A 115,343-nucleotide genomic window follows, 5' to 3' on the forward strand; every position below is an offset into this window, starting at 1 on the left:
CTGGCTGCCCGTCGGGACGCGCATCGCTTTCGAAGAGAATCCGAAACTCACCCGCCACGCGCTGGCGATCCCCGATCTTCGCTATCTGGTTGAAGACTGCGAAATTGCCCGTATCGAAAACGTGACGCTGTCACATCCGAGCCGCTGGAAGCTGGATATCGGCGCGCTGGATCTTAACTCCGTCTGTCTGAGCAAAATTCCCCAGTCTGCGCCCTCAACGGTCGCCCCCAAAACGCTGGCCCAGTGGCAGGCGGTATTACCGAATACCTGGATCACGGTTCACCGTCTGACGCTGTCGCCCTGGCAGCAGTGGCAGGGCGAGCTGCATGCGTCGCTGACGCCGTCCATTCAAGAGATCGCCTATAAAGGCGAACAGGTCAGCATTAAAGGCACGCTTCGCGGCCAGACGCTCTCGGTCAGCCAGTTCGATGTACAGCTCCCGGACCAGCCGCAGCCGATTAAGCTGGTGGGCGAGTTTACCTTGCCGCTGGTGCCGGACGGCGTGCCGGTGGAAGGCCACGCGGTCGCGACCTTTAACGTGCCACAGTTAACGTCTCTGGTCGATGCCGATCTGGACTGGGAAGACAATCAGGGACAGCTGGTGGTGATGGCGCGGGACAACCCCGATCCGCTGCTCGACCTGCCGTGGCAGATCACCGCGGAACAGCTGAACATCAGCGACGGGCGCTGGAACTGGGATCTTTCGGGTATGCCGCTGAGCGGTCGCGTTTCGCTTCGTGCCGACAACTGGCAGCAGGGGCTGGATAAAACCACCCTGACCGGACGACTGAACGTGCTGACCCAGGGTGACGCGGGGAAAGGCAACGCGGTACTGAATATTGGGCCCGGCAGGCTCAGCATGGAAAACAGCGACATGCCTCTGCATCTCAGCGGCGAGGCGAAGCAAAAGGATCTTATTCTTTACGCCAAATTGCCCGCAACGCTGACCGGCAGCCTGTATGAACCGCAGCTGGCCTTTGAGCCGGGCGCGCTGCTCCGCTCGCGCGGGCGCATCATTGACTCACTCGATATCGATGAAATCCGCTGGCCGCTGGCGGGAGTGAAGCTGACGCAGAAGGGCGTGGACGGGCGTTTACAGGCCATTCTGCGCGCCCATGAAAACCAGATGGGCGATTTTGAACTTCACCTGGACGGCCAGGCCAACGACTTTTTACCCGACAACGGCCTGTGGCAGTGGCGCTACTGGGGGAAAGGCGGTTTTACGCCGATGCATGCCCGCTGGGACGTCGCCGGGAAAGGCGAGTGGCGCGACAACTTGATTGAGCTAACGGCGCTCTCCACCGGTTTTGACAAGCTCCAGTACGGTACGATGGAGGTCAGCAAGCCGCGTCTGGTGCTGGATCAACCGGTGCGCTGGTTGCGTGACCCCGAAAAACCGGCCTTCAGCGGCGCGCTGTCGCTCAATGCCGGGCAAACCCTGTTCTCCGGCGGCAGCGCGTTGCCGCCCTCGGTCCTGACCTTCAGCGTCGACGGCACCGACCCGACCATTTTCCAGTTTAAGGGCGACCTCCGTGCGGACAAAATCGGTCCGGTACAGGTGAACGGTCGTTGGGATGGCGTGCGTCTTCGCGGGCAGGCCTGGTGGCCGAAACAGTCGCTCACCGTGTTCCAGCCGCTGATCCCGCCGGACTGGAAAATGACGCTGCGCGACGGGGAGCTTTACGCGCAGGTCGCCTTCTCGGCGGCGGCCGATCAGGGCTTTGAGGCGGGCGGGCACGGCGTGCTGAAATCCGGCAGCGCATGGATGCCGGATAACCAGATTAACGGCGTCGATTTTGTCCTGCCGTTCCGCTTCAGCGAGGGTACCTGGTCTCTCGGCACGCGCGGTCCGGTCACCTTGCGCATTGGCGAAGTGGTAAACCTGGTGACCGCGCGCAACATTACCGCCGATCTACAGGGGGACTATCCCTGGACGGAGGATAATCCGCTGCTCCTCACCAACGTGAAGGTGGAAACCCTCGGCGGGAAAATCACCATGCAGCAGCTTCGGATGCCGCAGCACGATCCGGCCCTGCTGCGCGTGGACAATATCTCCTCCAGCGAGCTGATCGGCGCCGTTAATCCGAAACAGTTTGCCATGTCGGGGCCGGTGAGCGGGGCGCTGCCGTTCTGGCTGGACAATGAAAAATGGATCATTAAAGATGGCTGGCTGACCAACCCGGGGCCCATGACGCTGCGCATCGACAAAGATACGGCAGACGCCATCGTGAAGGATAATATGGTTGCGGGCGCGGCGATTAACTGGCTTCGCTATATGGAAATTTCGCGTTCGTGGACGAGAATCAATTTAGATAACCTGGGTGAATTAACCATGCAGGCGACCATCAAGGGGACCAGCCGGGTGGATGGCAAAAGCAGCTCCGTCAACCTGAACTATACCCATGACGAGAATGTCTTTACCCTCTGGCGCAGCCTGCGTTTTGGGGACAACCTGCAAACCTGGTTTGAGCAACACGCGGCGATACCTGCTCCCCGCAGTTCGACTGGCAAGGAAAGTGAGGAACAACAATGAAAAAGATGGCTGGTGCGCTCACCGTTGCCGCGCTACTGACAGGCTGTACGCCGCGCATTGAAGTCGCTGCGCCAAAGGAGCCGATTACCATCAATATGAATGTCAAAATTGAACATGAGATCCATATCAAGGTCGATAAAGACGTTGAAACTCTGCTGAAATCGCGCAGCGATCTGTTCTGAGGATGCCATGAAACGATTAGCTCTGATTTTACTGGCGCTGGGGATGAACGTGCAGGCGGCTGCGCTGACCTTAAACGACGCCCGGGCGCAGGGGCGCGTGGGGGAAACCCTCAGCGGCTATCTTGCCCCGATTCAACAGGACGCGGAAACGCTGGCGCTGGTCAATCGTATCAATGCGGCGCGCACGGAAAACTATCAGAAGCTGGCTGACAGCAATAATTTGCCGGTCGATGAAGTGGCCAAAATGGCAGGTCAAAAACTGGTTGCCCGCGCGCAGCCGGGCGAGTATGTGAAGGGCATTAACGGAAAATGGCTTAAAAAGTAGCTATCGGTAGCGCCTGCGGTATTCACCCGGCGAGACGCCAAAACGCTGCTTAAACGCCGTTGAAAAATGGCTATGGTCGGTAAACCCCCAGCTGTAGCCAATGCCCGCCAGCTTTTCATCATCGCCGGCAGTGCGCAGTACCTGCGCGCAGAGATCCAGACGACGGTTTTTGATGTACTGCGCCACCACCAGCCCCTTTTCGGCAAACATGCGGTAGAGGCTGCGCACGGACATACCGCTCTCGGCGGCAATCCATTCAGGACGCAGCGATTCAGACTGAATATGGTCGTCAATCAGCGCCACCACATGCTGGAACTGGCGCTCCTTGCGCGGCTGAATGATTTCACGCTGCTGGAAAGCGGGGCGCAGCAGGCAGATCATCGCTTCGAGCGCGGCTTCGCTTTCACGATCGCTCAGGTCGGCATTGCTCATACTCTCCATCAACAGGCGATGGCTCAGCTGTACCGTGGGTAAGGTGCGGGAAAGGGCGGTCGCGCAGCTTATCTCCTGGAAACGGCACTGCTGCTCAATAATCTGACGGGGAACCAGGAGCGAGATCTGGCGGGATTTTTCCTGCCAGTTGATCGAGCAGGGACGTGAGGCGTCAATCAGCGTGATATCGCCGGCTCTGAGCAACGCGCGACGGTCATCCTGCTCAATTTCCGCGCTACCATCGAGCTGGAACACGGTATAGAACCAGGCATCGTTACTCTGAGCGATCTCCTGACGGGAGCGGAACAGGTTAACCCCGCCTGCGGTCACGGTGCTGAGCTTCAGGCTGCGCGCATAGCTGGTCTCCAGCTCGCCGAAGAATTTCCCCCCGGTGGGCTGCGCGTTAAAACGCCCGCAAACCTGGTTAATTTGCGCCAGCCACTGCTGATACTGTTCCTGCTCGCTTGCACACGCCATCGTTTCTCTCACTGCACCGTCAACGTTTTCGCATTGTTGCATTTGTGTTGCATTTTGTCAGAGCTATGAGGCTGACTATAGGAAAGAACACTCACCGGTAACAGCGATATAAGCGGCAATTATCGCGATTTGCGGAGCCTGTCACAGGTGGCAAAGCGAATGTCACAGAGACAAAAGCGAGAACGCAAAACCCCACTTAGACTGGATGAACACCCTGCAAAGAATAACGAAGGAGTATCCTATGTCTGAATCACTGGTAGCTATTCAGCCTGCCGTGCAGCAATTTTTAGACCGACAGCATGGCCTGTGGATTGAAGGGCGTCAGGCCGCATCGGACAGTGAAAAACGGCTGAACGTCTACAACCCGGCCACGGGCGAGGTCATTGCCTCGACAGCCGATGCCAGCGTCGATGACGTTGACCGTGCCGTCATGTCCGGGTGGCGCGCGTTTGTCTCCCGCAGCTGGGCCGGAAAACTCCCGGCGGAGCGCGAGAGGATCCTGCTTCATTTCGCCGATCTGGTCGAACAGCACGGCGAGGAGCTGGCCCAGCTTGAAACGCTGGAACAGGGCAAATCCATTAACATTTCCCGCATGTTTGAAGTCAGTTGCACCCTGAACTGGATGCGTTATACCGCCGGGCTGACCACCAAAATTTCGGGTAAGACCCTCGACCTTTCCATCCCGCTGCCGCAGGGCGCCCGCTATCAGGCGTGGACGCGTAAGGAGCCGGTTGGCGTGGTGGCCGGGATTGTGCCCTGGAACTTCCCGCTGATGATCGGCATGTGGAAAGTGATGCCTGCGCTGGCCGCGGGTTGCTCTATCGTCATTAAACCGTCAGAGACCACGCCGCTGACGATGCTGCGCGTGGCGGAACTGGCAAGTGAAGCGGGCATTCCGGACGGGGTGTTCAACGTGGTAACCGGGAGCGGCGCGGTGTGCGGCGCAGCGCTGACCTCGCATCCGCATATTGCAAAGGTGAGCTTTACCGGCTCCACGGCGACGGGTAAGCAAATCGCCCGCGCGGCGGCGGACACGCTTACCGGGGTGACCCTGGAGCTGGGGGGTAAAAACCCGGCTATCGTACTGAAAGACGCGGACCCGGCGTGGGTGATCGAAGGCCTGATGACCGGGAGCTTCCTGAACCAGGGGCAGGTGTGTGCGGCGAGCTCGCGCATCTATATTGAAGCGCCGCTGTTTGACACGCTGGTCAGCGGGTTTGAGCAGGCGGTGAAATCCCTGAGCGTCGGGCCGGGCATGTCGCCGGAAGCGTTTATCAACCCGCTGGTGTCGCGCGCGCACTGCGACAAGGTGCAGACCTTCCTTAACGAAGCGAAGTCGCGCAACGCGGAGCTGATCGTCGGTAACCGGGGGCCGGAAGGCAAAGGCTATTACGTTGCGCCTACTCTGGTGGTGAACCCGGATGCCTCGCTGCGCCTGACGCGTGAAGAGGTGTTTGGCCCGGTGGTCAACCTGGTACGCGTCGCCGACGGGGAAGAGGCGCTCCAGCTGGCAAACGACACCGAATATGGACTGACGGCCAGCGTCTGGACGCAAAATATCAGTAAGGCGCTGGAGTATACCGACAGGCTGCAGGCGGGCACCGTCTGGGTGAACAGCCATACGCTGATTGACGCCAACCTGCCGTTCGGCGGCATGAAGCAGTCCGGCACCGGACGCGACTTTGGTCCGGACTGGCTGGACGGCTGGTGCGAAACCAAATCGGTGTGCGTGCGCTACTAGCAAAAGCATAAGGCAACCTGGAGGTTGCCTTTTTAGTGTTTGTTCTCTCTATTTAAAGCGACCACCGATCCCGCCCGGCCTCTTTCGCCCGGTACAGCGCCGCATCGGCGCGGGCGATGATCTCGGTGCCCGCCAGCCCCTCCGCCATGCTCGCAATCCCCATGCTTACGGTGACATGGTCGCTGACCGTGGAGGCGTCGTGCGGTATGGCTTCCGTACGCAGGCCGTCCTGAATACGCAGGGCAACCTTTTCCGCGATGTTTTCCGGGCAGTTAAACAGGATCACCACGAACTCCTCGCCGCCGTAGCGTGAAACCACATCGTCAGGCGTGCGCACCGACTGCTTCAGCACCCGCGCCACGCGCGTCAGGCAGTCGTCGCCCGCCTGGTGCCCGTAGGTGTCGTTGTAGCGTTTGAAATAGTCGATATCCAGCATAATCACCGAGAAGGTTTTTTTCTGCTCTACCGCGTTTTCCAGCACCACTTCCATTTTCCGGCGATTGGCGGTTTTGGTTAACGGATCCTGATGCGCCAGCGCATCCAGCCTGGAGATCAGCAGCTGGTTTTGCTGGTTACGTCGCCAGGCCTCGTCAAACCAGCTCAGCAGGATGAAACGCCCGCAGATCAGGATCAGCGAAAACACGCTCCAGATGACAATGAAGTGAAGGTTGAGGCCATCATTCAGTATCCAGCTTGCTATCGGCAGGGTGATCCAGAGCGGCAGCACAAAGGCGAGTAGCCCCTCAGGGTAAAAATAGAGCGCCGTTAAGCCGGCGAGCAGCAGAATGACGCACAGCGGCCAGACGTGCGGGAGCAGCAGCTGGGTGATAAACCAGAAGCAGGAGACCGACCAGATGGCGCTACAGATAAACAGCACTACGCTGATACCGGCGATGCGCCGCCAGGCCATCAGGACCAGCGCGGCAGAGAGGAGGATAATGCCGAGCATCGAGGCATCGATCATTTTCGTCAGCTGCGGCGAGTGGGGATAAAGGGGATCGCTGGCCTTGAGCAGGACGTGTCGCAGCAGGATCATCACCGCGAAGCTGATATTCACGAAGGCCAGCCACGGCAGGTTCATCGCCAGCCCATGCATCACCATGGCATGGCGCGTCGGCCAGGTTGCTCTTTCAAGCGTCGGTTTTTTTCTTTTTTCCATAAAGCCCTTTCCCGTCCGGGGGATAAATCATGCAGGTGAGATATCAGTAACTATAAGCAAGCCCGGACGAAGCTCAAATGCAGAGGCAAAAAAAACCGGGCAATTGCCCGGCGGGTGGTTATTTATCCTCTTTTTTCTTCCCGAGCGTTGGCGTCTCGTCGAAGAAGTTCCACGGTTTAAGCAGGGTATGCACCCATTCCGTCGGCATAATCGGCCACTCTTCCGCACGGGCGACGTGGGTGGTGCCGGTGGTCATCCAGACCACGTCATCCCGATCGTTCAGCGACTCGTTATCCTTGCTGTACTGCCCCAGGCCCGTGTCGTGGATGGAGCGGTTAGGGAACTTACCTTCAGGGTAGAGTTCATCCGGGTGGTAGCGGGTCACCCACAGCTGCTTGTCCATAAAGCTCAGGCGATGGTAGATCCACTCGTCCGGGGCAAATTTCGCGCCGGTCGCCACCGGGTGCGTCCCCCCCGCGTAAGGGATAATCTGGTACGAGACCGGGTTGCCCATGCGGTTCTCTTTACTTGTGTTGCTCAGCAGTCGAATCGTGCCCGGGTCGAATTTCTGCGCCGCCTGCTGCTCGGTATCAATATCGTACTGATTGATCTGCATGGTGCTGGTGCGCGGGCCACCGGCGGTATTCGGCTTCACTTGCGGATCCATCGCCACCAGCTTGTTGTTGATGCCGTCCACGTCCATATCCAGGCGGAAGTTATAGATGTGCTGGTGGGTGGTGCCCACGATGTTATGGTCGATCAGCGTGCCGTAACGCGTATCGTCTTTGGCGGTGGCATCGTGCATGGTTTTCGCCTGAACGCCTTTCACCGCTTCGATACCCGTTGCGCCGGCATCAATGCCGATGGTGCCGTTTTCATGGAACACCCAGTCGAAGATGTAATCGTAGTTGCCCACGGTGCTCACCCAGCGCACCACCAGCTCGCGGCGCTCGGTGCTGACGTTTGGCTGGCCCATCTCCTGATGCTTGTATTCCGGCCCCGCGTAGCGTTCGAAAATGGCGATCGCGCGCGGGATCTCCATCGGCGCGCCGGTGTAGTCGGGAATGGTTTCATTGAGCATCACGGCGTTGGACGGCACGTCTTTACCGCGCACCAGCGATGAGGTCAGGGTGCCCATGCCGTAGTCGCCGGAGTCGAGATAGGCTTTAAAGTACCAGCCCACGTCCGGATCGCCGTACGGGACGATCATGCCGCCGAGAGACCCCTGATACATAATCTGGCGCTTTTTGCCGTTGTCGTTATAGGTCACGGTTGAAATCATCGGGCCGACGCGGGAGTCGAGGCTCAGGTGGAAATCCCAGTTCTGCCAGTGCACCATATCCCCGGTAATGGTGTAGTTCTTGCCTTCCGGTTCAGTGATGTTAAGCGGTTTTTTCGGCGTTTCTATACGGTCGCGGCCATCGTAGGGGCGCGGGGTCATGGGCACCGGAATAACGGCGCCTTCTTCAATTTTCTGGATTTTCTTCTGCTCAAGATCCACCACGGCCACCAGGTTCTCAATCGGGTGCGCCCAGTAGTTACCGTCGCCGACATCCAGATAGCTCACCACCTTCAGCAGGCGATCTTCCTGCTTCAGACCGTCTTTACCGTCGAAATAGCCGACGGTCAGCGGCGTGGTAATCACTTTTTTCGGGTCGGTGATGCCGTGCTTTTTAAGTACCTCGGCGAACTCGGTGCTGTCGTTGATAATTTGCTGAACCGCGGTGAAATCATCCAGCAGCACCATGCCGTGCGCGTCTTTTACCGGTTCCCAGCGCAGGATTTTTTTATCCTTCAGGTCCACCACGCTCTCGATAACGTGCTTGCCATCGAGCATCACGATCTTCGCCTGGCGAGGGGCGTCCACTGCCGTACCGTTCAGCACAAAGTCCCACACTTTGGCTTTTTCTGGCTCGGCAAGGGCGATTTGGGTAAAGCGGGTATTCGGTTTAAAGTCCGCCGAGGCTTTCACAATCTCAACGGCCTGCTTAATTTCGTCCGCCGTTAGCGCGTTTAACGGGTGAGGGCGTTTTTCAACCTGGAAGGTCTGGTCAAGGCCGGACTGGAAAACGTCGTTGATGAAGGTCTCAGAGATAAAGGCTTTTTTGCCTTTCATCACCACCGGCACCTCGAGCTTGAGGGTTTTACCGTTGACGATGGCGGTTTTTGCGCCCGGTTTGACCTTCACAAAGGCACCGTCTTTCGCAATGGTGAACATCTGTGCGTAATCATCCCACTGAACGTCCGCGCCAAAGTCCTGCAGCGTTTTGTCCATCGGGACCATATGCGCCTCACTGCCGTGGGCGAAAACAGGGGATTGCCAGGCGCAACACAGCGCAACGGCCATGGCCAGCGCCGTTCTACGGGCAGAAAAAGAAGAATTGCTTCCCATCGTAGACCTCATCTTGTTGTGTTTATACCCGTCATACTTCAAGTTGCAGGTGCGTTGGCTGCACTCACTCACCCCAGTCACGTACTTATGTACGCTCCCGGGGATTCGTTCCCTTGCCGCCTTCCTGCAACTCGAATTATTTAGGGTTTATTGTGTTGTGACAGCCTTATCCTGACAGGCGCCTGAGAAAAGCGTTTGCCTGCATCTGCCAGATTATTTGTCAGCCTTGCCAGGTTAAAAAAAGAGCGGGGATAAATCACAGGGTCGTGCAGACCAATCTCCTCTCCCCATTGGGGAGAGGCTCAGGGTGAGGGGAACTTAGCTGAAATCGCCCCGCTGACGCGCCACCAGCGTCAGAATGGAGTAGAGCGCCACGGCCTGCTGGTGCTGGTTGAAAATCTCAACGGACCATTCCACCACGCCGGTTGGTTTTTCCTCGGCGGTGCGCTGTTTCTTCAGCGTTTTACGCTTGCAGGTCAGACGCACCTGAATGGTATCGCCCGGCTTAACCGGCTCGATAAAGCGCAGGTTTTCCATGCCGTAGTTGGCAATAACCGGCCCGACGCCCGCGTCAACAAACAGTCCTGCCGCGGCGGAAATCAGGAAGTAGCCGTGCACCACGCGCTCGCCAAAGATCGATTCTGCCGCGCCAATCTTGTCCATATGGGCGTAGAAGTGGTCCCCGCTCAGGCAGGCAAAGTTGACGATGTCCGCTTCCGTCAGGGTGCGGCGCGGCGTCAGCAGGCTGTCGCCCGGCTGCAGTTCCTCAAAGTATTTACGGAACGGATGCACGCGATCCTCCTGCACCGTTGCGCCCCGTACCCACTGCTTGCCAATGGCCGCCAGCATGGTCGGACTGCCCTGGATCGCGGTGCGCTGCAGGTAGTGCTTCACCGCGCGCAGGCCGCCCAGCTCTTCGCCGCCGCCCGCGCGGCCCGGGCCGCCGTGCACCAGCTGAGGGAGCGGGGAGCCGTGGCCGGTGGACTCTTTCGAGGCTTCCTCGTTGAGGATCTGAATACGCCCGTGGGCGCGCGCCGCGCCGGCAATAAACTGGCGGGCAATGTCCAGGTCTGCGGTGACCAGCGTACCCGCCAGGCTACCGCCGCCCGCGCGGGCAAGCGCCATCGCGTGCTCTGAATTGCGATACGGCATCAGCGTCGCTACCGGGCCGAAGGCTTCAGTTGAATGCACCGCCGGGGTTTCGTCCGGCTGCGGGCAGAACAGCAGGGTCGGTGGGAAGAACGCGCCAGCGGAGTGCGGATCCGCTTTGCCACCCAGACGGATCTGGCAGCCTGCGGCGATAAGTTGATCCACTTTCTCCTGCACGTCGGCGCGCTGTCCGGCATTCACCAGCGCGCCCATCTTTACCCCGTCCTGCGCCGGGTCGCCCACCACCACTTTTTCCAGCCGGGCAATCAGCGCCTGGCTCACGGCATCAATCTGGTTTTGTGGGACGATAATCCGGCGAATGGCCGTACATTTTTGCCCGGCTTTGGCGGTCATCTCGCGGACCACTTCCCGGATGAACAGGGCAAACTCCGGCTGGTCCGGCGAAACGTCTTCCCCCAGCACGCAGCAGTTCAGGGAGTCGGCCTCCATGGTGAACGGAATCGAATTCGCCACGATATTCGGGTGCACGCGCAGGCTTTGCCCGGTGCTGGCGGAGCCGGTAAAGGTCACCACGTCCTGGCTGTCGAGCTGGTCGAGCAGATCCCCCGCGCCGCCGCAGATCAGGCTGATGGCGCCGTCCGGCACCAGCCCGCTGTCGACGATGGATTTCACCATCGCCTGGGTTACCTGTGCGGTAGCGGTAGCGGGTTTGATGATGGCGGGCATCCCGGCAAGCCAGGTCGGCGCCAGCTTTTCCAGCATCCCCCAGCAGGGGAAGTTAAAGGCGTTGATGTGTACCGCCACGCCGGATTTGGAGGTCAGGACGTGGCGCGCCGCAAAGCCGCCTTCTTTCGACAGCGGGATTAACTCATCTTCCGGCCACAGGGTGTCGTCCGGCAGCTCGCGGCTGCCCAGGCTGGCGTAGGTGAAGAGGGTGCCGATGCCGCCTTCAATATCTACCCAGCTGTCAGCCTTCGTCGCGCCCGTCTGGGCCGACAGGGCATAAAACGTCTCTTTCTCGCTAAGCAGGTGCTTTGCCAACGCTTTCAGCATGGCAGCGCGTTCAATAAAGGTCATCTTATGAAGCGCTTCGCCACCGCGCTCAATCGCGTAGCGACGAGCGGCCGCCATATCCAGCCCTTCGCTGGTGACTTCCCACAATGCTTCGCCGCTGATGGCGTGATGAATGGCGCGTTCGCGGCCCCGGCCAGACTGCCAGGTACCGGATAAGAAGCTGGCTAACTGCTGCATCGCTTATCTCCAAATGTTACGTGATTTGCTCATTAATAGTTTAATTATGAATCATAAAAAGCAAGCTGAGTTTTTAATGAATTGTTAGCGTTGTGATCTGGCTGGATGAATCTCATCGCGTAAAGGCGCTTGTTGCAAGGCTTGATGCAAAAGCCTTGCGAGCAGCATCACAAAACCAGTAAACAATTCTTGGGGTTATATTTAACCTTTGTGTAACTTTTAAAAAACAAAGTGATTCAACATTACGCTTTAAGTTGCAAACTAACGAATCATAAAGGTGATGACGTGACGCAAGAACAACGGTTTGAGCAGCGCATAGCGCAGGAGACGGCGATTGAGCCTCAGGACTGGATGCCTGACGCCTACCGTAAGACGTTGATCCGCCAGATTGGTCAGCATGCGCACTCCGAAATTGTCGGCATGCTGCCGGAGGGGAACTGGATCGCCCGCGCGCCGACGCTGCGCCGAAAAGCAATCCTGCTGGCGAAAGTGCAGGACGAAGCCGGGCACGGGCTCTACCTCTACAGCGCGGCGGAAACGCTGGGCTGCGCCCGGGAAGACATCTACCAGAAGATGCTCGACGGCAGGATGAAGTACTCCTCCATCTTCAACTATCCGACCCTGTGCTGGGCCGATATCGGCGTGATTGGCTGGCTGGTGGACGGCGCGGCCATCGTCAACCAGGTGGCGCTGTGCCGGACCTCCTACGGTCCGTATGCCCGCGCGATGGTGAAAATCTGTAAAGAAGAGAGCTTCCACCAGCGCCAGGGCTTTGAGGCCTGCATGGCGCTGGCGCAGGGCAGCGAGGCCCAGCGCCAGATGCTGCAGGACGCCATCAACCGCTTCTGGTGGCCGGCGCTGATGATGTTCGGGCCGAACGACGATAACTCGCCGAACAGCGCCCGGAGCCTGGCGTGGAAAATCAAACGCTTCGGCAACGACGAGCTGCGCCAGCGCTTTGTCGACAACACGGTGCCGCAGGTGGAAATGCTGGGCATGACGGTACCGGATCCCGACCTGCGTTTGGATGAAGAGAGCGGTCATTACCGCTTCGGCAAGATCGACTGGCGGGAGTTTGACGAGGTCATTAACGGGCGCGGCATCTGCAACCACGAGCGCCTGGCCGCCAAACGTAAAGCCTGGGAAGAGGGGGCGTGGGTGCGCGAAGCCGCACTGGCGCATGCGGAAAAACAACACGCCCGTAAAGTGGCTTGAGAGGAATCACGATGAGCAACGTCTACTGGCCGCTGTACGAAGTGTTCGTACGCAGCAAACAAGGGTTATCCCACCGTCACGTGGGCAGTCTGCATGCCGCCGACGATCGCATGGCGCTGGAAAACGCGCGTGATGCCTACACCCGCCGCAGCGAAGGGTGTTCTATCTGGGTGGTTAAGGCGAGCGAGATTGTCGCCTCCCAGCCGGAAGAGAGCGGCGAGTTCTTCGACCCGGCGGAAAGCAAGGTTTACCGCCATCCGACGTTCTACACCATCCCTGACGGCATCGAGCATATGTGAGGCAAAGAATGAATTCAGTGACTGCCTATGCCCTGCGTCTGGGCGACAACGGTCTGGTGCTCTCCCAGCGCCTCGGTGCCTGGTGCGGCCACGCGCCGGAGCTGGAGATCGACCTCGCGCTCGCCAATATCGGTCTCGACCTGCTGGGCCAGGCGCGCAACTTCCTGACCTATGCCGCGGAGCGGGAAGGCCAGGGCGATGAAGATACCCTGGCGTTTGGCCGCGACGAGCGCCAGTTCCGCAACGTCCTGCTGGTAGAGCAGCCGAACGGCAGCTTCGCCGACACCATTGCCCGCCAGTACCTGATGGACGCCTGGAACGTGGCGCTGTATGAACGCCTGACCCAAAGCAGCGACGGCCAGCTTGCCGCCATTGCCGCCAAAGCAATCAAAGAGGCGCGCTACCACCTGCGCTTCAGCCGCGGCTGGCTGGTGCGTCTGGGCGACGGAACCGAAACGTCCGCGCAAAAAATGCAGCAGGCTATCGACAATCTGTGGCGTTTTACGGCGGAGCTGTTTGAAGCCGATGAGGTCGAGCTGGCGCTGATTGACGCCGGCGTGGCGGTTGACCCGCGCGTCCTGCGCCAGCCATGGGAAAGCGAAGTTTATGCCGGTCTGCATGAAGCCTGCCTGCAGGTGCCCGCAGAGGTTGCGTATCGCACCGGGGGTAAGAAGGGGCTACATACCGAACATCTGGGCCCGATGCTGGCGGAAATGCAGTATCTCCAGCGCGCGTATCCCGGTCAGCAGTGGTAAAGGAGAACGCTATGCAACGCCTCGTCGACATCGCGCCCGCGCAAATTCCGCAGATCTGGTCGCTGTTAAGCCAGATCCCGGACCCGGAAGTGCCGGTGTTAACCATCACCGATTTAGGCATGGTGCGCAGCGTGAAGGCGCAGGGGGAAGGCTGGGTCATTGGCTTCACGCCAACCTATTCGGGCTGCCCGGCAACGGAACACCTGCTGGGGGCGATCCGCGACGCAATGACCGCGCACGGCTATACCCCGGTGCACGTTGTGCTCCAGCTTGAACCCGCCTGGACCACCGACTGGATGACCGCCGACGCGCGCGAGCGCCTGCGGGCGTACGGCATCAGCCCACCCGTGGGGCATAGCTGCCACGCGCACGCGCCAGCCGAAGTGAGCTGCCCGCGCTGCGCCAGCACCGACACCTCGCTTATCAGTGAATTTGGTTCGACGGCCTGCAAAGCGCTCTACCGCTGCAATTCCTGCCGTGAGCCCTTCGACTATTTCAAATGCATTTGAGGCTGCCATGACAACGTTTCATTCATTAACAGTGGCAAAAGTGGAACCCGAAACCCGCGACGCGGTGACCATCACCTTTGCGGTGCCGCAGGCGCTGCAGGAGGCCTACCGCTTTCGTCCCGGCCAGCACCTGACGTTAAAAACGAAGCTTGGCGGGGACGAGCTGCGCCGCTGCTATTCCATCTGCCGGAGTACCGCCCCGGGCGAAATCAGCGTGGCGGTCAAAGCGATTGAAGGCGGGCGCTTTTCCCGCTATGCCCGGGATGAGATCAAAGCGGGCATGGCGCTGGAGGTGATGGTTCCTCAGGGGCAGTTTGGCTACCAGCCGCGGGCTGACCGCGAAGGCCACTATCTGGCGATTGCGGCAGGCTCCGGAATCACCCCGATGCTGGCGATTATCTCCGCAACGCTTGCGACCGAACCCAACAGCCAGTTCACCCTGATCTACGGCAACCGCAGCAGCCAGAGCATGATGTTCCGCCAGGCGCTGGCGGACCTGAAGGACAAATACCCGCAGCGGCTGCAGCTGGTCTCCATCTTCAGCCAGGAGCGGCTGGACAGCGATCTGCTCTTTGGCCGCATCGACGGGGAAAAGCTGCAGGCGCTGGCGAAAACCCTGATTAACTTCCGCCAGTACGACGAGGCGTTTATCTGCGGCCCGTCGGCGATGATGGACGACGCCGAAGCCACGCTGAAGGCGCTGGGGATGCCGGACAAATCCATTCACCTTGAGCGCTTTAACACCTCCGGAATCACCGTCAGGCGCGCGGCGCACGTGCAGTCGGAAGGACAAAAAGTGACCGTTCGCCAGGACGGGCGCGACCGTGAAATCACCCTGACGGCGGACGACGAAAGCATTCTTGATGCCGCCCTGCGTCAGGGGGCGGATCTGCCGTATGCCTGCAAGGGCGGCGTGTGCGCCACCTGTAAATGCAAAGTGCTGCGCGGGAAGGTGGATATGGCGACCAACTACAGCCTGGAGCCGGACGAGCTGGCCGCCGGGTATGTGCTGAGCTGCCAGTCGCTGCCGCTAACCGCCGACGTGATCGTCGACTTCGACGCGAAGGGGATGGCATGAGCGAACTGATTGTTACCCGTCATGGCCGCGTGCTGCAGCTGACGCTAAACCGTCCGGCGGCGCGCAACGCCCTTAACAACGCGCTGTTGACCCAGATTGCTGCGCAGCTTGAGGCCGCCGCCGTGGATGCCGACATCGCCGTCTGCGTGATTTACGGCAGCGAGCGCTGCTTTGCCGCCGGGGCCGATCTCAACGAAATGGCGGAGAAAGACCTGCCCGCCACGCTGAACGATATCCGCCCACAGCTGTGGGCGCGAATCAACGCTTTTCCTAAACCGCTGATTGCCGCCGTGAACGGCTTTGCGCTGGGCGCGGGCTGCGAGCTGGCGCTGCTGTGCGACGTGGTTATCGCCGGAGACAACGCCCGTTTCGGCCTGCCGGAAATTACGCTGGGCATTATGCCCGGCGCGGGCGGCACCCAGCGTCTGATCCGCAGCGTTGGTAAATCGCTCGCCGGCAAAATGGTGCTGACCGGCGAGAGCATTACCGCAGAGCAGGCGCTGAGCGCCGGGCTGGTCAGCGACGTTTTCCCGGCAGCGCTGACGCTGGAGTATGCCCTGAAGCAGGCGGCGCTGATGGCGCGCCACTCTCCGCTGGCGCTGCAGGCGGCGAAACAGGCGCTGCGCCAGTCTCAGGAGGTACCGCTCCAGGCCGGTCTCGCCCAGGAGCGCCAGCTGTTTACGCTGCTTTCTGCCACCGAAGACCGCCGGGAAGGCATCGACGCCTTCTTACAAAAACGCACCCCCGACTTTAAAGGACGCTAATTGTGGAATTTATTCTCAGTCATGTTGAGCAGGGCGTAATGACCATTACGCTGAACCGTCCGGAGCGTCTGAACAGCTTTAACGACGTGATGCACGAGCAGCTTGCCGAGTGCCTGAAGCAGGCCGAGCGGGATGACGCCGTTCGCTGCCTGCTGATCGCCGGGGCAGGACGCGGCTTTTGCGCCGGTCAGGATCTGAACGACCGCAACGTCGACCCCAACGGCCCGGCGCCGGATCTGGGGATGTCCGTTGAAACCTTCTATAACCCGCTGGTGCGCCGCCTGGCAAAGCTGCCGAAACCGGTCATTTGTGCCGTTAACGGCGTGGCGGCCGGCGCGGGGGCCACGCTGGCGCTGGGGTGCGACATGGTGATCGCCGCCCGTTCCGCCAGCTTTGTGATGGCGTTCAGCAAGCTCGGCCTGGTGCCGGACTGCGGCGGCACCTGGCTGCTGCCGCGCGTGGCCGGACGCGCCCGCGCCATGGGGCTGGCGCTGCTCGGCGACAAGCTCAGCGCCGAACAGGCGCAGGCGTGGGGGATGATCTGGCAGGTGGTGGATGACGAACAGCTCTCCACCACGGCGCAGCAGATGGCGCTGCACTTTGCGTCTCAACCGACCTTCGGGCTGGGGCTGATCAAGCAGGCCATCAACGCCGCGGAAACCAACACCCTGGACGCCCAGCTCGATCTGGAGCGCGACTATCAGCGCCTGGCCGGGCGCAGCAACGATTACCGCGAGGGCGTCAGCGCCTTCCTGGCGAAGCGCGCGCCGAACTTTACGGGGAAATAAGATGCTGAACATACGTACTGTCGCCGTGATTGGCAGCGGCACGATGGGCGCAGGGATTGCCGAAGTGGCTGCCAGCCATGGGCATCAGGTGCTGATCTACGACATTTCTGCCGACGCCATTTCCCGCGCCATCGACGGGATCCGCCAGCGTCTGGCCTCCCGGGTGACGCGCGGAAAACTCTCCGCCGATGCCGGGAGCCAGATCCTCGCCCGGCTGCTTCCGGTCACGGATATCGAGGCGCTTTCCGCGGCCGATCTGGTTATAGAAGCAGCCTCCGAGCGTCTGGAGGTGAAAAAGGCGCTGTTTGCACAGCTGGCTGAGATCTGCCCGCCGCAAACGGTGCTGACCAGCAATACCTCTTCCATCTCCGTCACGGCGATTGCGGCGGACGTCCACCACCCGGAGCGCGTCGCAGGGCTGCATTTCTTCAACCCGGCGCCGGTGATGAAGCTGGTGGAGGTGGTCAGCGGGCTGGCGACCTCCCCGGAAGTGGCCGACGCGCTGTGCGAGCTGGCGCTGAACTGGGGCAAACAGCCCGTTCGCTGTCAGTCAACGCCGGGGTTCATCGTCAACCGCGTCGCGCGTCCGTTTTATTCCGAAGCCTGGCGCGCGCTGGAAGAGCAGGTCGCGCCGCCGGAGGTCATTGATGCCGCCCTGCGCGACGGCGGCGGTTTCCCGATGGGGCCGCTGGAGCTGACCGACATGATTGGTCAGGACGTGAATTTCGCGGTGACCTGCTCGGTATTTAACGCCTTCTGGCAGGAGCGTCGTTTTCTGCCTTCGCTGGTGCAGCAGGAGCTGGTGCTGGCAGGAAGGCTGGGCAAAAAGAGCGGGAAGGGCGTCTACGACTGGGAGGGTGACAAACCCGAGGTGCGCTGGGTGCCAGCCGTGAACGACAGCTACAGCCCGATGCGCGTGGAAAAAATAGGTGACGGTGTCACTGAAGTTGATGATGCGTACCTGATTGAAACGCAGGGCGAAACCGCTCAGGCGCTGGCGCTGCGGCTCAACGGCCCGGTGGTGGTGGTGGACCGCATTGAGCGCGAGGTGGCGGTGATTGCAGCGGCCGCCAGCAACCCGCACACCGCGACGCAAAAAGTTATCCGCTACCTGCAGCAGCAGGGTTATCGGGTGGTGCAAATTGCCGATTATCCCGGCCTGCTGGTCTGGCGCACGCTGGCGATGATTGCCAACGAAGCGCTGGATGCCCTGCAGAAAGGGGTCGCCAGCGAAAAGGACATCGATACCGCCATGCGCCTGGGCGTGAACTACCCGAGCGGGCCGATCGCCTGGGGCGAGCGTCTGGGCTGGCAGCGGCTGCTGACGCTGCTGGAGAACCTGCAGCGTCATTACGGCGAAGAGCGCTATCGCCCCTGTTCACTGCTGCGCCAGCGCGCGCTTCTGGAGAGTAGCTATGAGTCATAACGCCTGGCATAACGCCCGCGCGATGTACGAACGGGACGCCTGCGCTCAGGCGATGGGGATGGACATTGTCGACATGGACGAGGGCTATGCGGTCGTGACCATGACCATCACCCCGCAGATGCTGAACGGCCACAAAACCTGCCACGGCGGGCAGCTTTTTTCGCTGGCAGACACCGCCTTTGCCTACGCCTGCAACAGCCAGGGGCTGGCGGCGGTAGCCTCAGGCTGCTCGATTGATTTTCTGCGTCCGGGCTTTGCCGGGGACACGCTCACCGCCACCGCGCGGGTGATGCATCAGGGCAAGCTGACCGGCGTGTACGACATTGAAATCCAGAACCAACAACAGAAAACCGTCGCCCTTTTTCGCGGAAAATCTCACCGCATCGGCGGCAGCGTGACGGGAGAGGCCTGATGCGTGACGCATTTATTTGTGATGGCGTTCGAACCCCGGTGGGTCGCTACGGCGGCGCGCTTTCTACGGTAAGAACCGACGATCTCGGTGCCGTGCCGCTGCGCGCGCTGCTGGCCCGCTATCCCCAGCTCGACCTCGAGCGGATCGATGATGTTATCTTCGGCTGCGCCAACCAGGCGGGGGAAGATAACCGCAACGTGGCGCGCATGTCGTCCCTGCTGGCCGGGCTGCCGCAGACGGTGTCCGGAACCACCATTAACCGCCTGTGCGGGTCGGGGCTGGACGCGATTGGGTTTGCTGCCCGGGCCATTAAGGCGGGCGACGGCGAGCTGCTGATCGCGGGCGGCGTGGAGTCGATGTCGCGCGCGCCGTTTGTGATGGGCAAAGCCACCGCCGCGTTTCAGCGTCAGGCGGAAGTCTTTGATACCACCATCGGCTGGCGATTTGTGAATCCGCTCATGCATCAGCAATTCGGAACTGACAGTATGCCGGAAACGGCAGAGAATGTAGCTGAATTGTTAAATATCAGCCGTGCCGATCAGGACGCGTTCGCGCTGCGCAGCCAGCAGCGTACCGCGCAGGCGCAGCGGAACGGCATTCTGGCGCAGGAGATTGTGCCGGTACCGGTGCCGGGCAAAAAAGGGACGGTCACTGAGTTCTGCGTGGATGAACACCCGCGCACGGACACCACGCTCGAGCAGCTCGCCGGTCTGAAAACGCCGTTCCGTAAAAACGGGGTGGTCACGGCGGGAAATGCCTCCGGCGTCAACGACGGCGCTGCGGCGCTGATCGTCGCCAGCGAGAAGATGGCGCTGGCGCAGGGGTTAGTCCCGCGCACGCGGATCGTGGCGATGGCGACGGCAGGCGTGGAGCCACGTCTGATGGGGCTCGGCCCGGTACCCGCCACCCGTAAGGTGCTGGAGCGCGCCGGACTCAGCATTAGCGATATGGACGTGATTGAGCTTAACGAAGCTTTCGCCTCGCAGGCGCTGGGCGTGCTGCGTCAGCTGGGGCTGCCGGATGATGCCGCGCACGTCAACCCAAACGGCGGCGCGATTGCGCTGGGCCACCCGCTGGGTATGAGCGGCGCCAGGCTGGCGCTGGCCGCGAGTAATGAACTGCACCGACGCGGCGGGCGCTACGCGCTGTGTACGATGTGCATCGGTGTGGGTCAGGGCATTGCCATGATCCTTGAGCGTGTTTGAGCATAAAAACAATGTGAGTACCCTACAATGACAAATACAACAAAGCTTGACCCGATCGAAACCGCGTCCCTTGACGAGTTACAGGCGCTGCAGACCGAGCGTCTGAAATGGACGCTCCATCACGCCTGGAACAACGTGCCGATGTACAAACGCAAGTTTGACGCCGCGGGCGTTCACCCTGACGATTTCAAAGAGCTGGCGGATATCCGCAAATTCCCGTGCACCACCAAGCAGGACCTGCGGGATAACTATCCGTTCGATACCTTTGCCGTGCCGATGGAGCAGGTGGTGCGTATTCACGCGTCATCCGGCACCACCGGCAAACCGACCGTTGTCGGCTATACGCAGGGCGACATCGACAACTGGGCCAATCTGGTGGCCCGCTCCCTGCGCGCGGCGGGCGGCAGCGCGAAGGACAAAATTCACGTGGCGTATGGCTATGGCCTGTTTACCGGCGGGCTGGGCGCGCACTACGGCGCCGAGCGTTTAGGCGCGACGGTGATCCCGATGTCCGGCGGCCAGACGGAGAAACAGGCGCAGCTGATCCGTGATTTCCAGCCGGACATGATCATGGTGACGCCGTCCTACTGCCTCAACCTGATTGAGGAGCTGGAGCGCCAGATGGGCGGCGATGCCAGCGGCTGTTCCCTGCGCGTGGGCGTCTTCGGTGCCGAGCCGTGGACGCAGGCCATGCGTCGCGAAATTGAAAAACGCTTAGGCATTACGGCGCTGGATATTTATGGCCTCTCCGAGGTGATGGGGCCGGGCGTGGCGATGGAGTGTATCGAAACCGTCGACGGCCCAACCATCTGGGAAGACCACTTCTACCCGGAGATCGTCAACCCGAACGACGGCACGCCGCTGGATGACGGCCAGCAGGGCGAACTGCTGTTCACCACGCTGACCAAAGAGGCGCTGCCGGTGATCCGCTACCGCACCCGCGACCTGACGCGCCTGCTTCCGGCAACCGCGCGCAGCATGCGCCGTATGGACCGGATTAGCGGCCGCAGCGACGATATGCTGATCATCCGCGGCGTCAACGTCTTCCCGTCGCAGCTGGAAGAGGAGATCGTGAAGTTCGAACACCTTTCTCCGCACTACCAGCTGGAGGTGAACCGTCGCGGGCATCTTGATTCACTTTCCGTGAAGGTGGAGCTGAAGGAGAGTAGCCTCACGCTGACGCACGAGCAGCGTTGCCAGGTCTGTCACCAGCTGCGCCACCGCATTAAGTCGATGGTGGGGATTTCCACCGACGTGACGATCGTTAACTGCGGCAGCATCCCGCGCTCGGAGGGGAAAGCATGCCGGGTGTTTGACCTGCGTAAAGCCGCAGCCAACGGTTGAGCTTTCCCTCACTCCGACCCTCTCCCAAAGGGAGAGGGTTAGGGGAAGGGGCTATCCCAGAATCCTATGCTATGATTCATCCAGGAAAAAAATAACAACAGAATGAATCACATGAATAAACTCGACGCCTTTATCCAGCACGCGGTCAGCTCCGTTCCCGTCAGCGGAACCTCGCTTATCTCCTCGCTATACGGTGACGCGCTTTCCCATCGCGGCGGTGAGATTTGGCTCGGCAGCCTGGCCGCCTTACTGGAAGGCATGGGGTTTGGCGAGCGCTTCGTGCGCACCGCGCTGTTTCGCCTCAACAAAGAGGGCTGGCTGGACGTTTCCCGCATCGGGCGTCGCAGCTTTTACCGCCTGAGCGATAAAGGGCTGCGGCTGACGCGTCGGGCGGAGAATAAGATCTACCGTGCGGAACTGCCCGCCTGGGACGGCAAGTGGCTGTTGCTGCTCTCAGAAGGTCTGGATAAAACCACCCTTGCCGACGTCAAAAAACAGCTGATCTGGCAGGGGTTTGGCACGCTGGCGCCGAGCCTGATGGCCTCGCCGTCGCAGCATCTGGCGGACGTGCAGTCTCTGCTTCACGATGCCGGCGTGGCGGAAAACGTGATTTTCTTTGAAGCCCATTCGCCGCTGGCGCTCTCCCGCGCCGCGCTGCGTTCGCGGGTGGAGGAGTGCTGGCAGTTAACCGAGCAAAACGCGATGTACGAGTCCTTTATCAGCTCGTTCCGGCCGCTGCTGCCGCTGCTGAAAGAGGCCGCGCCGGAGGAGCTGACGCCGGAACGCTGTTTCCAGATCCAGCTGCTGCTGATTCATTTTTATCGTCGCGTGGTGCTGAAAGACCCGCTGCTGCCGGAAGAGTTGCTGCCCGCGCACTGGGCGGGGCAAAGCGCCAGACAGCTCTGCATTAATATCTATCAGCGTGTCGCGCCGGGGGCGCTGGCGTTTGTCAGCGAGAAGGGCGAAACCTCCGTGGGCGAACTGCCCGTGCCCGGCACGCTCTACTATCAACGCTTTGGTGGTCTTACAAGCGCATAAGGAGTGAAGATGCCCGTTTATCAAATTGATGGCCTGACGCCGGTCGTGCCTGACGACAGCTATGTTCACCCAACGGCGGTGCTCATTGGCGACGTGATTCTGGGCAAAGGCGTTTATGTTGGTCCTAACGCCAGCCTGCGCGGCGATTTTGGCCGCATCGTGGTGAAAGACGGTGCGAACATTCAGGATAACTGCGTGATGCACGGCTTCCCGGAGCAGGACACGGTGGTGGAAGAGGACGGGCATATCGGCCACAGCGCCATTCTCCACGGCTGCGTGATCCGCCGCAATGCGCTGGTGGGCATGAACGCGGTGGTGATGGACGGCGCGGTCATCGGTGAAAACAGCATCGTCGGCGCGGCGGCGTTCGTGAAGGCGAAAGCGGAGATGCCCGCCAACCATTTGATTATCGGCAGCCCGGCCAAAGCGATTCGCGAACTCAGCGAGCAGGAGCTGGCATGGAAGCAGCAGGGCACGCGGGAGTATCAGGTTTTGGTGGAACGCTGCAAGCTGACGATGCACCAGGTGGAGCCGCTGCGCGAGGCTGAGCCTGACCGGAAACGGCTGGCGTTTGACGAGAATTTAAGGCCGAAGTCGGCGGTGTAGGACGGGAGGTTCGCACCACAGCACTAACGGGAAGATGTTACCCGCCTCATCATGCTATTAATCCTCCGATACAGACTCATCACGACAAAGGACGCAGAGTTATGCTGAGAGGTAAACGCGCTGTTATCACGGGCGGTGGCGGAGGATTTGGTCAGGCGCTGTGCGTCTGGCTGGCACGAGAGGGCGTTGAAGTGGATTTTAGCGCCCGTCGGGTGGAGGATAGAGATAAAACCTGCGCCCTCATCGCGGCTGAAGGGGGGGGAGCAAGAGGGTATCTCTGCGATTTAGCCCTGCCGGAATCCGTTTCTCAATTCTCTTCGCAGGTTCTAAGTTCAGGCAGGCCAATCGATATTTTAATACTGAATGCCGCTCAGTGGTTGTCAGGGACAATAGACCAACAATCGAGCACTGAAATCGTCAATACCGTCAGTTCAGGCCTGACAGGTTCAATCCTGCTCACTAAGGCGCTGCTTTCAGGATTACGACGCTCAGACGGCGCAGACATCATTGCGATTATATCTGCATGCGGTATTCCGAACTTCACAGATTCCATTGCCCATCCCGCTTTTTTTGCCAGCAAACATGGAATGAGCGGCTTTATCACCAAACTGTCAAAAGAATTATCACTGGAAAATATAAGGGTGACCGGCTTGTATCCACCCGATTTTGAACTTACCGGGTTAGATGCGCTTGTAGACGATCGATCGCGAATGGGGGAGCGCTTAATGAATGGACGATCGGTCTGGGAAACGATGCGTTTTGTGCTGACTCAGCCACGTAGCTGCCATATTGGTACCGTCTATTTTCAGGGGCCCACTCGCGAAGATCTGGAATGTCAGTCCTGAAGCTCGTATTTTTGTATCCACCTCTTGATTTAGCAGAACAGGTACCACACAGATGACGCGCTTTTACCAATTTACGGCTACCAGCCTTGATGGCCAACCGATCTCAATGGCAGACTATACGGGAAGAGTGGTTTTGGTCGTTAATACCGCCAGCCAGTGCGGCTTCACGCCTCAGTACGCTGGGCTTGAAGCGCTATACAAGAAATACGCCGATCGAGGGTTAGTGGTGCTTGGCTTCCCCTGCAACCAGTTCGGTAAACAGGAACCCGGCGGCGCCGACGAAATCTCGAAAACCTGTTACATCAACTACGGCGTAAGTTTCCCGATGTTCGAGAAGGTCGAGGTCAACGGTAGCGCAGCGCACCCGCTTTTTGGTTATCTGAAAAACGAATTACCCGGCGTGCTGGGTGGGCGGATCAAGTGGAACTTTACTAAGTTTCTGATCGGACGCGACGGTAAACCACTCAAGCGTTTTGCACCGATGACGACGCCAGAAAAAATAGATCCTGCAATTCATGCGGCACTGGAAATGTAAGGTTTCTGATAGCCGGACCTTTCTCCTTTAGAGCCGGTCGAAATACTCACACCGGAGAGAAGATAACGTCCGCTCTGTGTGCCTGACGGACTAAACGCTGTTTTTTCCGCGTTGTGCCGGGAGCGGACGTTACGAGCTTATAAATTATAACGCTATTTTTTCGACAAGAAAAATGTTTCCTGGATTCGTTGGTTATTATCCTTCACTATTTTGTCTGATGCTTCTAATACGGATTTTAATAGTGAAGTCTCTTTGCCAAATTTTATGGACTGGGTATCTATTGTGAGATTGTACATCGGAATATTTTCAGCGCGATATACATTGTGGATTTTCAGTGTCAGTGTTGCAGGGACTTTTAAGGAAAGTCTATCAATAGTTGTTTTTTTCTCATCCGATTTATCTTTGTTATAATCATCAATAATTGACTGGATTTCTCTCTTAATGCCGTCTTGATAAGAACCGACAGATAAATCGGTAAGTTTGAAGATGGTTGAGTTATCACTGTCTGTTTTTAATTCAACATCAATAAATGCATTTTCACTATAAACTTTTCCTAATGATACATGACCGTTATCATTACTTAAAATGTTCTGTTTCTTAAACTCCAGATTTCCTGATAACATCGCAGATGATAACAACACTGACGCGCCAATGATTACACTTGATATGATGATTTTCATTTTTTTCCTTGATAACTTAAATTCATTTTTTTGGGGTGACGTTGTGCGTGAACCAGACTCACCAATAACTAACGCCATGCCCGTAATTGATTGTTTTTTGATCTAAAGGTTTCGCTAAGAAATTCCTATCCATGTTTTGACACGTGGTATTTGAGAAAACATGTCACTCCTTTGTTTGTTAGCATTTTGGAACCATATTACAATCTATTATTTTGAGTTAAAACTGTTATTTTTTGTAACGCGTCAGCTAAAGGAAATGAAGATGACAGTAGTGCGATAAAGAGACAATTATTGTACTTCAAGAATTTGTCGCAACACCTGGAGTTGGATGTCAGGCGTCTTGGGAGTGTCCCTGGCAAGGCATTCGCTCAACGCAACGAAAAAGGCCCCATCAGGGGCCTGGTCTGCTTTAACTATGGACTGCGTTTCGCCTGAATCAGAAGCGGTATTGCAGACCCGCTGTAATCGTATAGTTATGGTTAGAAATACCTGCCGCATCCCCACCAATAGAGCCGGAGTCACCAGTATTGGTATCAATAATCTGCGTACCGCCTTTACCTTCTTCATAACTGCTATAGGTAAATTCAGCAAAAACTTTGGCGCGCGGAGTGACGTAATACCCGGCATCAACAGACGCACCATAATAGCGGGAGTCTGTTGTCTTCTCGCGGAAAGTCAGATCGCGCATGTAGTGTTCGTCGTTATCATGTGCACGCACCCAGTCACTGAATTTGAACAGGGCATTAAATTCAAAGTCATTAAAGCGGTACTGCCCTGCAAGGCCGATGTAAGGCATAGAGAAACGCTGGCTATAACCAATACCGCGTTCGCCTGCCGGGAAGTTCCCCTGATAGGCGCCGTTATCATAATTATAAGTACCCCCAGTCGCCGTCCAGCTGAAGCGTGTTTCCTGATAACCTGCGGTTACGCCCGCTTTATAATTATCGCCCTGGAAGATCCACCCTTTTAGGTTGAGATCGTATTCATTGGCGTAGTTAACGTTAGTGGCAGGATGGCTTGAATGGTCTGTCCAGGAGGATTGTTTGGCATTCATCCAGTCATAGTCATCCATATGACCTGAGCCTGATGCCAGGGATGTCCAGCCTCGAGCGTTCAGTGTCAAGAAGGCGTATGCATCCCAGGAAATATCGCCTTTCAAAATAGCGACATTTTTTATTTTCCAGTCCAGCTGGCTAACTTTTCTTCCTGTGACTTCGTCATAAACCATCTCGTGGGATTTTCCGCTCAGCATCCCGGCAGATGCTGAAACCGTGAAGCTTTCCGGTGAGAAATCCGGTGTGGCTTGTAAGGAACCTGCATATACTGCCCCTGAAAACGCGGCCATCATCATTCCCGCAACAATATTTCTTGTCATTTTTATTTCCCTAAAACAAATTAATCAATGAGTTGCAGGGGAATATTAAAAGTCATACAAATAAGAATCAACTGCCAGTTTTGGTAATTTTGTATAATTTGACGTAAGGAGAAATATTTAACTTTGGGCCGCCTGAAGGAGGCGACCGCTAATATTTACATGACTACTGGCTTGATGCTAAACAACGGTCGTTTGCGGATAAAACGTTGTTATTCACTGTAACCGGCGCCACAAACACATTCCGTTTACCCGCGCAGCCACGGTGTGATCGTCAATCCGGTCAGCAGTCCCTCCGGACTGAGCAGGCGAGTAACGGTCTGGCCCCACGGTTCGGTGCGGTTGGCCACCAGCAGGCGATAGCCTTTTTCACTCAGAATGCGGGTTGCCGAGTCCAGATCCTGAACCTCGTACTCAACCCATCCCTGCGGTATCGGGTACTCAGTGGGCCACTGTTCTTCTCCAAAACATGACGTAGCCGCCTGTGCGAGCGGCCAGACAGCGAAATGCTTCACGCCTGCCAGCTGGCCCTCTTCAGTGAGAAGGTAATCGGTATTCCCCTCCATCGGCTTCAGCGGAAGGCCGAGTGTCTGGACATAAAACGCGGTGCTGGTCTCCGTATCCCGCGAAATGGCCCCGAACCCGGCGACGAACAAGACATCAATTTCTGGTAACGTCTGCGACATATCCACTCCTGAATGAGGTGAGATTCACCATGAATTTATCTTACGACCGACTGAAATACGACTCTCAATTCTGGTCTCGCATTCACCGTGCCTGCACGTCCACGACGGGTTTAAAATTCAGCGCGATGACGATCAGCAGCACGACTCCCGCACTCATGATCAGCCATGCGCTGGTCAGCGAGACCGAACTGTCGCGAACGATCCCCGCAATTAACGGCGTAAGCGCGGCGAGCATGTACCCACCTCCCTGAACTTTAGACAGTAACCTCCCGGCCTGCGCGGGCGTTCGCGCATGATCGAAGGTGACGATGAGCGACAGCGGGAAGAGGGCGCCGATCCTGGCCCCGAGCAGCAACGTGGATAATACCGGCGTCGTACCCGGCGAAAAGACCAGAGACAGTAATCCCGCCAGCAGCAGCAACAGTACGGCGATCAGCGGCACGCGACGGTCGGGGAATTTACCGATCAGCGCGGAGACGACAAACCCGGCGACAACCTCGGTTAACGTCAGCCAGGCCAGCATGAAGCCGCTGCTGCGGGCGGACCATCCCGCCTGAATATAGAACGGGGGCAGCCAGGCTAACACCAGCGTATAGGCTCCCGTTCCCACGCCGAAAAAGAGCAACAGGAGTGCTGTCCGTGAGGATGAGAGCTCTACGTGTTCGTGTGCTGTTTATTCATTACAGGGAATAAAACATCGAGTGTCATAGGTGCTCCATACAGGCTTGGTATTATTTTTTCTATTCCAGGGATGAATGGATGGTATTTCAGCGGGGGCTCTTTTGAAAAACGATAAATAGTGGGAATTAATGTGAGTTTTACTCAATGTCGGATGATGATCCATCGCACTATACTTACGTTCAGAAACCGAACGTGTGGCATGAGGATGGTATGGCTGGCGAAAACTTGTCCAAGATGGGCGCGGCAAAAGTCCATCTGATTGTGGATCACCATGGTAATCAGGTAATAGAAAAATACCCTGTTAGTGAGGTTGAATACGGCTTTTATGAACATGCGGCGGAACCACTCAGTGGCGTTGTCGAATCCCCACGACTTTTTAACGCCGATCCACACCGACGCAGCCTGACGCTTGAATACGTTCCTCATAAGATCTCACAGGATGAGGTTGCGGGAAACGACATACTGAAACGACTTTCACGTCTACACGATTATCCTGCCGACCCTGCATGGATTTATCACACCCATACCTGGTCTGAGTCAGCGCTAGAAAAATCTCTGTCTCTTCTGGAATTGCCCGTCAGGGCTGAGCGGCAGATGCGGTGTTTTCAGCAAGGGAGTAGCGTTTTGTTTAGTCAGGAATGTTTAATTTCTGGTGATACCAATGCGGGTAACTGGGGCAGAAGAGAAAACGGCGATACGATACTTTTCGACTGGGAAAGGTTCGGTACAGGCAGCCCGGCTATTGACCTTGCTCCGCTGGTAAAAGGGATGGGCTCAAAACAAAGCCTTTTGCAACTTGCCGAGCGCTACCGTGTTTTTGCCACGCATTCGGTCGCAGGCAGATTAGCCAGAGAAATCGCTCTTGCTAAAGCATGGATTGTCACTGAAGTCGTGTTACTTCTGCACGAAAGGAAAAAAAGTGATTTTAAGCTCTACCTGAGCTGGTACAGAGAACATCTCCCCGGCTGGCTGGATGAGTCCATCTCACTGCTTTGAGCACGTCGTAACAGAGCCTGCGAAACCGATGCAGCGTTTTGTTTCACAAACGCCATCGCTCATCGACCGTTCAGAATGGTATAACGTCTTGCGGCAATCGGGTTGCCGCCCGCTGATTCCATTCACAAAGGTGTATATGAAACAAATTACGTTAAGTGATCTGCAGCAGCAAAGCGAGCAGGCTGCCAATTCACCTCGCTTACGCGCGCATCGCAATTTACATCCTGAGCTGAGCGACCCGGTGCAGCGTCTGGCCATCGCGATGGAGCCTGGCACGTATGTCCGCCCCCATCGCCATCCGCACACGTTTGAACTGCTGACGGCTCTGAGCGGTCGCTTTCTGGTGCTGAATTTTGATGACGGCGGTAACGTGACCCAGCGCGTGGTGTTAGGTGAAGACTGCAAGGTGCTGGAGATGGATGCCGGTACCTGGCATGCCGTGCTGTCGCTGGATAAAGGCGGCGTCATTTTTGAGGTAAAACACGGCGGCTACCAGCCTGTTCCGGAGCACGATACCGCCCCATGGTCACCGGCTGAGAACGCGCCCGGTTGCGCGGAGCTGATGAAATGGTACGCTCAGGCGCAGGTGGGTGACGGGGGTTTTACCCTGTAATTTTATCTCGTTTGCCCGGCGCGCGAAAAGGCGTGCCGGGAAAGAGAGCGGTCCCGCAAACACAACTCTCGCATGCTGGTTTTATTTAAGGCTCTCTAGCCCTTGCAGGAACTCCTCAACCTGCTCAGGCGTCGCCGTGTCTGCCTGGTAAAGGATATCGAGCTTAACGTTCTTTAGCCCGCAGAAGCCAAATACACCTTCGATTATCTGCGTCTGAATCGCCGTCGAATAGCCGTGCTTGTCGAACCCGGTGAGATCGCTGCCGCCGGTGGCAATCAGGCGGACGGGAACATCACGTAAGTTGCCCACAATCCGGCCACCGTCGGCCACCTTATACGCCCAGTTCAGGGTTAATACGCGATCGAACCAGCCTTTCAACAGCGCGGGGACCGACCACCAGTACACGGGGAAGACAAACACCAGCATATCCGCTCGCTCGACGCGCTGCTGCTCGCGCAGAATATCGTCGGGAAGGGCGCTCGGATCGCCGTGATACAAATCGAGATCGGCGCGGGTCATCGCCGGATTAAACCCTTCAGCATGCAGATCGGCGATCTCAACCTGCGTACCTTGCTCGCGTAATTTCCCGGCAATATGGGCTGCCAGCGAATGGGATAACGAATTGTCGACAGGGTGAGCCGTCACGATCAGTGCGTTATTAATGGCATTTGTAGCAGACATAGCGACCTCGAATGGGTGAGAATTGACGCCTATATTACTATTGGTAACTTAGGTGTCAATCCGCCCCCGGCGATCATTTTGTGCTGTTCGCGTAGCTCTCCAGCACGCCGGTCATGGCACCGCTTAGCGTATCTTCCGCCACATTCCGGGCAAGCACGCCGTTGCCCGCCGCGGTGCTGAGCGCTTCCGCCGCGCCAATGATGGCCGTCAGTACCGCTTCCCCCTGAACGCCTTTTAAGACGATAAAAGGGGAAAGCGCGGTGCGCAGGCAGTCGGCACATTCGGCCACGCATGCCTCCCGGAACGTCTGCAGCGCGCGAGAACCGGACAGCGCGGCAGCTATTGGCCCGGTTTCAGGCCCGGCGGCAATCGCGCAGTCGATATAGGCCGCGCTGAAAAAGCTGATCGTCTTCTCCAGCGTTTTGCCGTCGACCGCCAGCGTCTCGCGGAATTTCGCCAGCTGCCGGTCGCTATAGTCCTGATACAGCGCCATCAGCAGCCCTTCACGATCGCCAAAGTGGTCGTAGGGGATAGGTTTAGTCACGTTAGCCCGCTCGGCCAGGTAGCCAAGGGTCAGCGCCTCCGTGCCTTGCTGACGAACGATTCCGCGCGCAACCTCCAGCAGCTGCACGCGGCGGTCCTCTTTTCTCAAGCGCTTAACAACCATGCTTTCCTCAGAATTTTTATCTACTCATGGTAGTTTACACGTTTTCTGCGGGGTGCTGCACGCGTTGTTCCGCAGGGCGGATCCGGTACCAGATCGCATACATCGCTGGCAGGAAGACGAGCGTGACGATCGTCCCGCCCAGCGTTCCGCCGATCAGCGTCCAGGCCAGCGTGCCCCAGAACACCGAATGCGTCAGGGGAATGAAAGCCAGCACGGCGGCCATGGCGGTCAGCAGGACCGGACGTGCGCGCTGCACCGTCGCTTCAACCACCGCCTGGAACGGCTCGAGACCCTCTTTCTGGTTATAATCGATTTGACCGATCAGGATCAGCGTATTGCGCATAAGAATGCCGGAAAGGGCGATCAAGCCGACCAGCGCGTTGATGCCAAACGGCTGATTGAAAATCAGCAGCACGGGCACCACGCCAATCAGCCCCAGCGGCGCGGTTAAGAACACCATCACCATCGCCGAGATTGAGCGCACCTGCAAAATGATGAGCAATAGCGTCAGGGCAATCATGATCGGGAACAGCGGAATCATTGCCTGCGTGGCTTTGCCCGATTCCTCAATCGAACCCGCCATGTCGATACGGTAGCCGGCCGGCAGCGCATCAACAATCGGCTGGAGCTGCTTCATGATGGCGACCGACACGTCCGGCGGCTGAAGATTGTCGGCGATATCGCCCCGCACGGTAATCGTGGGGATGCGATCGCGACGGCGCAGGATCGGGTCTTCCATGCCGATCTCAATCTTGCCGATTTGAGACAGCGGAACGCGCTGTCCCGCATTGCCAACAAGCGTGAAACCCTCGATTTTTGCCGGATCAAGACGGATATCTCCCGCCGCACGGCCAATTACCTCAACCGAGCGGATATCTTCCCGCACGGAGGTGACGGGCACGCCTGAGAGCAGAAACTGAAGCTGATCGGCAACGGCGCTGGAGGTTAATCCGGTTGCCTGCAGGCGGTTTTGATCGAGGGTGAAATGCAATACGGGAACGCGCGACCCCCAGTCGGAGTTGACGGTTCTCATCATCGGGCTCGCCTGAAGCACGGCTTTCACCCTGTCAGCGATGTCATGCACCTGTTCGACATCCGGCCCCGACACGCGCCAGGCAACCGGGAAGGGCGAGTAAGGGCCAAACACCAGCTGCGTGACCCGCACGCGCGCTTCGGGGGCAAGGCCATTGGCGACCGCTTCTCTCAGCCGGAGCTTGAGCGCCTCGCGCGACGTCTCGCTGTCCGTCAGGATCACGATTTTCGCAAAAGACGGGTCGGGCAGTTCAGGCGCCATCGCCAGATAAAAACGGGGCGACCCCTGACCGATATAGGCCGTGACAATTTTGGCTTCGGGCTGCTGGCCCAGCCACGCTTCGATTTTTGCGGTTGCGGCACTGGTTTGCGCAATCGAGGTACCGTAGGGCATCTGCACCTCAACCAGTACTTCCGGGCGATCGGAGGTCGGGAAAAACTGTTTTTTAACCAGCCCCATACCGAGCACGGCCAGGATGAAAATGGCGACCACCAACCCGGCCACCCGCCATTTTCTGGCGATAACGCGGGCAAGCAGCTGGCGAAAACGGTTATAGCGAGGCGTGTTATAGATGGCGGCATGACCCCCTTCGACTTTCGGGATCGCAGGCAGGATTTTCACCCCAAGATAGGGCGTGAACACCACCGCGACAAACCACGAGGCAATCAGGGCGAGGCCGACAATCCAGAACATATTGCTGGTGTATTCCCCGGCGGTCGACTGGGCAAAGCCGTTCGGCATAAAGCCAATGGCCGTCACCAGGGTACCGGCCAGCATGGGCGCGGCGGTATGGCTCCAGGCGAAGGCCGAGGCTTTGATTCTGTCGTAACCTTCCTCCATTTTCACCACCATCATTTCGATGGCGATAATGGCATCATCAACCAGCAGGCCGAGGGCGAGGATCAGGGAGCCCAGCGTCACGCGGTCAAAGTTAATTCCCGCGGCTTCCATCACCACGAAGACGACCGCCAGCGTCAGCGGTACCGCCGCCGCAACGACCACCCCCACGCGCCAGCCCATGCTGACAAAACAAACCACCATGACCACAAGCAGGGCGACAAAAAATTTGATCATGAACTCATCGACCGACGAGCGAATATTCACGGACTGGTCGGTAACTTTGGTCAGGGACATGCCCAGCGGCAGGCTATCATTTATTTTTGCCGTTTCCGCATCCAGCGCTTTACCCAGCGCCAGACCGTTCCAGCCTTCGCGCATCACGATGCCCAGCAGAAGGGCGGGTTCATGCTGATTACGTATCAGCATCGTCGGGGGATCTTCGTAGCCTCGCTCAACCGTTGCCACATCGGACAGCTTGAGCGTTTTGCCCTGAGCCACAAAAGGCGTATCGCGGATTTTCTGCAGTTCATCGAACGCGCCGTCCAGGCGGATAAAAATTTGCGCGCCTCGGGTCTCAATGGAACCCGCCGCGGTTAACGCGTTCTGGCTGTTGAGGGCGTTGAAAATATCCTGGGGTGAGAGCCCTATCGTCGCCAGACGGTCATGGGAGAAGGAGATATAAATCCGCTCGGCCTGTTCGCCGATAATGTTCACTTTCTTCACGCCGGGAACGTGCAGAAGCTGCTGGCGCAGGCCTTCGGCATCGCGTACCAGCTGCCGCTGCGGTTCGCCTTTTGCTTTCAGGGCAAAGAGGGCAAAGGTGACATCGGAGAATTCGTCATTGATCATCGGGCCGATGACGTCCGCCGGAAGACGCTGCGATTCATCTCCAAGCTTCTTACGCGCCTGATAGAACTCCTCCTGCACTTCGGCAGGCGGGGTCTTGTCCTGCAATGACAACGTGATAAACGCCATGCCGGGACGGGTATAGGTTTCGGTACGGTCATACCATTTGAGTTCCTGCAGGCGCTTTTCCAGCGGCTCGGCGACCTGATCCTGAATTTCCTGCGCGGTGGCGCCCGGCCAGACGGTTATCACCGTCATTTGCTTTACCGTGAAGGGCGGATCTTCCGCGCGCCCGAGCCCAAAGAAGGCGTAAATTCCGGCAATCGTGACCAGAACGATCAGAAACAGCGTAATGGAACGTTCGCGGACGGCCAGCGCAGACAGGTTGAAGCGGCTTCCGCTCATGGCGTGTTCTCCGCCAGGGCGGCATTGCGCTGCTTAGTAAGCCTGACTACCTCACCTTCGTGCAGAAGATGGGCACCTAACGCAACAATTTTCTCCCCGGGCTTCACGCCGCCCGCGACCTGCGCCGCATCTTCACTCACGCTCAGCACCTTGACGGGCGTCCATGCGACCTTTGCCGGCTGGGCAGAAATGCGCCAGACGCCGGGACCTTTTCCTGCATCATAGAGTGAGGCCAGCGGGACCTGCATGACCTGACCTTCCGCTTTATTGTCCTGAATGTTCAGCGTGACGGTTGCCCCCAGCGGCGCGTTCGCCAGCAGGCCATCCAGCACGTAGCGGGCTTCATAAGTGCGGGTAGCGGCATCGGCCGAGTCAGACAGCAGGCGCAGCGTTGCGGTGACCGGGTGTGCTTCATTGCCATAAAGCGTGGCCTGCGCTTCGCTGCCGACGGCAGGGCGCAGCGTTTCCGGAAGCTGCACGAGCGCTTCACGCTGTCCCGCTCTGGCGAGCCTGATCGCCACCTGTCCGGCACTGACGACCTGACCCGGCTCGGCGAGCGTCTCCATGACCACGCCGTCTGAATCCGCCAGCAGTACGGCATAGCCCGTGGCGTTTTGCGCCACGCTGGCCTGCGCCCGGGCGGCGCTGAGATCGGCCCTGGCCGTATCGGCCGCCGCCTTGATCTGGTCATACTCCGAGGCAGACACGGCGCCGGACGCCACAAGACCGCGATAGCGCGCCTCATCGCTGGAGGCTTTTCGCGCGCGCGCCTGGGCTGCATCCACCGCGCGCTGCTGCGCCTGGGCCTGCAATTTCAGGTCAACCGGATCCAGTCGCAGCAAGGGCTGGCCGCGTTTGACGGTCTGTCCCGTATCAACCAGTCGCTCAAGGATTTTTCCCTGAACCCTGAAGCCTAAATCACTTTGCGTTCTTGCGACCACAACGCCCGTGAAGGCGCGGGCGGTATTGTTAGCAAGCTCGACGGATGCGGATCTGACGAGCGGTGGCTTTGTGCGCGGATCGTCACTCGCGGAAATATCTCCGCACCCCACCAGGGCAAACGGCAGGAGACAAACGGCAACGCGGGCTGAAGTGAGCCTGAGCATGGGAAACCTTTTTGACGTAACAGGACGGTATCCGCATTCTCTGGCTAGTGACCAAAATTGTCAATGGTCACAAATTAGGGGGCCAGGCTTCTTAAAATCAGTGAAGAGAGAAGCACCGCCGCGGTGGGGGCCATTTCGAGGTTATACTGCAGCTGGATGGGATTGATAAAAGGACACATCACCATGTGTATAGCCTGTGTGACCTCATCCAGCGGCGTTTTTCTTTCGAACTCTCCGGCCTGCCTGCCTTCGATAATGATGCTCTCTATCAGCTTCATCAGGCTTTCTGCATACCGTTCTGTCGACGGCCACTGCTCGCGTGCGGCGACGGCGGCAATGTCGTAAAGCTTACGGTCGTGGAAAAACAGCTCGCTCCCCGCTTCGGTAAGCGCCTTGAAAAGACGGCGTAATTTTTCGCTTGCTGACGGCGCATCCTCGATGGCGGAAAGCACCGCCGCCATGATCAGCTCCAGGCGGTTAGCGCAGATCACCTCGCCGATAGCCTGTTTGGAATCGAAAAACTTATAAATGTAGGACTTTGAAAAACCGATTGATTTAGCCAGTTCGGCGACGGTGGTTTTTTCATAGCCGTAGTGACCGAAGTGCTCAAAAGCGGCTTCGACGATTTGCTCTCTGACAGCGTGGTCAAGTGGACCACGTGCGGATGGGGGGTTCATATTTTTAGTCATTATTTAAGCTTAGCGTGACAGGCTATGATTAACAACGAGTGACCATTTTGTACTTTGGTTACCGTCATTCATCATCAGCCCTTCAGACGGGACGATCAACCAGGAGGGGTAAGTGTATCACTGTTTTTCGCGCACTATGGCATCTATCTGTCTGCGATAAGCGAGGATTTCAGCGCAATTCCCTTACGCTGAACAGATCCGTTTTTGCTTAAGCCGAGCGCGGACGCAATATTTTTTCAACGATAAGCACCAGACGCCTGCGCGTCACGAACCGGTGTAGCTGTCCCAGAAGCCAGTTACCGCAACCGGTAATCAGGTAGCTACGGTTACTCTCCACGGCCTTCAGCGCCAGGGTGACCACCTTGTCAGCGGGCATTCTTTTACCTACCGAGGCTTCCTCAGCATTCACCACATCAAAAAAGGCCGTATCCGTTGCGCCGGGGCAAAGCGCCAGGACGCGAATGCCCTTTGAGCAATATTCTCCCCACAGCGCATTCGAAAACGAGAGCAGGAAGGCTTTGGTTGCGCCATAAATCGCCATATAGGGATCCGGTTGCATCGCGGCCGTTGAGGCAACGTTAATAATTACCCCGGTGCCTTGCTGCAGCATTCCCGGCAGCAAGGCGTGAGTCAGCTCCACCGGGGCCAGGCAGTTCACGTATATCTCATCACGCTGCCTGTCGATCGACAGCTTTTCGAATCGCCCATAGGTGGCGAATCCGGCGCAATTAATCAAAATTTCGGGGAAACGTCTTAAGGTTTTAAGCCGTTCCACAATGTGGGGAATGGCTTGCGGCTTTACTAAATCCTGCACAATAATCGTGATGGATACGCCGTGCTTTCTGACTAACTCTGCGGCAAGCGCCTGCAGCTTTGTCCCGGAGCGGGCGACCAGGATCAATGCCGAGCCGCGGGCAGCGAGCTGTCTGGCGAAATCACGGCCTATGCCCGAAGATGCTCCGGTAATCAGCGCTGTTTTTTCTGTATAATCAAAAGAATTCATATGTTTAACTCCGTTTCCCTAATGTCTGCCGCACAGGATAAACCGTGCACTTAGGTACACGGTCAAGCGTGATTTTTACAAGGTGAGGGCGACGCGATGCGAATTGGTGAACTGTGTGCGAAAACGGGATTGTCGAAAGAGACGGTGCGTTACTATGAGCGGCAGGGGCTATTGGAGAATATCCCGCAGCCGAATCGCAGCAATAACTATAAAGTTTATTCCGCCGTCGATTTACAGCGTTTAAACATGATCGGGCATGCCAAAATGCTGGGCTTTACCTTAGCCGAAATTTCAGAGGTTTTAGCTGTCTGGGTTGACGACAAATTTACCGCCGAGCAAAAACAGGCTTCTCTGCAGCGCAAGCTGCAGCAGCTTGAAGAGAAAGAAGCGGCGTTAATTGAACTCAGAGCCAGGTTGAAAAACGCCCTTAATAAGGTCGGACAGCCTTGTGTCGACACGTTTTGATCGCCGGGTAAGAGGAGGTCGCAAAACCGATGCGGCCTTGTATTGCGGCGCGATGAGGAAACCATCGAAAGCGGGAGCGACGCTGGCGAAGTTATCCAGCCCAACAGCGCTAATCATCAGCGGATAGCCTTCGCGATCTGCAAGAGACTGCATCTTTCTGGCGAGAGCGTTTGCGGTATTACCAAACAAACAGCATATCAGAGGCTTTTTCATGTTTTGTTCCTCCTGAAAACCGCTCTCAGAGTAGTCCTGAGGTTGTCACCAAAATGCGCGCCGCCTCTTGTTTTGGCGATAAATTAACCACAGTTGCCTGATGCTGAACAAATTAATGTTCTTTTAGCCAGTCGAGAAAAAACTGGCTAAACGCCGTGACCTGAAGCGGCTGCAGTTTGCGCTGCGGGTAGACAAACTGCAGCCCGACATCTTTGCGGTCGTATCGGCTAAAGCCGGTGAAGCTGTCGGCAAACAGTACCGTGAGTCTTCCGGCCTCAACGTCGTCTTTGACGTCCCACCACGATTTCCCCGCGATGCCAGCCCCGCTGAGCGCCCACTGACGAAGCAAAGCCCCGTCGTCGCACACCATGGCAGGCTCTACGCGAACGACGCTTTCCTCCCCATCTTTTTCAAAGCGCCATTCGTTCATCACCACGCCCTGAGACTCAAGCGCCAGGCACCGGTGCTGAGCTAAATCGGCAAACGTGGCGGGGATACCGCGTTCGTTAAGATACTCTGCGCAAGCGACCAGCACCCGATGGTTAGGGCGGATGTTTCTGACGACAAGGCTGCTGTCCGGCAGGTTGCCGAAACGCACGCTCATATCCAGCCGGTTAGCGACCAGGTCCTCAACGTGTTCTCTTAGCGAGATGAAAAACTTAACGTCGGGATGGCGCCGGGAGAATTCCACGACGGCGGGGCTAAGATACTGCCTGCCAAAGTCCGAGGGCGCAGAAAGGCGAATGTTGCCGCTGAGCACGCCTTCTTTTTGCGTCAGTAACGACTCGGCGTGATGCACCTCTTCCAGCACGCGCAGGGCGGCATGGTAAAACTCTTCCCCGGCGCGGGTCAGCGTGATGGATCGCGTTGAGCGGTGAAACAGGCGCGTCTGGTAACGCTCTTCAATCGCCTTCAGCCTGGCGGTCATGGTGGCGGGGGAAAGCGACAGGCGTCGTCCGGCGGCAGAAAGACCGCCGGCCTCGGCCACTTCCACCAGTAACGCCATGTCTTCGAGTTTGCCCATTATTCATATTTTCCGAAAAGTGCATCTGCTTTTAGCGTAATTATCAAAATCAGATGCCGCCTGTAAAGTGATTTCATCCAAACCATAAGGGATCAAGACATGAAACCTATCTCACTTTTTGAACGCTACAGGCTGGGTCAGCAAGACCTGAAAAACCGTATCGTCATGGCGCCGATGACCCGCGCGCGCTCCCTGCAGCCGGGAAATATTCCATCGGCGCTGATGGCGGAGTATTACCGGCAGCGGGCCAGCGCCGGATTAATCATCACTGAAGCCACCCAGATTTCGCCTCAGGGTCAGGGATACTCATGGACGCCCGGCATCCATTCGCCGGAGCAGGTTTCGGGATGGCAACTCACGACGGGCGCCGTGCATCAGGCGGGCGGGGTGATTTTTTCGCAGCTCTGGCACGTCGGGCGAATGTCGCACGCCAGTTTTCATCAGGATGGTCAACCCGTCGCCCCATCAGCACTGGCGCCGGACGCGCAGGTGTGGGTGGTGAATGAAAAGGGGGAAGGCCAAATGGTTGACTGCCCGACGCCGAGAACGCTCTCGCGCAAGGACATTCACAGCATCATCGCGGACTATCGTCAGGCGGCACTAAATGCCGTTCAGGCCGGGTTTGACGGCGTTGAGGTTCACGGCGGAAACGGCTATCTGATCGACCAGTTCCTGCGTCAAACCTCCAACAAACGCACGGATGAGTACGGCGGCACGCTGGTGAACCGGATCCGCTTTGCTCAGGAGGTGTTAAGCGCCATTGCCGAGGCCATTGGCCGCGAGCGCACGGGCATCCGCCTTTCCCCGTTTATTACCCAGCGCGGGATGAACGATCCGCAGGTGACGGAAGCCATACTCGCTCTCGCGACCTGGTGTGAACAAAAAGGGATTGCGTTCATCCACCTGGCGGAAGCCGACTGGGACGACGCGCCGCAGGTGCCTGAACAGTTCCGTCAATCGCTTCGCGAGACGTTCAGCGGAACCCTTATCGTTGCGGGGAACTATGACCTTGAAAAAGCGGAAAAGATCCTTGCTGCCGGCTATGCCGATTTGATTGCCTTCGGACGGCCGTTTATTGCCAACCCGGATTTACCCCACCGGCTGGCGCACCGGCTGCCTCTGGCCCGGGTGCGCGACCCCGCCACGCTGTTTGGCGGCACCGCGACGGGATATACCGATTACCCCATTTACACCCTGCAGGAGGAAACGTTATGACCAGTAAAACCTTAATCATCGGCGGCGCTTCCGGCATCGGTTTCGCCGTAGGCAGCCTGCTTGCCGGGCGCGGCGAGGAGATTATTCTTGCGGGCCGCGACGGCGCGAAGCTGGACGCCGCGCGGCAGCGGCTGAGCGCCCACGCCGCGTCTGTTCACACCCTCTTGCTGGATATAAGCCGTGAGGCAGAGCTGGTTACACTCGGTGAAACGCTGGGTGAGGTTAATAATATCGTCGTCACGGCGGGTTCGCAGGCACCGGGCGGGCTTCTTTCCGGGCTGGATCTCCGCGCGGCAAGGCTCGCCTTTGATACGAAATTCTGGGGAAGCATCAATGTCGCCCGCTATCTCAGCGGGAACATCGCCCCCCGCGGTACGCTGACTTTTACCAGCGGGTTTGTGGCGCGCCGCACCGTGGCGGGCGCCATTGTCAAAACGACGATGAATGCCGCCATTGAGGCCGCGACAAAAGTGCTGGCGAAAGAGCTTTCCCCGCTGCGCGTCAACGTCGTGAGTCCTGGGCTGACCGACACGGAAGCTTACGCGGGGATGGACGCCGCCGCGCGGGAAAAAATGCTCGCTGGCGCGGCGGAAACTCTGCCAGCCAAGGCCTGGGGAAGGGCGCAGGACATCGCGCAAGGGTATCTTTTCGCCATTGATAATCCCTTTGTCACGGGGGCGGTCATTGATATTGAGGGCGGGGCGTTAATTAACTGACTCCCTCTGATTTGAACCGCAGGAAATCGAATGCGGGTAATGTAATACTCTATTGAGAGATATCATGAAATATTCGACGTATTTTCATTCGGCTGTAGCGATGGTTATTTTTACAGGTCTGTCGGGCAATGCGATTTCCGCGCAGGGCGAATGGGTTCAGCCGAAACAGCTTATAGTGGACAACAGCCTGCCGCAGGCGCAATTAAAGGCGAATGAAGCCGTTGCCAGAGAATATGCCTCATTCTGGGACACGGGTAATGAAACTCTGGCGCGTGATGCCCTGGCGGCAGGTTTTATTGATAAAACGCCCCCGAAAGGTCGTAAGCAAGGTCCCGAAGGCGCTATTTTAGCTTCCCGTGCGTTTCGCGCAGCCGTGCCTGATTTGCGCTGTGACGTTGAGCAAATGATTATTTCAGGCAATCGCGTGGTCTCGCATTTACATTTTCACGGCACATTCACCGGGACATTCGGCAAGCTGAAAGGAAAGGGGCAGAAAATAGATTTTATCGCCACGGATATTTATGAGATCGCTGACGGTAAAATTGTGGCTAACTGGCATATTGAGGACAACCTGACGCTGATGAAACAGCTGGGCGCGCTGTAAAGTCATCACTCCGGGGCGGCCCGGAGTGATGCGAAAATCCTATAAGCCAAGATCGCTCAGCGAAGGGTGATCGTCCGGGCGTCTGCCCAGCGGCCAGTGGAACAGCCGCTCAGAGGCTTTGATCGGCATATCGTTTACGCAGGCAAAGCGGCGCTTCATCAGTCCGTCCGGCTCAAACTCCCAGTTTTCATTGCCGTAAGAGCGGAACCAGTTGCCGGAATCATCATGCCATTCATAGGCATAGCGCACCGCGATCCGGTTCTCCGTAAATGCCCAGAGCTCTTTAATCAGACGATAGTCCAGCTCTTTTTTCCATTTCCGCTCCAGAAACGCCTGGGCTTCTTCACGGTTGGTGGCGAACTCTGCGCGGTTGCGCCATTGGGTATCCAGCGTATAGGCAAGCGCGACTTTCGCCGGGTCGCGGCTATTCCAGCCATCTTCTGCCAGTCTGACTTTTTCGATGGCGCTTTCACGAGTGAAGGGCGGTAAAGGAGGACGTGTGTTCATGGCGATTACCTCAGCGTTATATTATGTAGACAGGTCTGTCTACTTGCGCTAATCTATGCCTGTAAAATAACGCTGTCAACATCCTTTTTGAGGCTATCCAAAAGTGAAAACAGAACCCGCAGGCAACGATGCAAAAATCAGCGTCAGAGATAAGATATTACTCACGGCGCACGATCTGTTTTATTCCACGGGCTTCAGGGCGACGGGGGTGGATACGCTGATTAAAGCGTCTAAAGTGACTAAGGTGACGTTCTATCGCCATTTTCCCAGCAAGAGCTTGCTTATTCTTGCCTATTTGAACTATCGTCATGAAATATGGATTAACTGGTTTGAGATCGCGCTGCGTCGACATCTCGATGAAGGCGACAAACCTGCTGATGCGATATCTTCAACGCTTTACGAATGGTTTATTTCGCCTGAGTTCCACGGCTGCGCTTTTATTAACGCCAGCGCAGAGGCAAAATCGGAAGATATTGAAAGCGAAATAAAAGCGATATGCCGCGATCATAAAATCGAAACAAAGAAAAAGATTGCATCGCTGACGAAGATCGCTGATGAGCGCGTCGTCAATGAAACCATGCTGCTTATTGACGGCGCAATTATTCATGCGCAAATGGGCATGGATACGGATGAGGTCATCACGTCGTTGAACAGGGCAATAGCAGAGTTAATGGAGCACTAATCAGCCCGCGCTTTCTCAGCATCCCGTTCCTTGCCGACGAGGAGTGCGGCGGGGATGAAAAATCCCCGGCGTCAGTATGTGCTGTTACACAAGGGTGTAAACCCCCGCTCCCCAGTAACCGGTACCCGGGCGGGTCTGTTCTTTCCAGCCTGATGCGATCAGTTCCTTCGCAATAAACCGGTTGATGATCCCATGCCCCATAAGCAAGACGGGGCCGTCGGAGCCCTTAGCCGCCGTCACGAGGATCTCAGCCGCCTTAGCGGCACGTTTTTTTGCGACGCTTACGCACTCTGCCTCGCCAGACAGGCCGCAGAGCCAAAGAATACGAAACAGCGCCGCCCAGTAAAAAGGCGATAGCCGTAACCCCGGAATACGGAACACCGGCAGCTCTGCTTCCCGAAAAACCTCATCAATTAAGCCCGGTTGACACCCCAGCGTTTGCAACGATGAGAGGGCTCTCGGGAGAGGGCTGCTGAGAAACGTGAGCGCGCGATACGCCAGGATTTTAGCAATTTCCGAAGGTCTGTCGCTGCCCGTTGAAGAGCGGTTATAGCTGTCGATCCACTCTGCCATTTCCCTGTACGACACTTTTGGCTCATCTCTGTGCTGAGGTTCTCCATGCCGCATCAAAATAATTTCCATAAGTTTTTATCACCCATCATCCCTTCATCAGAGGCAGATTAACGCGATCGGACGAGGTTTTTCACCCACCCGTTTTAGTGTGTCTGAGCCTGGAGCGTACTTAGCAGACTTATCAGTCTGTAAAATATTTTCATGCGCGCGTATTCTGTGGGAAAGCGTTGAGCATAACCATTGAGGGTAAAGGAAGCGGAAAATGAGAACACAGAAGCGATGCCTTGGCTGCGTGGCTATTGTGGTGGATGACTACGATCGCGCCATTGAATACTACACAGACAAGCTGGGGTTTACCCTCGTCGAGGATACGCCTCAACCGGGTAAACGCTGGGTGGTAGTCTCCCCCAACCCGGAAAGCGACTGCAATATTTTGCTGGCTCGTGCTTCTAACGAGAGGCAGGAAAGCTTTATCGGTAACCAATGCGGCGGCAGAGTTTTCCTGTTCCTTCAGACGGACGATTTTTGGCGCGATTACCGTGCAATGAAAGACAAAGGCGTTCATTTCTGCGAAAAACCTCGTGAGGAAGAGTACGGTACGGTGGTGGTGTTTGAAGATATGTACGGCAACCGCTGGGATCTCTATCAAAATGCCCAACGGTGAATGACGCCATAAAATTGTTTCATTCGCCGTTCATCAACAAGGGTTATTAAAAAGGATACCGTCCATGACTCTTCGAATACGACAGGCCACCCGTGCCGAATTATGGGGATGTCTCTTTAGGGCGAGTGCTCTCGTCGCGCTGTGCCAGCGATAGCGCGCTGGCGCTGGCGGGATCGAACAGCGAGAGGCTCTCAATCTGATTGAGTAAAATCACCCTGCGGAATGACATGGCGCTGCGTGGTTCGGAGTCGAGCGTAATGTCATGCTCCGCATACCACCTGCTGTAGTTATTCTCGATGCGCAGATTCATGGTCTTCGCGTCTCGATGACCGCTTAACATCGGGATCAGCACGATATTGGCCGTTTTTTCATATTCCAGCGTCGCGGTGTGGATCATGCCGACGTAAATCCGCCTTGACCGGAGCGTGACCTGCGCCAGTTCCCCTTGCTCCATGCACTGGTACAGCAGCTGTTCAATGCCGCTCGACTGCGCGAGACGTTTGTAGAGCTTTTTCCGGCTTTCGCCGTCCAGCCTGGCGCTGCCTGCCCAGTTAGAGCGGTAGAGGCAAAACAGGATGGCAAACGCCAGCATCACGACCACCGGCGCCTGAATGCCTAAAAAGCTCCAGTTCATAAAGTCGATTTGCCAGTCGGTATATTTCGGTGAGGCAAAGTGAAAAGCGTTATTGGCGGCGGAAAGGGCGAGCAGGAGCAGCCAGAGCAGACCGGTGGCAATCACGCCCTGCAGAACGAAAATACAACCGTAAAGTGCAACGAGAAAATAGACGTCCCAGCCAAAGGAGCGCTTGATTTTAAAGCGGGTCGACAGATCGCGGCTGGTGTACCAGTACCCGCATACCATCAACACCATAAATATCGCCGTTCCCATATCAGGCCCTCTTTAGCGTGTCGACGTGACGCAGAAAATCCTGCCGCACCTCGTTGCTTTTGTAGTTCACCGAGGCGTTCCCGTCCTGGTCGATGATGATGCGATCGCCATCTTCGACGGCTTCAATAATTTCCTGCTGGCTCATCACCTGAAGCAAAGATTCGGGGCTGGAGAAAAGCGAGAGAAAGAAGCGCTTCATGTCTGGCATCCTTATGAATTAAAAAGGATAAGCCTGGAAGAAGACCTGAAAGTTTGCCTTAAGGATAACCCGAAAGTGAAGGCCGGGTGGCGGCTACGCCTTACCCGGCCTACAAAAACCACTTTTTGATGGTGCCTCAACTCATTGATATATAGCTAATATAAAAAATAGATCGTCACAAACTTGGACAAATAACGTTAATTGTGTAAGTTTTAATTATGCGATAACGCCACGTTGTTTACAGCCAGGATGTGACCCATGAGCACTTTGCCCTCTGTCGTGAGTCGGTTTGTTGAGTACTACGCCGCACTGGATAGCCAGCCGCCGTCCGCGCTGGTCGGGCTTTACCATTCAAATGCCACGCTTATCGATCCGTTTGGCGAGCATGACGGGATTTTCGCGCTTCAGCGCTACTTCACCCATCTGCTGGCCAACGTCGAGCAGTGCCGTTTTACCATCGATCCGCCGCTGTGCAGCGGGAACCGGTTTGCTGTTACCTGGGTGATGCACTGGTCGCACCCGCGCATTGCCGGGGGCGAGCCGCTCGAACTGCCTGGATGTTCCGTGGTGGACACGGAGAACGATCTCATCACGCACCAGCGCGACTACTACGATGCGGGAGAGATGATCTACGAACACCTCCCTCTGCTTGGCTGGGCTGTACGCGGCGTGAAGCGGAGGGTCAAATCATGAAGACGGTGCTGATTACCGGGGCAAGCTCAGGCATCGGTGCCGGGCTGGCGAAATCCTATTCCGCTGACGGCTATCATGTGATTGCCTGCGGGCGCGATCTGGCACGCCTGGAAGCCCTGCATCAAACCTGCCCCAATCTCACCGTTCGCCTGTTCGATATGACAGACAGGGACGCCTGTCGCCAGGCGCTGACCGGCAGCTACGCCGATCTGATTATTCTCTGCGCCGGTACCTGCGAATATCTCGATGGGGGCGTGGTAGATGCGGCGCTGGTGGAGCGGGTCATGAACACTAATTTCCTCGGGCCGGTGAACTGCCTTGAGGCGCTGCAGCCGCAGCTGGTTGGCGGTAACCGCGTGGTGCTGGTGAGTTCCATGGCCCACTGGCTGCCTTTTCCAAGGGCAGAGGCCTACGGCGCGTCCAAAGCGGCCCTGAGCTGGTTTGCCGAGAGTCTGCGCCTGGACTGGGAGCCAAAAGGGATTGCCGTCACGGTTGTCTCTCCGGGCTTTGTCGATACGCCCCTGACGCAGAAAAACGATTTTTCCATGCCGGGCAGGGTGAGCGTCGACGAGGCGGTCAAGGCTATCCGTACCGGGCTGGCGGCTGGGAAAATGCACATCGCATTTCCTGCCGGATTTGGCTTCATTTTGCGGCTGCTCTCCTGGCTGCCTGCGTCTCTTCAGCGCGCGCTGCTGCGCAGGATGGTGCGTTCATGAACATTGCGATTATCGGCAGCGGGATTGCCGGGCTGACCTGCGCCTGGCGCCTGTCCGGACACCATCAGGTGACCCTGTTTGAAGCGGGTGCCACGCCAGGCGGCCATACCGCAACGGTTGACGTCTCGACGCCTCAGGGCACATACGCGATCGATACCGGGTTTATCGTCTACAACGACCGCACCTATCCGCGCTTTATGGGCCTGCTCAGCGAGCTGGGCATCAGCGGACAAAAAACGCAGATGAGCTTTTCGGTACACAACCCGGCGACGGGGCTGGAGTACAACGGCCACACCCTGACGTCGCTGTTTGCCCAGCGCCGAAACCTGGTGAACCCTGCATTCTGGCGGCTGCTCGGGGAGATCGTCCGCTTCAATCGTCTGGCAAAACAGGCGCTGGACGGGGAGGTGGACCCGAACGCCACGCTGCAGACGTTTCTGGACCAGCACGGCTTCACGCCGTTTTTTGCGCGCCACTACATTCTGCCGATGGGGGCCGCCATCTGGTCCTCGTCGCTGCAGGAGATGAAGCGTTTCCCGCTGCCGCTTTTCTTACGTTTCTTCCAGAACCACGGGCTGCTGGATATCACCCAGCGCCCGCAGTGGTACGTGGTGCCGGGCGGCTCGCGGGAGTATATCCGCGCCATGCTCGACAAGCTGGGCGACCGTCTGAATCTGCATCTCAATTCTCCGGTGCAGCGGGTGAGCCGCCACGAGCACGGGGTTACGCTTCAGCTCGAAAACGGCAGCCATACCTTCGATCGGGTGATCTTTGCCTGCCACTCCGCCAGCGCTCTGGCGATGCTTGATGACCCGACGCCCGCAGAGCGCGAGGTGCTGGGCGATATCGGCTGGCAGCGCAACGAGGTCGTTTTACACAGCGACCCGCGCTGGCTGCCGGTGCGGCAGCGCGCGTGGGCCAGCTGGAACTACCGCCTGAGCGCGCAGGAGCAGGCCAGCGCCTGCGTCACCTACAACATGAACATCCTGCAGGGGCTGCCTGCGGGAAGCCCGCTGTTCTGCGTCACCCTCAACCCGGACGCGCCGGTAGATGAACGCTTCGTCTGGCAGCGCTTTGTCTATGAACACCCGCTGTTTAACCCGCAAAGCTGGCGGGCGCAGGCGCGGCGCGGCGAGATCAACGGTCATAACCGGAGCTGGTACTGCGGGGCCTACTGGTACAACGGTTTTCATGAAGACGGCGTGCGCAGCGCGCTGGACGTGGTCAATGCGATAGCGGTCGGAGAGGGGAACTGAGATGAACAGCTGCCTCTATCATGGCGTCTTACGCCACCGCCGCCTCCAGCCGAAAACCCACGAATTCAGCTACAGCGTCTTTATGGCCTGGCTGGATCTTGATGAACTGCCGCTGCTGGCGTCCGTCGGCGTGCGGCGCAATCGCTTTGCCGCCGCCTCGTTCCACGACGCCGACTATCCGCTCGGCACGCCGCTCAAAGAAAACGTGCTGTGCAGGCTGGAGAGCCTGACCGGAGAACGTCCGGATGGGCGGGTCATGCTCCTCACGCAGCTGCGCTATTTCGGCTTTCATTTTAATCCGGTCAACTTCTACTACTGCTACGACGGGAAGGGAACGCTGCGCTGGGTGCTGGCGGAGGTCCGCAACACGCCGTGGAATGAACGTCATTACTATGCCGTCAACGGACAGGATGCGCAGCCCACGGAAAAAGCGTTTCACGTTTCGCCCTTCAACCCGATGGACATGGTCTATCACTGGCGCTTTAACGCCCCGGATAACACGCTGCATATGCATATTGAAAATCATCAGGAAGCGAAGGTCTTTGACGCCACGCTGGCCCTGCGCCGGGAGCCTTTAACGCGCCCGGCGCTGCGCTCGCTGCTGCTGCGCATTCCGCTGATGACCCTGAAAACCGTTTTTGCCATTTACTGGCAGGCGCTGCGCCTGTGGCTCAAGCGCGTGCCGCTGTATAACCATCCCGTCAGCAGGAGTGAACGCTCATGACCGATCCCGTCTTTGCGTTAGAACCCGATATCCCGCGCAACGTCCGCATCGCGCGATGGCTGCTGTTTCGTCTGTTAAGCGGCATTCGCGGCGGCTCGCTCACGCTGCGTGAAGGGGCTCAGACCTTTCATTTTGGCGAGACATCCTCGGCGCTGCATGCGGATGTTCAAATCCTTTCTCCCGGCGTCTACTGGCGCGTCTTAACGGGCGGGAGCCTTGCTGCGGCAGAAGCCTGGATGGACGGCGAATGGGAAACCGCGCACCTCACGCCGCTTCTGGAGCTGCTGGCGCTCAACGGCGAGGTGCTTGGTCGTCTGGAAAAAGGGTTCCGCCTGCTTGGCCGACCGCTGGAGCGTCTTCGCCACTGGACGCGGCGTAACTCCCGCGTGCAGGCGCGCGAAAATATTGCCGCCCATTACGATCTGGGCAATACCTTCTATGCCCATTTTCTGGATAAAGAGCTGCTCTATTCCAGCGCGCTGTTTACCGCTGACGAGCAGGATCTCACGGCAGCTCAGCAGGCCAAAATGGCGCGCCTGTGCGACCAGCTAGCGCTAGAACCGAGTGACCACCTGCTGGAAATTGGCACCGGCTGGGGGGCGATGGCGGAATATGCCGCCCGTCATTATGGCTGTCGGGTGACCACCACCACGCTGTCGCAGGAGCAATATAGCTGGGCGACAGAGCGCATCGCCCGCGCCGGGTTGCAGGATCGCGTTGAGGTGCTGCTCTGCGACTATCGCGACCTCACCGGGCAGTACGACAAGCTGGTCTCGATAGAGATGATTGAGGCCGTCGGGCAACGCTATCTGCCGACGTTCTTCCGTACCTGCCAGGCGCGGCTGCGCCCGGGAGGACGAATGGCGATTCAGGCCATCACCATTCAGGACCAGCGCTATCGCGACTACAGCAAAAGCGTCGATTTTATCCAGCGCTACATTTTCCCCGGCGGCTTCCTGCCGAGCATTACGGCGATGAACGAGCTGATGACGCGCCATACCGATTTCGTGGTGCGCAATCTTTTCGACATGGGGCCCGACTACGCCCGCACGCTGGCCCACTGGCGGCAGCGCTTTGTCCATGCCTGGCAGGAGATTGAAAAGCTCGGCTTCGATGAACGGTTCCGCCGCATGTGGCTGTACTACTTCGGCTACTGCGAAGCCGGGTTTAACGCCCGCACCATCAGCGTGGTGCAACTGACCGCCGAGCGCGTATGAGACGGTATCTTCAGGTCTTCCTGATGGCGGTCGCGTTCGATCTTTACTGGGCGCTGGTGGTGCTCTTTCGCGAACAGGGCCTGATTATCTGGCTCGCGCTGGCGATCATGGCGTGCCTGCTCTTGCCGCCTGCTTACCGTTTTTACGTCATTGGGCTGGCCGCGGCGGGAAGCCTGCTGGACGCACTCTGGGCCCTGACCGGGCTGATTGCCTTTACGGGCGAGTCCCTGATGCCGTTATGGATGGTGGCATTGTGGCTGATGTTCGCCACGGTCTGGACGCAGCTTACGCGAACCACCACGTTACCCGGCTGGCTGCTGACCCTGCTGGCCGCCGTGGGCGGACCGGTGGCCTACCTGTTTGGCGAGCGGCTGGGGGCCATCACGTTTCTGGAGCCGACCTTTATCGTCGTCAGCTGGATGGTGCCGGGCTGGCTGGTGCTGATGCTGTTTTTCCACCTGCTGATGGGGAGACAAAAATGAGAGCTGCGGTTTTGCTGCTTTGGCTAACAATGGTTGTTCCTGCTGCCCAGGCCGCCGACTGGCTTGCCTGGCGGAAGGTGGGTGACGCCACGCTCACCTGGGGGCCTTTCACGGTCTATACCTCCCAGCTGCGCACGCCGGACGGGCGTTACGGTCGGAGTAATCAGGATCAGGCGCTAATTATTACCTATGCGCGCGACATCGATCGCGATGAACTGGTTGAGGCGACCCGCGACCAGTGGCAGGCGCAGGGGATCCTGGCGAAGGAACCGCAAAGCGAAGCCTGGTTACAGATGCTCCGCTCTCTGTGGCCGGATGTCCGGCCGGGCGCACAGCTGGCGTTTGTGCTCGACGACGGGCAAGGGCAGTTCTGGTATCGCGCTTCAGCGGCGCAAACAGCCTTTATTCCACTCGGACCGCGACAGTCAGAGGCGTTCAGCACCCGCTTTCTGGCCATCTGGCTCGATCCCCGAACGCAATACCCTGAACTGCGTCAGCAGTTAATCGGAGGCCAAAAATGAAACGTTTCCTGATGATGGCGCTGGCATTGACGATGCTGCTGGCGGGCTGTAGCACGGAGGTGGCCGAGTATCGCCAGCAGCAGCCACGGCTTGATATCTTCCACTACTTCCAGGGCAAAACCGAAGCGTGGGGGATGGTGCAGGATCGCAGCGGCAAGCAGATCCGCCGTTTCCACGTTGAGATTGCCGGGGACGTTATCGGCGATACGCTGACGCTGAACGAGCACTTTCTCTATGATGACGGCGAGAAGCAGCAGCGGGTCTGGCATATCCGGCGTGTGGGGAACGATCGCTACGAGGGAACGGCGGGGGATATTGAAGGGGTTGCCACAGGGCAGGCCGCAGGCAACGCCTTTAACTGGCATTACAGCATGAACGTGAAGGCCAACGGCAGCACCTGGCTACTGAACTTCGACGACTGGATGTATTTGCAGGATGAGACGCATCTGTTTAACAAAACCGAGATGAAGAAGCTGGGCGTCACCGTCGCCACGGTGACGCTGTTTTTCACCCGCAAGGGATGATTTTAAGCGCTGTCGGCGCGGGATTTGCTTCCTGAGTAAATAAAGACAAGCGCAATCCCCAGGCAGACAACCGCCGCCAGACGGCTCGTCGAAAAGGGAATGGCCGCATTCCCCAGCCAGCCAAAGCTGTCAATCAGCATGCTCATGGCGAGCTGGCCGAATATCACCGCCACCGTGGCGACGGCGGTGCCGATGCGCTGCACCGCCACGACCATGATCACAATGTAGGGCACGCCGAACATCGCCCCGAGGAGCTGCCATTTCGGCACGTCCAGCAGCGTGACCGCCTGCTTAGGCTCAAAGAAGAAAATGAGCAGGGCGGTCACCAGGGCGCCGACGGAAAAGGTCAGGAACGCGCTTTTAAATACTCCGACATTGCTGCCGAGCTGCCCGTTAATTGCGGCCTGAATGCTCAGCGTTGCGCCGCCGCACACGGCCAAAAGAATCATAATCAGCGTCATTTTTTTACCCCTGTGCGACCAGAACCAGTGCCGCAATGATGAAACCCAGTGCGATAATGCGTTTCGCGTTTATCCTCCTGTGCGGTGTACCCAGCAGACCGTAGTGGTCAATGATCAGGCTTTTAAAAACCTGACCGGCCAGAATGCCGATCATGGTCATGGCGATGCCGATGGCGGGTGTCGCCACGGTCAGGATGACCACGTAAACAGGGCCAAGCACGCCGCCGAGCAGCTGCCAGCCTGGCTGGGCGAAAAACGACGGGCTGTTACGCGGGCTGAAAAACAGCATCAGCAGAAAGGTCAGCGCGGCGCCGACGCCAAAAATGCTGAACGTCGCCCATAAATCTCCGACTTCGCCGCCCAGCGGCCCCAGCAATCCCGCCTCGACCGAGAGGCCCATCCCGCCAGCGATCACCAGTAAAATCAAAACAAACTGCATTCTTCTTCCTCCGTTTTCAGGCGAAGAAGATTACGTCGCGAGCCTGGTGAGAAAAATGCCATAATGCTGGAAACACCTTTGCAGGATTTGCATTAATGGTCGACGCCAGCAACATCAACATCCGCGCGCTGCTGATCTTTATTGACGTGTATGAAGCACAGAGCTTCTCCGCTGTGGCGCGGCGGCAGGGGATATCGGCCTCGCAGATATCGCGCGTGATCCACCAGCTTGAGGATGCGCTCGGGCAGCAACTTTTCTACCGCAATACGCGGGCCGTCATCCCCACGGAAAGCGGCCATCTTTTTATTCGCTATGCCCGGTCGATGGCGGAAAACCTGGAAGAAGCGCGACGTGACCTGGACGCGCGCGCGGCGGAGCCGTCCGGCGCGATCCGCATTAACGGACCGGTGTTTTTCGGCCAGAAGCACATTGCCCCCGGCCTTCCCGGCCTCTCGGAACGCTATCCGCGCCTGAGCGTAGAGCTGACGCTGACCGATGATTTTATCGATCCGCACCGCGATGCCGCGGACGTTATCTTCCGGATTGGCGTGCTGACGGACTCCTCGCTTCACGCGCGGGTGTTCGGGCAGCAGGTGTATCACCTGGCCGCGTCGCCAGACTACGTGCGTAAGTACGGTGCGCCTGAAGGGCCGGACGATCTGAACCGCCATCGCTGTCTGGTCTATCGCGGATCGTCAGGGCCTAACCGCTGGCTGCTGCGCAGAGCGGGCGAGGCGTGGACACATTATCCCGTGACGCCGTTGATGACCTCGAATAATGCGGAAGCGTTACTGGCCGCGGCGCTGGGCGGGATGGGGATTGTGCTGTTTCCGGACTGGCTGGTGAGCGAGCAGCTCCAGCGCGGCGAGCTGATTCCGCTCCTGCCCGCGCTGGAATGCGCCATTAATACGGAACAGCAGGCAATCGCGGCGATCTATCCCGATGCCCGACATCCGCCACTGAACGTCAGGGCGGTGATTGATTATTACGTCGAGCGCTTTGGCACGCCGCCGTACTGGCAAGCCGGGCGAGGCTTACCGTCGGGATTGCGTGACGGGTCCGGCATCCAGTAGTGTTAAGGGATATCAACAGAGGATGATTCGGCCATGCACCTTGATTTTCGCCAACTTCGCAACTTTGTCGCGCTGGTTGAATACGGCAGTTTTAACCGGGCGGCAGAGGCGGTTTGCCTTTCGCAGTCCGCATTTAGCCGTAGCATTCAGGCGCTGGAGCAGAGCGTGGGGCATCCTTTATTCGATCGCCAGAGCAAGCTTCCCACCCTGACGCTGCACGGACAAACGCTGCTTCCTTATGCTCGCCGCTTTCAGGCCCTGAACGTTGAGCTAAGCAGCCAGATGCGCGAGGCGGAGGAGGCGCTCACCGGCGAGGTGATGTTCGGCTGCGGCCCGGCACCGTCGGCGCGGCTGATCCCCGCCGCGGTGGGGGCATTCCACCGCAGCATGCCCCAGGCGAAGGTAAGGTTTCAGGTTGATAACTGGTTTGCCCTCCATCAGGCGCTGACCTCTCGCCACTATCCGTTCGTCGTCGCCGACAGCTGGCAGGCCGAACTCGATCCCCAACTTCGCGTTCAGCCGCTGAGCCCGCAGCGCTGCTTCTTTATCTGCCACGCCGATCACCCGCTGGCGAAGGAGGGACCCGTCTCCGTCCAGACCATGCTCCGCTATCCGTTTGCCGCACCCTATTTGCCGCCCGGCGTGCGCAAAGTGCTGGCAACCCTGAGCGAGCAGCAGGATTTTTCGCCGGCAATTCAGTGTGACCACATTTACGCGCTGCTTTCTACGCTGGCCCATACGCACGCCGTCAGCTTCGCCAGCGAGGACGGCTTTGCGCTGTGTCAGCAGAGCCACCGCCTGGTCAAGCTGGAGCTCAGCGATCTGCCGGAAGAGTGGCGCCTGATGCAGACCCGGTTTGGGATTATCTCCCCGGTTCATGCAACTCAGCCGCCGCTGGTCGAGAAGATGATCGACATTATTCTCCACGTTGACCGCCAGCACGCGCTTCAGCTGCTGGCGCAGGAGGAGGTTTAGCGCGGCTGTCCTTCTGCATCGTACTGCGGCCAGCGGGCTTCCAGCTTCAGCGCGATGAGCGCCTGTTCGACGAATTTTCCCTCGGCCCACGCTCGGGCATCAAACGCGCTACGGATCAGGCGAGACGCCTGCGCCTGTTCAACGCTGTGGCTGAAGCTGTCCGTCAGGAACGGGTCGATGCGCGGAGAGGTGGTAAAGTTAAGGTCATCGGGGCGGAGCTCTTCCAGGAAGAGCGCCTGGGGGATCTGGCTTTGCTGCGCCATTTCAGCCGACCAGGCGTTGCGGCTGGACGGCTCGCTTATCTCAGCAGCATTTTTCACCAGAATGTCGACGATCCGTTGGGTAGCCTGCGGCCACGCGTCGATAAAGCGCTGCGTACCAAGCAGCGCAGCCTGCGTCGTATTCTGGCGGCCAGCGTCGCCGCTTCTGGCCACCACGTCTATTTTCTCGCCGCGTAAGGCAAGAAGCGATACGCCGCCCCAGACGGCATCCACGCGGCCAGCGGCCAGCGCCGCCTTACCGGAGTTCCAGTCGAGATTAATTACCTGCAGGCTGCGTTCCGTAAGCCCCTCCGTGCGCAGGGCGCGGTCAAACGCCAGCTGATCCGCCGTGCCGCGATAGACCGCGACCCGTTTCCCCTTCAGGTCTGCCAAAGAACGAATGCCCGAGGCTCGGGTCACCGCCAGGTAGGATTCGGACCCGCGGCTGCCGAGCAGCAGGCGCGTCGGAAGGCCGTTTGCCTTTCCGATAATAGCCGCAAGATCCCCAAGCCAGGCAAAATCAAGCTGCTGGTTAGCCAGCGCCTCATTCACCGCCGGTCCCGCGCCCTTGAAGAACTGCCATTCAACGCTAACGCCCTGAGGTTTAAACACGTCCTCCAGCTGATGGCGCATATACGCCATGCCGAGCGGGCCTCCGATAAAGGGTTTGCTGCCTGCGCTCTGGTCCGGTACGCCGATACGTATGGTGCGCAGCGGGTCGGCGCCGGCGTTCGCCGTCAGCACCATCACGGCTGCCAGCGCCAGCAGGGTGCGGTTGATAAAAGCTTTCATCATAACGAGTGACTCCTGTTGTTTTTTCTCACCCTAAAGACCTCGTCGCCCGACTGTTAAATGCTTTTAGTGGAAAAGGACAGGTGAAAAAAAGCTAAATCAGCGTCCGTGCACCCGGCAGGTTCACATGCATTTGTTGCATCGGGATTATTCGCGTAACGCAATGACGACGGGCCGTAAGAGGGGTTTTGATAGCGGCATGGCTCGTTAATCAGTGAACCGCTATGTCGCAAATGATTTTAAAAACTGCACCTTCCGGCAGGCCGAGGATCCGGCTCAACGGCTGGCCGTGGCTCATGCCTGCGTTACTTCTGCTGCTGTGGTACGTCGCCGCGTATGCGCGGTGGATGCCTGAACAAATTCTGCCCGCCCCTGGGGTGGTGGCTGACACGGCGCTATCGCTTCTGCGCGGCGATCTGCTGGCGCAGTGGGCCTTCAGCCTGCAGCATCTGGCGCTCGGCCTGCTGCTGGGGGCGATCATCGGTACCGTGCTGGGCGCGCTGTTTGGTCTGGTACCCGGCGTGGCCCGTCGCGTGGAGCCGCTCTTTTATGCGCTGGCGCAGATCCCGACGCTGGGCTGGATCCCTCTGTTTATGGTGCTCTTCGGGATTGATAACGGCCTGAAGCTGGCGGTCATCATCAAAAGCACGATTGTCCCCCTGACCCTCAATACCCAGCAGGCGGTGGCGAATGTGCCCGAGTCGCTGAGCGAGGCCGGAAAAGTGATGCATTTTTCCCGCTGGCAGCGCCTGCGCTGGCTGGTGATCCCGGCTAGCCTGCCGGGCTGGTTTACCGGTCTCAGGCTGGCGCTTTCGCAGGCATGGGTTTCGCTGATTGTGGTTGAGCTGCTGGCTTCCTCGGAGGGCATTGGCTACCTGATGGTCTGGGGACGTCAGCTGTTCCAGCTGGATATTGTCTTTGTGACCATTGCCGTCGTCGGCATTAGCGGCATGGTAATGGACTGGTCAGCCAGCCGGATCGGGTCGCGCCTGGTGTTCTGGCCCCAGGCTGCCGTCGGGCGTCTGGCGTGGAAACCGCAGGCCAGCTGGCAGGCGTTTCAGCTGCCCGCCGCGCTGCTGGCGCTCTGGCAGGTAGCAAGCCAGCAGGGCTGGATTGATGCCGCGCTGTTTTCATCCCCGCTGGCGGTTGTTACGCGCTTCGTGCAGGGCGCGACGAGCGGAGAGCTGGCGTCAGCCATGCTGGCGAGCCTGGAGCGCACCGTTGTTGGCGGTGCCGTGGGAATAGCCGCGGGACTTTTATGCGGCCTGCTGCTGGCCCTGCGCCCGCGCGCCGGTGAGATCGTCACCCCGACGCTCAACGTCCTGCGCCATATTGCCCTGTTCGCCTGGCTGCCGCTTCTGACCGCGTGGGTCGGTAATGATAACGGTGGAAAAACGGTGTTTATTGCCCTGGCCTCATTTTTCCCGATGTTCTTCAATACCCTGCAGGCCGTCCTTCAGCGTAATCCGCATCTGGACGAGGTGGCCCGGGTGCTGCGCTTAAGCGGGCTGACGCGTCTGCGCACGTTGATTCTGCCCGGCGCAGCGCCCGGTATCTTTGCCGGTCTTCGGCTGGCGCTGATTTACGCCTGGCTTGGCAATATTGGCGCGGAATATTTCATGTCCTCCGGAACCGGGATTGGCAGCCTGATGATCAATGCCCAGCAGCTGCTGGACATGCCCACCATCCTCTGCGGCATGGTGCTCGTCGGAATTACCGGCGCAGCGCTGGATAAAGCCGGACGTTTACTGGAAATCCGCGCCACCCGCTGGCGCATACAGGAGCCATCATGAGCAATACGCCTTTGGTCTCGTTTCAGCAGGTGCGTAAATCCTGGCAGCAGGTAACCGCCGTGCAGAACTTTAGTCTTGATATCGCCGCCGGTGAGCTGGTCGCGCTGGTAGGAAGCAGCGGCTGCGGAAAGTCGACCCTGCTGCGGATGCTGGTTGGCCTTGAACCCACCACGCAGGGTGAAATCCGCGTCAACGGCGAGCGGGTGTGCGGCGTGGGGAAGGCGCGCGGCATGGTCTTTCAGGAGCCCCGCCTGTTCCCCTGGCTGCGCGTCATTGACAACGTCATGCTGGGCCTGGCGGATGAAAAACTCAGCCGGGCAGCCAGGCGCCAGCGCGCAGAGGAGATGCTGGCGCGCGTGCAGCTTGCTGAATTTGCCAACGCACTCCCCGCGCAGCTCTCTGGCGGCATGGCCCAGCGCGTGGCCATTGCGCGAGGCCTGGTGGCGCGCCCGCAGATACTGATGCTGGACGAGCCTTTTGGCGCGCTGGATGCGCTGACGCGCCACACCCTGCAGCAGGAGCTGTTGCATATCCACCAGAGTGAAGGCACCACCACGCTGCTGGTCACTCACGACGTTGAAGAGGCGGTAGCGCTGGCGGACAGGATCGTGGTGCTTTCCCCGCGCCCCGGACGCATACGCGACGTGGTTAGCCTGGCGCTGCCTCACCCTCGCCAGCGTGACGAGGCTGCCTTCACGGCAGCCTGTCGCCAGATACGAAACCTGATTACCTCATCCTGACCATTCAATTAAGGAGTAATAACATGGGACATCCTTCCGTCTTTCCCACCGGCGCAACGCTGTACGATCCGGCGCGCGCCTGGAGCGGCTATACGCTTTTTCAGGCCACTGAACACGGTGCCGTACTGGTGGACATGAACGGCACGGTAGTGCGGGAATGGCCAGAGCTGCACGGTTTTCCGAACAAGATCTTGCCCGGAGGGGCTATCCTCGGGCACAGCGGCGAACGCGACCCGCGCTACGGAATGCAGGACATGCTTGACCTGATTCAGGTGGACTGGGAGGGGAACGTCACCTGGAAATTTGACCGCTACGAAAAAATCGGCGATCCGGGCCACGAGCCGCGCTGGATGGCGAGGGCGCATCATGACTATCAGCGCGCGGGCAATCCGGTTGGCTATTATGCGCCGGGGCTGGAGCCGCAGGTCGACGGGGGCAATACGCTGATCCTCGCCCATACCAACCTGGTTAACGAGGCAATTTCAGACAAGGTCCTGCTGGATGACACCATCATCGAAGTTGACTGGCAGGGTAACGTGGTGTGGGAGTGGCGCTGCAGCGACCATTTCCACGAGCTGGGCTTCGACGACGCGGCGAAAACTGCGCTTTACAATAACCCGAACATGCGCGCCAGCGGCGGCGGAATGGGCGACTGGATGCATATCAACTCGATGTCGGCGCTCGGGCCGAACAGATGGTATGACGCAGGAGATGAACGCTTCCATCCAGACAACATTATATGGGATGCGCGCGAATCCAACATCATCGCCATTGTTGATAAGCGTAGCGGCCGCATCGTCTGGCAGCTGGGGCCCGATTACAGCAAGCCGGAGCTGAAACACATCGGCTGGATAATCGGACAGCATCACGCCCATATGATCCCCCACGGCCTGCCCGGGGCGGGTAATATCCTGATTTTTGATAACGGCGGCTGGGCCGGGTACGGCGCGCCAAACCCGGCCTCGGCGGACGGCGTAAAAAACGCCTGGCGAGATCATTCGCGGATCCTGGAAATCAACCCGGTCACGCTGGACATCGAGTGGCGCTACTCGCCGTACGAGGCAAACTTGCCTCAGCCGACCGATTCCTACCGATTCTACAGCCCGTACATCAGCAATATGCAGCGCCTGGAAAACGGGAATACCTTGATTAACGAAGGATCAAACGGACGGATCTTTGAGGTGACGCGCGATCATGAAATCGTCTGGGAGTATATCTCTCCCTGATGGGGAAAAACGCTGAACAACAATATGGTTTACCGCGCCTACCGCATTCCTTATGCCTGGATCCCGCAGCTTAGCCAGCCGGCTGAGACGCCGATTGAACCGGTGGACGTGCGAACGCTGCGGCGGCCGGGTGCGGCGGCTGCGGGCCCGGCGCAAAGCGTGGTTCGGGTTGCCGGGGTGCAGCCCTACAGTAAAGGTGCCGATGCGCTGTGCGTCGCGACGGATAACGATACGCTTCTCCGCAGTCCGAAGCTGTTCCGCGTGGAGGAGAGCCGGTTCAGGCCGGTTCAGGATGAAAGCGCGCTGGAACATGAGGGGACGGTGCTGCTGTTTGTCGGCGCAGAACGCTGCGTACACTGCCGAAAACTCTGGCATATTCTGGCTCAGGAGGCGGCCATCCCGCTGACCGACCGGCTTGATACACGCTATCTTGACGCTGACCTGAACCCGGCGCTGGCCACCCGCCTCGGCGTGCGCGGCCTGCCTGCGCTGCTGGCGCTCAGGGGAGGGCAGGAGATATCGCGGGCGCCAGCGCATCTGACTTCAGAAAGCGTGCACGGCTGGCTGAGAGATCTCTTTGCATGACGGATCTCCGGGCGAGGCCGTTTACGCCTCACCCGGTAGCCGGACGGCTATTTCGCCAGGATCTCCTGTCTGACGATCTCCGCGCCCGCGCTTAAGGCTCTCAGCTTGCCGTTGGCAACCTGACGGGAGAGGGGAGCCATGCCGCAGTTGGTTGACGGATACAGCCTGTCGGCGTCAACAAACTGCAGCGCTTTACGCAGCGTATCGGCCACTTCCTCCGGCGTTTCAACCGTGTTGGTTGCCACATCAATCGCGCCAACCATCACTTTCTTGCCGCGGATCAGCTCCAGCAGATCCATCGGCACGCGGGAGTTGTGGCACTCCAGGGAGATGATGTCGATGTTAGAGGTCTGCAGCTTAGGGAAGGCCTCTTCATACTGGCGCCACTCTGAGCCGAGCGTTTTTTTCCAGTCGGTATTGGCCTTGATGCCGTAGCCGTAGCAGATGTGGACCGCGGTCTCGCACTTCAGCCCTTCAATGGCGCGCTCCAGCGCGGCGATGCCCCAGTCGTTGACCTCGTCAAAAAAGACGTTAAACGCCGGCTCGTCGAACTGGATAATATCCACGCCCGCGGCTTCTAATTCGCGCGCTTCCTGGTTGAGGATTTTGGCAAATTCCCATGCCAGCTTTTCACGGCTTTTATAGTGCGCGTCGTAAAGGGTGTCGATCATGGTCATTGGCCCCGGCAGGGCCCATTTGATCGGCTTGTCCGTGAGCTGGCGCAGGTACTTTGCATCGTCCACGAAGACAGGTTTCTGGCGCGCGACGGCTGAGACCACGGTCGGCACGCTGGCGTCATAGCGGTTACGAATGCGGACGGTCTGGCGATTTTCAAAATCGACGCCGCTCAGGTGTTCAATAAAGGTGGTGACAAAGTGCTGGCGGGTCTGTTCCCCGTCGCTGACGATATCGATTCCCGCCCGGATCTGCTCGTCAAGAGACAGGCGCAACGCATCCTGCTTGCCTGCCAGCAGTTCCTGATCCTGTAATTTCCAGGGTGACCAGAGCGTTTCAGGTTGCGCAAGCCAAGTTGGCTTAGGCAGGCTGCCGGCCGTTGAAGTCGGGAGCAATGTTTTCATAATAAAAGACCTTTTTTGATGTATTAAAGCGTGTAGTTATCAGACCACTGCTCAAGAATGTGTTTGTAAGGCTTAATGAAATATTCTTCGGTAAATCGACCCTGTTCAATCGCCAGACGGCTTCGCTCTTCCCGGTCATACACAATTTTGGTTAATGAGTGATCCTGCTGGTTCAGATCCGGGCGGTAGCACAGCCCTGCCGCCGAGTTGGCGTTATAAATTTCCGGACGATAGATCTTCTGGAACGTCTCCATCGTGCTGATGGTGGCAATCAGTTCCAGATCGGTGTAATCACTCAGCAAATCCCCGGTAAAGAAGAACGCGAACGGCGCCACGCTGTTTTCCGGCATGAAATAGCGAACCTGCAGGCCCATCTTCGCGAAGTACTGCTCCGTTAGCGACTCGCCATCCGGCTGATACTCAATGCCCAGCACGGGGTGCTGGTTACCGGTGCGGCGGTAGGTGTCTTTGCTGGAGACGCTCAGGCAGATCACCGGTCCCTTTCTGAAGTTCTCTTTGTATTCCGGCGAATTCACAAAGTGGCGGAAAATATTGCCGTGCAGTTCCCCAAACTTTTCCGGAATGCTGAAGTGCGGCTGGTTCTTGTTATGCTCCAGCAGCAGGACGCTGAAATCATAATCACGCACGTAAGACGAGAAGTTGTTCCCGACGATGCCAGGGATACGCAGGTTGTTTTTCTTGTCGACAATGGTGGTTTGCAGTATCTCAATGGCCGGGAACGGCTTTTCCGCGCCAATGTTCAAATCGACAGAGATGATTTCCAGTTCAACCGCGTAGCGATCGGCGTTTGGGTTATCCCAGCGGGCTAAGGCGTTAAAGCGGTTGTTGATCATCACCAGCGTATTGCGCAGGTTTTCCTGACGTTTTTCCCCGCGCGCCAGGTTGGCAAAGTTGGTGGTCGTACGCGTATTTTCTGACGGGTTGTAATTCTCATCGAAGCAACTGCGCTTAAGGTTATATGTGAAAGCTTTGCTCATGGTGGTTATGCATCCTAAGTTCATGTTGCTAAGAAGTTACCAATGCATAATTTATGCCTGAGCCCGCGGCACAGGGGAAGTGACTTAATTTCAATGCAACATGAGCGAACTTCATGAACAGTGTCGCGCACAGGCTGGAGATGGAAGTGAGAGAGTAAGGGTAAGGGGCATCGGAATGTTTTCGTTATACCTCCTTATTAATGCGATCCAATAGGCTGGTTACAAATATAACCAGCAATTGATGTTGCGGATTTCAGTTCAACGTATCAATAAGCGCTGAAAACAATTCGTTGAAATTACTATGTGATTCAATGAGATAGTCCGTCGATTCTTTATCACGGATCTCGAAACAGTCACCTATGAAGTTGTAGGCAAATACGGACGTACCATCTTCACCAATGAGTACTTTGTCAGAAAGGTTCGAATCAACATAGATTTCGTTGTCACGTATTTCAAAGTTCCGAATGTAGATATTCGACCATACGGGTTCACCTTTCTCCGCCTGCACCAGGCTGTACAGCGTCAAACCTTTATACTCAAGTCCATCCATGATTTCGAACATACCAGAGTAGTCCAGCCGGTTAATCATCAGGCGTTGGATATCCTCGTAAACTCTTCTTTTCCGAGCATCCCATTCAGCAGGGGCGGCTTTGCGCATCAAGTCTGCCATTACGTCTGGATTTACTGGGTTGGCTACCGGGAAATTATTGTCAACTAGCCGTGTTTTAAGGATACCTGGAGTGAAATAACTCTTTAGCTGAGCGGGAAGCAAAGCAGGCATTGCTATTGTTTTTCCTTCCTCGTCGCAAAACTCGACAAGATAGCCCCGCGTCGGGGCATCGAAAACCATAACAATCGTACCAATAGTCCCTTTTACCAGTCCTTCATTCGGTAAATCCTCACCTAAAACTACAACGTCTAATTCGGCTCTTTTCATTTATATTTTCTCATTTAACGAACATGGTTGTCAGGCGAGGAACTAACGCGTCTGTTTCATACATCCAGCCTGTACGCACGATCGCTGTTTCACCATTGACGCCTGAAATGGACATGTCGACAGCCATTGTTTGGCCGTAATTATTTGCCTGCAACACTTTTGCTGGGGCCGATAATACGCCTTCCTGAATTCTTGCGGCTAAAACATCTGCATTAGTTGGGTTGTATCCCAGCGCTGACTCAAACACCCTGGCTTTATGCCCACCTGTAGGATGTGTTGAATCTAAAGCATAAGCCGCGAGTTTTTTCGGGTCGATAACGGCGTGTTCAGCATTCACTAATGTTCCACTCTCAGAGGTGAAACCTTTTACATATGGGCTTTCAAGTGCTGGTATTTTACTGAGACTCGATATTTCATCCATTTCGCTTAAAGGGTTCAATCTGCCCATTGTTAATCCTGCCGCAACAGAGGCACCCGCAATGATTAACCCTTTGCTGTTCATGATTTGATCGTAACCTGCTGGAGCATCCCCACCAAGTTGATGCGCGGTTTCATGAAAACCTTCAATATTGCCGTTATACACACCACCCGCGGCGAGCAGTCGGCCAACAGCTTTATTGTTCAGCGTTTTTCCCAACGGCGCAGTTGTTGGCCCGTCAGAATCATAATGCATCCGTTGAGTGGGAGCAGGCTTCCTGCCTGGCGGATCGGCAATAACGTGCCGGTAGGCGCTCACGATTTCGTCCTTATACCATGCATGCCACGATGAGGAAGTAGGGGTAAAAATTAGCTCGCCGTTGTTGTCGATATAAAACGGGTTCCGGTCGCTGCTCCAGCGCCTGGAGGTATCCACACCTACAAGCCAACCAATTTGTAGCTCGTGTTCTACTTCATCATAAATGGGATCTGCGTAACTGCGATCCCTTCGTTCATACGATCTTTGATGTGGAGAGACACTATATTTTTTGGGGAGGAGGCCAAAAGTGAGACTGTGACCGTTCGCTTCATAAGACAGATCGTAATGAATACACGCCTCTCTCAGCGAGCCCGCTGGCGTCAGAATGTATTGAAAATCTTCAGGGTCTAATTGCCGTGTTAACTCATATGACCTGTAGAGTCGAAACATATGAAATCCTTATCCTTTATTTTGATGCGAATTCTCCGCACCCTTTTAATAAGAGAAAGGCAGCCTACGCCTGAAGCGGGTACAGATATTCAACTCAAATCATATTTATGAGTTGCTCATTTTTATTAAGAAAATGACCTGACAATTTTTAATCACTCTTTAGGCGTCAACGTTAGTCAATGCTGAATGAATAATGAACCAGACTCAGGCAACAAAACGCCATGCCTACTTCTCTGGCACACGCTCCGCAATTCCCGCTATAATCCCCAAAATTTCCAACCGGTTTAGAAACAATCATGACAAAACTCACCTTACAAGAGCAGATGCTGAAAGCGGGCTTAGTCAGCAGCAAGAAAGCGGCGAAAGTGCAGCGCACGGCAAAGAAATCACGCGTTCAGGCGCGTGAGGCTCGTGAAGCGGTAGAAGAGAACAAGAAGGCGCAGATCGAGCGCGACAAGCTGCTGAGCGAGCAGCAGAAGCAGGCCGTGCTGGCGAAAGAGTTTAAGGCACAGGTTAAGCAGCTGATTGAGATGAACCGCATCACCGTGGCGAAAGGAAACATCACCTTTAACTTCACCGACGGCAATGTGATCAAGAAAATCGAGGTGGACAAACAAACCCAGGCTCAGCTGATTAACGGCCGTCTGGCGATTGCCCGTCTGGTGATTAACGCCAACGGCGACAGCGAATACGCGATTATCCCGGCGGTAGTAGCCGATAAAATTGCCCAGCGCGATGCCGACAGCATCGTGTTAAACAGCGCGCTCAGCCAGGAAGAGCAGGACGAAGACGATCCGTACGCGGACTTCAAAATCCCTGACGATTTGATGTGGTAAGCCGCATTCAGAACGGGGCGGCGTGTCGGGCGTTAACCGGCTCTCCGCTCACGGGATGAATAAAATTCAACTCGCTGGCATGCAGCATCAGCCGGGGCGTTTCCTCAGCCCCCGGCGCTGCAAGACCGCCATACAGATCGCAGCCCAGAATCGGGTGTCCCAGCTGCTGGCAGTGAATACGCAGCTGATGGGTTCGCCCGGTTTCTGGGGTAAGCATCACCCGCGTTAACGGCAGATCTGCACCCTGATAAAAACGTTCCAGGACCCGGTAGCGGGAGCGTGCCGGCTTTCCGCTGATGGCGCAGATCGACATCAGCGGGAACAGCAGCGGGTCTTTGGCAATCGGCGCATCAATCACGCCTTCATCGTTTTCCAGATGCCCGCAAAGCAGGGCGCTGTAGACCTTCTCCACGCTGCGCTGGCTGAACTGCTGGCACAGCGCCGCATTTATGGCCTTATTGCGCGCAACCACCATCAGCCCTGACGTGCCGAAATCCAGACGGTGTACCAGCGTGCAGCCGGGGAACGTCTGGACCAGACGATAATGGACAGAATCAAGGTTTTGCGGATTTTTACCTGACAGGCTGAGCAGACCGGAAGGTTTATCGATCAGCAGCAGATGTTCATCCTGCCAGAGGATCTGAATGTCGTCGTGACACGGTGGGGCAATAAAAGAATCAATAATCGCAGACATCAGGCCGCCCGGCTGGAGAGTGGGAGCGGATGATAACGAAATGCGGGGGAAAAGAAAAACCCTCTCACCGGGTGGTGAGAGGGCGAAGTCTTACGCTGCTACCAGGCTGTCGATGGCGGCTTTCGCATCGCTCTGCGCTTTGGTCGCCACTTCCGGACCGTAAGCGATACCTTCCGCGAACACGAAGTTCACGTCGGTGATGCCGATGAAGCCCAGGAACAGGCTCAGGTACGGCGCAACCAGGTCGGTCGGGGTGTCTTTATGAATACCGCCACGGCTGGTCAGGACGATCGCACGTTTACCTTTCACCAGACCTTCAGGGCCGTTCTCGGTGTAACGGAAGGTTACGCCAGCGCGCGCCACCAGGTCGAAGTAGTTCTTCAGCTGGGTAGGGATGTTGAAGTTGTACATTGGGGCGTTGATCACGATAACGTCGTGCGCCTGCAGCTCGGCAATCAGCTCGTCAGAGAGTGCCAGTGCTTCCTGCTGACGCGGGCTCAGCGGCGCATCGCCTGGACGCAGCGCGCCAACCAGCTCGCCATCCAGCACAGGAATTGGGTTTGCAGCCAGGTCACGCACGGTGATTTCATCAGCAGAATGCTGTTCACGCCACTGTTCAACGAAGTAATCAGACAGCTGACCAGACTGAGAGTACCCTGCCAGAATACTGGATTTCAAAACTAATACTTTGCTCATGGGTGATTCCTGTTTTTGCATTTGATTGAAGGGGGTTGCCCCGTTGCTTGTTGACACTCTATTCACAATCCTGTCGCAGGGATAGCGCAATATATCGAAGCCTATGTTCGAATTTTTTGAATAAGGCGCTAAAAGCGCTGATGTGGTACTCTATATCAATCATTAAAAAGAGATTTTACCCGGCAGAGCACTGCCCACTATTGCTATGACAGAACAACAAAAAATCACCTTCCCGATGCTCCTGCAGCAGCTTGATTCTCTGATGCTGCGCGATAAGCAGCGCTTTGCGCGCCGTCTGCACGGCGTGAAGAAGGTTAAAAATCCTGATGCACAACAGGCCATTTACCAGGAGATGGCGAAAGAGATTGAGCAGGCAGCAGGGAAAGTTGTGCTGCGCGAAGCCGCACGTCCGGCGATTACCTACCCGGAAAACCTGCCCGTCAGCCAGAAAAAACAGGACATCCTTGAGGCCGTACGCGACCACCAGGTGGTGATCGTCGCGGGCGAAACCGGTTCGGGAAAAACCACCCAGCTGCCTAAAATCTGTATGGAGCTGGGACGCGGCCTGAAAGGGCTGATTGGCCACACCCAGCCGCGTCGGCTGGCGGCGCGTACCGTGGCGAACCGTATTGCCGAAGAGCTGCAGACCGAGCCGGGCGGCTGCATCGGTTACAAGGTGCGATTCAGCGACCACGTCAGCGATAACACCATGGTGAAGCTGATGACCGACGGTATTCTGCTGGCGGAAATCCAGCAGGATCGTCTGCTGATGCAGTATGACACCATCATCATCGACGAAGCGCACGAGCGCAGCCTGAACATTGACTTCCTGCTCGGCTACCTGAAAGAGCTTCTGCCGCGTCGCCCGGATCTGAAAATCATCATCACCTCCGCGACCATTGACCCGGAGCGTTTCTCGAAGCATTTCAACAATGCGCCGATTATCGAGGTGTCAGGACGCACGTACCCGGTGGAAGTGCGCTATCGCCCGATTGTGGAAGAGGCGGACGACACCGAGCGCGACCAGCTGCAGGCCATTTTTGACGCCGTTGACGAGCTGGGCAACGAAAGCGCGGGCGACATTCTGATCTTCATGAGCGGCGAGCGTGAAATCCGCGATACCGCCGACGCGCTCAGCAAGCGCGACCTGCGGCATACCGAGATCCTGCCGCTGTATGCCCGCCTGTCAAACAGCGAGCAAAACCGCGTCTTCCAGCCGCACGGCGGGCGCCGCATCGTGCTGGCGACCAACGTGGCGGAAACCTCGCTGACCGTACCGGGGATCAAATACGTGATCGACCCGGGTACGGCGCGCATTAGCCGCTACAGCTACCGCACCAAGGTCCAGCGGCTGCCGATTGAGCCAGTCTCCCAGGCGTCTGCTAACCAGCGTAAGGGCCGCTGCGGCCGCGTGTCGGAAGGGATCTGTATTCGTCTCTATTCCGAAGATGATTTCCTGTCGCGTCCGGAGTTTACCGAGCCGGAAATTCTGCGAACTAACCTGGCGTCCGTTATCCTGCAGATGACCGCGCTGGGGCTGGGCGACATCGCGGCGTTCCCGTTCGTCGAAGCGCCGGACAAACGCAACATTCAGGACGGCGTGCGTCTGCTGGAAGAGCTCGGGGCCATTACCACCGACGAGCAGGCCACGGTCTACAGGCTGACGCCGCTGGGCCGCCAGCTCAGCCAGCTGCCGGTCGACCCGCGTCTGGCACGCATGGTGCTGGAAGCGCAAAAGCACGGCTGCGTGCGCGAGGCGATGATCATTACCTCGGCGCTCTCCATTCAGGACCCGCGCGAGCGTCCGATGGACAAGCAGCAGGCGTCTGACGAAAAGCACCGTCGCTTCCACGACAAAGAGTCCGATTTCCTCGCCTTCGTGAACCTGTGGAACTATCTCGGCGAGCAGCAAAAAGCGCTCTCCTCGAACCAGTTCCGCCGCCAGTGCCGCGTAGATTTCCTCAACTACCTGCGCGTGCGCGAGTGGCAGGATATCTACACCCAGCTGCGCCAGGTGGTGAAAGAGCTGGGGATCCCGGTGAACAGCGAACCGGCGGAGTACCGCGAGATTCACATCGCGCTGCTGACCGGCCTGCTCTCCCACATTGGGATGAAGGATGCAGAAAAGCAGGAGTATACCGGCGCGCGCAACGCCCGTTTCTCCATCTTCCCCGGTTCCGGCCTGTTCAGGAAGCCGCCGAAATGGACCATGGTCGCCGAGCTGGTGGAAACCAGCCGCCTGTGGGGGCGCATTGCAGCGCGCATCGATCCAGAATGGGTGGAGCCGGTGGCCCAGCACCTGCTGAAACGCTCTTACAGTGAACCGCACTGGGAGCGTGCGCAGGGCGCGGTGATGGCGACCGAGAAAGTGACCGTTTACGGCCTGCCGGTGGTGGCCGCGCGTAAGGTTAACTACAGCCAGATTGACCCGGCGCTCAGCCGCGAGCTGTTTATCCGCCACGCGCTGGTGGAGGGCGACTGGCAGACGCGCCATGCGTTCTTCCGCGAAAACCTGAAGCTGCGCGCGGAAGTGGAGGAGCTTGAGCACAAGTCGCGCCGCCGCGACATTCTGGTGGACGATGAGGCGCTGTTTGAGTTTTACGACCAGCGCATCAGCCACGATGTCATATCCGCTCGCCATTTCGACAGCTGGTGGAAGAAGGCCAGCAAAGAGACGCCGGACCTGCTCAACTTTGAAAAGAGCATGCTGATTAAAGAGGGGGCGGAGTCGGTCAGCAAGCTCGACTACCCGAACTTCTGGCATCAGGGCAACCTCAAGCTGCGTCTGACGTATCAGTTTGAGCCGGGTGCCGACGCGGATGGCGTGACCGTTCATATTCCGCTACCGCTGTTAAACCAGGTTGACGAGAGCGGCTTCGAGTGGCAAATCCCCGGCCTGCGCCGCGAGCTGGTGATTGCGCTGATCAAATCCCTGCCGAAACCGGTACGCCGTAACTTTGTGCCTGCGCCAAACTATGCGGAAGCGTTTTTAGGCCGCGTTACGCCGCTGGAGCTGCCGCTGCTGGACGCTCTGGAGCGTGAATTCCGCCGCATGACCGGCACCACCATCGACCGCGATGACTGGAACTGGGATCAGGTGCCCGATCACCTGAAAATCAGCTTCCGCGTGGTGGACGATAAAAACAAAAAGCTGCTGGAAGGGCGTTCGCTGAGCGAGCTGAAAGAGGCGCTGAAAGGCAAAGTTCAGGAGACGCTCTCTGCGGTGGCGGACGACGGCATCGAGCAGAGCGGGCTGCACATCTGGAGCTTTGGTCAGCTTCCGGAAAGCTACGAACAGAAGCGCGGCAACTATAAGGTCAAAGCCTGGCCGGCGCTGGTGGACGAGCGCGACAGCGTAGCGATCAAGCTGTTTGATAATCCGCAGGAACAGCAGCAGATGATGTGGCGCGGGCTGCGTCGACTGCTGCTGCTCAACATCCCGTCGCCGATTAAATATCTGCACGAGAAGCTGCCGAACAAAGCCAAGCTGGGGCTGTACTTTAACCCATACGGCAAGGTGCTGGATCTGATTGACGACTGCATCTCCTGCGGCGTGGACAAACTGATCCACGAGGCGGGCGGTCCGGTCTGGACGGAAGAGGGCTTTGCACAGCTTCATGACAGGGTGCGCGCGGAGCTGAACGACACCGTGGTGGAGATTGCCAAACAGGTCGAGCAGATCCTCACCGCCGTGTTCAATATCAACAAGCGCCTGAAGGGGCGCGTGGATATGACCATGGCGTTGGGGCTGTCTGACGTGAAGGCGCAGATGGCGGGGCTGGTCTATCGCGGCTTTGTCACCGGCAACGGCTTTAACCGTCTTGGCGATACGCTGCGCTATCTGCAGGCGATTGAAAAACGTCTGGAGAAAATGGCGGTCGATCCGCACCGCGATCGCGCGCAGATGCTGAAAGTAGAAAGCGTGCAGCAGGCGTGGCAGCAGTGGCTGAACAAGCTGCCGCCTGCCCGCCGCGATGATGAAGACGTCCAGACGATCCGCTGGATGATCGAGGAGCTGCGCGTCAGCTTCTTTGCCCAGCAGCTCGGTACGCCGTATCCGATTTCGGATAAGCGTATTCTGCAGGCGATGGAGCAGATTTCCGGTTAAAACCCGGTTTTATCCCTCTCCCTCTGGGAGAGGGGCGCGTGAGGGCATCAGCCCGCACATTTTATCAGCCGTTCACTATCGCCAGCGTAAACCCATCCCATCCCTTAACCCCCACCGTTTGCAGCGCGGTGGCGGTTAGGCGCGGGTTATCCCCTGTCATCTCAATAAAACGCCGCACCCCCAGCACGCGCGCGTCGTCGCTTTGCCCGTTAATCACTTCGCCCTCGCGCACCACGTTATCGCCGATAATCACCGTACCCGGGCGGGAGTAGTGCAACGCCCACTCCAGATAGCCGGGATTGTTTGGCTTATCGGCATCAATAAAGATCAGGTCGAACGGCGGAACGTCACCGAAATTCTCTAGCGAGTTCAGCGCCGGGCCTTCAATCAGTTCAATACGATCGTTCAGCCCCGCGAGGTGAATATTCTGGTGGGCAACATCGGCATGCGTCGGGTCAGCCTCAAGCGTAATCAGCTTTCCGTCCGGCGGCAGGGCGCGCGCCATCCAGATTGAGCTATAGGCGCCCAACGTACCGATCTCAAGAATGCGTCTTGCCTGCGTCATGCGCACGAACAGTGCCAGCAGCTGTCCCTGATTGGCCGCAACATCGTGTTCGGGTAGCCCGGCGCGCTTGTTGTTTTCCAGTACCTGATGAAGTACGTCATCGTCAGGGATAAGCGAAGAAATCATGTAATTATCTACTGCAGACCACTGTTGTTGCATAGATTGACTCCTTGGTTTTTCGCCCTCTCCCTGTGGGAGAGGTCCGGGGTAAGTGCATCAGCGCGCAAACCGGGTTCACACGCTCTTCCAGCCGCCGCCCAGCGCTCTGTACAAATCAATTTGTGCCAGCAGCAGGTTATTTTTCACCTGCACGACGCTGGTCTGAACCGAGTACAGCGTACGCTGTGCGTCCAGCACGTCCAGATAGGAGGAGTAGCCGTTGCGATTGCGGTTCTGCGCAATGCGCAGCGTCTCCTGCGCTACATCCTGCTGGGCAAGCAGCTCCGTCAGCTGTTCCTGATAGCGCGTAATGGCATCAAGGCTGTTGTTCACTTCGGCAAACGCGTTACGCACGGTTTTTTCGTAGGCGTACAGCGCCTGGTTACGCTGGGACTGGGAAATATCCACCTGCGCATTCAGCGCCTGGCGGTTCAGCAGCGGAGCGAGAATACTGCCTCCGACGCTCCAGAGCTGAAGCGGGTTGTCCAGCAGGCCGGATAGAGTGCGATCCTGTATCGACCCTGTTGCGGTCAGGTTGATCGACGGCAGCAGGCTCGCGCGCGACGCGGCAAGCGAGGCGTCAGCCGCAACCAGCTGTCGTTCAGCCTGAACGATATCCGGCCGACGGTTCAGAAGCGAAGAAGGCAGCTGTGACGGCAGCGTCAGCGGCGTAAGTGCCGCGAAGCTTTCGCTGCGCGCCACCGCCCCGGGATTGCTTCCCAGCAGCAGGCTCAGGGCATTCTCCTGCTGTGCAATCTGATGCTGCAGCACGGGCACCTGCGCCCGCGTTGAGCGCAGTTCGGAATCCGACTGCATCAGCTCCAGGCGCGAGCTGTAGCCCGTCTCAAACTGACGCTTCGCGAGGTTAAATGCCTCCTCGCGCGATTTCAGCGTGGACTCGGTCACGCGCAGCTGTTGATCCAGCGCGAGGAGGGTGACGTAGCCGGATGCAACGGACGAGGCGACGGTCAAATCCGCGGCGGCGGCGGCGGCTTTTTGCGCCTCCAGCGAGGCCTCGGCAGCGCGCGAGGTGCTGCGGTTGACGCCCCATATATCAACGTCATAGCTCGCCGTCAGGCTCCCTCTGTAAAGCGTGCCGTAGACAGGCAGCCCGGTCGCGGCGGATTGCGAACGGGCGCGCGTCCCGGTTACGCCCGCGTCAAGCGACGGAAACAGGCTGCCGTCGGCCGCAAAGACCCGCGCCTGATACTCGTTAATTCGTTCGCGGGCGATCAGCACGTCGCTGTTGTTCTTCAGCGCCTGATCCACGTAGCGGTTGAGGTTGTTGTCATGAAAATTGCGCCACCAGAGCCGCTCCGCCGGGCTGGCAGGACCGGAATCGGCGCGCCACTGGGCGGGGATTTGCAGCGTCGGCTGCGCCGGTTTTACGTCGACGGACTGGCATCCGGCCAGCGTCACCGCCAGCACCAGACCGGCTATCGGGCGAAGGGTCATTGTTTGCCCTCCCGCGTATCAATCGTTACCTGCACCGACATGCCCGGACGCAGCAGGGCGGACTCTTCAGGCTTACCAAGCACCTCGATGCGCACCGGAATACGCTGAGCGATTTTGACAAAGTTGCCGGTGGCGTTATCCGGCGTGATGGCGCTGAATTCAACCCCGGTTGCCGGCGAGATGCTCTCCACGCGGCCCTGATACGCTTTGTCGTTCAGGGCATCGACGGTGAATTTGACAGGCTGACCGACGCGCAGCTCTGCGAGCTGCGTCTCTTTGATATTGGCGATCACCCAGTGCTGCGGCGGAACCAGCGTGGTGAGGTGGGTCCCGGCGGTCACGTACGCCCCGAGACGCACGGCAATCTGGCCGAGCTGGCCGTCGCGCGGGGCGATAATGCGGGTGTTTTGCAGGTCAATCTGCGCCAGCTCCAGCGCCGCTTTCGCGTTTTCGACATCCGCCTCCAGCGCACCGCGATTGACAATCACCGCCTGCAGATCCTGACGCGACATCTCAAGCGTGGCTTTGGCCTGGTCGATATCGGCGCTGCCTTGGGCGGCACTGGCCAGCGCGGCGTCGCGTTCGCGAATGGATAGCGAGCCGTCAGACGTCAGCTCTTTAACCCGCTTTAAATCCGCCTGCGTTTTCAGGCTCTGGGCGCGGGCATTTTTCAGCGCCGCGTCGTTTTTAGCGATCGTCGCTTCGGCGCTTTTACGCTGCTGCAGGTTGTTATTGAGCGCGGCAATTTTCATCGCCAGCTGCGCCTCTGCCTGATGCACGCGCTGACGATAGATGCGGTCATCAATCTGCAGCAGCAGGTCGCCTTTTTTAACCTGCGCAAAGTCTTGAACCTTTACCTCGGTGATATAGCCATTCACCTGGGGACTGATGAACGTCGTCTGGCCGCGCACGTAGGCGTTATCGGTAAACTGCGTGTGGCGAGTGAACGGCGGTAGCTGCCACGCATAAAGGATCACCAGCACGCCAACAATACCGATGGCGGCGGCGGTGAAAACGGAAACAATCCGCACATTTTTGCGCGTGTTGGCCTGCTCTTTGGCGGCATCCTGCTGACTCATAAACTCTCCAGAAATATTTCAATTATTTTTTGCCGGTGGCGTTCTTAAGCGCCATACGGGCAGTGATGCGCAGGCGCAGCAAGCGCCATAAAATCCAGACCAGCGTGGCGGCAGCGATGCTCGCCGTCAGCAGATAAGTATCGTTGTAGGCCAGAATATTCGCCTCCAGCGCGGTCACCGTTTGCAGCTGCGTTACCGCCTGGACTCCCAGCAGCGAACTGTCGCCAATCAGGCTCTGGTACATCTGGGTGTAAGCCTGGATGCGCTCGTTGACCAGCGGATTGAGCGTGGTGAGCTGGTCCGCCAGCAGGCTGGAGTGGTACTTCTCGCGCCAGGTCTGGAAGGTGCCGAGGATGGCGGAGCCCAGCAGGCCGCCAAGGTTCTGGCTCATACCAAACATCACCGAGAAGCTGACCAGGTTGCGCGGGTCTGCGATCACGCCGCCAATGGCGGCCAGCATGGCGGGCGCGAGGAAGAAGGCGCTGCCGAAGCCCAGCAGGAACTGGCTTAACATCAGCTGATCCGGTCGGGTCAGATTATTGGACTGGCTGTCCAGCAGTGAGGCAACAATCATCAGCGCCAGGGAGGTAATAATCGGCCACGCCAGTTTGGTGGGCTTGATGGTGAGACAGCTGGTGACGATCCCGCAGACGATCCCGGCGAAAATGGACCACGCCAGGTGGGTCATCTGTTCGTTCTGTAGCCCCACGTACTGCAGCCAGCCGATGACGCCTGTGTTTTGCTCTGCCAGCACGATGCGGATCAGCAGCATAATCAGCCCCAGACGGACGATGCTGCCGCTCGACAGCCAGCGGGTGTTCAGCAGCGGGTTGGCGCGGTTATGTTCAAAGACGATGGCAGCGACAATCAGCACCAGCGAGAGCGCCAGCGACCAGCCGATCCAGGGCGCCTCGAACCACCAGTCAAGACGGCCTAAAGAGAGCACGGCGCAGAGGAGGGCCATCCCGGGGGCCATTAAAAAGAAGGTGATAAAGTCTTTTTTTTCGAAGACTTTACGCCGGTCGCCCGGCGGCAGTTTTAAGGCTATTACGCAGGCCAGGGAGATCAGCGCCAGCCCCAGTTCGAAGAAATAGAGCCCGCGCCACTCGTCCAGCTGCAGCAGCTCGGTGGAAAACAGACGCGCCAGAGGAATGGCGAGCGACGACCCGGTAATGCCGATGGTGAGCGCCTTCAGGCGGTGCTTCGCAGGCCAGGCCTGGATCTGGTAGTAAATCCCCAGCGAGCTGAGCGCGGCGGCCACCATCCCGTGCGCGGCGCGAACCATCAGCGCCGAGCTGAGATCGTTAACGAACAGGTGGAAAAAGGTCACCAGCACGTACAGCACCAGAAAACCTTCCGTGAAGGCGCGCAAACCGTACTGCTGGCGGAACTTCACCAGCAGCAGGTTAATGGAAATGTTGGTCATGACGTAGACCGCGGGCAGCCAGGCAATTTCGGTAGACCAGGCGCCGAACGTGCCCTGCAAATTTTGCAGGTTGGCGGTCACCACCGCATTTCCCAGGGCACCCGTCAGGCAGACCAGCAGGCCCACGATGCCGTAGGCAATGCGTTTTGGCGTAGCGTGCTCAGGCGTGGAGGGCGAACCCAGCAGAGCGGGTTTTTCATGTGGCTGCCACTCGCGAGGAGCATAAGGGTCGCGTTCGGGCAGGCGCATAACGTCGTTTACCTTAGAAATAATTGAATAATTAGCGGGCTAGCGATTCTACGACTGTCGCAAATGATAATTCAAGTGAATATGATTTGCGCATGTTAATCAAATGGTGAAGGGAAATTTAAGGAAAAAGAGCGGCCCGAAAGTCGGGCCGGGAACTGTCAGAGACGTTCGGGCTGCGCCCCGATAAGTGAGGTGCGCTTAACGCGGCTGGCGCAGAGAATCGCGATTAAGGAAATAACCACCGTGACGGCAAGATACCAGGCCACCGGAACCCAGTCGCCGTCATATTTTGCCAGCAGGCCGGTGGCAATCAGCGGCGCGGTACCGCCGGCCAGCGCGGCCCCAAGCTGATAGCCGAGCGTAATGCCGGTGTAGCGCACGTTTGCACTAAAGATTTCAGAGCACAGCGTGCCGAGTACCGCCGTTACCGGTGCCCACAGCACGCCAAAGGCGATGACTGTGGCGAGCACAATTCCCCAGGTTGTCCCGGTATTGAGCAGCATAAACCACGGCACGATAAATAAACCCAGGATGAAGACGCTGGTAGCATACATGCGTTGACGACCAATTTTATCCGAAAGCAGCCCCATTAACGGAATCATAACCGTGGCCACCAGGGCTCCCAGCGTCACGGCTTCCAGCGCCTGCGATTTCTGATAGCTCAGCGTGCTGGTGGCATAGCTCACCACGAACGTAGAGAAAATATAGAAGGGTGCGGTTTCCACGACCTTCAAACCGGCGGCAATCAGCACTTCACGCCAGTGATGTTTCAGCGTATCGCGCAGGGGAGCCTTAGCCACCTGGCCGGACGCTTTCACTCTCTTAAAATCGGGCGTTTCATCGATATCTTTGCGGATCCACAGGCCGAGCAACACCAGAACCGAACTCAGCAGGAACGGGATGCGCCAGCCCCAGGAGAGAAAATCCTCCTCGCTGAACAGCGTCATCAGCGAGACGATAAAGGTCGCCATCAGCATGCCGATGGTCACGCCCGCCTGCGGAATACTGCCGAAGAAGCCTTTACGTTTTTCTGGTGCGTATTCGTAGGCCAGCAACAGCGCGCCGCCCCATTCACCGCCGATGCCCATCCCCTGAATGATACGCATCAGGATCAGCAGAGCGGGCGCCCACAGGCCAATCATCTCATACGTGGGCAGCAGGCCAATCATAACGGTTGCACCTCCCATCAAGGAGAGCGTGAGAACGAGAGTTTTTTTACGTCCGATGCGGTCGCCAATATGGGCGAAAAGTACCCCGCCAATCGGACGAATAAAAAAGGTTAATGAGAAAGAGAGATACGAGAGAATGAGTCCGATCACCGGATCGACCATCGGGAAAAAGATCTTATTGAAGACCAGCGCGGCCGCCGTACCGTAGAGAAAATAGTCAAACCATTCAATGGCGCTCCCGGTAAGGCTGGCGATTAGGACCTTCTTATTTTTTCGTAATACCGTCGTCGTACTTTCATGTTCTGTCATGACCTGAAACCCCGCCACGTTGATGATGTATGAGGTGTCACCTGGCGCGCTTCAGGTGCAACCTGTGATGATGAAAAAGGTTGTGAAATTGTTAAGCAACTTAGGGTTGGATGTTGTTTTTGGCAAGCGCAGGGGGGATAAAACTGGTCAGATCACGGTGAAATAAGCAGCGCTGGGTGCTTTTTCATGCCGTCTGCACAATACAATGTTTTGTAAGGCTGGAAATCAAAAGCATAATAGGCAGGTGCAACCCGATGATTTTTGGATGTTTCTGGTTATTTCAGAAAAATGATAAATTCGGCGATTCAACAACGTGAGGAGTTCCCCATGGTTCAGCCCCATTTTCCCCTTCTGGCGGACGCCACGCTGGCGGCCATCAATACTGTCGGTGAATGGCTGGCGCAGGACGACCTGAGCGGCAGCCGCCAGCACCCGGACGTCGATGCGGTGATTCTGGCTGGGAACGCGGTAATCCCGACCATTGACGCGGCCTGCCGGATTGCCTCTCAGAAAGATGTGCCGCTCCTGATAAGCGGCGGCATCGGCCACTCGACCACCTTTTTATACGCAGCCGTCGGCAGTCATCCGCGTTATCACACCGTCCCGGTGGCTGGGCGGGCGGAAGCGCGCATTCTTGCCGACATTGCGCGGGAGTTCTGGCAGATCCCCGAGGCGCGTCTGTGGATTGAAGACCAATCCACCAACTGCGGTGAAAACGCGCGTTTTAGCTGGAACATGCTGAATCAGCACCATCAAACGACCGGGCGGGTGCTGGTGGTGCAGGATCCGACGATGCAGCGCCGCACGATGGCGACGTTTGCCCGCGTGTGCCGCGATGAACTCGCATCGCCGCAGTGGATCAGCCATCCGGGGTTTACGCCAGCGCTGCAAAACGGTAAAGATGGCGTGGAATTTATCGGGGGCAACGCAGGAGTTTGGCCCGTTGAGCGTTACCTTTCGCTGGTTCTGGGGGAGCTGCCGCGGCTGTATGATGACGTTAACGGCTATGGCCCGGCCGGAAGGGATTTTATCGCGCACGTTGACTTTCCTGAGGCGGTGATTGCCGCGTGGAAACAGCTGCAGCAGGATCCGGTCCTGAAGGGGGAGCGTAAGATAATCTAAACACGGAACAATTCCCTCGCCCCATTGGGGAGAGGGTTAGGGGAAAGAATCACAGCGCCGCAAACTTATCCAGCGTCCGCACCAGCTGCGTCACGAAACCGTACTCGTTGTCATACCACGCTACCGCTTTCACCAGCTGCAGCTCTCCCGCTTCTGACACCTCCGTCTGCGTAGCGTCAAACACCGAACCATAATGCGAGCCAATCACGTCGGACGACACAATCTCTTCGTCGGTATATCCGAACGATTTATTGCCCTGAGTCGCCTTTTTCAGCGCGGCGTTGATCTCCTCAACGGTCACTTTCTTGCCCATAATCGCCACCAGCTCGGTTACCGAACCTGTTTTTACCGGCACGCGCTGCGCGTGGCCCTTCAGCTTGCCGCTGAGCGCAGGGATCACCAGACCAATAGCTTTTGCCGCACCGGTGGTGTGGGGAATGATATTCTCTGCCGCCGCCCGCGAGGCGCGAAGATCTTTCCCGCGCGGGCCGTCCACCAGCGCCTGGGTACCGGTATAGGCATGAATGGTGGTCATGGTTCCCACTTTTATTTCAAACGCATCGTTCAGGGCTTTTGCCAGCGGGGCGAGGCAGTTGGTGGTGCAGGATGCGACGGAAATAATGGTGTCACTGGCGTCAATGGTGTCGTCATTCACGCTGTAAACGATGGTTTTCATGTCACCCGCAGGCGCAGAGATCAGCACTTTTTTTGCGCCGGCGTCCAGGTGCGCCCGTGATTTCTCTTCGGAAGTATAAAAACCGGTGCACTCCACGACGATATCCACACCTGCGGCTTTCCACGGAATGTGCTTCGCCTCTTTTTCGGCGTACACCGCAATGGTTTTACCGTCCACAATCAGCGCATCCTCGGTGAAATCCACGCTCCACGGGAAGCCACCGTAGTTGGAATCATGCCTGAGCAGGTAGGCCAGCACTTTTGGTGAGGTGAGGTCGTTGATCGCGACGACGGTATTGCTGTCCTGGGTTTCAAGAAGGCGACGCAGTACAAGGCGCCCAATGCGTCCAAAGCCGTTAATGCCAATTTTACTCATGGTGTTCTCCTGTAAACGTGTCGATGCGACAGTTTGAACTCATCCAGGCTTAGACCATCACGGGCAGGGCGGCAATTGAAGATGCTTCATGCGGGAGGAAGTATTTGAAAAACCATACAGAAAAGTTAATGAATTTTTAAGGAAAGGGGATTATGTTGGCGCGGTAACTGTTTTTAATCGGAAAATCACATGCGCACTAAATATACAAGCCTGCAAATCGGCATCCACTGGCTGGTGTTTCTGTTAATCATCGTCGCCTACTGCGCCATGGAATTCAAAGGTTTCTTCCCGCGCACCGCACGTCCACTGATCAATATGATCCACGTCTCGTGCGGGATCGGTATCCTGGTGCTGATGGTAACGCGCCTGCTGGTTCGCCTGAAATTCCGCGCGCCACCGATTCAGCCGAAGCCAAAGGCGATGGTGACGGGGCTGTCCCATCTGGGTCACCTGGTGGTGTATCTGCTGTTTATTGCGCTGCCGCTGATTGGCATTGTGATGATGTATAACCGGGGCAGCGAATGGTTTGCTTTTGGCATGGCGATGCCGCATGCGGCGGAATCAAATTTTGACCTGGTTGATGTGCTGAAAGAATGGCACGAGACGCTGGCGAACCTGGGCTATTTTGTGATTGGCCTGCACGCGGCGGCGGCGCTGATGCATCACTATTTCTGGAAAGATAATACTCTTCTGCGCATGATGCCTAAAAAGCGTCAGTAGTCATCTCGCCCGGCGACGCTTCGCTTGCACGGGCCTACAAACGGTTGTGAATCGTATGCCGGGTAAGCGCAGCGCCACCCGGCATATTTTTTAACCCAGCAGCGCAAGCTCTTCAGCAGTTAACGCCAGCGCCTGCGTTGACCCCGTCTCCGACGACTTCACCGCCGCTTCCAGCACGGCCATCACCGCTAATGCCTCAACAGGGTGGACAGGATTGGCGATTTTCCCGAGCAACGCATCACGGACGTTGATGTAATACTGGCGCTGATCCCCTTTCGGGGTAGGGATCGTCTGCGGTGCACCATCTGCCCCAAAGAACACCATGCTGTCGATGTCTTCGCCCCAGGCTTCACTGCCGGGAATCACCCCTGAGAGCAGCTGCGCTTCCTGCCGATCGATTCTGGCCTTCACCACGCTGCCCTTGTCCCCGTGGACGGTAAAGCGTGCCGTACCGCCAGCCACCAGCATGCTGGCGTGCAGAATGACCTTATGCTCCGGGTAGTTTAAGACCACGTGCGCCCAGTCGTTAATTTCTGCGCCGTCGCGCAGCGTCGCGATATTCCCCTGAACCGACTGCGGCAGACCAAAGAGCTGAAGCGTCTGGTCGATCAGGTGAGGGCCGAGATCAAACCACAGACCGCTCCCGGGGACGTTCTGCTCGCGCCAGCGCACGCGCACTTCCGGGCGGAAGCGGTCAATATGCGATTCCAGGTGTTTAACCTTGCCGAGCGTGCCTTGTTCAATGACCTGCTTAATGCCGAGGAAATCGCTGTCCCAGCGCCGGTTGTGGAAGACGGAGAGCAGCAGCTGCTTTTCATCCGCCAGCGCAATCAGGTCGCGGGCTTCCTGCATATCGAGGGTAAAAGGCTTATCCACGACCACGTGTTTACCCGAGTTCAGGGCCAGCGTCGCCAGCGGCGCGTGCGTGGCATTAGGGGAGGCGATCACCACCAGATCGACATCAGGATGCTGAATGGCCTCTTCCGGTGTTGCCACCACCTGCACGTCCGGCAGATCGCGTTTAACCTTCTCTTCATCACGAGAAGAGACCACTGCCAGCTTAATCCCATCCACAGACTGGAGCAGCGGGGCATGGAAGGTTTTACCGACAAATCCATACCCGATCAGCGCAATGTTGATTGTTTGAACTTTACTCATGACCTTCTCCACGTTAATTCGCGCACACTGTAACCTGCAATGCGCTATGGTCCCCAAGCTCTGGCCAGGGACGATCTAAAAAGAGTTGTTGAATGCTGGATAACCCGGAAACCAGATACGGCTCGCAGCGGTTAATTTTCAGGTGGTCGGCGACGATCCAGTGCGCATGGCTTGCGTCGAGCATCGCGCGTTTTACCTCGGCATCCGCTTCTTTACCGGCGCTCAAACCGAGTTCAGCATGAATAGCGCACGCCCCAAGAATGGCGATATCTGCCCGATAACGGGACAGCAAAGACAGCGTAGCGCTTCCGGCAAACAGTCGCTGCTTGTGGTCCCATTTCCCGCCGAGCAGGATCAGCTCAATATCTTCCCGGTCGCTAAAATGCTGGGCGATATCCAGCGAGGGAGTAATGACGGTGAGCGGCCCCTGAAGAAAGGTAGCGACGGCCATCACCGTGCTCCCGGCATCCAGAAACAGGGTGGAGCCCGGTGGAACCTGCTGTGCAACCTGTTTACCCAGGCGCTGTTTGGTCTCCGGCAGCAGCGTATTGCGGCCCTGACGATTCATCGCGGAGAGGTTGAGCGCGATGGCTCCGCCGTGGTTCTTCTGCGCAAGGCCCTGGTTTTCCAGATCGGTCAGATCCCGACGGATGGTATCCGCTGAAACCTGCAGCTTTTCGGCCAGTTCAGTGATGCTGGCCTGGCCTTGTTCGCTGAGGATATCCAGGACGTAGCGTTGACGAGCGGTTTTATGCATAAGAGTACATTCCTGCAAAATGTCGCAATAATTTGCATAATACAGCATTTTGACGCAGAGAGAAGGGGAATGTCCTCATGACGATGTACAGCGACATGATGATTTAGATGCGTGATTATTAAAATTTTATTAAGCAGGTATAAGTAAGCCGTTTTGAATGTTAATCACAATGTTATTGTTATGTTTTATTTAACAATTTAGGTTATGTAACCATTGTATTGCCATTTTGTGGATTTAAAATCTGATATTTTTAAAATTATCAGAATTAAATTTCTTTCTTTAGTTTTTTAATGGTTTTTAATTTCTACCAAACCACTTAGGTTACTAAAACTGACACTTCTTTGAAAATCTTTGTGTCTGACTCGATCTGAAATTAACGCAAAGATGTACACGTAACGAATTAAGAATTTTCCTTAGATAACAGGGGGTTTATATGTTTCATCTGAAAGGATACTTTTAGGGTATTGTCCAGAAACCCCATTTTTTTTCTTGCTTGTAACACCGCATTAACATTGTGGGTGTAGTGAGCTATACCACATTTTGTTATGCTGCTAACCAGTTTAAGAAATAAGTAAATTCTTAATTGAAATAAGACGCAGGCAGATCTCATCTCCAGTGGAAATGGGTATGGGGAGTATTACCTGAAATTTAGCAGAATAGCTAAATAAGATATTTGTCTAATTATCTATACCTCTTTTTTGGTATTTGCTTGAGTATCACTCAGAGTCAGGGAGATAACATGACGATATTACGAAAGCCTATGTTACGCCGATTTACAGCAGCACTGGCATTCATTTCATTAGCCATAAATACGGCGTTCGCCAATAGTAATCAGGCGGGTATTGCCCCGGTGGCAACAACAACCTTAAAAGAAAGTATTCTTTTTGCTATCGATCGCGATCCGTCAATTAGTCAGCAGGCCGCGCAATTAGGTATTGGCCAGGCACAAATAGACGAGGCGCGCAGCGGCTGGATGCCGCAAATATCATTGAACGGAAGTACAGGGCACAGCCAGACCACCGATTCCAGCGGGTCGCTGAAGAATTCAGCCGCCTGGGGGCTGAGCCTGACGCAGTTGCTGTACGATTTTGGCAAGACCAATAACAGCATCAGCCAGTCTTCCGCCCAGCGTGATAGCTACCGCTATCAGCTGATGGGCACGCTTTCCGATGTGGCGGAAAAAACGGCGCTTAGCTATGTAGAGGTCAAACGCTATTCCGATCTGCTGCAGGCGGCAAAAGAGAACGTTCAGGCGCTCAAAAACGTCGAACAGCTGGCAAAGCTGCGCGCAGACGCAGGCGTGAGTTCCACGTCTGACGAGCTCCAGACCCGAACGCGTATTGCGGGCATGCAGGCGACGGTCGCACAGTATCACGCCGCCTTAAACAGCGCGCGCGCCAGGCTTGCGGTATTAACCGGGATGCAGGCAGAGGCTTATTCGCCGGTGCCCGCGAATCTTGCCGTGGAGCCGGACTCGCTCAACCGCATAGATTATTCCCTGATACCGGCGGTGATGGCCGCGCAAAACATGGAGCGCTCTGCCCAGTATGGCGTGGAAACGGCGAAGTCCCAGCACTGGCCGACGTTAAGCCTGAAAGGGGGGCGCACCCGTTATGAATCGGACAACCGATCGTACTGGGACGACCAGATACAGCTCAATATCGATGCTCCGCTGTATCAGGGCGGCGCGGTTTCCGCTCGCGTTCGTCAGGCGGAAGGCGCACGGGCTATGGCCTCCTCTCAGGTCGATCAGGCGCGATTCGATGTCCTGCAAAAAGCCTCCGTCGCGCAGGCTGACTGGACCGGCGCACGGGGAAGAATGGAGGCGGGGAAGCAACAGCTGGAAAATGCTCTGCGGGCCCGCGATGTTTATAAAAATGAATACACCCTGAGCAAGCGGAGCATTAACGATCTGCTCAGCGTTGAGCAGGATGTCTGGCAGGCCACCTCAGCGAAAATAATCGCCGAGTATGACGGCTGGAGTTCGGCAATTAATTATGCTGCCGCGGTTGATAATTTAATGCCGCTTATTGGAATTGAGAAAAACGCTGCCGCTAAATTACCCGATTTGAGTTAATAAAAGACGCGCCGTGTTGCGCAAAGTAAGACTAAAAATAATGGGTGTTTTTTCCCAGGGATAGCTACATCCATCTGGTGGACATATCCACAGGAATCCGTACACCTGTAAGGAGAAGAATATGAGTAACATAAAAGTTGTTGATGTCATCATTCGCAAAACGGCGGAGAAAACGAAATTAACCGGCGACGGAAATCTGTCGGTCTCTATTTCATCGCCGAGCGTGATTGAAATCCAGGGTTCTGCTCAGGATGTGGCGCGTTATGTCCGCCAGGGTAAAGATCTCCTCATTTATATGAAAGATGGCAGCGTAATTCGCTGCAATAACTATTTCGTAGAGGATCCTGAAACGCATAATCAGTCAGAGCTGGTGTTCAACGACCGTCAGGAGCTGACGCATATTTCTTTTGCCGATGCCGGGGAAGCGTCAGGCGCTGTGGTGACCGAGTTAACCGCCCAGGCCACGCCGATTAGCAGCATTCAACCTTTTCTCGAGCAGGAAAGCGTTTTAAGCGACGCGCCGTGGGGCTGGATTGCGGGGGCTGCGTTAGGCGGCGGTGCCATTGGGGCTCTGCTGGCAAACGGCGGTGACGGCGAAAATAAAACAAAAGTCATTGATAATACTAAAGAAGTTGAAAGCGCCACGCCGACCTTTTTGCTGTCGGATAAAGCGGGTGACAAGCAGGGCGTGCTGAGTGCAAACGAGATCACGGACGACAGCAACCCAACCTTTAGCGGTACCGGCCAGCCGGGCGCGACCATCCAGATCAAAGACAGCAGCGGCAGCACCATTGCCAGCACCATGGTCGGTAAAGACGGCACGTGGACGGTAATATTACCGACCCAGACGGACGGGGAGCACACCTGGTCAGTCGTACAGATCGACGGCAGTAAAACCACCTCTGCGGGCAGTATCACCGTGACGGTCTCTACCGCCGATGCCGCCATTACGCTGGCCACCACGGCGGGCGATAACGTGCTGAACGCCAGCGAGCAGTCCGCGGGCTTTACGCTTTCCGGTGCCAGCAAAAACCTGGCGCAGGGTACCGCACTCACCGTGACGCTGAACGGCAAAACCTACGCGGCTGAAGTAGGGGCAGACGGCGCATGGCGCGTTGACGTGCCTGCGGCGGACGCGCAGGCGCTGGGCGACGGAACCTGGACGGTCAACGTGAGCGGTAAAGACGCGGCGGGTAACACCGTCAGCGGAAGCCAGACGATTGGCGTGGATACCACCGCGCCAACGCTCTCTGTCGATACCCTCGCGCAGGACAACATCATTAATGCGGCTGAGCACAACCAGCCGCTGACCCTGACCGGTAAAACGAATGCGGAAGCTGGTCAGATCGTCACGGTCACGCTGAACGGTAAAAACTACAACGCCACGGTGGGCAGCGACGGCACCTGGTCCGTCACGCTTGCCGCGAACGACGTGCAGGCCCTCAATGAGGGTAATCACACCCTGACGGTTAACGTTAGCGACAAAGCGGGCAACGGCTCGTCCGTGACGGCAGATTTCACGGTTGATACCGCCGCGCCGGTCGTTACGATCCATACCGTGGCGGGCGACGATATCCTCAATATCAGCGAGCAGGGGCAGGCGCAGATTATATCCGGGCAGGCAAACGGCGCCGCCGCGGGCGATGTGGTCACCGTGACCGTTGGCGGCCAGTCCTTCACCGGCGTGGTGCTGGCGGACGGCAGCTGGAGCGTGGGCGTTCCTGCATCCGTGCTGGGCGCGCTGGGGGAAGGTAACCATACGATTTCAGTTTCCGTAACCGACGCGGCGGGCAACACCGGCAATGCCACCCACGGCATTACGCTGAGTGGACACCCGCCAGAATTTACGATTGACGCCATCAGCCAGGACAACGTCCTGAATGCCCAGGAAGCGATGCAGCCGCTGAGCCTGACCGGCACCAGCAACCTGCCGGACGGCACCACCGTCACCGTGACCCTTAACAACGTCAACTATCAGGCCACCGTCGAAAACGGTATCTGGGCGGTCCAGGTGCCGGTTTCGGACGTACTGAATCTGGCGAACACGCTTTATACCGTCAGCGTCAGCGGTACCGACAGCGTGGGTAACAGCGGTTCTGCCGACGCGAATCTGCTGGTGGATACCGTTCTTCCGCAGGTCATTATCAATACGTTTGCGGGTGACAACCTGGTCAATAACGCTGAATCGGGCGTCGATCAAACCCTCAGCGGTCGCGTTACCGGCGCGGCGGCGGGCGATACCGTCTCCATCACCGCAGGCGGCAAGAGCTACACCGCGACGGTTGGCAGCGACCTGACCTGGAGCGTGAAAATCCCAGCAGCGGATCTTCAGGCGTTCGGCGATGGGGATTTAACCTTCACCGCATCGGTGACCAACGGGCACGGCAATACCGGCACCGGCGAGCGTGATATCAATATCAACGCGGAACTGCCGGGTCTGCGCGTGAACACTATTTCCGGCGATGACGTGATCAACGCCATCGAACAGCAGCAGGATCTGAGCGTCACCGGCTCCAGCAGTCATCTGGCCGCGGGCACGCAGATTATCGTCACCATCAACAACGTTGAGTACGTCACCGCGGTTAACGCCAGCGGCAGCTGGCAGATCGGCGTTCCGGCGGCGGACCTGCAGGCCTGGACGGCGGGCGGCATGACGGTTAGCGTCAGCGCGGTAGATGCCTGGGGCAATACCGTTGCGGCTGAACACCCGATTGAGCTCGATCTGAATGCCGTGGCGGTCACCATTGATACCGTCTCCGGCGATGACCTGCTGAATGCGGCAGAAAAAGGCAGTGATTTAACCCTTTCCGGCCAGACGCAGGGCGTGGAGGCGGGGCAGACCGTGGTGGTGAAATTCGCCGACCAGACCTTCACCGCGCAGGTGCAGCAGGATGGCTCCTGGAGCCTGACCGTGCCCGCCAGCGCCATGGAAACCCTGATCGACGGGCGCGCGCAGGTGAGCGTCAGCGTCACTAACGTCAGCGGCAACAGCGCAGACGCGTCGCGCGTGGTCACGGTGGATACGCAGCCGCCGGCGATTACGCTCGATAACCTGACCGACGACAACATCATCAATGCGGCTGAAGCGCAGCAGGATTTACTGTTAAGCGGCAGCAGCACTGCGGAACCGGGCCAGACGGTCACCGTGACGCTGAACGGCAAAACGTATCAGACCACGGTCCAGACGGACGGTACCTGGCAGCTAAGCGTCCCGGCGGCTGACGTTGGTGCCCTGACGGATGGCATCGTGACCGTGACGGCAACCGTGAGCGACGTGGCGGGCAACGCCAGCAGCGCAGATCGCGTGGGGCTGGTGGACGCGACCGTACCGCAGGTGACCATTAACGACTTTGTTACCGACACCAACACTGTCAACCAGCTCGCCCATTCACAGGCGCAGATCCTGAGCGGCTCCGTCACCGGTGCGGCGGCAGGCGACCTGGTCACCATCACCATTAACAGCGTCGATTACACCACCGTGGTGGATGCATCCGGCAACTGGAGCCTCGGCCTGCCTGCGTCAGTAGTGCAGAGCCTGACAGACGGCACCTGGACCATCGACGTCTCCGTGACCGACAGATCCGGTAACACCGGAAGCAGTTCACTGGATGTGGTGGTGAATACCGTGACGCCTGTCATCGGTATCAACACGCTGGCTGCGGACGACGTGATCAACGCGACCGAAAAGGGCGAAGATCTGCTGCTCTCCGGCACCAGCAACCAGCCGGAAGGCACGACCATTACGGTGACCCTGAACGGCATTCAGTACACGGCCACCGCTGACGCCAGCGGTAGCTGGAGCGTGACCGTACCGGCCTCGGCCGTAAGCGCGCTGGGAGAGGCCCATTACACCGTGACGGCGAGCGTCACAGATAGCGTAGGCAACAGCGCCTCAACCTCACACGATGTGCTGGTGGACAGCTCGCTGCCGGTGGTAACGATCGACACGCTGGCGGGCGACAATATCGTTAACGCAGCGGAAGTGGCTGTAGGGCAAACCCTGACCGGTAAGGTGACAAATGCGGCGTCAGGTGACACCGTCACGATTATCCTGGGCGGCCAGACATACACTGCCACCGTGCAGGACGATCTCACCTGGAGCCTGCCGTTAAGCGAGAGCCAGTTAACCGCGCTCGGCAACGGCGACCTCACCGTATCCGCCAGCGTGACCAACGCGCACGGCAATACCGGCTCTTCTTCGCTCGACTTCACCATCGACGCCCAGCTTCCGGGGCTGCGTATTGATACGGTCGCAGGCGACGACGTGATCAACGTGATTGAACACGCTCAGAACCTGATTGTGTCCGGTACCAGCACCGATCTGGCGGCGGGCAGCACCGTGACCGTGACCATCAACGGCAAGGATTACTCTGCGTCGGTCATGGCGGACGGCACCTGGCAGGCGGCGGTACCGGCGGCCGATGTATCCCAGTGGGCGGACGGTTCGCTGGATATCAAGGCAAGTGCGCAGGATGCTTCCGGTAACCCGGTGGCTATCGGCACCGTCGTGGATGTCGATCTCGCGCCTGTCGCCATCACCATCAGCAGCGTGACCGACGATAACGTGCTCAACGCGGCGGAGAAAGGCCAGGATCTGGTGCTTTCCGGCACCACGTCCAACGTTGAAGCGGGCCAGACCGTCACCATTACCTTCGCAGGGAAAACGTATACCACGACGGTAGATGCCAGCGGCGACTGGACCTGGACCGTACCGGCTGCCGATTTGAGCGGCCTGAAAGACGGCGACGCCAGCGTGCAGGTAAACGTCACCAACGTGAACGGCAACGCGGCATCTTCGGCGCAGGAATTCAGCGTCGATACCGCCGCGCCGGCGGTGACCATCGACACCATCAGCCATGACAATATGCTGAACGCGGCGGAGGCGGCGCAGGATCTGACCCTGAGCGGTACCTCTACTGCCGAAGCAGGCCAGACGGTCACCGTGACCTTCAACGGCAATCAGTACACCGCGCAGGTGCAGGAGGACGGCAGCTGGACGCTCGACGTTCCGGCGGCTGATATGGCAGGCATCACCGACGGCAGCGCGGCGGTAACGGCGACCGTGTCCGATAAGGCAGGCAACCCGGCCAGCGCGGGCTCCTCGGTGCTGGTCGACACTACCGTACCGCAGATTTCGTTCAACATCGTTGCGGGCGACGACGTCGTGAATATTGCCGAGCACGGCCAGGCGCTGATCGTCTCCGGTAAGGTAACGGGCGCGCAGGCGGGCGACGTGATTACCGTGACCCTGAACGGGAAAGACTACACCGCCATGCTGGACGCGTCCGGCAGCTGGAGCGTGGGCGTTCCGGCGACGGACGTGGGCGCGCTGGCAAACGGCGAACAGACGATCTCCGCGACCCTCACCGATAAAGCCGGTAACAGCACCACCGCGACGCACGAGTTTGACGTCTCCCTGACCGCGCCGGTGGTTACTATCGATACCCTGGCGGTTGACGACGTGATTAACGCGACCGAGAAAGGTCAGGATCTGCTGGTGTCCGGCACCAGCAACCAGCCGGACGGAACCACCATTACGGTGACCCTGAACGGGATCGCCTATACGGCCACCACAGACGCCAGCGGCAGCTGGAGCGTAACCGTTCCGGCGGCAAATGTTTCTGCGCTGGGCGAAGCGAGCTACGTCGTGACGGCGAGCGTAACCGACAGCGCGGGCAACAGCGCGAGCACCGGCCACACTGTGCTGGTCGACAGCGCTCTGCCGCAGGTCACCATCAATCCTGTCGCCATGGACGATGTCATTAACGCAGCGGAAGTGGCTGCCGGACAGACCCTAAGCGGCAAAGTGAGCGGTGCGGCGAGCGGTGACACTGTCACTGTTTCAATCGGCGGAAATACGTATATCGCAACGGTTCAGGACGATCTGAGCTGGTCGGTCAACGTGCCGTCCACGGTCTTAACCGCCATCGGTAACGGCGATCTGACGGTGACAGCCAGCGTCACTAACGGCCACGGCAACACCGGAACCGGCGAGCGCGACATCACCATTGACGCCAACCTGCCGGGCCTGCGCGTCGATACCGTGGCGGGCGACGATGTGATCAACAGCATTGAGCACGCTCAAAACCTGATTATCACCGGCTCCAGTGAAGGCCTGGCAACGGGCGCGGCGTTAACGGTGACCGTCAACGGCAAAACCTACGCCGCAACCGTGCTGGCGGACGGGACCTGGACGGCGGCCATTCCGGCGGCAGACGTCAGCGCGCTGAATGCGGGCACGATCGCCGTGACCGTGGAAGGCCAGAGCGCGGCGGGTAATCCGGTTTCCATCAGCCATGACGTGAAGGTGGATCTGGCGGCAGTCGCCATCAGCATTGACCCGATTGCCGCTGACGACGTGATCAACGCGGCGGAGAAAGGCGCGGACCTGGTGCTGTCCGGCTCGACCACCAACGTGGAAGAAAACCAGACCGTTACCATTACCTTCGGCGGCAAGTCGTACACCGCGACGGTCGATGCCAGCGGCAACTGGACGGCGACCGTACCGTCTGCCGATTTGGGCAGCCTGAAAGACGGCGATGCCAGCGTGCAGGTGAGCGTCACCAACGTGAACGGCAACAGCGCGTCGGCAGGCCGCGAGTACAGCGTGGACGCCACCGCGCCGACGGTGTCTATTGAAATTGTCAGCGACAACAACATCATCAATGCGGCCGAAGCGCAGCAGGATCTGGTCGTTAACGGCGTGACCAGCGCCGAAGCGGGTCAAACCGTCACCGTAACGCTGAACGGCGTGGACTACACCACCACCGTCCAGGCAAACGGCAGCTGGAGCGTGACCGTGCCGTCCGCGGATCTGAGCGGTATTACCGACGGCAACTACACCATCAGCGCGGCCGTCTCTGATAAGGCGGGCAATCCGGCCTCAGCGGATCGCGACGTGCTGGTCGATACCACCGTCCCGCAGTTGACCATCCACACCGTTTCCGACGACGACGTGATCAACAGCGCCGAGCATGCGCAGGCGCTGATTGTCACGGGTTCCGTAACCGGCGCGGCGGCGGGCGACGTGGTCACCGTGACCCTCAACGGCAAATCGTACACCGCCACCCTGGATGCCTCAGGCAGCTGGATCGTAGGCGTACCTGCGGCGGACGTAACCGCGCTGGCCGCGGGGGATTACACCATTACCGCGGCGCTGACCGATAAAGCGGGCAACAGCAACAGCGCCACCCACGGCGTGGCGGTGAACCTGACCGCGCCGGTGCTGACCATCGACACCGTTTCCGGTGACGATGTGATCAACAACGCCGATAAAACTCAGGATCTGACGATCTCAGGTACGGCTTTCGGCCTGGCGGCAGGCGCGGTGGTGAGCGTGATGCTGAACGGCAAAGCGTACAGCGCGATGGTCGATAGCAACGGGAAATGGACCACTACCGTTCCGGCGGATCAAGTAAGCCAACTGGGTGAAGCGTTGTACACCGTTACCGCATCGGCAACGGACAGCGTCGGCAACAATACCAGCACGTCACACACCGTGAACGTGGAATCCGTTCTGCCGGGCGTGATTATCAACGCCATTGCAGGTGACGACGTCATTAACGCGGCGGAGCTGGCAGCCGGCCAGACCATCAGCGGCAAGGTGGTGAATGCCGAAGCGGGCAACACCGTGACCGTGACCATTGGCGGTAACAGCTACACCGCAACGGTGCAGAGCGATCTCACCTGGTCCGTTAACGTGCCGGAATCGGTTCTGAACGCGCTGGGCAACGGCGATTTGACCGTGTCAGCCAGCGTCACGAACGGCGTGGGCAATAGCGGAACGGGCGAGCGCGATATCACTATCGACGCTAACCTGCCGGGCCTGCGCGTGGATACCGTGGCGGGTGACGACGTGATCAACAGCATCGAACACGGGCAGAACCTGATTATCACCGGTTCCAGCGACGGGCTGACGGCTGGCGCGGCGCTGACCGTGACCGTAAACGGCAAAACCTATCCGGCGACCGTGCTGGCGGACGGCACCTGGAGCGCGGCGATCCCGGCCGCGGAGGTCGGCGCACTGAGTGCAGGCACGGTTACCGTGACCGTTGCGGGCCAGAGCAGCGCCGGTAACCCGGTTTCCATCAGCCACGATGTGACGGTGGATCTGGCGAGCGTTGCCATCAGCATTGACGCCATTGCCACCGATGATGTGATTAACGCCGCCGAGAAGGGCGCGGATCTGGTGCTCTCCGGCACTACCTCGAACGTGGAAGCAAACCAGACCGTTACCATTACCTTCGGCGGCAAGAATTACACCGCCACGGTGGAAGCTGACGGTAAATGGACCGCCACGGTGCCAGCGGCCGATCTGGCTGGTCTGAAAGACGGCGACGCCAGCGTGCAGGTGAGCGTCACCAACGTGAACGGTAACAGCGCCTCGGCGGGTCGCGAGTACAGCGTGGATGCGACCGCACCGTCCGTGACCATCAATACCCTGGCGACCGACGACATTCTGAATGCCGCCGAAGCGAAAAGCGATCTGACCGTGTCCGGTACCAGCACCGCCGAAGCGGGCCAGACGATCACCGTGTCGCTGAACGGCAAAGACTACACCACAACCGTCAGCGCAGACGGCAGCTGGACGCTGAACGTTCCGGCGGCGGATCTGGCTGGATTAACCGACGGCAGCGTGACCGTTACCGCATCGGTAAGCGATAAAGCGGGTAACCCGGCGTCCGTGGATCACAACCTGGCGGTAGATATCACCGTGCCTGCGGTGACTATCAATACCGTTGCGGGCGACGATGTCATTAACATCGCAGAACACGGCCAGGCGCAAATCATCAGCGGCACCGCCACCGGTGCGGCAGCAGGCGATAAGGTCACCGTCACGATTGGCGGCCAGACTTACACCACCGTGCTGGACGCGGCGGGGAACTGGAGCGTCGGCGTACCGGCGAACGTGATTTCCGGCCTCAGCGACGGCACCGTGACCGTTACTGCGTCAGTCACCGACGCGGCGGGCAACACCGGCATCGGCAGCCATGACGTGACCGTCGATACCGGTCTGCCATCGGTGAATTTCAACGCTATCAGCGATGACAACGTCCTGAACGCCGTTGAAAAAGGTCAGGATCTGAGCGTCAGCGGCACCAGCGCCAACCTCGCGGAAGGCACCGTGGTGACCGTGACGCTGAACGGTAAAAACTATACGGCGACGACGGCGGCAGACGGCACCTGGAGCCTGACCGTTCCGGCAGCGGATCTGGCGGGTCTCGGCCAGGCCAATTATACCCTGAATGCGACCGCCACCAACGGCGTGGGCAACAGCGTCAGCAACACCGCGAACCTGCTGGTGGACACCGCGCTGCCGACCGTCACCATCAATACCGTGGCGGGCGACAACATCATCAACGCGGCGGAAGTGGCTGCAGGCCAGACCCTGAGCGGTAGCGTGGCGAATGCCGAAGCGGGCAACACCGTCACCGTAACCATTGGCGGCAACAGCTACACCGCAACGGTGCAGAGCGATCTGACCTGGTCCGTGAACGTGCCGTCTGACGTGCTGACCGCGCTGGGCAACGGCAGCCTGAGCGTAACGGCGACCGTCACTAACGGCCACGGCAACACCGGCACCGGCGAGCGCGAAATTGCTATCGACGCTAACCTGCCGGGTCTGCGCGTCGACACCGTGGCGGGTGATGACGTGATCAACACCATTGAGCACGCGCAGAACCTGATTGTCAGCGGTTCCAGCGACGGCCTGGCGGCAGGCACGGCGCTGACCGTCACCGTCAACGGTAAAGACTATGCGGCTACGGTGCTGGCGGACGGCACCTGGAGCGCGGCGATCCCGTCCACCGACGTGAGCGCGTGGCCGGAAGGCAGCGTCAAAATCAGCGTTACCGGCGACAGTTCAGCGGGCAACCCGATTACCATCAGCCACGATGTGACGGTGGATCTGGCGACCGTTGCCATCAGCATTGACGCCATCGCCACCGACGACGTGATTAACGCGGCGGAGAAGGGCGCGGATCTGGTGCTGTCCGGTGCGACCACCAACGTGGAAGCCGGGCAGACCGTGACCATCAGCCTGAACGGCAAAATCTATAGCGCGACAGTGGACGACAGCGGTAACTGGACTTACACCGTACCGTCTGCGGACCTGGCACACCTCAAGGATGGCGACGCCAGCGTGCAGGTGAGCGTCACTAACGTGAACGGTAACAGCGCCTCGGCGGGTCGCGAGTACAGCGTGGATGCAACCGCGCCGTCCGTGACCATTCATACCCTGGCGACCGACGATATTCTGAATGCCGCAGAAGCGAAGAGCGATCTGACCGTGTCCGGCACCACTACCGCCGAAGCGGGTCAGACCGTGACCGTGTCGCTGAACGGCAAAAACTACACCACAACCGCAGGCGCGGACGGCAGCTGGACGCTGAACGTTCCGGCAGCGGATCTGGCATCGCTCGGCGACGGCAGCGTCACCGTGACGGCGAGCGTCAGCGACAAGGCGGGCAACCCGGCGTCCGTGGATCACACTCTGACGGTGGACGTGACCGTTCCTGCGGTGACCATCAGCACCGTGGCGGGCGACGATGTGATTAACATCGCTGAGCACGCTCAGGCGCAAATCGTCAGCGGCACCGCCACCGGCGCGGCAGCGGGCGATAAGGTCACCGTCACCATCGGCGGGCAGACTTACACCACCGTGCTGGACGCGGCGGGGAACTGGAGCGTGGGCGTACCGGCAAGCGTCATTTCTGGCCTGCAGGACGGCACCGTGACCGTCACTGCGTCAGTCACCGACGCGGCGGGCAACACCGGTACAGACAGCCATGACGTGATCGTCGATACCGGTCTGCCGTCCGTGGCGTTCAACGCCATCAGCGGCGATAACGTGCTGAACGCGGCGGAGAAGGGTCAGGATCTGAACGTCAGCGGCACCAGCGCCAACCTCGCGGAAGGCACCGTGGTGACCGTGACCCTCAACGGTAAAAACTACACGGCCACGACGGCGGCAGACGGCACCTGGAGCCTGACGGTTCCGGCTGCGGATCTGGCGGGTCTTGGCGAAGCCAACTACACCCTGAACGCAGCAGCGACCAACGGCGTGGGCAACAGCGTCAGCAATACCGCGAACCTGCTGGTCGACACCGCGCTGCCGACCGTCACCATCAATACCGTGGCGGGCGACAACGTCATCAACGCGGCGGAAGTGGCTGCGGGCCAGACCATTAGCGGCAAGGTGGCGAACGCGGAAGCGGGCAACACGGTCACCGTGACTATTGGCGGCAACAGCTACACCGCAACGGTGCAGAGCGATCTCACATGGTCCGTGAATGTGCCGGAGTCCGTCCTGACGGCGCTGGGCAACGGTGACCTGACGGTATCAGCAACCGTCACCAACGGCCACGGCAACACCGGCGCGGGTGAGCGCGAAATCGTTATAGACGCCAGCCTGCCGGGCCTGCGCGTCGATACCGTGGCGGGCGACGATGTGATCAACAGCATCGAGCACGGTCAGAATCTGATCGTCACCGGCACCAGCGACGGGCTGGCGGCAGGCACTACGCTCACCGTGACCCTCAATGGCAAAACCTATGCGGCCTCCGTGCTGGCAGACGGCACCTGGAGCGCGGCGATCCCCGCTGCGGACGTCGGGGCCCTGGCAGCAGGCACGGTCACCGTGACCGTTGCTGGCCAGAGCGCGGCGGGCAACCCGGTGACCATCAGCCACGATGTCACCGTCGATCTGTCTGCCGTTGCCGTCAGCATTGATGCGATTGCCGCTGACGACGTGATTAACGCGGCGGAGAAAGGCGCGGATCTGGTGCTGTCCGGCAGCACGTCGAACGTGGAGGAAAACCAGACCGTTACCATCACCTTCGGCGGCAAGACTTACACCGCGAAGGTGGATGCTGAAGGTAACTGGACGGCAACCGTGCCGTCAGGTGATCTCGCGGGCCTGAAAGACGGCGATGCCAGCGTGCAGGTGAGCGTCACCAACGCGCACGGCAACAGCGCCTCGGCGGGCCGGGAGTACAGCGTGGACGCCACCGCGCCAACCGTGACCATTGATACGGTCGCAGGCGATAACGTGATTAACGCCAGCGAAGCGTCTTCGGGCGTGGTCATTTCCGGCACCACCACGGCGGAAGTCGGGCAGACGGTCACCGTGACGCTCGGCGGTAATAGCTATACCGCGCAGGTGCAGCAGGGCGGCATCTGGAGCGTGAACGTGCCGGGTACCGACCTGTCCGCACTGGCGGATAACGGCTACACCGTGCAGGCCAGCGTGAGCGACGCCGCGGGTAACCCGGGCAGCGCGGGCAAAGCGATTACGCTTGATACTACGCCGCCGACCGTCAGCTTTAACGCTGTCGCGGGCGATGACGTCATCAACAGCGTGGAGCACGGGCAGGCGCAGATTGTCAGCGGCACGGCAACCGGCGCGAGCGTCGGCGATAAGCTGGTCATCACCATTGGTTCGAACCAGTACACCACCACCGTTGACGCCAGCGGTAACTGGAGCGTGGGCGTGCCGGCCAGCGTGATTTCCGCGCTGACAGACGGCACCGTGACCCTCAGCGCGACGATTACCGACAGCGCGGGCAACAGCAGCACCCAGACCCACAATGTGGTGGTGAATACGGCCTCCGTGGCGCTGACGGTGAACACCGTTAGCGGTGACGACGTCATCAACGCGGTTGAAGCCGGTTCGTCACTGGTGATTAACGGCTCCAGCGCCCAGCTCGCCAGCGGGACTCAGGTCACCGTGACCCTGAACGGCAAGAGCTATACGGCCACCATCCAGAGCGACGGCAGCTGGACGACCACCGTACCGGCCGCAGACGTGGGCGCGCTGGCCGATGGCGCGAGCTATCAGGTGTCCGTGTCGGCTCAGGACAGCGCGGGCAACAGCGCGTCGGCGACGCACGGCATCAGCGTGGATACCACTGCGCCGGTGGTCAGCATTGCGACGCTGTCGGTTGACGATATGCTGAACGCGCTTGAAGCGCAGCAGCCGTTGACCGTGCACGGCTCTTCCAGCGCGGAAGCGGGTCAGACCGTCACCGTGACGCTGGGCGGTAAAACCTACACTGCAACCGTGGCAAACGACGGCACATGGACGCTCGACGTTCCGGCGGCAGACCTGGCCGCCCTGAGCCAGGGCGCGCTGACGGTCACCGCCTCGGTCAACGACAAAGCAGGTAACAGCGGCCAGACCACGCACACCTTAACGGTAGATACCGTCGCGCCAACCGTGACCATCAGCACCGTGGCCGATGACGATATCGTCAACAACGCGGAGCAGCTGGCGGGCCAGACGATCCGTGGTACGACCACGGCGGAACAGGGCCAGACGGTGACCGTCTCCTTCAACGGGCACAGCTATCAGGCGACCGTCGGGGCGGACGGATCGTGGTCGGTCTTCGTGCCGGGCCGTGATTTCCTCGGCCTGAGCGACGGGGATTACACCATCACCGCTTCGGTGAACGACAGGGCGGGCAACCCGGGCAGCGCAACGCACGACGTGACGCTGAACGGCGATGTCCCAACCATCACCATTAACACCTTTGCGCAGGACGATATCGTCAACGCCGCCGAGCACGGTACGCCGCTGATTGTCAGCGGCACCACCGACGCCCCGGCGGGCCAGACGGTGACCATTACGCTGAACGGTAAAACCTATTCGGCTACCGTCCAGAATGACGGCACCTGGAGCTATACGGTCGGCAGCGCAGACGTGACCGCGCTGGCAGACGGCGGTTCGTACGTGATTAACGCGCAGGTGAGCAACACCATCGGCAACAGCGCCAGCGATAACCACACCGTCACCGTGGATCTCACGGCGCCGTCGATGGGGATCGGTATTGATTCGCTGCAAAACGATACCGGCCTGAGCGCGAGTGATTTCATCACCAACGACGCTAAGGTCGTGGTCAACGGCTCCCTGACCGCGCAGCTCGGCAATAACGAGAAGGCGCAGATCAGCCTGGATGGCGGCGTCACCTGGATTGACCTGACCGTGACCGGCACCACCTGGCGCTACACCGATGGCCGCACCCTGACGGACGGCACGTATCAGTACCTGGTGCGCGTGATTGATAACGCGGGCAACGTGGGGGCGACGGACAGCCAGGACGTGGTGATTGACCTGACGAAGCCTGCGGCAACCACCATTACCGTGGATTCCATTACGCAGGATACCGGTCTGTCCGGCAGCGACTTTATCACCAGCGACAACCAGATCAGCCTGAAGGGGACGCTCGGCGCGGCGCTGGGCAGCGGCGACCACGCGCAGATCAGCCTCGACGGCGGCGTCACCTGGACCGACGTCAGCGTCAGCGGCCTGAGCTGGACGTATGTTGATGGCCGCACGCTGGCCGACGGCGATTACAACTACCAGCTGCGCGTGATCGACGACGCGGGCAACATCAGCGCCACCGCCTCTCAGGTGGTGACCATTGATACCGTTGCGCCGGACGCCAGCAAAACCATCGCCATCGACAGCATCAGCGACGATACCGGCCTGAGCAGCAGCGACTTTATCACTCGCGATACGTCCCTGACGCTGCACGGCTCGCTCGGCGCGACGCTGGCCGACGGCGAGTATGCCCAGATCAGCATTGACGGCGGCGTCACCTGGCAGAACGTGATCGTTACCGGCAACAGCTGGTACTACGTGGACGGCCGCACGCTGGGTAACCAGACCTATGACTACTACGTCCGCGTGGTGGATGCGGCCGGTAACGTAGGGGCCAGCGCTCATCAGCAGGTGACCGTCGATACGGTCGCCCCGGATGCGACGATTACGGTGACCGTGGATAACATCACCGTGGATACCGGCTTCGACAATAACGACTTCCTGACCAGTTCGACCTCGTACACGCTGCACGGAACGCTCGGCGCTGAACTTGGCGCGGGTGAATTCGTGCAGGTGAGCATGGACGGCGGCAGCACCTGGGTATACGCCACCGTAAGCGGTACGCAGTGGAGCTATAGCGATACGCGTACCCTGACCGACGGCAGCCATAATTACCAGGTGCGGGTCGTCGACCAGGCGGGGAACGTTGGGGCAACCACCTCGCAGGCGGTGACGGTGGATACCCAGGCGCCGCAGTACGGCATCACCATCGACAGCATCAGCGACGATACCGGCCAGTCCGGCAGTGATTTCATCACCATGGACACCACGCTGACCATCAACGGTTCGCTGGGCAGCGCGCTGGCAAACGACGAGCGCGTACAGATCAGCCTGGACGGCGGGAATACCTGGTCAGACGCCACGGTCACCAACCAGCGCTGGAGCTACACCGATACCCGCGATCTGCCTGACGGGGACTACACCTACCAGGTGCGGATTATCGACCAGGCGGGCAACGTTGGCTCCACCACCTCTCAGGTGGTGACGGTGGACACCACGCCGCCGACCACGGTAGGCACGGTAGTGAGCTATACCGACGGAGAAGGCGAACGTCAGGGCACCTTTGGCAGCTCGGTGGCAACAGACGATAACTCGCCGCTGATCAACGGGACGCTTAACCGCGCCCCGGACGACGGTGAAATTGTGCAGATCTATCGTGACGGCGTCCTGCTCGGCCAGGTGACCATGAACGGCAGCGCAAGCTGGTCCTTCCAGGACAACGGCCTGAGCGACGGTAACCACACCTACATTGTGCGCGTCACCGACAGGGCCGGTAACTACACGGAATCCGACGGCTTTGTGCTGAACGTTGATACCAGCATCCCGACCACCACGGCGGCGATTACCGCGCAGACCACGTCGGACACCACGCCGATTGTCAGCGGTACCGTCTCCGCTGACCTGGTGAACGGTGAATACCTGGTGGTGACGGTGAACGGAAAAACCTACACCTCGCAGACCGGCGGCGCGGTGGTGGTCGACCCGGATCACAACACCTGGTATCTGCAGATCCCGGACAGCGATGCGCTCAGCGTGTCGAGCTACAGCGTGACGGCGCAGGTGAAGAGCAGCGCGGGTAACGGCAATACCACGGGCACGGCGACCGGCAGCCTGGTAATTGATACGACCTCGGTGAATACCGACTGGGCCACCACGGCGGGGAACAGCAACAACTCCACTATGACCCTCGGCATTAACAGCAGCGGTCTGTGGAATATCATTGCTAACGGCCAGTCTTACTCCAGCAGCGATAGTTCGACCTATGCAGGAAATACGCTGACCAATACCCGCGGCTACTACGTGGTGAGCCAGACCGCCGCCGACTTTGACCGTAACGGCACGCAGGATATCTTCGCGACGGAAAATACCTACGCGGGGTCAACGCAGGTGATGTGGACCTACGATGGCAGCACCTATAACGCCAGCCAGCTGGCGATGGGGACCACCATCTGGTACGGCGGCGTGATTGCTTACGACAAAACCGGTGATGGTTATCTGGATTTAGCTTACGGCGACGCCGGCATGGACTCACTGACCTACCTGGTGAACAACAACGGCGTTCTATCGCCGGACGGCACCGGTGGCGAAGGGGGTTTCTACGGTCAGTTCGATTCCGGGCGCGAAATCTCCGGCGTCGATCTGAACAACGACGGTACGGTGGATATTGTTCAGCACACCAACCGCAGCAGCGCGTACTCGTTAACCGTGATCAACAACAACGGTAACGGCACGCTCTCTATCGGCCAGAACCTGACCAACGTGTTTGTGGTAAACGCCTCGAATACCACCACGGCGGCGTCCATGACGTGGGCGGACTTCAACGGCGATGGCTACATGGATCTTTACCTGGGCAGCAGCTACAACAACAACGGCGGGGTGATTTACTACAACGACGGGACCGGGAAGCTCTCTGCCACCAAGAGCGCGGTGGAAGCCTCTAACGCCACGGCCGGCTATCTGTCAGTGGCGGTGGACTGGAACGGTGACGGGCAGATGGACATCATCAAGCTCAGCACCTACGGCGGGGCACAAACGGCGACGCTGTTCACCAACAACGGCTACGGTTCCACCTGGAACTCCAGCCAGCTGGCATCCGGCATTGCCTACGCCACCGGCGTGGCGGCTGTGGACTACAACTGGGACGGCGCTAAGGATCTGCTGGTGTCTCAGCAGAACGGCAAGGTGGTGCTGGTGCAAAACAGCAAAACCATTGCTGACGGCACCGCGATGCATCTGCACATTGTCGACAGCGAGGGCATCAACGCCTACTACGGCAACACGGTCAAGCTGTACAACTCTGCGGGCGTGCTGGTGGCCTCGCAGATCATCAACGCCCAGTCCGGTATCGGGTCGAACGATACCTCTGCGCTGGTGAGCTTCTACGGTCTGGATCCGAATGAGACCTACTCGGCGGAGATCCTGAAGATCACCAACGGCGTGTCGGACAATGTGACCTGGAGCGGCCTGGAGGCAGGCAACGGCAAAGAGGGCTATGTCCTGACGGCCGAAGCCGCCACCGGCGGCCACAGCGGAACTATCACCGGGACCGGGTATAACGACACCTTTATTGCAGAGGATGGCACCTATACCTACAACGGCTCCGGCGGCTGGAATACCCATTCCGACTACGACACCTGGAGCAACACCGGCGGGATGGACGTGGTGGATTACCGCAACGCGACCTCCGGCGTGACCGTTGACCTGCGCCTTTCAACCGCGCAGGACACCGGCTTCGGGACCACGCGGCTGTTGAACATTGAAGGCATTAACGGCTCGGACTTCGACGACGTCATTACCGGCAACAGCGGTGATAACCAGTTCGAAGGGCGCGGCGGGAACGACACCTTCAACATCGGCAGCGGCGGTCACGATACGTTGCTCTACAAGCTGATCAATGCCTCAGACGCAACGGGCGGTAACGGTCACGACGTGGTGAACGGCTTTACGGTCGGCACCTGGGAAGGGACGGCGGACACGGATCGTATTGACCTGCGCGATCTGCTCTCCGGCAGCGGCTACACCGGCACGGGCTCGGCGAGCTACGTGAACGGCGTGGCCACGCTGGACAGCAGCGCGGGCAATATCAGCGATTACATCCGCGTGGTGCAGAACGGCAGTAATACCGAAATTCAGGTTGACCTGGACGGTACCGGCGGTCAGTTCTCGCCAACCACCCTGGTGACGCTGAACGGCGTGCAGACGGATCTGGCGACGCTGCTGGCGAATCATCAGCTGTTGATTGCGTAAAACAACGCCGCGGGGAGCGATCCTCGCGGCCTTTTGCGTTTCTTTACATGAATAGCCATAACCCTATATTTCACAAGATTATTTTGCGGGCTCGTTTAGAGAGCGTTCGTTTTTCAATCATCCCGTAAAGGTATCATTTCAGTGCGTAACTATCGCGCTGGACAGGACGTAGCATTATGAAGACACATCCACAGTACGAACCCTGGCTGCAGGGCATGCTCATCATCGCGAAGCATTATCGGCTGGATTTTTCCGCGGAGCATGTTCGGGTAACGATTAACCATGAAAGCCAGTCTCCACGCCAGCTGGTGCTGGAGGAGATGGCGCGTCAGCTTGGGCTGGGGATGCGTGTGGTGGCAGCTGAATCGGTATCCCTCGATCCCTGGCGCCTGCCGCTGCTGGCGGAATTTACCGGCGGACAAATCGCGGTCATTAACCGCATGGACAAAGAAGGCAACGTCAGCCTGCAGTTTAGCGGCGACGTGGGGCTGGAGACGACGCTGACGCGTGAGGAGCTGGGTTCACGGTTAACAGGCCTGATGGTGCTGCGTCCACTCGAGTCCACGCCGGATGCCCGCGTGGACGACTACATCAAACCGTATGAGAAAAACTGGTTCTGGCAGCTGGCGCTGAAGGACTGGCGACGCTACAGCGACATCATGCTGGTGGCGCTGGTCGCCAACGTGCTGGCGCTTTCCGGGATGGTCTTTTCCATGCAGGTCTATGACAGGGTGGTACCGTCGCAGTCGGAAGCCACGCTGTGGGTCCTGTTTGGCGGCGTAATGATCGCCATCGTGTTCGAATTCATCATGCGCATGCTGCGCGTGCATATTTCTGACGTGGTGGGGAAACGCGCCGATCTGCGTATCTCTGAACGCGTTTTTGCCCACGCGCTGCGGATTAAAAACGGCGCGCGCTCGAAATCAACCGGATCGTTTATTGTCCAGATCCGCGAGCTGGAGTCGGTGCGCGAGCTGATCACCTCCACAACCATTGCGGCCATCTCCGATCTGCCGTTCTTCCTGCTGTTCGTCTTTATTCTGTGGATGATTGGCGGCCCGCTGGTGCTGGTGGTTCTGCTCGCCGTACCGCTGCTGCTCATTCCGGGCCTGCTGGTACAGCGCCCGCTGGGGAAACTCTCCAGCGAAGGGATGCGTGAATCCGCCATTCGTAACGCCACCCTGGTGGAGGCGGTGCAGGGCATTGAAGACATCAAGCTGATGCGCGCCGAGCAGCGTTTCCAGAACCAGTGGAACAACACCAACGACGTCGCCGCCAGCGTCGGCATGAAGCAGCGCTGGCTGACGGGCCTGCTGCTCACGTGGACGCAGGAGGTGCAGTCCATCGTCTACGCGGTGGTACTGCTGGTGGGCTGTTACCTGGTCATCAGCGGCGACATGACCACCGGTGCGCTGGTGGGAACCTCGATTCTGGCGTCGCGTACCATCGCGCCGCTGTCGCAGATCTCAGGCGTGCTCTCGCGCTGGCAGTCGGCAAAAGTGGCCCGCAAGGGGCTGGACGACCTGATGCAGCGTCCGATTGACGATCCGCAGCACGGCAAGAAGGTGCACAAAGCCCACCTGCGCGGCGACTATGCGCTTGAGGACGTCGGGTTTTATTACGACGAGGAAGAGAAACTTACCGTGCTCAACATTAGCAAGCTGCAGATCCGCGCCGGGGAACGCGTTGCGGTGCTTGGGCGGAATGGCTCAGGGAAAAGCACGCTGTTACAGCTTCTGGCGGGCATGCAGGAGCCGCAGCAGGGCAGCATCCTGCTGGACGATATTGCCCTCAATCATCTGGACCCGGCCGACGTGCGTCGCGACATGCAGCTGCTCAGCCAGCAGGCCCGGCTGTTCTTTGGCTCCGTGCGGGACAACATTCTGATGGGCAACCCGCTGGCGACCGACGATGAGATACATCAGGCGCTGGTGAACAGCGGCGCGCTGGAGTTTGTGCGCAAACAGAAAATGGGGCTGAACTACATTATCAACGAGGGCGGAGCAGGGCTGTCCGGCGGCCAGCGTCAGGCGCTGCTGCTGGCGCGCGCGCTGATTACCTCCCCGAATATCCTGCTGCTGGACGAGCCTACCGCCTGGCTGGACGAAATGAGCGAGAAGCAGTTTATTCAGCATCTTCACAAATGGCTGGGTAAACGCCGGACGCTGGTCGTGGCGACGCATCGCCTGCCGATTCTGGACCTGGTCGACCGCATCATCGTGCTGGAAAACGGCAAGGTGGTGATGGACGGCCCGCGCGACGCCATACTGCACCAGCACGGTATGGCGCCGCAGAAAACGGCGCAGCGCACCGTGACCATGAAGCCGGCGACGGTTGCACAGGAGGGCGCGGCATGAATGATTTATCTCGTTTCAATAGTCGACTGAAGGAGCCACGCCTGCCGCGCTCGTCACTGGTGGCATGGTCGCTGTTCGCCCTGCTGGCGGCGTTTATCACCTGGGCAAGCCTGTTCCATCTTGATGAAGTGACGACCGGCAGCGGTAAGGTCATACCGTCTTCTCATGAGCAGGTCATCCAGTCTCTTGAAGGCGGCATTATCCACAGCCTGATGGTGCACGAAGGTGACATCGTGGAACGCGGGCAGCAGCTCGCGCAGCTTGACCGGACAAAAACCGAGTCGAGCGTGCTGGAGAGCGAGTCTCGCCTGAATGCGGCGCTGGCAACCGCTGCGCGCCTGAAGGCTGAGGTGAACGACACGGAGCTCGCGTTTCCGGACGAGCTGGATGACGACGTTGAGCTGGTCAAACAGGAAACGGCACTCTACCAGTCCCGTCGTGAAAGCCTCGAAAAAGGGCTGGCCGGTTTGCGTCAGGGCGCCGAACTGGTGCAGCGTGAGCTGTCGTTAACCCGTCCACTGGTGACTCAGGGAGCGGCCAGCAAGGTTGAGGTGTTACGTCTTGAGCGTCAAAAAAATGAGCTTGAGAATAAAATCACCGAGATGAATAACCAGTATTACGTTCGCGCCCGCGAGGAGCTGGCAAAAGCCAATGCGGAGATTGAGGCCCAGCGTTCGGTGATGAAAGGGCGTGAGGACTCCCTGACCCGGCTGACCTTCAATGCACCGGTTCGCGGGATCGTTAAAGATATTGACGTCACCACCGTGGGCGGCGTTATCCCGCCAAACGGCAAGCTGATGAGTCTTGTCCCGCTTGACGATCAGATGGTGGTTGAAGCGAAAATTTCGCCGCGTGATGTGGCGTTTATCCATCCCGGCCAGAAAGCGCTGGTTAAAATTACGGCCTATGACTACTCCATTTACGGCGGGCTGGAAGGGGAAGTAACCATGATTTCACCTGACACCCTTCAGGATGAGGTGAAAAGGGATGTTTACTACTATCGCGTCTATATTCGTACCGACAGTAACCATCTGACCAATAAGCAAGGTCAGGAGTTTCCGGTCTTTCCGGGCATGATTGCCACCGTTGATATCAAAACCGGCAGCAAAACCATTCTGGATTATCTGTTGAAACCGCTGAACAAGGCAAAAGAGGCGCTGCGGGAACGATAGTGGAAAGGCGTTCGGAACTCCGAACGCCTGCTGGATTATACGGTTGACGTCACGCTTTGAGCGTGGCGTCGCTCTTTAGGCACAACGTTGATGTAATGCGTAACATACGCAAAATATAATCCGGCATAATTTTCGACGAGTTCGATAAACGCCGGATATACCGACAACCGACCATCACCCCGATCTTTCAGATAGCCCGCCTCTTGAGCCGATTTGATAATTCGGTTGACGTGGATGCGCGAAACGAAAAATTCTTTTGCCAGCGTGCTTGCTGAATAGTTAATGATGGCACCGTGGGCGGATTTATTTTTCATAGCCTGCAGGTAAATATAAAGCATAATCATGCGCCCTCCATCTTTGTCGATAAATAGCCCCACCTCAGGCAATACCTTTCTGAACGTTAATCCCCGAAAAAGATATTCTGCCGCGCGGCGGAAAAAGTTGTTTCTCAAAATGTCATTATCCAGTAGGTTAACATTAATATTGAATGCTGGATAAAGAATGCTGACGGGCAGAAAAGCGCCGGTCATATATCGCTTAAGTTCATTAAGACCTTTTTCAGTCGGTACGATTCGCGTTTTACGTCTGTCTTCCGTGCAGCGCCAGGTCCTGATGCGCCCGGTGGTTCTCAGTATTGTAATGATCGCAATAACGCTGTTGGGGCTGGCTATCTTATAGCGAGAACATAAGTCTTTAATTTCTGAGACGGACTCGGCCTGATCTCCAAAAATAAAACAACACATGGCGAGGATAATGTTAAATCGTGATTCCTGCAGCATTGTCTTGTAGAAAAGAGGTTGTTTTTTGTAGATGGTGTCATTAATTGTGTAGTGCTCTAATATTGCCTCACTAAACCGCGGGTTGTTCTTTATAACATCCCTTCGATGTAGCAAGGCCCTGGATGAGATATGATTATCCATAGCATTTTTTCTCGTATTTGAATGAGCCGATAGATGAAGTATCCAGTCTTCTTTTTCGGAATTTTCATTATACCTGAGAATAAGACATTTGCCGTGGTTATTTGAAAATAAAAGTATATTTAAACGACGGTGATTAACGCAAAGATGTTCCTGCGAGTTCAGCGGATAACTGTTTCTTACCCTGAGGCGGTACTGTAAAATTAATGTTTATAACAGGTGCGTTAAATTATACGTATTTACAAATGGAAATGGCGCTTTCGTGCCCAGGAGCAGTTTATGACCCACAAAATTTCTCTCAGAAATGGGGCGTGCGATGAACAAAAATTTGTCATCTCAGCCTGCGGTTTTACGTTCCAGGGATATCGTCTGATCCTTGAGCAGTACGGAATACAGGCTTCGCATATTCACTTTGAGGGGGATGAGATATCCCAACAGGATTTAGAAAATATCCTTATAAATCAAAATGCTCATATTGTGGTATTTCTCGGAAAAGGTATCGTCAATCTCCTGGAAAGCCTGAAGCGGCTGGCATCCTTGCTCAATACACTACACGTAATTCGACGCGTCACTCTGTATGGCGACATACCGGATGGCTGGCTTTATCGAACCCTGGGCAGTCTTTTAAATAACAGTTATCAATTATCATTGATTCGTATAGCTCGCGTTTCAGATATCGTAATCTGTACTCATACGCACCATCATGGTTTTAAGGAGCGCTCGTACTTATTACGCGATCGCTGCAGGGATAATTCTTCGCAAGAAAACGTAAAGTGGCTAACAAAAAGAGAGATTGACGTTTTATTAAATTTCTACCGTGGTATGTCCGTAAAAGAAATGTGCGATGAAATGGGGCTTTCTAATAAAACGGTTTATACCCACCGTAAGGAAGGCGTGCTGAAATTACGCTTAATTAAGCGCTGGTTACACGATTCTCACAATTTCAATGCGAGAAGAAGTATCAAGCAGCGTAGCCAAAATACGGATTTAACGGATAAGGAATCAGAGATATTTAATGCATTATATAAAAAAGAGATCTTCCCTGCCTATCAGATCATTACCGATCGTGACAAAAAGGGTGTAGGCTTTGAGATACTGATTCGCTGGAATAAAAACGGTAAAATTGTCAAGCCAGCCAGTTTTCTCACGGATATCTCAAATCATGAGATATGGTTAAAAATAACAGCGTTAGTCATCCATGCCGCCGTGTCGGGAATTAATAAATATAATGGTAAATACTATTTTTCTGTGAATATTCCACCTCGTCTGGCCTCCGGAAATGCATTGCCTGATATGGCAAGGAAAGCTATCGACATGCTGCTCAAACCGCAATGGGCCGAAAAGCTGGTCTTTGAATTTGCGGAAGATATTGACGTCACGAAGGACAAAAGGATCCCTGAAACCATGCGGCATTTGCGTGACACGGGGTGCCGACTGTTTCTCGATGACTGCTTCTCTAATCATCAAACCATGTTCCCGGTTCGGCAGGTGCATTTTGATGGACTCAAGCTGGATCGGGACATCGTTGAGCATTTTGTGGCAAATGACAATGACTATAACCTGATTAAAGCGATACAGCTTTACAGCGACATGACCGGTACTGACTGTATTGCAGAGGGTGTTGACAGTGAGGAAAAGTTTGAGAAATTAGTTGAGCTGGGCGTCAAAAACTTCCAGGGGTATTATTTATCGCGTGCTGTGAAAGAGGAAGAGTTAGATCGCATGGTGAGGTTATTTAGTTAATAAAAATAAAGCCCCGAAGGGGCTTTTATTATTTCCTGCCCAGCAACAGGCCGAGAACAATACCGACAGCACCCGCTGCGATGAGGCCGGTGAGGGGATTATTTCTGACAGCTTCAGTGACGTCGGAAACCGCATCGCTGGCCTGCGCGGCATATTTTTTTGCCGCACCTTTTACCTGATGCTTTGGTGAATCAACGAATTCACCAAACTGCTGTTGCGCTGAACCTGCAAGCTCATCAAATTTATTTTTTGCTTTATCTTCAGCAAACTGGGTGTTTTTATCAGTACCGAAATCAGACATTTTTGCCTCCTTTTGTTGATTATTAAAGGATAGCCGCTCTTTGCGGATACGGGAGACGAAAGTCTAAATTCGGCACCTGAAAAGGCGGTTTTCGGATATATCTCTATACCGGGAACCCGTTATTTCTCATTGTCATCCTGACCGTAATACAGTTTCCCGATGCGGATCAGCGGGCGTCCCTGTGACTTACGGTGCAGGTTACTGTCCCTGAGCGAATAAACGCAGCCGCAGTATTCCTGCTGGTAAAACTGTTCCCGCTTGCTGATCTCAATCATGCGTGAGGATCCACCCTGCTTGCGCCAGTTATAGTCCCAGTAGACCATACCCGGATAGCGCGCGGCCGCACGCTGGCCGCAGTCATTTATCTGCTGCATGTTCTTCCAGCGGGAAATCCCCAGCGAGCTGCTGATGACGCTGAATCCATTTTCTGCCGCATAAAGCGCCGTACGCTCGAAACGCATATCGAAGCACATGGTGCAGCGGACGCCGCGCTCGGGTTCCCATTCCATGCCTTTCGCGCGCTCAAACCAGTTATCGGTGTCGTAATCGGCATCAACAAACGGCACGCCATGTTTTTCCGCAAACCGAATATTCTCCTCCTTACGAATGAGGTATTCCTTTTGCGGATGGATATTGGGGTTATAGAAGAAAATGGTGTACTCAATGCCCGACGCCTGAATAGCCTCCATCACTTCGCCCGAGCAGGGGGCGCAGCAGGAGTGCAGCAGCAGTTTGTCGGCACCGTCTGGCAGGGAAAGTTGTGGGCGGATAAAAGGGGTTGTCGTCATGGCGTTCTGCAATATGTTTATGAAATTTATGGAAGGGTAGCATAAATTCATCATCTGTTGAGACGGGATCAAGGCAGGTTAGAGCGATCGCGCGGGGCGGGATCTTCTCGGGTACCATGTGTCGCTATTCGGCAAATTTCAGCAGCGCTTCGCCATCAAGACGATAGCGAACCCATTCGGACTGCGGCAGCGCGCCTATGCTCAGGTAAAAATCAATGGTGGGCTGATTCCAGTCCAGCACGCTCCATTCAAGGCGGCCGCACTTTAGTTTTACCGCCAGCTCATAGATCATGGCGTAAATTGCCGCCGCATCTTCGGGGCGGGCCTGACGAATGGTGATGCTCATTGTTTTTCCTGTGTTTTAGCCTGTGTTCAATTGATGGCGTTGAGCATCACCCTTAATGACCCGCTATTTTTTCGGGAGGGGCATCGCATGTCCCCCAGCGTGTATGCCACTCAGCTTGAGCCTTCCATAGCTTCCACATTGTCGTTCCTGAATCATGAGCTGAGCCCGCAGCCGGAGTTTGACCCGGCCAGCAGTACCGAAAGCTTACAAATTGGGATTACGGACTTTACCGCGCTGAGGATTTTTCCTTTACTGTTTTCGATACGCACGTTTGAAGTGAAAATTTACTCACATAAACGCAGCGGCCAGCGGGGCGCGACCCGCTGGCTTAAGGAGGAGCTGCAGGCGCTGGCGCAGGCGCGTCATTCCGGGCCGTCCGGCTCCCAGGCTAGGATATCGCCGGGTTGACACTGCAGCGCCTCGCAAAATGAGTAGGGCGCTAAAGTCCACACAGTAAAAAGAGATGCGACCGGGAAGGAAAGTACGATATCGTAATTCTATGATTAAACGCATAGTTCGCAGGAACGCCGTCGCGACAGGACGATAAATGATTGATGACATTCGTTATCTGATAGTGTTTGCAAAGATTGCTGAGGCAGGATCCATTTCAGGTGGAGCAGAAGCGTTAGGGCTTACAACCGCAACGGCAAGCGCCCATTTATCAAAGCTGGAAAAAAATCTTGGCTGCGCGTTGCTGTACAGAAACACCCGCAAACTCTCTCTGACTCACGATGGCGCAAATTTGCTGGAAACGGCCAAATCGATGCTGGCGCTTTATGAGCAGGGGGTCATTGAATTTAAGCAGCGTTCGATCTCTACGGCGAATAAGCTGACTATTTCTCTTCCTGCCGTTTTTCTGAAGAGTGCGTTTACTCGCCATCTGGCCGATTTTATAAAACGTCATCCGGGCCTTTTACTGAATATCTCTTACAGCGATACGCGCAAAGATATTATTGCCGACGGTATCGATGTGGCATTTCGAATCGGCGAGCTTCCGGACAGCTCTCTTAAAGCGCGCCATCTTTTTGTGCTGCCGTGCCAGGTAGTTGCGTCCCGGGAATTGCTCAGCCATTACCCGACGATTACGCATCCTGATGAACTGGCGAAACTGCCATGGATTGGACTCAATATGAGGCAGAATAACCGGGAATTTCGGCATAAAAATGGGGAAGTGGCTGTCGTGACGTATACGCCCACGGTGTATGTAGATAATGTCGAAGCCGCTTATGCCCTTGCCAGACAACAAATTGGTCTCGCCGCACCTCCCCGCTATTTAAGCGAAGAGGACGTTAAGCGTGGAGAAATGCAGGAAATACTTCCTGACTGGTCATTAGAACCGCTGAAAGTCTATGCCGTATGGCCTTCTAATATGTCGACCAGCAGTATTGCCTACAAATTGATTAATGATATTTATAACGCGATTGAGTTTCAGGCGTTATAACGGGTTTAAAATGTTAAAAAGAGCATGTAACACGCCGTAATAAGCAACAGTCCGCCCATCAACACGTTAAACGTACGGAGCTGCCGTGTGCCCCTGAGCAGCGTCGACACCTTTTCTCCCATTAATGCCCATGCAGAAAGCGACAGGTAACAGACTAAAAAATAGACCGTGATAAAGACGAGTGCTGTTGCAGGGTTTGCGGGTTCTGAAAACATCGCAGCTCCTGAGGCGCACGCGGTCCATGCTTTGGGATTGATCCACTGCATGACAAAACCCTGAACAAAACCGGGTGCATCCGTTTTGGTTAATGACATATCGGGCCGGGACGACGCTATCTTACAGCCCAGATACATGATAAATAAAGAACCGGCAATATTAAGATACCGGAAAAACCCAGGATATTTTTCGATTGCAGCGTAAAAACCGAAGCATATAAAGATAAGTAATAACGTAAACCCTATCGTTGCACCGGAGACAAATGAGAAGGTCTTTCTAAAACCGTGAATGGCACCAGACGATATAATCACCATATTAACGGGGCCAGGAGAAAACGAAAGCGTCAGTGAAAATATAAACATTGTAAAAAGTACCAGCATTTTATCTCCGTGGGTTGGTTTATCTGCAGAACAATCATTGTGATGTTTAATTCACCACTCTGTTTTCGTGTTTCAGAAGGCTACCCGGGAACGCTTGTCAGAGTAAGTGGCTTTTATCTAAAGGTGTATTTGATGTTTTGCAATCAACGATAGATATGTGCAGGGGCGTGCAGAAAACCGCAGCGCCGGACATATGCTGATGAGGAGGGAAGGGACTGACTACCCGGCGCGAACGTTAGCGTGAAGTTTGGTCAGACAGGAGTTGATGAAAAGCAGTCAATCAGCGCTGTCGTTATCTGTTTTTTCCTGGGAATGCAGTGACGTACCTGATAGTGAAGTCAGGAAACGCATCGACAAACTGAATTTTATAGTCGGGCAAGGCATTGACCATTTTCCATTTTCCAGGTGCATTCGGGAAGGCATTCACAACCTGAACATCCAAATCTGCAAACGCGCTGACCACCTTAACTTTATAATCCGGAAAGGCATCAACGACCTGGATGTTTCCATAAACTTTGGATACATCAACCGACCGTGCGGATGCTGAAAATAGAATTGCTGCTGCAGCGATATAACCAATTTTTATATTCATAACATTTCCTTTTTTGACAATCATACCGCCAATTTGCGCTTAGAACCTGAGGTAAACGGAAAAATTCAAATTCATCAAGAATCACCGAAGAGGATGGACTGATGAGGGCCAGATGAGATTTTAGCCGATACAGCGTTGTGGGCAGCTGCAAAAAAAGGGTATACACAGCGGTAACAAAATATGTACTATACCCCCCTATAGTATCAGGAGGGCGTATGCCGCATTCACCCGAAGATAAAAAACGTATTCTTACTCGCGTCCGTCGCATTCGGGGCCAGGTTGATGCCCTTGAACGCGCGCTGGAGTCGGGCGACCCCTGTCTGGCCATCCTGCAGCAAATCGCCGCCGTGCGCGGGGCTGCCAATGGTCTGATGGGCGAGATGGTTGAAATTCACCTCAAAGATGAGCTGGTGACGGGGGAAACCACGCCGGATCAGCGAGCCGTACGAATGGCAGAAGTCGGCCATTTGCTGCGCTCTTATCTAAAATAAACCCACACACCTGACAAAAAGGGAAGACATGATGAAATCTCGCGCTGCAGTTGCATTTGGTCCCGGCCAGCCGCTCAAAATCGTTGAAATCGACGTAGCACCGCCGAAGAAAGGCGAAGTGCTGATCAAAATCACCCATACCGGCGTGTGTCATACCGATGCGTTTACGCTCTCCGGTGACGACCCGGAAGGCGTTTTCCCGGCGGTCCTCGGTCATGAAGGTGGCGGCGTGGTGGTGGAAGTGGGCGAGGGCGTGACCAGCCTGAAACCGGGCGATCACGTGATCCCGCTGTACACGGCGGAATGCGGCGAGTGCAAGTTCTGTAAATCCGGTAAAACCAACCTCTGCCAGGCGGTTCGCGCCACGCAGGGGAAAGGGCTGATGCCGGACGGTACCACCCGTTTCTCCTATAACGGCGAACCTGTTTACCACTACATGGGCACCAGCACCTTCAGCGAATACACCGTTTGCGCGGAGATCTCGCTGGCGAAGGTGAACCCGCAGGCGCCGCTGGACAAAGTCTGCCTGCTGGGCTGCGGCGTGACGACGGGCATTGGCGCGGTGCATAACACGGCAAAAGTCAAAGAGGGCGACACCGTGGCGGTGTTCGGTCTCGGCGGCATTGGTCTGGCGGTGATTCAGGGCGCGGTGCAGGCGAAAGCCGGTCGTATCATCGCGGTCGACACCAATCCGGAGAAATTCAAGCTGGCGGGCGAAATGGGCGCGACCGATTTCGTGAACCCGAAAGATCACGAAAAACCGATTCAGGACGTCATTGTTGAGATGACCGACGGCGGCGTGGACTTCAGCTTCGAGTGTATCGGCAACGTGAACGTGATGCGTTCCGCGCTCGAATGCTGTCACAAAGGCTGGGGCGAGAGCATCATCATTGGCGTGGCCGGCGCGGGCCAGGAAATTAAAACCCGTCCATTCCAGCTGGTCACCGGTCGCGTGTGGCGCGGTTCCGCGTTTGGCGGCGTGAAGGGCCGTACCCAGCTTCCGGGTATGGTTGAAGATGCTATGGTCGGAAAGATTCAGCTCGATCCGTTCATTACCCACCGTTTGCCGCTGGAGCAGATCAACGAGGCGTTCGATCTGATGCATGAAGGAAAATCCATCCGTACTGTGATTCATTTCGGCGACAAGTAATTCTTCTGCCAGCGGTTTTTCGCCGCTGGCATTTCTTTAATAATCTTCTCTAAAGTGTGACCAGTGCGGCGTTTTTAGCCGTAATCTAAATCTCTGCCGTGCCGATGACTATTTAACGGGCGTGTTTTTACGCATCTTACCTACAAGAGAGTCGACGGTCATGGACAACACTACTTCGATGCAGGCGCAGCATAAGCTGAGCTTCTTGCATCACATCAGGCTGGTTCCGCTGTTTTCCTCCATTCTCGGTGGCATTATTCTTCTGTTTGCCTTGAGCTCGGGTCTGGCGGGGTTTTTCCTGCTGCAGGCCGATAGCGATCAGCAGGATGTCACATCCGAAATTCAGGTGCGTATGGGGCTGTCGAACAGCTCAAACCATCTGCGAACCGCGCGTATCAACCTGATCCACGCCGGTGCGGCAAGCCGTATCGCGGAGATGGATGCGATGAAGCAGAACATCAGCGAAGCGGAAACGCGGATTAAGCAGTCTCAGGAGAGCTTTACCGCCTATATGAATCGTGCCGTGCGTACCGCCGAGGGCCAGGCGCTGGATGCGGATCTCAAGGCGCGCTACGACGCCTATATTGCGGGCCTACAGCCGATGGTGAAATTCGCCAAAAACGGCATGTTCGAAGCGATTATCAACCACGAAAACGAAACGGCCCGTCCGCTGGATGACGCTTACAACGCCGTTCTGCTGAAGGCGATCAAGATCCGTACCGACCGTGCCAATGCGCTGACGGCGCAGGCGCACAGCCGCACGCAGCTGGGCCTGATGTTTATGGTGGGCGCGTTTGCGCTGGCGCTGGCGCTGACGGCAATGACCTTTGTCGTGCTGCGCCGCACGGTGATCAATCCTTTGCAGCGTGCAGCGAAACGTATCGAGAATATCGCCAAAGGCGACCTGACGATGCCGGACGATGTGGCAGGGCGCAGCGAAATTGGCCGCCTGACGCGCGATCTGCAAACCATGCAGCATTCGCTTGAAAACACCGTAGGCACCGTACGTCAGGGTGCAGAGGAGATCTACCGCGGTACCAGCGAGATTTCTGCCGGTAACACCGATCTCTCTTCGCGCACCGAGCAACAGGCTGCGGCGATTGAGCAAACCGCCGCAAGCATGGAACAGCTGATCGCGACGGTGAAACAGAACGCCGATAACGCCCATCATGCCAGCAAGCTGGCGGAAGATGCCTCAGGTAAAGCCAGCCGCGGTGGCCAGATGGTCTCCGGCGTGGTGAAAACCATGGGCAATATCTCCAGCAGCTCGAAGAAGATCTCGGAGATCACCGCCGTGATTAACAGCATTGCCTTCCAGACCAATATCCTGGCGCTTAACGCGGCGGTAGAGGCGGCGCGTGCGGGCGAGCAGGGGCGCGGGTTTGCCGTGGTGGCAAGTGAAGTCCGAACCCTTGCAAGCCGCAGCGCGAATGCCGCAAAAGAGATCGAAAGCCTGATCAATGAATCGGTCTCTCTGATTGACCAGGGATCCGGTGAAGTTGTCGCCGCCGGTAACACCATGAATGAAATCGTCGAAGCGGTTAAACGCGTAACCGACATCATGCTGGAGATTGCCGCAGCGTCCGATGAACAGAGCCGCGGTATTGTCCAGGTGAGTCAGGCGATTTCCGAGATGGATAAAGTGACCCAGCAGAACGCCTCGCTGGTTGAAGAAGCCTCTGCGGCCGCCGCGTCTCTGGAAGAACAGGGCGCCCGTCTGACCGAGGCGGTTGGGGCGTTTCGTCTGAGCGGCAAGACTCAGGGGCGCACTCAGCAGCAGAACTCTGCGGCAGTAAAACCTGCTGCACTACGTCCGGCTGTTGCGAATAACGGGGATAACTGGGAGACGTTCTGAGTCGCCAGCAGTGTCGGGTGGCGTTTCGCTTACCCGACCTACAAAATCTGACCTACAAAAAAGGGACCTTTCGGTCCCTTTTTCATCTGTTACTTCTTATCGGGTAACGCGTACGCGATAACGTAATCACCGCGGTCCGGCGACTGGCGAGCGCCCCCGGCGTTGATGATGATGTACTGTTTACCGGTTTTCGGCGACACGTAGGTCATCGGGCCGGACTGGCTACCGACCGGCAGGCGGTCTTTCCAGATCTCCTTCCCGGTGGCGGTATCAAACGCGCGCAGGTAGAAATCCTGCGTGCCGGCGAAGAACAGCAGGCCGGACTGGGTAGAGAGTGATGCGCCCAGGGTCGGCATACCGATTGGGATTGGCATGTGCATGCGAATGCCCAGCGGGCCGGTATCTTCCACCGTGCCGACAGGCACCTGCCACACCAGCTTGCCGGTTTTCAGGTCAACGGCCGACATGGTGCCGAACGGCGGCTTCTGGCACGGAATGCCCAGCGGCGACAGGAAGCGTTCGCGCATCGCGCCGAACGGCGTGCCGTCCATCGGTACGATACCCATCTCGATGCCGCTGGCGTTTTTCGCCACGTTAGCGCGCGGCACCATGTAGTTTGCCAGGCCCAGGCGCATATCGTTGACGAACATCAGGCTGTTGTTCGGGTCAACGGAGACGCTGCCCCAGTTCATCCCGCCGAGTGAGCCAGGGAACTGCAGGGAACGGTCGAGACCCGGCGGGGTGAAGACG

Annotated in this window: 95 protein-coding genes and 3 pseudogenes (2 of these 98 only partly in view); 54 read left to right on the forward strand and 44 right to left on the reverse strand. The window is 57.6% G+C overall.

Annotated elements, in window-relative coordinates:
• The 3 genes in view from KGP24_RS11165 to KGP24_RS11175 are tightly spaced (at most 7 nt apart) and all read left to right on the forward strand, a layout consistent with a single transcriptional unit that may run on beyond the window.
• Nucleotides 1-2,533, forward strand: partial view of a YdbH family protein gene (locus tag KGP24_RS11165; protein WP_223563349.1) — the 3' portion only. Its footprint begins 107 nt before the window's first position; only the last 2,533 of its 2,640 coding nucleotides appear in the window; its start codon lies off the left edge, out of view; its stop codon occupies nt 2,531-2,533.
• Complete coding sequence (locus tag KGP24_RS11170) at nt 2,530-2,715, forward strand: YnbE family lipoprotein (RefSeq protein WP_080327221.1); 186 nt, start codon at nt 2,530-2,532, stop codon at nt 2,713-2,715. Before KGP24_RS11165 ends, KGP24_RS11170 begins: the two co-directional genes overlap by 4 nt.
• Before the next feature lie 7 nt (nt 2,716-2,722).
• Complete coding sequence (locus KGP24_RS11175; protein ID WP_028017556.1) at nt 2,723-3,040, forward strand: YdbL family protein; 318 nt, start codon at nt 2,723-2,725, stop codon at nt 3,038-3,040.
• Here KGP24_RS11175 and feaR read toward each other — a convergent pair whose 3' ends face one another.
• Nucleotides 3,041-3,949: a transcriptional regulator FeaR gene (gene feaR / locus KGP24_RS11180; RefSeq protein WP_223563485.1), complete on the reverse strand. Its 909-nt coding sequence runs from the start codon at nt 3,947-3,949 to the stop codon at nt 3,041-3,043.
• Between the two features lie 241 nt (nt 3,950-4,190).
• Between feaR and KGP24_RS11185 the strand changes: the two genes are divergently transcribed.
• Entirely contained in the window at nt 4,191-5,690 is a 1,500-nt protein-coding gene (locus KGP24_RS11185) for an aldehyde dehydrogenase family protein (protein ID WP_223563350.1), read from the forward strand.
• Nucleotides 5,691-5,742: 52 nt separating this feature from the next.
• On the opposite strand, the gene KGP24_RS11190 is transcribed toward KGP24_RS11185, so the two are convergent.
• The 3 genes from KGP24_RS11190 to paaZ form a co-directional block, all read right to left on the reverse strand.
• Nucleotides 5,743-6,849: a GGDEF domain-containing protein gene (locus tag KGP24_RS11190; protein WP_223563351.1), complete on the reverse strand. Its 1,107-nt coding sequence runs from the start codon at nt 6,847-6,849 to the stop codon at nt 5,743-5,745.
• Nucleotides 6,850-6,967: 118 nt separating this feature from the next.
• Entirely contained in the window at nt 6,968-9,241 is a 2,274-nt protein-coding gene (gene tynA / locus KGP24_RS11195; protein WP_223563352.1) for a primary-amine oxidase, read from the reverse strand.
• A gap of 318 nt (nt 9,242-9,559) precedes the next feature.
• On the reverse strand, nt 9,560-11,602 hold the full coding sequence (gene paaZ, locus KGP24_RS11200; RefSeq protein ID WP_223563353.1) for a phenylacetic acid degradation bifunctional protein PaaZ: 2,043 nt from the start codon (nt 11,600-11,602) through the stop codon (nt 9,560-9,562).
• A gap of 285 nt (nt 11,603-11,887) precedes the next feature.
• Between paaZ and paaA the strand changes: the two genes are divergently transcribed.
• The 15 genes from paaA to KGP24_RS11275 all read left to right on the forward strand — a co-directional run bounded on the left by paaA (nt 11,888) and on the right by KGP24_RS11275 (nt 24,421).
• Nucleotides 11,888-12,817 carry a 1,2-phenylacetyl-CoA epoxidase subunit PaaA gene (gene paaA / locus KGP24_RS11205; protein ID WP_245403337.1) on the forward strand — a complete coding sequence of 310 codons (930 nt, stop codon included), beginning with the start codon at nt 11,888-11,890 and terminating at the stop codon, nt 12,815-12,817.
• An 11-nt stretch (nt 12,818-12,828) separates the two neighbouring features.
• On the forward strand, nt 12,829-13,116 hold the full coding sequence (gene paaB / locus KGP24_RS11210; protein ID WP_003857353.1) for a 1,2-phenylacetyl-CoA epoxidase subunit PaaB: 288 nt from the start codon (nt 12,829-12,831) through the stop codon (nt 13,114-13,116).
• Between the two features lie 8 nt (nt 13,117-13,124).
• Nucleotides 13,125-13,871, forward strand: coding sequence for a 1,2-phenylacetyl-CoA epoxidase subunit PaaC (gene paaC / locus KGP24_RS11215; RefSeq protein WP_223563354.1), 747 nt, complete (start codon nt 13,125-13,127; stop codon nt 13,869-13,871).
• 11 nt (nt 13,872-13,882) lie between these two features.
• Nucleotides 13,883-14,380: a 1,2-phenylacetyl-CoA epoxidase subunit PaaD gene (gene paaD / locus KGP24_RS11220; RefSeq protein WP_194399127.1), complete on the forward strand. Its 498-nt coding sequence runs from the start codon at nt 13,883-13,885 to the stop codon at nt 14,378-14,380.
• Between the two features lie 7 nt (nt 14,381-14,387).
• A complete protein-coding gene (gene paaE / locus KGP24_RS11225; protein WP_223563355.1) occupies nt 14,388-15,458 on the forward strand; it encodes a 1,2-phenylacetyl-CoA epoxidase subunit PaaE in 1,071 nt (356 codons plus the stop codon).
• Complete coding sequence (gene paaF, locus KGP24_RS11230; protein ID WP_223563356.1) at nt 15,455-16,222, forward strand: 2,3-dehydroadipyl-CoA hydratase PaaF; 768 nt, start codon at nt 15,455-15,457, stop codon at nt 16,220-16,222. The genes paaE and paaF overlap by 4 nt, the downstream gene beginning before the upstream one ends.
• Nucleotides 16,222-17,010: a 2-(1,2-epoxy-1,2-dihydrophenyl)acetyl-CoA isomerase PaaG gene (gene paaG, locus KGP24_RS11235; RefSeq protein ID WP_223563487.1), complete on the forward strand. Its 789-nt coding sequence runs from the start codon at nt 16,222-16,224 to the stop codon at nt 17,008-17,010. The genes paaF and paaG overlap by 1 nt, the downstream gene beginning before the upstream one ends.
• Nucleotide 17,011: 1 nt before the next feature.
• Complete coding sequence (paaH, locus tag KGP24_RS11240) at nt 17,012-18,436, forward strand: 3-hydroxyacyl-CoA dehydrogenase PaaH (protein WP_223563357.1); 1,425 nt, start codon at nt 17,012-17,014, stop codon at nt 18,434-18,436.
• Nucleotides 18,426-18,848 (forward strand): hydroxyphenylacetyl-CoA thioesterase PaaI, encoded by a 423-nt coding sequence (gene paaI / locus KGP24_RS11245; protein ID WP_223563358.1) that lies wholly within the window; start codon nt 18,426-18,428, stop codon nt 18,846-18,848. Before paaH ends, paaI begins: the two co-directional genes overlap by 11 nt.
• The gene (gene pcaF, locus KGP24_RS11250) at nt 18,848-20,053 is read left to right on the forward strand and encodes a 3-oxoadipyl-CoA thiolase (RefSeq protein ID WP_223563359.1); all 1,206 of its coding nucleotides are present in this window, start codon (nt 18,848-18,850) and stop codon (nt 20,051-20,053) included. The genes paaI and pcaF overlap by 1 nt, the downstream gene beginning before the upstream one ends.
• A gap of 27 nt (nt 20,054-20,080) precedes the next feature.
• Nucleotides 20,081-21,397 carry a phenylacetate--CoA ligase PaaK gene (gene paaK, locus KGP24_RS11255; protein WP_223563360.1) on the forward strand — a complete coding sequence of 439 codons (1,317 nt, stop codon included), beginning with the start codon at nt 20,081-20,083 and terminating at the stop codon, nt 21,395-21,397.
• Between the two features lie 102 nt (nt 21,398-21,499).
• Nucleotides 21,500-22,435: a phenylacetic acid degradation operon negative regulatory protein PaaX gene (gene paaX / locus KGP24_RS11260; protein WP_028016008.1), complete on the forward strand. Its 936-nt coding sequence runs from the start codon at nt 21,500-21,502 to the stop codon at nt 22,433-22,435.
• Nucleotides 22,436-22,444: 9 nt separating this feature from the next.
• The gene (paaY, locus tag KGP24_RS11265; RefSeq protein WP_223563361.1) at nt 22,445-23,041 is read left to right on the forward strand and encodes a phenylacetic acid degradation protein PaaY; all 597 of its coding nucleotides are present in this window, start codon (nt 22,445-22,447) and stop codon (nt 23,039-23,041) included.
• A 101-nt stretch (nt 23,042-23,142) separates the two neighbouring features.
• A complete protein-coding gene (locus tag KGP24_RS11270) occupies nt 23,143-23,886 on the forward strand; it encodes an SDR family oxidoreductase (RefSeq protein WP_223563362.1) in 744 nt (247 codons plus the stop codon).
• A gap of 52 nt (nt 23,887-23,938) precedes the next feature.
• Nucleotides 23,939-24,421: a glutathione peroxidase gene (locus KGP24_RS11275; protein WP_223563363.1), complete on the forward strand. Its 483-nt coding sequence runs from the start codon at nt 23,939-23,941 to the stop codon at nt 24,419-24,421.
• Between the two features lie 152 nt (nt 24,422-24,573).
• On the opposite strand, the gene KGP24_RS11280 is transcribed toward KGP24_RS11275, so the two are convergent.
• From KGP24_RS11280 to KGP24_RS11295, 4 genes and pseudogenes are all read right to left on the reverse strand, one after another.
• Nucleotides 24,574-25,101, reverse strand: coding sequence for a hypothetical protein (locus tag KGP24_RS11280; RefSeq protein ID WP_223563364.1), 528 nt, complete (start codon nt 25,099-25,101; stop codon nt 24,574-24,576).
• 436 nt (nt 25,102-25,537) lie between these two features.
• Nucleotides 25,538-26,476: an omptin family outer membrane protease gene (locus tag KGP24_RS11285; RefSeq protein ID WP_223563365.1), complete on the reverse strand. Its 939-nt coding sequence runs from the start codon at nt 26,474-26,476 to the stop codon at nt 25,538-25,540.
• A 245-nt stretch (nt 26,477-26,721) separates the two neighbouring features.
• Complete coding sequence (locus KGP24_RS11290) at nt 26,722-27,159, reverse strand: VOC family protein (RefSeq protein ID WP_223563366.1); 438 nt, start codon at nt 27,157-27,159, stop codon at nt 26,722-26,724.
• 82 nt (nt 27,160-27,241) lie between these two features.
• Nucleotides 27,242-27,811 (reverse strand): annotated as a pseudogene (locus KGP24_RS11295) (MFS transporter); the annotation flags it as partial.
• 239 nt (nt 27,812-28,050) lie between these two features.
• On the opposite strand from KGP24_RS11295, the gene KGP24_RS11300 reads away from it, so the two are divergent.
• Nucleotides 28,051-28,836, forward strand: coding sequence for a phosphotransferase (locus KGP24_RS11300; RefSeq protein WP_223563367.1), 786 nt, complete (start codon nt 28,051-28,053; stop codon nt 28,834-28,836).
• 136 nt (nt 28,837-28,972) lie between these two features.
• On the forward strand, nt 28,973-29,449 hold the full coding sequence (locus KGP24_RS11305; protein WP_223563368.1) for a WbuC family cupin fold metalloprotein: 477 nt from the start codon (nt 28,973-28,975) through the stop codon (nt 29,447-29,449).
• A gap of 81 nt (nt 29,450-29,530) precedes the next feature.
• Here the strand turns inward: KGP24_RS11305 and KGP24_RS11310 are convergent, their stop codons facing one another.
• From KGP24_RS11310 to KGP24_RS11335, 6 genes are all read right to left on the reverse strand, one after another.
• Nucleotides 29,531-30,130, reverse strand: a complete 600-nt coding sequence (locus KGP24_RS11310; RefSeq protein ID WP_223563369.1) for an NAD(P)H-dependent oxidoreductase — start codon at nt 30,128-30,130, stop codon at nt 29,531-29,533.
• A gap of 73 nt (nt 30,131-30,203) precedes the next feature.
• On the reverse strand, nt 30,204-30,797 hold the full coding sequence (locus KGP24_RS11315) for a TetR/AcrR family transcriptional regulator (protein WP_223563370.1): 594 nt from the start codon (nt 30,795-30,797) through the stop codon (nt 30,204-30,206).
• 34 nt (nt 30,798-30,831) lie between these two features.
• Nucleotides 30,832-33,921, reverse strand: coding sequence for an efflux RND transporter permease subunit (locus KGP24_RS11320; RefSeq protein WP_223563371.1), 3,090 nt, complete (start codon nt 33,919-33,921; stop codon nt 30,832-30,834).
• The gene (locus tag KGP24_RS11325) at nt 33,918-35,027 is read right to left on the reverse strand and encodes an efflux RND transporter periplasmic adaptor subunit (RefSeq protein ID WP_223563372.1); all 1,110 of its coding nucleotides are present in this window, start codon (nt 35,025-35,027) and stop codon (nt 33,918-33,920) included. Before KGP24_RS11325 ends, KGP24_RS11320 begins: the two co-directional genes overlap by 4 nt.
• Nucleotides 35,028-35,101: 74 nt before the next feature.
• Complete coding sequence (locus KGP24_RS11330) at nt 35,102-35,716, reverse strand: TetR/AcrR family transcriptional regulator (RefSeq protein ID WP_223563373.1); 615 nt, start codon at nt 35,714-35,716, stop codon at nt 35,102-35,104.
• Between the two features lie 208 nt (nt 35,717-35,924).
• Nucleotides 35,925-36,719 carry an SDR family oxidoreductase gene (locus tag KGP24_RS11335; RefSeq protein WP_223563374.1) on the reverse strand — a complete coding sequence of 265 codons (795 nt, stop codon included), beginning with the start codon at nt 36,717-36,719 and terminating at the stop codon, nt 35,925-35,927.
• A 129-nt stretch (nt 36,720-36,848) separates the two neighbouring features.
• On the opposite strand from KGP24_RS11335, the gene KGP24_RS11340 reads away from it, so the two are divergent.
• Nucleotides 36,849-37,184 carry a MerR family DNA-binding protein gene (locus KGP24_RS11340; protein ID WP_245403338.1) on the forward strand — a complete coding sequence of 112 codons (336 nt, stop codon included), beginning with the start codon at nt 36,849-36,851 and terminating at the stop codon, nt 37,182-37,184.
• On the opposite strand, the gene KGP24_RS11345 is transcribed toward KGP24_RS11340, so the two are convergent.
• Nucleotides 37,113-37,397 (reverse strand): hypothetical protein, encoded by a 285-nt coding sequence (locus tag KGP24_RS11345; RefSeq protein ID WP_223563376.1) that lies wholly within the window; start codon nt 37,395-37,397, stop codon nt 37,113-37,115. The genes KGP24_RS11340 and KGP24_RS11345 overlap by 72 nt on opposite strands.
• A gap of 112 nt (nt 37,398-37,509) precedes the next feature.
• Nucleotides 37,510-38,421, reverse strand: a complete 912-nt coding sequence (locus KGP24_RS11350) for a LysR family transcriptional regulator (RefSeq protein WP_223563377.1) — start codon at nt 38,419-38,421, stop codon at nt 37,510-37,512.
• 99 nt (nt 38,422-38,520) lie between these two features.
• Here KGP24_RS11350 and KGP24_RS11355 point away from each other — a divergent pair, with 99 nt between their 5' ends.
• The 3 genes from KGP24_RS11355 to KGP24_RS11365 all read left to right on the forward strand — a co-directional run bounded on the left by KGP24_RS11355 (nt 38,521) and on the right by KGP24_RS11365 (nt 40,956).
• Complete coding sequence (locus tag KGP24_RS11355) at nt 38,521-39,636, forward strand: alkene reductase (RefSeq protein WP_223563378.1); 1,116 nt, start codon at nt 38,521-38,523, stop codon at nt 39,634-39,636.
• Nucleotides 39,633-40,352, forward strand: a complete 720-nt coding sequence (locus KGP24_RS11360) for an SDR family oxidoreductase (protein ID WP_223563379.1) — start codon at nt 39,633-39,635, stop codon at nt 40,350-40,352. Before KGP24_RS11355 ends, KGP24_RS11360 begins: the two co-directional genes overlap by 4 nt.
• Before the next feature lie 64 nt (nt 40,353-40,416).
• Nucleotides 40,417-40,956, forward strand: coding sequence for an ester cyclase (locus KGP24_RS11365; RefSeq protein ID WP_223563380.1), 540 nt, complete (start codon nt 40,417-40,419; stop codon nt 40,954-40,956).
• A gap of 39 nt (nt 40,957-40,995) precedes the next feature.
• Here KGP24_RS11365 and KGP24_RS11370 read toward each other — a convergent pair whose 3' ends face one another.
• On the reverse strand, nt 40,996-41,463 hold the full coding sequence (locus KGP24_RS11370) for a DUF1348 family protein (protein WP_023311608.1): 468 nt from the start codon (nt 41,461-41,463) through the stop codon (nt 40,996-40,998).
• A gap of 103 nt (nt 41,464-41,566) precedes the next feature.
• Here KGP24_RS11370 and KGP24_RS11375 point away from each other — a divergent pair, with 103 nt between their 5' ends.
• Entirely contained in the window at nt 41,567-42,145 is a 579-nt protein-coding gene (locus KGP24_RS11375) for a TetR/AcrR family transcriptional regulator (RefSeq protein ID WP_223563381.1), read from the forward strand.
• Nucleotides 42,146-42,229: 84 nt separating this feature from the next.
• Here the strand turns inward: KGP24_RS11375 and KGP24_RS11380 are convergent, their stop codons facing one another.
• On the reverse strand, nt 42,230-42,772 hold the full coding sequence (locus KGP24_RS11380; protein ID WP_223563382.1) for a histidine phosphatase family protein: 543 nt from the start codon (nt 42,770-42,772) through the stop codon (nt 42,230-42,232).
• Nucleotides 42,773-42,980: 208 nt separating this feature from the next.
• Here KGP24_RS11380 and KGP24_RS11385 point away from each other — a divergent pair, with 208 nt between their 5' ends.
• Nucleotides 42,981-43,382: a VOC family protein gene (locus KGP24_RS11385; RefSeq protein WP_223563383.1), complete on the forward strand. Its 402-nt coding sequence runs from the start codon at nt 42,981-42,983 to the stop codon at nt 43,380-43,382.
• A 100-nt stretch (nt 43,383-43,482) separates the two neighbouring features.
• Here KGP24_RS11385 and KGP24_RS11390 read toward each other — a convergent pair whose 3' ends face one another.
• Together KGP24_RS11390 and KGP24_RS11395 are read right to left on the reverse strand one after the other, a co-directional pair.
• Nucleotides 43,483-44,271, reverse strand: a complete 789-nt coding sequence (locus KGP24_RS11390; RefSeq protein WP_223563384.1) for a hypothetical protein — start codon at nt 44,269-44,271, stop codon at nt 43,483-43,485.
• A gap of 1 nt (nt 44,272) precedes the next feature.
• Nucleotides 44,273-44,470, reverse strand: coding sequence for a hypothetical protein (locus tag KGP24_RS11395; RefSeq protein WP_023335609.1), 198 nt, complete (start codon nt 44,468-44,470; stop codon nt 44,273-44,275).
• Between the two features lie 258 nt (nt 44,471-44,728).
• Here KGP24_RS11395 and KGP24_RS11400 point away from each other — a divergent pair, with 258 nt between their 5' ends.
• Genes KGP24_RS11400 through KGP24_RS11435 form a run of 8 tightly spaced genes read left to right on the forward strand, consistent with a single transcriptional unit; the run spans nt 44,729 to nt 50,603 of the window.
• Nucleotides 44,729-45,163: a nuclear transport factor 2 family protein gene (locus KGP24_RS11400; protein WP_223563385.1), complete on the forward strand. Its 435-nt coding sequence runs from the start codon at nt 44,729-44,731 to the stop codon at nt 45,161-45,163.
• Nucleotides 45,160-45,879: an SDR family NAD(P)-dependent oxidoreductase gene (locus tag KGP24_RS11405; RefSeq protein WP_223563386.1), complete on the forward strand. Its 720-nt coding sequence runs from the start codon at nt 45,160-45,162 to the stop codon at nt 45,877-45,879. Before KGP24_RS11400 ends, KGP24_RS11405 begins: the two co-directional genes overlap by 4 nt.
• Nucleotides 45,876-47,135, forward strand: a complete 1,260-nt coding sequence (locus tag KGP24_RS11410; RefSeq protein ID WP_223563387.1) for an FAD-dependent oxidoreductase — start codon at nt 45,876-45,878, stop codon at nt 47,133-47,135. Before KGP24_RS11405 ends, KGP24_RS11410 begins: the two co-directional genes overlap by 4 nt.
• 1 nt (nt 47,136) lies before the next feature.
• Nucleotides 47,137-47,859, forward strand: a complete 723-nt coding sequence (locus tag KGP24_RS11415) for a DUF1365 domain-containing protein (RefSeq protein ID WP_223563388.1) — start codon at nt 47,137-47,139, stop codon at nt 47,857-47,859.
• On the forward strand, nt 47,856-49,076 hold the full coding sequence (locus KGP24_RS11420) for a cyclopropane-fatty-acyl-phospholipid synthase family protein (protein ID WP_223563389.1): 1,221 nt from the start codon (nt 47,856-47,858) through the stop codon (nt 49,074-49,076). The genes KGP24_RS11415 and KGP24_RS11420 overlap by 4 nt, the downstream gene beginning before the upstream one ends.
• Nucleotides 49,073-49,558: a DUF2878 domain-containing protein gene (locus tag KGP24_RS11425; protein WP_223563390.1), complete on the forward strand. Its 486-nt coding sequence runs from the start codon at nt 49,073-49,075 to the stop codon at nt 49,556-49,558. The genes KGP24_RS11420 and KGP24_RS11425 overlap by 4 nt, the downstream gene beginning before the upstream one ends.
• Nucleotides 49,555-50,079 carry a chalcone isomerase family protein gene (locus KGP24_RS11430; protein ID WP_223563391.1) on the forward strand — a complete coding sequence of 175 codons (525 nt, stop codon included), beginning with the start codon at nt 49,555-49,557 and terminating at the stop codon, nt 50,077-50,079. Before KGP24_RS11425 ends, KGP24_RS11430 begins: the two co-directional genes overlap by 4 nt.
• Nucleotides 50,076-50,603 carry a DUF3833 domain-containing protein gene (locus tag KGP24_RS11435; RefSeq protein WP_223563392.1) on the forward strand — a complete coding sequence of 176 codons (528 nt, stop codon included), beginning with the start codon at nt 50,076-50,078 and terminating at the stop codon, nt 50,601-50,603. Before KGP24_RS11430 ends, KGP24_RS11435 begins: the two co-directional genes overlap by 4 nt.
• Nucleotides 50,604-50,605: 2 nt before the next feature.
• Here KGP24_RS11435 and KGP24_RS11440 read toward each other — a convergent pair whose 3' ends face one another.
• Nucleotides 50,606-51,064 (reverse strand): DMT family transporter, encoded by a 459-nt coding sequence (locus KGP24_RS11440; RefSeq protein ID WP_223563393.1) that lies wholly within the window; start codon nt 51,062-51,064, stop codon nt 50,606-50,608.
• Nucleotides 51,065-51,068: 4 nt separating this feature from the next.
• Entirely contained in the window at nt 51,069-51,503 is a 435-nt protein-coding gene (locus KGP24_RS11445) for a DMT family transporter (protein ID WP_223563394.1), read from the reverse strand.
• Nucleotides 51,504-51,598: 95 nt separating this feature from the next.
• On the opposite strand from KGP24_RS11445, the gene KGP24_RS11450 reads away from it, so the two are divergent.
• Together KGP24_RS11450 and KGP24_RS11455 are read left to right on the forward strand one after the other, a co-directional pair.
• Complete coding sequence (locus KGP24_RS11450) at nt 51,599-52,576, forward strand: LysR family transcriptional regulator (RefSeq protein WP_223563395.1); 978 nt, start codon at nt 51,599-51,601, stop codon at nt 52,574-52,576.
• A 33-nt stretch (nt 52,577-52,609) separates the two neighbouring features.
• Nucleotides 52,610-53,551 (forward strand): LysR family transcriptional regulator, encoded by a 942-nt coding sequence (locus tag KGP24_RS11455; RefSeq protein ID WP_223563396.1) that lies wholly within the window; start codon nt 52,610-52,612, stop codon nt 53,549-53,551.
• Here the strand turns inward: KGP24_RS11455 and KGP24_RS11460 are convergent.
• Nucleotides 53,548-54,606 carry an ABC transporter substrate-binding protein gene (locus KGP24_RS11460; RefSeq protein ID WP_223563397.1) on the reverse strand — a complete coding sequence of 353 codons (1,059 nt, stop codon included), beginning with the start codon at nt 54,604-54,606 and terminating at the stop codon, nt 53,548-53,550. The genes KGP24_RS11455 and KGP24_RS11460 overlap by 4 nt on opposite strands.
• 221 nt (nt 54,607-54,827) lie before the next feature.
• On the opposite strand from KGP24_RS11460, the gene KGP24_RS11465 reads away from it, so the two are divergent.
• From KGP24_RS11465 to KGP24_RS11475, 3 genes and pseudogenes are all read left to right on the forward strand, one after another.
• Nucleotides 54,828-56,396, forward strand: a complete 1,569-nt coding sequence (locus KGP24_RS11465; RefSeq protein WP_223563398.1) for an ABC transporter permease — start codon at nt 54,828-54,830, stop codon at nt 56,394-56,396.
• Nucleotides 56,393-57,136: an ABC transporter ATP-binding protein gene (locus KGP24_RS11470; protein WP_223563399.1), complete on the forward strand. Its 744-nt coding sequence runs from the start codon at nt 56,393-56,395 to the stop codon at nt 57,134-57,136. The genes KGP24_RS11465 and KGP24_RS11470 overlap by 4 nt, the downstream gene beginning before the upstream one ends.
• 23 nt (nt 57,137-57,159) lie before the next feature.
• Nucleotides 57,160-58,947 (forward strand): annotated as a pseudogene (locus KGP24_RS11475) (aryl-sulfate sulfotransferase).
• Nucleotides 58,948-58,994: 47 nt separating this feature from the next.
• On the opposite strand, the gene KGP24_RS11480 reads toward KGP24_RS11475, so the two are convergent.
• The 4 genes from KGP24_RS11480 to KGP24_RS11495 all read right to left on the reverse strand — a co-directional run bounded on the left by KGP24_RS11480 (nt 58,995) and on the right by KGP24_RS11495 (nt 63,087).
• The gene (locus KGP24_RS11480) at nt 58,995-60,026 is read right to left on the reverse strand and encodes a methionine synthase (protein ID WP_047075301.1); all 1,032 of its coding nucleotides are present in this window, start codon (nt 60,024-60,026) and stop codon (nt 58,995-58,997) included.
• 23 nt (nt 60,027-60,049) lie between these two features.
• Nucleotides 60,050-61,024: a DUF1852 domain-containing protein gene (locus KGP24_RS11485; RefSeq protein ID WP_223563400.1), complete on the reverse strand. Its 975-nt coding sequence runs from the start codon at nt 61,022-61,024 to the stop codon at nt 60,050-60,052.
• A 253-nt stretch (nt 61,025-61,277) separates the two neighbouring features.
• Nucleotides 61,278-61,961, reverse strand: a complete 684-nt coding sequence (locus KGP24_RS11490; RefSeq protein ID WP_223563401.1) for a YrhA family protein — start codon at nt 61,959-61,961, stop codon at nt 61,278-61,280.
• Nucleotides 61,962-61,971: 10 nt separating this feature from the next.
• Nucleotides 61,972-63,087: a DUF6883 domain-containing protein gene (locus KGP24_RS11495; protein ID WP_223563402.1), complete on the reverse strand. Its 1,116-nt coding sequence runs from the start codon at nt 63,085-63,087 to the stop codon at nt 61,972-61,974.
• 296 nt (nt 63,088-63,383) lie between these two features.
• Between KGP24_RS11495 and KGP24_RS11500 the strand changes: the two genes are divergently transcribed.
• Complete coding sequence (locus KGP24_RS11500) at nt 63,384-63,923, forward strand: DUF2058 domain-containing protein (RefSeq protein WP_223563403.1); 540 nt, start codon at nt 63,384-63,386, stop codon at nt 63,921-63,923.
• 7 nt (nt 63,924-63,930) lie between these two features.
• On the opposite strand, the gene KGP24_RS11505 is transcribed toward KGP24_RS11500, so the two are convergent.
• Both KGP24_RS11505 and azoR read right to left on the reverse strand, forming a co-directional pair.
• Nucleotides 63,931-64,617 (reverse strand): RluA family pseudouridine synthase, encoded by a 687-nt coding sequence (locus tag KGP24_RS11505; protein ID WP_223563404.1) that lies wholly within the window; start codon nt 64,615-64,617, stop codon nt 63,931-63,933.
• Between the two features lie 90 nt (nt 64,618-64,707).
• Nucleotides 64,708-65,313, reverse strand: a complete 606-nt coding sequence (gene azoR / locus KGP24_RS11510; RefSeq protein WP_223563405.1) for an FMN-dependent NADH-azoreductase — start codon at nt 65,311-65,313, stop codon at nt 64,708-64,710.
• Nucleotides 65,314-65,518: 205 nt separating this feature from the next.
• On the opposite strand from azoR, the gene hrpA reads away from it, so the two are divergent.
• Entirely contained in the window at nt 65,519-69,421 is a 3,903-nt protein-coding gene (gene hrpA, locus KGP24_RS11515; protein ID WP_223563406.1) for an ATP-dependent RNA helicase HrpA, read from the forward strand.
• A gap of 64 nt (nt 69,422-69,485) precedes the next feature.
• On the opposite strand, the gene KGP24_RS11520 is transcribed toward hrpA, so the two are convergent.
• The 5 genes from KGP24_RS11520 to KGP24_RS11540 all read right to left on the reverse strand — a co-directional run bounded on the left by KGP24_RS11520 (nt 69,486) and on the right by KGP24_RS11540 (nt 75,832).
• Nucleotides 69,486-70,145, reverse strand: a complete 660-nt coding sequence (locus KGP24_RS11520; RefSeq protein WP_223563407.1) for an O-methyltransferase — start codon at nt 70,143-70,145, stop codon at nt 69,486-69,488.
• A 75-nt stretch (nt 70,146-70,220) separates the two neighbouring features.
• Nucleotides 70,221-71,600, reverse strand: a complete 1,380-nt coding sequence (locus KGP24_RS11525) for an efflux transporter outer membrane subunit (RefSeq protein ID WP_223563408.1) — start codon at nt 71,598-71,600, stop codon at nt 70,221-70,223.
• On the reverse strand, nt 71,597-72,679 hold the full coding sequence (locus KGP24_RS11530) for an HlyD family secretion protein (protein WP_223563409.1): 1,083 nt from the start codon (nt 72,677-72,679) through the stop codon (nt 71,597-71,599). Before KGP24_RS11530 ends, KGP24_RS11525 begins: the two co-directional genes overlap by 4 nt.
• A gap of 22 nt (nt 72,680-72,701) precedes the next feature.
• On the reverse strand, nt 72,702-74,354 hold the full coding sequence (locus tag KGP24_RS11535; protein WP_223563410.1) for an MFS transporter: 1,653 nt from the start codon (nt 74,352-74,354) through the stop codon (nt 72,702-72,704).
• A gap of 158 nt (nt 74,355-74,512) precedes the next feature.
• On the reverse strand, nt 74,513-75,832 hold the full coding sequence (locus KGP24_RS11540) for an MFS transporter (protein WP_223563411.1): 1,320 nt from the start codon (nt 75,830-75,832) through the stop codon (nt 74,513-74,515).
• Nucleotides 75,833-76,159: 327 nt separating this feature from the next.
• On the opposite strand from KGP24_RS11540, the gene KGP24_RS11545 reads away from it, so the two are divergent.
• Nucleotides 76,160-76,954, forward strand: a complete 795-nt coding sequence (locus tag KGP24_RS11545) for a YdcF family protein (RefSeq protein ID WP_223563412.1) — start codon at nt 76,160-76,162, stop codon at nt 76,952-76,954.
• Between the two features lie 49 nt (nt 76,955-77,003).
• Here the strand turns inward: KGP24_RS11545 and gap are convergent, their stop codons facing one another.
• Complete coding sequence (gap, locus tag KGP24_RS11550; protein WP_223563413.1) at nt 77,004-78,005, reverse strand: type I glyceraldehyde-3-phosphate dehydrogenase; 1,002 nt, start codon at nt 78,003-78,005, stop codon at nt 77,004-77,006.
• Between the two features lie 189 nt (nt 78,006-78,194).
• Between gap and cybB the strand changes: the two genes are divergently transcribed.
• Nucleotides 78,195-78,725, forward strand: coding sequence for a cytochrome b561 (gene cybB, locus KGP24_RS11555; protein ID WP_223563414.1), 531 nt, complete (start codon nt 78,195-78,197; stop codon nt 78,723-78,725).
• Nucleotides 78,726-78,815: 90 nt separating this feature from the next.
• Here the strand turns inward: cybB and KGP24_RS11560 are convergent, their stop codons facing one another.
• Entirely contained in the window at nt 78,816-79,883 is a 1,068-nt protein-coding gene (locus tag KGP24_RS11560) for an oxidoreductase (protein ID WP_223563415.1), read from the reverse strand.
• Nucleotides 79,884-79,896: 13 nt separating this feature from the next.
• Nucleotides 79,897-80,640, reverse strand: a complete 744-nt coding sequence (locus KGP24_RS11565) for a DeoR/GlpR family DNA-binding transcription regulator (RefSeq protein WP_023311644.1) — start codon at nt 80,638-80,640, stop codon at nt 79,897-79,899.
• A gap of 739 nt (nt 80,641-81,379) precedes the next feature.
• Between KGP24_RS11565 and KGP24_RS11570 the strand changes: the two genes are divergently transcribed.
• From KGP24_RS11570 to KGP24_RS11585, 4 genes are all read left to right on the forward strand, one after another.
• Nucleotides 81,380-82,717, forward strand: a complete 1,338-nt coding sequence (locus KGP24_RS11570) for a TolC family outer membrane protein (RefSeq protein WP_223563416.1) — start codon at nt 81,380-81,382, stop codon at nt 82,715-82,717.
• 121 nt (nt 82,718-82,838) lie between these two features.
• Entirely contained in the window at nt 82,839-100,844 is an 18,006-nt protein-coding gene (locus KGP24_RS11575; protein WP_223563417.1) for an Ig-like domain-containing protein, read from the forward strand.
• 176 nt (nt 100,845-101,020) lie between these two features.
• Complete coding sequence (locus KGP24_RS11580) at nt 101,021-103,201, forward strand: type I secretion system permease/ATPase (protein ID WP_223563418.1); 2,181 nt, start codon at nt 101,021-101,023, stop codon at nt 103,199-103,201.
• Nucleotides 103,198-104,373, forward strand: coding sequence for an HlyD family type I secretion periplasmic adaptor subunit (locus KGP24_RS11585; RefSeq protein ID WP_223563419.1), 1,176 nt, complete (start codon nt 103,198-103,200; stop codon nt 104,371-104,373). The genes KGP24_RS11580 and KGP24_RS11585 overlap by 4 nt, the downstream gene beginning before the upstream one ends.
• Nucleotides 104,374-104,408: 35 nt before the next feature.
• On the opposite strand, the gene KGP24_RS11590 is transcribed toward KGP24_RS11585, so the two are convergent.
• Complete coding sequence (locus tag KGP24_RS11590; protein WP_223563420.1) at nt 104,409-105,293, reverse strand: MarR family transcriptional regulator; 885 nt, start codon at nt 105,291-105,293, stop codon at nt 104,409-104,411.
• A 276-nt stretch (nt 105,294-105,569) separates the two neighbouring features.
• Between KGP24_RS11590 and KGP24_RS11595 the strand changes: the two genes are divergently transcribed.
• Nucleotides 105,570-107,033: an EAL domain-containing protein gene (locus KGP24_RS11595; RefSeq protein WP_223563421.1), complete on the forward strand. Its 1,464-nt coding sequence runs from the start codon at nt 105,570-105,572 to the stop codon at nt 107,031-107,033.
• A 28-nt stretch (nt 107,034-107,061) separates the two neighbouring features.
• On the opposite strand, the gene KGP24_RS11600 is transcribed toward KGP24_RS11595, so the two are convergent.
• From KGP24_RS11600 to KGP24_RS11610, 3 genes are all read right to left on the reverse strand, one after another.
• Nucleotides 107,062-107,334 carry a CsbD family protein gene (locus KGP24_RS11600; protein WP_047651242.1) on the reverse strand — a complete coding sequence of 91 codons (273 nt, stop codon included), beginning with the start codon at nt 107,332-107,334 and terminating at the stop codon, nt 107,062-107,064.
• A gap of 119 nt (nt 107,335-107,453) precedes the next feature.
• On the reverse strand, nt 107,454-108,122 hold the full coding sequence (locus KGP24_RS11605) for an epoxyqueuosine reductase QueH (RefSeq protein WP_223563422.1): 669 nt from the start codon (nt 108,120-108,122) through the stop codon (nt 107,454-107,456).
• Nucleotides 108,123-108,246: 124 nt separating this feature from the next.
• Nucleotides 108,247-108,468, reverse strand: coding sequence for a hypothetical protein (locus tag KGP24_RS11610; RefSeq protein ID WP_223563423.1), 222 nt, complete (start codon nt 108,466-108,468; stop codon nt 108,247-108,249).
• Between the two features lie 48 nt (nt 108,469-108,516).
• Here KGP24_RS11610 and KGP24_RS11615 point away from each other — a divergent pair.
• Together KGP24_RS11615 and KGP24_RS11625 are read left to right on the forward strand one after the other, a co-directional pair.
• Nucleotides 108,517-108,876, forward strand: a pseudogene (locus KGP24_RS11615) (hypothetical protein); the annotation flags it as partial.
• Between the two features lie 139 nt (nt 108,877-109,015).
• On the forward strand, nt 109,016-109,909 hold the full coding sequence (locus KGP24_RS11625; RefSeq protein WP_223563425.1) for a LysR family transcriptional regulator: 894 nt from the start codon (nt 109,016-109,018) through the stop codon (nt 109,907-109,909).
• Nucleotides 109,910-109,914: 5 nt separating this feature from the next.
• Here KGP24_RS11625 and KGP24_RS11630 read toward each other — a convergent pair whose 3' ends face one another.
• Both KGP24_RS11630 and KGP24_RS11635 read right to left on the reverse strand, forming a co-directional pair.
• Nucleotides 109,915-110,505, reverse strand: a complete 591-nt coding sequence (locus tag KGP24_RS11630) for a LysE family translocator (RefSeq protein WP_223563426.1) — start codon at nt 110,503-110,505, stop codon at nt 109,915-109,917.
• A 292-nt stretch (nt 110,506-110,797) separates the two neighbouring features.
• Complete coding sequence (locus KGP24_RS11635; protein WP_194399188.1) at nt 110,798-111,097, reverse strand: hypothetical protein; 300 nt, start codon at nt 111,095-111,097, stop codon at nt 110,798-110,800.
• A 215-nt stretch (nt 111,098-111,312) separates the two neighbouring features.
• Between KGP24_RS11635 and KGP24_RS11640 the strand changes: the two genes are divergently transcribed.
• From KGP24_RS11640 to KGP24_RS11650, 3 genes are all read left to right on the forward strand, one after another.
• Nucleotides 111,313-111,588: a metal/formaldehyde-sensitive transcriptional repressor gene (locus KGP24_RS11640; protein WP_003857256.1), complete on the forward strand. Its 276-nt coding sequence runs from the start codon at nt 111,313-111,315 to the stop codon at nt 111,586-111,588.
• Nucleotides 111,589-111,619: 31 nt separating this feature from the next.
• Complete coding sequence (locus tag KGP24_RS11645) at nt 111,620-112,738, forward strand: S-(hydroxymethyl)glutathione dehydrogenase/class III alcohol dehydrogenase (RefSeq protein ID WP_223563488.1); 1,119 nt, start codon at nt 111,620-111,622, stop codon at nt 112,736-112,738.
• Between the two features lie 160 nt (nt 112,739-112,898).
• Complete coding sequence (locus KGP24_RS11650) at nt 112,899-114,593, forward strand: methyl-accepting chemotaxis protein (protein ID WP_223563427.1); 1,695 nt, start codon at nt 112,899-112,901, stop codon at nt 114,591-114,593.
• Between the two features lie 89 nt (nt 114,594-114,682).
• On the opposite strand, the gene KGP24_RS11655 is transcribed toward KGP24_RS11650, so the two are convergent.
• Nucleotides 114,683-115,343, reverse strand: partial view of a glucose/quinate/shikimate family membrane-bound PQQ-dependent dehydrogenase gene (locus tag KGP24_RS11655; protein WP_223563428.1) — the final stretch only. 1,721 nt of this gene lie beyond the right edge of the window; 661 of the gene's 2,382 nt are visible here — the last part of the coding sequence; its start codon lies off the right edge, out of view; it ends in the stop codon at nt 114,683-114,685.

Source organism: Enterobacter sp. JBIWA008 (genome assembly GCF_019968765.1).
Lineage (GTDB): Bacteria > Pseudomonadota > Gammaproteobacteria > Enterobacterales > Enterobacteriaceae > Enterobacter.

Coding starts and splice junctions, on each gene's coding strand:
- KGP24_RS11585 (WP_223563419.1), top strand. CDS start 103,198: ATGAATGATTTATCTCGTTTCAATAGTCGACTGAAGGAGCCACGCCTG.
- KGP24_RS11645 (WP_223563488.1), top strand. CDS start 111,620: ATGAAATCTCGCGCTGCAGTTGCATTTGGTCCCGGCCAGCCGCTCAAA.
- KGP24_RS11530 (WP_223563409.1), bottom strand. CDS start 72,679: ATGAGTCAGCAGGATGCCGCCAAAGAGCAGGCCAACACGCGCAAAAAT.
- KGP24_RS11575 (WP_223563417.1), top strand. CDS start 82,839: ATGAGTAACATAAAAGTTGTTGATGTCATCATTCGCAAAACGGCGGAG.
- paaB (WP_003857353.1), top strand. CDS start 12,829: ATGAGCAACGTCTACTGGCCGCTGTACGAAGTGTTCGTACGCAGCAAA.
- KGP24_RS11285 (WP_223563365.1), bottom strand. CDS start 26,476: ATGACAAGAAATATTGTTGCGGGAATGATGATGGCCGCGTTTTCAGGG.
- KGP24_RS11605 (WP_223563422.1), bottom strand. CDS start 108,122: ATGACGACAACCCCTTTTATCCGCCCACAACTTTCCCTGCCAGACGGT.
- KGP24_RS11170 (WP_080327221.1), top strand. CDS start 2,530: ATGAAAAAGATGGCTGGTGCGCTCACCGTTGCCGCGCTACTGACAGGC.
- KGP24_RS11345 (WP_223563376.1), bottom strand. CDS start 37,397: ATGAAAAAGCCTCTGATATGCTGTTTGTTTGGTAATACCGCAAACGCT.
- KGP24_RS11630 (WP_223563426.1), bottom strand. CDS start 110,505: ATGCTGGTACTTTTTACAATGTTTATATTTTCACTGACGCTTTCGTTT.
- KGP24_RS11440 (WP_223563393.1), bottom strand. CDS start 51,064: ATGACGCTGATTATGATTCTTTTGGCCGTGTGCGGCGGCGCAACGCTG.
- KGP24_RS11275 (WP_223563363.1), top strand. CDS start 23,939: ATGACGCGCTTTTACCAATTTACGGCTACCAGCCTTGATGGCCAACCG.
- KGP24_RS11570 (WP_223563416.1), top strand. CDS start 81,380: ATGACGATATTACGAAAGCCTATGTTACGCCGATTTACAGCAGCACTG.
- KGP24_RS11500 (WP_223563403.1), top strand. CDS start 63,384: ATGACAAAACTCACCTTACAAGAGCAGATGCTGAAAGCGGGCTTAGTC.
- KGP24_RS11360 (WP_223563379.1), top strand. CDS start 39,633: ATGACCAGTAAAACCTTAATCATCGGCGGCGCTTCCGGCATCGGTTTC.
- KGP24_RS11455 (WP_223563396.1), top strand. CDS start 52,610: ATGCACCTTGATTTTCGCCAACTTCGCAACTTTGTCGCGCTGGTTGAA.
- KGP24_RS11445 (WP_223563394.1), bottom strand. CDS start 51,503: ATGCAGTTTGTTTTGATTTTACTGGTGATCGCTGGCGGGATGGGCCTC.
- KGP24_RS11400 (WP_223563385.1), top strand. CDS start 44,729: ATGAGCACTTTGCCCTCTGTCGTGAGTCGGTTTGTTGAGTACTACGCC.
- KGP24_RS11385 (WP_223563383.1), top strand. CDS start 42,981: ATGAGAACACAGAAGCGATGCCTTGGCTGCGTGGCTATTGTGGTGGAT.
- paaD (WP_194399127.1), top strand. CDS start 13,883: ATGCAACGCCTCGTCGACATCGCGCCCGCGCAAATTCCGCAGATCTGG.
- KGP24_RS11650 (WP_223563427.1), top strand. CDS start 112,899: ATGGACAACACTACTTCGATGCAGGCGCAGCATAAGCTGAGCTTCTTG.
- pcaF (WP_223563359.1), top strand. CDS start 18,848: ATGCGTGACGCATTTATTTGTGATGGCGTTCGAACCCCGGTGGGTCGC.
- KGP24_RS11565 (WP_023311644.1), bottom strand. CDS start 80,640: ATGCATAAAACCGCTCGTCAACGCTACGTCCTGGATATCCTCAGCGAA.
- KGP24_RS11595 (WP_223563421.1), top strand. CDS start 105,570: ATGACCCACAAAATTTCTCTCAGAAATGGGGCGTGCGATGAACAAAAA.
- KGP24_RS11390 (WP_223563384.1), bottom strand. CDS start 44,271: ATGGGAACGGCGATATTTATGGTGTTGATGGTATGCGGGTACTGGTAC.
- KGP24_RS11635 (WP_194399188.1), bottom strand. CDS start 111,097: ATGAATATAAAAATTGGTTATATCGCTGCAGCAGCAATTCTATTTTCA.
- KGP24_RS11305 (WP_223563368.1), top strand. CDS start 28,973: ATGAAACAAATTACGTTAAGTGATCTGCAGCAGCAAAGCGAGCAGGCT.
- KGP24_RS11280 (WP_223563364.1), bottom strand. CDS start 25,101: ATGAAAATCATCATATCAAGTGTAATCATTGGCGCGTCAGTGTTGTTA.
- KGP24_RS11270 (WP_223563362.1), top strand. CDS start 23,143: ATGCTGAGAGGTAAACGCGCTGTTATCACGGGCGGTGGCGGAGGATTT.
- KGP24_RS11535 (WP_223563410.1), bottom strand. CDS start 74,354: ATGCGCCTGCCCGAACGCGACCCTTATGCTCCTCGCGAGTGGCAGCCA.
- KGP24_RS11420 (WP_223563389.1), top strand. CDS start 47,856: ATGACCGATCCCGTCTTTGCGTTAGAACCCGATATCCCGCGCAACGTC.
- KGP24_RS11580 (WP_223563418.1), top strand. CDS start 101,021: ATGAAGACACATCCACAGTACGAACCCTGGCTGCAGGGCATGCTCATC.
- cybB (WP_223563414.1), top strand. CDS start 78,195: ATGCGCACTAAATATACAAGCCTGCAAATCGGCATCCACTGGCTGGTG.
- KGP24_RS11190 (WP_223563351.1), bottom strand. CDS start 6,849: ATGGAAAAAAGAAAAAAACCGACGCTTGAAAGAGCAACCTGGCCGACG.
- KGP24_RS11395 (WP_023335609.1), bottom strand. CDS start 44,470: ATGAAGCGCTTCTTTCTCTCGCTTTTCTCCAGCCCCGAATCTTTGCTT.
- paaE (WP_223563355.1), top strand. CDS start 14,388: ATGACAACGTTTCATTCATTAACAGTGGCAAAAGTGGAACCCGAAACC.
- KGP24_RS11640 (WP_003857256.1), top strand. CDS start 111,313: ATGCCGCATTCACCCGAAGATAAAAAACGTATTCTTACTCGCGTCCGT.
- KGP24_RS11610 (WP_223563423.1), bottom strand. CDS start 108,468: ATGAGCATCACCATTCGTCAGGCCCGCCCCGAAGATGCGGCGGCAATT.
- KGP24_RS11465 (WP_223563398.1), top strand. CDS start 54,828: ATGTCGCAAATGATTTTAAAAACTGCACCTTCCGGCAGGCCGAGGATC.
- azoR (WP_223563405.1), bottom strand. CDS start 65,313: ATGAGCAAAGTATTAGTTTTGAAATCCAGTATTCTGGCAGGGTACTCT.
- KGP24_RS11560 (WP_223563415.1), bottom strand. CDS start 79,883: ATGAGTAAAGTTCAAACAATCAACATTGCGCTGATCGGGTATGGATTT.
- KGP24_RS11410 (WP_223563387.1), top strand. CDS start 45,876: ATGAACATTGCGATTATCGGCAGCGGGATTGCCGGGCTGACCTGCGCC.
- KGP24_RS11405 (WP_223563386.1), top strand. CDS start 45,160: ATGAAGACGGTGCTGATTACCGGGGCAAGCTCAGGCATCGGTGCCGGG.
- KGP24_RS11330 (WP_223563373.1), bottom strand. CDS start 35,716: ATGACTAAAAATATGAACCCCCCATCCGCACGTGGTCCACTTGACCAC.
- KGP24_RS11380 (WP_223563382.1), bottom strand. CDS start 42,772: ATGCGGCATGGAGAACCTCAGCACAGAGATGAGCCAAAAGTGTCGTAC.
- KGP24_RS11355 (WP_223563378.1), top strand. CDS start 38,521: ATGAAACCTATCTCACTTTTTGAACGCTACAGGCTGGGTCAGCAAGAC.
- KGP24_RS11625 (WP_223563425.1), top strand. CDS start 109,016: ATGATTGATGACATTCGTTATCTGATAGTGTTTGCAAAGATTGCTGAG.
- KGP24_RS11185 (WP_223563350.1), top strand. CDS start 4,191: ATGTCTGAATCACTGGTAGCTATTCAGCCTGCCGTGCAGCAATTTTTA.
- KGP24_RS11450 (WP_223563395.1), top strand. CDS start 51,599: ATGGTCGACGCCAGCAACATCAACATCCGCGCGCTGCTGATCTTTATT.
- KGP24_RS11310 (WP_223563369.1), bottom strand. CDS start 30,130: ATGTCTGCTACAAATGCCATTAATAACGCACTGATCGTGACGGCTCAC.
- paaZ (WP_223563353.1), bottom strand. CDS start 11,602: ATGCAGCAGTTAGCCAGCTTCTTATCCGGTACCTGGCAGTCTGGCCGG.
- KGP24_RS11335 (WP_223563374.1), bottom strand. CDS start 36,719: ATGAATTCTTTTGATTATACAGAAAAAACAGCGCTGATTACCGGAGCA.
- hrpA (WP_223563406.1), top strand. CDS start 65,519: ATGACAGAACAACAAAAAATCACCTTCCCGATGCTCCTGCAGCAGCTT.
- KGP24_RS11365 (WP_223563380.1), top strand. CDS start 40,417: ATGAAATATTCGACGTATTTTCATTCGGCTGTAGCGATGGTTATTTTT.
- KGP24_RS11175 (WP_028017556.1), top strand. CDS start 2,723: ATGAAACGATTAGCTCTGATTTTACTGGCGCTGGGGATGAACGTGCAG.
- paaX (WP_028016008.1), top strand. CDS start 21,500: ATGAATCACATGAATAAACTCGACGCCTTTATCCAGCACGCGGTCAGC.
- tynA (WP_223563352.1), bottom strand. CDS start 9,241: ATGGGAAGCAATTCTTCTTTTTCTGCCCGTAGAACGGCGCTGGCCATG.
- KGP24_RS11425 (WP_223563390.1), top strand. CDS start 49,073: ATGAGACGGTATCTTCAGGTCTTCCTGATGGCGGTCGCGTTCGATCTT.
- KGP24_RS11520 (WP_223563407.1), bottom strand. CDS start 70,145: ATGCAACAACAGTGGTCTGCAGTAGATAATTACATGATTTCTTCGCTT.
- KGP24_RS11485 (WP_223563400.1), bottom strand. CDS start 61,024: ATGAGCAAAGCTTTCACATATAACCTTAAGCGCAGTTGCTTCGATGAG.
- KGP24_RS11495 (WP_223563402.1), bottom strand. CDS start 63,087: ATGTTTCGACTCTACAGGTCATATGAGTTAACACGGCAATTAGACCCT.
- KGP24_RS11490 (WP_223563401.1), bottom strand. CDS start 61,961: ATGAAAAGAGCCGAATTAGACGTTGTAGTTTTAGGTGAGGATTTACCG.
- KGP24_RS11470 (WP_223563399.1), top strand. CDS start 56,393: ATGAGCAATACGCCTTTGGTCTCGTTTCAGCAGGTGCGTAAATCCTGG.
- paaI (WP_223563358.1), top strand. CDS start 18,426: ATGAGTCATAACGCCTGGCATAACGCCCGCGCGATGTACGAACGGGAC.
- KGP24_RS11525 (WP_223563408.1), bottom strand. CDS start 71,600: ATGACCCTTCGCCCGATAGCCGGTCTGGTGCTGGCGGTGACGCTGGCC.
- KGP24_RS11435 (WP_223563392.1), top strand. CDS start 50,076: ATGAAACGTTTCCTGATGATGGCGCTGGCATTGACGATGCTGCTGGCG.
- KGP24_RS11430 (WP_223563391.1), top strand. CDS start 49,555: ATGAGAGCTGCGGTTTTGCTGCTTTGGCTAACAATGGTTGTTCCTGCT.
- KGP24_RS11415 (WP_223563388.1), top strand. CDS start 47,137: ATGAACAGCTGCCTCTATCATGGCGTCTTACGCCACCGCCGCCTCCAG.
- KGP24_RS11590 (WP_223563420.1), bottom strand. CDS start 105,293: ATGGATAATCATATCTCATCCAGGGCCTTGCTACATCGAAGGGATGTT.
- KGP24_RS11325 (WP_223563372.1), bottom strand. CDS start 35,027: ATGCTCAGGCTCACTTCAGCCCGCGTTGCCGTTTGTCTCCTGCCGTTT.
- paaY (WP_223563361.1), top strand. CDS start 22,445: ATGCCCGTTTATCAAATTGATGGCCTGACGCCGGTCGTGCCTGACGAC.
- KGP24_RS11480 (WP_047075301.1), bottom strand. CDS start 60,026: ATGAAAACATTGCTCCCGACTTCAACGGCCGGCAGCCTGCCTAAGCCA.
- KGP24_RS11600 (WP_047651242.1), bottom strand. CDS start 107,334: ATGTCTGATTTCGGTACTGATAAAAACACCCAGTTTGCTGAAGATAAA.
- KGP24_RS11460 (WP_223563397.1), bottom strand. CDS start 54,606: ATGATGAAAGCTTTTATCAACCGCACCCTGCTGGCGCTGGCAGCCGTG.
- KGP24_RS11300 (WP_223563367.1), top strand. CDS start 28,051: ATGGCTGGCGAAAACTTGTCCAAGATGGGCGCGGCAAAAGTCCATCTG.
- KGP24_RS11315 (WP_223563370.1), bottom strand. CDS start 30,797: ATGGTTGTTAAGCGCTTGAGAAAAGAGGACCGCCGCGTGCAGCTGCTG.
- paaF (WP_223563356.1), top strand. CDS start 15,455: ATGAGCGAACTGATTGTTACCCGTCATGGCCGCGTGCTGCAGCTGACG.
- paaH (WP_223563357.1), top strand. CDS start 17,012: ATGCTGAACATACGTACTGTCGCCGTGATTGGCAGCGGCACGATGGGC.
- paaC (WP_223563354.1), top strand. CDS start 13,125: ATGAATTCAGTGACTGCCTATGCCCTGCGTCTGGGCGACAACGGTCTG.
- KGP24_RS11320 (WP_223563371.1), bottom strand. CDS start 33,921: ATGAGCGGAAGCCGCTTCAACCTGTCTGCGCTGGCCGTCCGCGAACGT.
- KGP24_RS11545 (WP_223563412.1), top strand. CDS start 76,160: ATGGTTCAGCCCCATTTTCCCCTTCTGGCGGACGCCACGCTGGCGGCC.
- KGP24_RS11290 (WP_223563366.1), bottom strand. CDS start 27,159: ATGTCGCAGACGTTACCAGAAATTGATGTCTTGTTCGTCGCCGGGTTC.
- KGP24_RS11350 (WP_223563377.1), bottom strand. CDS start 38,421: ATGGGCAAACTCGAAGACATGGCGTTACTGGTGGAAGTGGCCGAGGCC.
- gap (WP_223563413.1), bottom strand. CDS start 78,005: ATGAGTAAAATTGGCATTAACGGCTTTGGACGCATTGGGCGCCTTGTA.
- KGP24_RS11505 (WP_223563404.1), bottom strand. CDS start 64,617: ATGTCTGCGATTATTGATTCTTTTATTGCCCCACCGTGTCACGACGAC.
- paaK (WP_223563360.1), top strand. CDS start 20,081: ATGACAAATACAACAAAGCTTGACCCGATCGAAACCGCGTCCCTTGAC.
- KGP24_RS11370 (WP_023311608.1), bottom strand. CDS start 41,463: ATGAACACACGTCCTCCTTTACCGCCCTTCACTCGTGAAAGCGCCATC.
- KGP24_RS11540 (WP_223563411.1), bottom strand. CDS start 75,832: ATGACAGAACATGAAAGTACGACGACGGTATTACGAAAAAATAAGAAG.
- feaR (WP_223563485.1), bottom strand. CDS start 3,949: ATGGCGTGTGCAAGCGAGCAGGAACAGTATCAGCAGTGGCTGGCGCAA.